The 98,309-nt window shown below is 46.3% G+C and carries 105 protein-coding genes, 5 tRNA genes and 2 pseudogenes; 97 read left to right on the plus strand and 15 right to left on the minus strand.

Annotated features, from left to right (window positions below; genetic code table 11):
- The first annotated feature begins 386 nt into the window (after positions 1–386).
- From serS to G6R27_RS05700, 4 genes are all read left to right on the plus strand, one after another.
- On the plus strand, positions 387–1,697 hold the full coding sequence (serS, locus tag G6R27_RS05685; RefSeq protein WP_213820115.1) for a serine--tRNA ligase: 1,311 nt from the start codon (positions 387–389) through the stop codon (positions 1,695–1,697).
- A gap of 149 nt (positions 1,698–1,846) precedes the next feature.
- A complete protein-coding gene (gene secA, locus G6R27_RS05690; protein ID WP_213820116.1) occupies positions 1,847–4,258 on the plus strand; it encodes a preprotein translocase subunit SecA in 2,412 nt (803 codons plus the stop codon).
- Between the two features lie 45 nt (positions 4,259–4,303).
- A complete protein-coding gene (gene prfB, locus G6R27_RS05695; RefSeq protein ID WP_213820117.1) occupies positions 4,304–5,422 on the plus strand; it encodes a peptide chain release factor 2 in 1,119 nt (372 codons plus the stop codon).
- Positions 5,423–5,538: 116 nt separating this feature from the next.
- Positions 5,539–8,019 (plus strand): ATP-dependent Clp protease ATP-binding subunit, encoded by a 2,481-nt coding sequence (locus G6R27_RS05700; protein WP_213820118.1) that lies wholly within the window; start codon positions 5,539–5,541, stop codon positions 8,017–8,019.
- On the opposite strand, the gene G6R27_RS05705 is transcribed toward G6R27_RS05700, so the two are convergent.
- A complete protein-coding gene (locus G6R27_RS05705) occupies positions 8,016–8,684 on the minus strand; it encodes a prepilin peptidase (RefSeq protein ID WP_213820119.1) in 669 nt (222 codons plus the stop codon). The two genes, G6R27_RS05700 and G6R27_RS05705, sit on opposite strands and share 4 nt — an antisense overlap.
- Positions 8,685–8,958: 274 nt before the next feature.
- On the opposite strand from G6R27_RS05705, the gene rpsL reads away from it, so the two are divergent.
- From rpsL to G6R27_RS05935, 46 genes are all read left to right on the plus strand, one after another.
- Complete coding sequence (gene rpsL, locus G6R27_RS05710; RefSeq protein ID WP_213820120.1) at positions 8,959–9,372, plus strand: 30S ribosomal protein S12; 414 nt, start codon at positions 8,959–8,961, stop codon at positions 9,370–9,372.
- Between the two features lie 17 nt (positions 9,373–9,389).
- Positions 9,390–9,860 carry a 30S ribosomal protein S7 gene (gene rpsG, locus G6R27_RS05715; RefSeq protein WP_213820121.1) on the plus strand — a complete coding sequence of 157 codons (471 nt, stop codon included), beginning with the start codon at positions 9,390–9,392 and terminating at the stop codon, positions 9,858–9,860.
- Positions 9,861–9,981: 121 nt separating this feature from the next.
- Entirely contained in the window at positions 9,982–12,093 is a 2,112-nt protein-coding gene (gene fusA / locus G6R27_RS05720; RefSeq protein ID WP_213820122.1) for an elongation factor G, read from the plus strand.
- Between the two features lie 164 nt (positions 12,094–12,257).
- A complete protein-coding gene (locus G6R27_RS05725; protein WP_213820123.1) occupies positions 12,258–13,409 on the plus strand; it encodes an ABC transporter ATP-binding protein in 1,152 nt (383 codons plus the stop codon).
- Positions 13,402–14,229, plus strand: coding sequence for an ABC transporter permease (locus G6R27_RS05730; protein ID WP_213820124.1), 828 nt, complete (start codon positions 13,402–13,404; stop codon positions 14,227–14,229). The genes G6R27_RS05725 and G6R27_RS05730 overlap by 8 nt, the downstream gene beginning before the upstream one ends.
- Positions 14,226–15,026, plus strand: a complete 801-nt coding sequence (locus tag G6R27_RS05735) for an ABC transporter permease (protein ID WP_213820125.1) — start codon at positions 14,226–14,228, stop codon at positions 15,024–15,026. Before G6R27_RS05730 ends, G6R27_RS05735 begins: the two co-directional genes overlap by 4 nt.
- Entirely contained in the window at positions 15,023–16,105 is a 1,083-nt protein-coding gene (locus tag G6R27_RS05740) for an ABC transporter substrate-binding protein (RefSeq protein ID WP_213820126.1), read from the plus strand. Before G6R27_RS05735 ends, G6R27_RS05740 begins: the two co-directional genes overlap by 4 nt.
- Positions 16,106–16,122: 17 nt before the next feature.
- Positions 16,123–16,605, plus strand: coding sequence for a hypothetical protein (locus G6R27_RS05745; protein ID WP_213820127.1), 483 nt, complete (start codon positions 16,123–16,125; stop codon positions 16,603–16,605).
- Positions 16,606–16,869: 264 nt separating this feature from the next.
- Positions 16,870–17,178 carry a 30S ribosomal protein S10 gene (gene rpsJ, locus G6R27_RS05750; protein WP_010691177.1) on the plus strand — a complete coding sequence of 103 codons (309 nt, stop codon included), beginning with the start codon at positions 16,870–16,872 and terminating at the stop codon, positions 17,176–17,178.
- Between the two features lie 53 nt (positions 17,179–17,231).
- On the plus strand, positions 17,232–17,915 hold the full coding sequence (gene rplC, locus G6R27_RS05755) for a 50S ribosomal protein L3 (protein WP_213820128.1): 684 nt from the start codon (positions 17,232–17,234) through the stop codon (positions 17,913–17,915).
- A gap of 26 nt (positions 17,916–17,941) precedes the next feature.
- On the plus strand, positions 17,942–18,565 hold the full coding sequence (gene rplD / locus G6R27_RS05760) for a 50S ribosomal protein L4 (protein WP_213820129.1): 624 nt from the start codon (positions 17,942–17,944) through the stop codon (positions 18,563–18,565).
- Positions 18,565–18,852, plus strand: a complete 288-nt coding sequence (gene rplW, locus G6R27_RS05765; RefSeq protein WP_213820130.1) for a 50S ribosomal protein L23 — start codon at positions 18,565–18,567, stop codon at positions 18,850–18,852. Before rplD ends, rplW begins: the two co-directional genes overlap by 1 nt.
- A gap of 21 nt (positions 18,853–18,873) precedes the next feature.
- Entirely contained in the window at positions 18,874–19,710 is an 837-nt protein-coding gene (rplB, locus tag G6R27_RS05770; protein ID WP_213820131.1) for a 50S ribosomal protein L2, read from the plus strand.
- A 17-nt stretch (positions 19,711–19,727) separates the two neighbouring features.
- Positions 19,728–20,003 (plus strand): 30S ribosomal protein S19, encoded by a 276-nt coding sequence (gene rpsS, locus G6R27_RS05775; RefSeq protein WP_010691185.1) that lies wholly within the window; start codon positions 19,728–19,730, stop codon positions 20,001–20,003.
- 14 nt (positions 20,004–20,017) lie between these two features.
- Positions 20,018–20,374 (plus strand): 50S ribosomal protein L22, encoded by a 357-nt coding sequence (rplV, locus tag G6R27_RS05780; RefSeq protein WP_010691186.1) that lies wholly within the window; start codon positions 20,018–20,020, stop codon positions 20,372–20,374.
- Complete coding sequence (gene rpsC, locus G6R27_RS05785; protein WP_213820132.1) at positions 20,374–21,042, plus strand: 30S ribosomal protein S3; 669 nt, start codon at positions 20,374–20,376, stop codon at positions 21,040–21,042. Before rplV ends, rpsC begins: the two co-directional genes overlap by 1 nt.
- Before the next feature lie 14 nt (positions 21,043–21,056).
- Positions 21,057–21,470 carry a 50S ribosomal protein L16 gene (rplP, locus tag G6R27_RS05790; protein ID WP_213820133.1) on the plus strand — a complete coding sequence of 138 codons (414 nt, stop codon included), beginning with the start codon at positions 21,057–21,059 and terminating at the stop codon, positions 21,468–21,470.
- Positions 21,470–21,676, plus strand: a complete 207-nt coding sequence (rpmC, locus tag G6R27_RS05795) for a 50S ribosomal protein L29 (RefSeq protein ID WP_213820134.1) — start codon at positions 21,470–21,472, stop codon at positions 21,674–21,676. Before rplP ends, rpmC begins: the two co-directional genes overlap by 1 nt.
- A 22-nt stretch (positions 21,677–21,698) precedes the next feature.
- Positions 21,699–21,965 carry a 30S ribosomal protein S17 gene (rpsQ, locus tag G6R27_RS05800; RefSeq protein WP_213820135.1) on the plus strand — a complete coding sequence of 89 codons (267 nt, stop codon included), beginning with the start codon at positions 21,699–21,701 and terminating at the stop codon, positions 21,963–21,965.
- Between the two features lie 49 nt (positions 21,966–22,014).
- Positions 22,015–22,383 (plus strand): 50S ribosomal protein L14, encoded by a 369-nt coding sequence (rplN, locus tag G6R27_RS05805; RefSeq protein ID WP_213809341.1) that lies wholly within the window; start codon positions 22,015–22,017, stop codon positions 22,381–22,383.
- Positions 22,384–22,405: 22 nt separating this feature from the next.
- Complete coding sequence (gene rplX, locus G6R27_RS05810; protein ID WP_213820136.1) at positions 22,406–22,714, plus strand: 50S ribosomal protein L24; 309 nt, start codon at positions 22,406–22,408, stop codon at positions 22,712–22,714.
- Positions 22,715–22,749: 35 nt separating this feature from the next.
- Entirely contained in the window at positions 22,750–23,292 is a 543-nt protein-coding gene (gene rplE, locus G6R27_RS05815) for a 50S ribosomal protein L5 (RefSeq protein WP_213820137.1), read from the plus strand.
- Positions 23,293–23,420: 128 nt separating this feature from the next.
- Positions 23,421–23,819: a 30S ribosomal protein S8 gene (gene rpsH, locus G6R27_RS05820; RefSeq protein ID WP_213820138.1), complete on the plus strand. Its 399-nt coding sequence runs from the start codon at positions 23,421–23,423 to the stop codon at positions 23,817–23,819.
- A 24-nt stretch (positions 23,820–23,843) separates the two neighbouring features.
- A complete protein-coding gene (gene rplF, locus G6R27_RS05825) occupies positions 23,844–24,380 on the plus strand; it encodes a 50S ribosomal protein L6 (RefSeq protein WP_213820139.1) in 537 nt (178 codons plus the stop codon).
- A gap of 87 nt (positions 24,381–24,467) precedes the next feature.
- Positions 24,468–24,821, plus strand: a complete 354-nt coding sequence (gene rplR / locus G6R27_RS05830; protein ID WP_213820140.1) for a 50S ribosomal protein L18 — start codon at positions 24,468–24,470, stop codon at positions 24,819–24,821.
- A 19-nt stretch (positions 24,822–24,840) separates the two neighbouring features.
- Positions 24,841–25,347, plus strand: a complete 507-nt coding sequence (gene rpsE, locus G6R27_RS05835; protein ID WP_213820141.1) for a 30S ribosomal protein S5 — start codon at positions 24,841–24,843, stop codon at positions 25,345–25,347.
- Between the two features lie 11 nt (positions 25,348–25,358).
- On the plus strand, positions 25,359–25,541 hold the full coding sequence (gene rpmD / locus G6R27_RS05840; protein WP_091502498.1) for a 50S ribosomal protein L30: 183 nt from the start codon (positions 25,359–25,361) through the stop codon (positions 25,539–25,541).
- A 28-nt stretch (positions 25,542–25,569) separates the two neighbouring features.
- The gene (rplO, locus tag G6R27_RS05845) at positions 25,570–26,004 is read left to right on the plus strand and encodes a 50S ribosomal protein L15 (protein ID WP_213820142.1); all 435 of its coding nucleotides are present in this window, start codon (positions 25,570–25,572) and stop codon (positions 26,002–26,004) included.
- Positions 26,004–27,302, plus strand: a complete 1,299-nt coding sequence (secY, locus tag G6R27_RS05850; protein ID WP_213820143.1) for a preprotein translocase subunit SecY — start codon at positions 26,004–26,006, stop codon at positions 27,300–27,302. The genes rplO and secY overlap by 1 nt, the downstream gene beginning before the upstream one ends.
- An 18-nt stretch (positions 27,303–27,320) precedes the next feature.
- Entirely contained in the window at positions 27,321–27,887 is a 567-nt protein-coding gene (locus G6R27_RS05855; protein ID WP_213820144.1) for an adenylate kinase, read from the plus strand.
- A gap of 98 nt (positions 27,888–27,985) precedes the next feature.
- Entirely contained in the window at positions 27,986–28,201 is a 216-nt protein-coding gene (gene infA / locus G6R27_RS05860) for a translation initiation factor IF-1 (protein ID WP_010691205.1), read from the plus strand.
- 42 nt (positions 28,202–28,243) lie between these two features.
- Positions 28,244–28,363: a 50S ribosomal protein L36 gene (rpmJ, locus tag G6R27_RS05865; RefSeq protein ID WP_213809331.1), complete on the plus strand. Its 120-nt coding sequence runs from the start codon at positions 28,244–28,246 to the stop codon at positions 28,361–28,363.
- A 72-nt stretch (positions 28,364–28,435) separates the two neighbouring features.
- The gene (rpsM, locus tag G6R27_RS05870; RefSeq protein ID WP_213820145.1) at positions 28,436–28,807 is read left to right on the plus strand and encodes a 30S ribosomal protein S13; all 372 of its coding nucleotides are present in this window, start codon (positions 28,436–28,438) and stop codon (positions 28,805–28,807) included.
- Between the two features lie 153 nt (positions 28,808–28,960).
- Positions 28,961–29,347, plus strand: a complete 387-nt coding sequence (gene rpsK / locus G6R27_RS05875) for a 30S ribosomal protein S11 (RefSeq protein WP_213820146.1) — start codon at positions 28,961–28,963, stop codon at positions 29,345–29,347.
- 50 nt (positions 29,348–29,397) lie between these two features.
- Positions 29,398–30,342: a DNA-directed RNA polymerase subunit alpha gene (locus tag G6R27_RS05880; protein ID WP_213820147.1), complete on the plus strand. Its 945-nt coding sequence runs from the start codon at positions 29,398–29,400 to the stop codon at positions 30,340–30,342.
- Between the two features lie 35 nt (positions 30,343–30,377).
- Positions 30,378–30,761, plus strand: coding sequence for a 50S ribosomal protein L17 (rplQ, locus tag G6R27_RS05885; protein ID WP_213793343.1), 384 nt, complete (start codon positions 30,378–30,380; stop codon positions 30,759–30,761).
- Positions 30,762–30,912: 151 nt separating this feature from the next.
- Positions 30,913–31,788 (plus strand): ABC transporter ATP-binding protein, encoded by an 876-nt coding sequence (locus G6R27_RS05890; RefSeq protein ID WP_213820148.1) that lies wholly within the window; start codon positions 30,913–30,915, stop codon positions 31,786–31,788.
- On the plus strand, positions 31,788–32,642 hold the full coding sequence (locus tag G6R27_RS05895; protein ID WP_213820149.1) for an ABC transporter permease: 855 nt from the start codon (positions 31,788–31,790) through the stop codon (positions 32,640–32,642). Before G6R27_RS05890 ends, G6R27_RS05895 begins: the two co-directional genes overlap by 1 nt.
- A 17-nt stretch (positions 32,643–32,659) precedes the next feature.
- Complete coding sequence (locus G6R27_RS05900) at positions 32,660–33,112, plus strand: LytTR family DNA-binding domain-containing protein (RefSeq protein WP_213820150.1); 453 nt, start codon at positions 32,660–32,662, stop codon at positions 33,110–33,112.
- 10 nt (positions 33,113–33,122) lie between these two features.
- Positions 33,123–33,530, plus strand: coding sequence for a DUF3021 domain-containing protein (locus G6R27_RS05905; RefSeq protein WP_213820151.1), 408 nt, complete (start codon positions 33,123–33,125; stop codon positions 33,528–33,530).
- A gap of 81 nt (positions 33,531–33,611) precedes the next feature.
- Entirely contained in the window at positions 33,612–34,433 is an 822-nt protein-coding gene (locus G6R27_RS05910; RefSeq protein WP_213820152.1) for an energy-coupling factor transporter ATPase, read from the plus strand.
- The gene (locus tag G6R27_RS05915) at positions 34,409–35,296 is read left to right on the plus strand and encodes an energy-coupling factor transporter ATPase (protein ID WP_213820153.1); all 888 of its coding nucleotides are present in this window, start codon (positions 34,409–34,411) and stop codon (positions 35,294–35,296) included. Before G6R27_RS05910 ends, G6R27_RS05915 begins: the two co-directional genes overlap by 25 nt.
- On the plus strand, positions 35,289–36,086 hold the full coding sequence (locus tag G6R27_RS05920) for an energy-coupling factor transporter transmembrane component T family protein (RefSeq protein WP_213820154.1): 798 nt from the start codon (positions 35,289–35,291) through the stop codon (positions 36,084–36,086). The genes G6R27_RS05915 and G6R27_RS05920 overlap by 8 nt, the downstream gene beginning before the upstream one ends.
- Positions 36,087–36,112: 26 nt before the next feature.
- Positions 36,113–36,895, plus strand: coding sequence for a tRNA pseudouridine(38-40) synthase TruA (truA, locus tag G6R27_RS05925; protein WP_213820155.1), 783 nt, complete (start codon positions 36,113–36,115; stop codon positions 36,893–36,895).
- A gap of 12 nt (positions 36,896–36,907) precedes the next feature.
- The gene (locus G6R27_RS05930; RefSeq protein ID WP_213820156.1) at positions 36,908–37,318 is read left to right on the plus strand and encodes a pyridoxamine 5'-phosphate oxidase family protein; all 411 of its coding nucleotides are present in this window, start codon (positions 36,908–36,910) and stop codon (positions 37,316–37,318) included.
- Positions 37,319–37,516: 198 nt separating this feature from the next.
- Complete coding sequence (locus G6R27_RS05935; RefSeq protein ID WP_213820157.1) at positions 37,517–37,699, plus strand: hypothetical protein; 183 nt, start codon at positions 37,517–37,519, stop codon at positions 37,697–37,699.
- Between the two features lie 548 nt (positions 37,700–38,247).
- Here G6R27_RS05935 and G6R27_RS05940 read toward each other — a convergent pair.
- The gene (locus G6R27_RS05940; protein ID WP_213820158.1) at positions 38,248–39,666 is read right to left on the minus strand and encodes an Ig-like domain-containing protein; all 1,419 of its coding nucleotides are present in this window, start codon (positions 39,664–39,666) and stop codon (positions 38,248–38,250) included.
- Between the two features lie 375 nt (positions 39,667–40,041).
- Here G6R27_RS05940 and rplM point away from each other — a divergent pair, with 375 nt between their 5' ends.
- From rplM to G6R27_RS06375, 12 genes and pseudogenes are all read left to right on the plus strand, one after another.
- A complete protein-coding gene (gene rplM, locus G6R27_RS05945) occupies positions 40,042–40,485 on the plus strand; it encodes a 50S ribosomal protein L13 (RefSeq protein WP_213820159.1) in 444 nt (147 codons plus the stop codon).
- Positions 40,486–40,502: 17 nt separating this feature from the next.
- Entirely contained in the window at positions 40,503–40,898 is a 396-nt protein-coding gene (gene rpsI / locus G6R27_RS05950) for a 30S ribosomal protein S9 (protein ID WP_213820160.1), read from the plus strand.
- Positions 40,899–41,914: 1,016 nt separating this feature from the next.
- On the plus strand, positions 41,915–43,483 hold the full coding sequence (locus G6R27_RS05955; RefSeq protein ID WP_213820161.1) for a hypothetical protein: 1,569 nt from the start codon (positions 41,915–41,917) through the stop codon (positions 43,481–43,483).
- A 19-nt stretch (positions 43,484–43,502) separates the two neighbouring features.
- Positions 43,503–44,165: an AbiU2 domain-containing protein gene (locus tag G6R27_RS05960; protein ID WP_213820162.1), complete on the plus strand. Its 663-nt coding sequence runs from the start codon at positions 43,503–43,505 to the stop codon at positions 44,163–44,165.
- Positions 44,166–44,535: 370 nt separating this feature from the next.
- Positions 44,536–45,039 carry a hypothetical protein gene (locus tag G6R27_RS05965; RefSeq protein ID WP_213820163.1) on the plus strand — a complete coding sequence of 168 codons (504 nt, stop codon included), beginning with the start codon at positions 44,536–44,538 and terminating at the stop codon, positions 45,037–45,039.
- Between the two features lie 210 nt (positions 45,040–45,249).
- On the plus strand, positions 45,250–48,381 hold the full coding sequence (locus G6R27_RS05970; protein ID WP_230791206.1) for a type I restriction endonuclease subunit R: 3,132 nt from the start codon (positions 45,250–45,252) through the stop codon (positions 48,379–48,381).
- 27 nt (positions 48,382–48,408) lie between these two features.
- Complete coding sequence (locus tag G6R27_RS05975) at positions 48,409–50,052, plus strand: type I restriction-modification system subunit M (protein WP_213820164.1); 1,644 nt, start codon at positions 48,409–48,411, stop codon at positions 50,050–50,052.
- A complete protein-coding gene (locus tag G6R27_RS05980; RefSeq protein WP_213820165.1) occupies positions 50,049–51,176 on the plus strand; it encodes a restriction endonuclease subunit S in 1,128 nt (375 codons plus the stop codon). The genes G6R27_RS05975 and G6R27_RS05980 overlap by 4 nt, the downstream gene beginning before the upstream one ends.
- A 184-nt stretch (positions 51,177–51,360) precedes the next feature.
- Positions 51,361–51,846 (plus strand): annotated as a pseudogene (locus G6R27_RS05985) (restriction endonuclease subunit S); the annotation flags it as partial.
- A 194-nt stretch (positions 51,847–52,040) separates the two neighbouring features.
- Positions 52,041–52,499: pseudogene (locus G6R27_RS05990) on the plus strand (restriction endonuclease subunit S); the annotation flags it as partial.
- Positions 52,500–52,680: 181 nt separating this feature from the next.
- On the plus strand, positions 52,681–53,163 hold the full coding sequence (locus tag G6R27_RS05995; RefSeq protein WP_213820167.1) for a Panacea domain-containing protein: 483 nt from the start codon (positions 52,681–52,683) through the stop codon (positions 53,161–53,163).
- A gap of 15 nt (positions 53,164–53,178) precedes the next feature.
- Positions 53,179–53,607, plus strand: coding sequence for a hypothetical protein (locus G6R27_RS06375; RefSeq protein WP_230791204.1), 429 nt, complete (start codon positions 53,179–53,181; stop codon positions 53,605–53,607).
- A 44-nt stretch (positions 53,608–53,651) separates the two neighbouring features.
- On the opposite strand, the gene G6R27_RS06005 is transcribed toward G6R27_RS06375, so the two are convergent.
- Positions 53,652–54,581, minus strand: a complete 930-nt coding sequence (locus tag G6R27_RS06005) for a site-specific integrase (RefSeq protein ID WP_213820168.1) — start codon at positions 54,579–54,581, stop codon at positions 53,652–53,654.
- 111 nt (positions 54,582–54,692) lie between these two features.
- On the opposite strand from G6R27_RS06005, the gene G6R27_RS06010 reads away from it, so the two are divergent.
- Together G6R27_RS06010 and G6R27_RS06015 are read left to right on the plus strand one after the other, a co-directional pair.
- Positions 54,693–55,136 (plus strand): hypothetical protein, encoded by a 444-nt coding sequence (locus tag G6R27_RS06010; protein ID WP_213820169.1) that lies wholly within the window; start codon positions 54,693–54,695, stop codon positions 55,134–55,136.
- A 155-nt stretch (positions 55,137–55,291) separates the two neighbouring features.
- Positions 55,292–55,576: a hypothetical protein gene (locus G6R27_RS06015; protein WP_213820170.1), complete on the plus strand. Its 285-nt coding sequence runs from the start codon at positions 55,292–55,294 to the stop codon at positions 55,574–55,576.
- 79 nt (positions 55,577–55,655) lie between these two features.
- Here the strand turns inward: G6R27_RS06015 and G6R27_RS06020 are convergent, their stop codons facing one another.
- Entirely contained in the window at positions 55,656–56,216 is a 561-nt protein-coding gene (locus G6R27_RS06020) for an FUSC family protein (RefSeq protein ID WP_213820171.1), read from the minus strand.
- 89 nt (positions 56,217–56,305) lie between these two features.
- On the opposite strand from G6R27_RS06020, the gene G6R27_RS06025 reads away from it, so the two are divergent.
- The 5 genes from G6R27_RS06025 to G6R27_RS06045 all read left to right on the plus strand — a co-directional run bounded on the left by G6R27_RS06025 (position 56,306) and on the right by G6R27_RS06045 (position 60,401).
- Positions 56,306–57,049, plus strand: a complete 744-nt coding sequence (locus G6R27_RS06025) for a nitroreductase family protein (protein WP_213820172.1) — start codon at positions 56,306–56,308, stop codon at positions 57,047–57,049.
- A 127-nt stretch (positions 57,050–57,176) separates the two neighbouring features.
- Positions 57,177–57,461: a co-chaperone GroES gene (locus tag G6R27_RS06030; RefSeq protein WP_213820173.1), complete on the plus strand. Its 285-nt coding sequence runs from the start codon at positions 57,177–57,179 to the stop codon at positions 57,459–57,461.
- Positions 57,462–57,540: 79 nt separating this feature from the next.
- Positions 57,541–59,169: a chaperonin GroEL gene (gene groL / locus G6R27_RS06035; protein ID WP_213820174.1), complete on the plus strand. Its 1,629-nt coding sequence runs from the start codon at positions 57,541–57,543 to the stop codon at positions 59,167–59,169.
- A 144-nt stretch (positions 59,170–59,313) separates the two neighbouring features.
- Positions 59,314–59,757, plus strand: a complete 444-nt coding sequence (locus G6R27_RS06040) for a DUF3290 family protein (RefSeq protein WP_213820175.1) — start codon at positions 59,314–59,316, stop codon at positions 59,755–59,757.
- Positions 59,757–60,401, plus strand: a complete 645-nt coding sequence (locus G6R27_RS06045) for a DUF421 domain-containing protein (RefSeq protein WP_213820176.1) — start codon at positions 59,757–59,759, stop codon at positions 60,399–60,401. Before G6R27_RS06040 ends, G6R27_RS06045 begins: the two co-directional genes overlap by 1 nt.
- Before the next feature lie 52 nt (positions 60,402–60,453).
- Here the strand turns inward: G6R27_RS06045 and rpiA are convergent, their stop codons facing one another.
- Positions 60,454–61,143: a ribose-5-phosphate isomerase RpiA gene (gene rpiA, locus G6R27_RS06050; protein WP_213820177.1), complete on the minus strand. Its 690-nt coding sequence runs from the start codon at positions 61,141–61,143 to the stop codon at positions 60,454–60,456.
- Between the two features lie 9 nt (positions 61,144–61,152).
- Positions 61,153–62,088, minus strand: coding sequence for a ribokinase (gene rbsK / locus G6R27_RS06055; protein ID WP_213820178.1), 936 nt, complete (start codon positions 62,086–62,088; stop codon positions 61,153–61,155).
- Between the two features lie 254 nt (positions 62,089–62,342).
- On the opposite strand from rbsK, the gene G6R27_RS06060 reads away from it, so the two are divergent.
- Positions 62,343–63,566 (plus strand): NupC/NupG family nucleoside CNT transporter, encoded by a 1,224-nt coding sequence (locus G6R27_RS06060; protein ID WP_213820179.1) that lies wholly within the window; start codon positions 62,343–62,345, stop codon positions 63,564–63,566.
- A gap of 53 nt (positions 63,567–63,619) precedes the next feature.
- On the opposite strand, the gene cbpA is transcribed toward G6R27_RS06060, so the two are convergent.
- Entirely contained in the window at positions 63,620–64,270 is a 651-nt protein-coding gene (cbpA, locus tag G6R27_RS06065; protein WP_213820180.1) for a cyclic di-AMP binding protein CbpA, read from the minus strand.
- A 111-nt stretch (positions 64,271–64,381) separates the two neighbouring features.
- Here cbpA and pth point away from each other — a divergent pair, with 111 nt between their 5' ends.
- The 14 genes from pth to G6R27_RS06135 all read left to right on the plus strand — a co-directional run bounded on the left by pth (position 64,382) and on the right by G6R27_RS06135 (position 79,358).
- Complete coding sequence (gene pth / locus G6R27_RS06070) at positions 64,382–64,948, plus strand: aminoacyl-tRNA hydrolase (RefSeq protein ID WP_213820181.1); 567 nt, start codon at positions 64,382–64,384, stop codon at positions 64,946–64,948.
- Positions 64,949–64,950: 2 nt separating this feature from the next.
- Entirely contained in the window at positions 64,951–68,493 is a 3,543-nt protein-coding gene (gene mfd, locus G6R27_RS06075) for a transcription-repair coupling factor (protein WP_213820182.1), read from the plus strand.
- A complete protein-coding gene (locus G6R27_RS06080) occupies positions 68,483–68,758 on the plus strand; it encodes an RNA-binding S4 domain-containing protein (protein ID WP_213820183.1) in 276 nt (91 codons plus the stop codon). The genes mfd and G6R27_RS06080 overlap by 11 nt, the downstream gene beginning before the upstream one ends.
- 75 nt (positions 68,759–68,833) lie before the next feature.
- Positions 68,834–69,220 (plus strand): FtsB family cell division protein, encoded by a 387-nt coding sequence (locus G6R27_RS06085; protein WP_213820184.1) that lies wholly within the window; start codon positions 68,834–68,836, stop codon positions 69,218–69,220.
- Between the two features lie 44 nt (positions 69,221–69,264).
- Positions 69,265–70,668, plus strand: a complete 1,404-nt coding sequence (gene tilS, locus G6R27_RS06090; protein WP_213820185.1) for a tRNA lysidine(34) synthetase TilS — start codon at positions 69,265–69,267, stop codon at positions 70,666–70,668.
- Positions 70,668–71,204: a hypoxanthine phosphoribosyltransferase gene (gene hpt / locus G6R27_RS06095; RefSeq protein WP_213820186.1), complete on the plus strand. Its 537-nt coding sequence runs from the start codon at positions 70,668–70,670 to the stop codon at positions 71,202–71,204. Before tilS ends, hpt begins: the two co-directional genes overlap by 1 nt.
- A 65-nt stretch (positions 71,205–71,269) precedes the next feature.
- Positions 71,270–73,366, plus strand: a complete 2,097-nt coding sequence (ftsH, locus tag G6R27_RS06100) for an ATP-dependent zinc metalloprotease FtsH (RefSeq protein ID WP_213820187.1) — start codon at positions 71,270–71,272, stop codon at positions 73,364–73,366.
- A 52-nt stretch (positions 73,367–73,418) separates the two neighbouring features.
- Entirely contained in the window at positions 73,419–74,351 is a 933-nt protein-coding gene (gene hslO, locus G6R27_RS06105) for an Hsp33 family molecular chaperone HslO (RefSeq protein ID WP_213820188.1), read from the plus strand.
- 102 nt (positions 74,352–74,453) lie between these two features.
- Positions 74,454–75,938: a lysine--tRNA ligase gene (gene lysS, locus G6R27_RS06110; RefSeq protein ID WP_213820189.1), complete on the plus strand. Its 1,485-nt coding sequence runs from the start codon at positions 74,454–74,456 to the stop codon at positions 75,936–75,938.
- A 66-nt stretch (positions 75,939–76,004) separates the two neighbouring features.
- A tRNA-Asn gene (locus G6R27_RS06115) sits at positions 76,005–76,077 on the plus strand.
- A 141-nt stretch (positions 76,078–76,218) separates the two neighbouring features.
- Positions 76,219–77,475, plus strand: coding sequence for an MFS transporter (locus G6R27_RS06120; RefSeq protein WP_213820190.1), 1,257 nt, complete (start codon positions 76,219–76,221; stop codon positions 77,473–77,475).
- Positions 77,476–77,769: 294 nt separating this feature from the next.
- Complete coding sequence (locus tag G6R27_RS06125) at positions 77,770–79,017, plus strand: MFS transporter (protein WP_213820191.1); 1,248 nt, start codon at positions 77,770–77,772, stop codon at positions 79,015–79,017.
- 192 nt (positions 79,018–79,209) lie between these two features.
- Positions 79,210–79,282, plus strand: a tRNA-Asn gene (locus G6R27_RS06130).
- 3 nt (positions 79,283–79,285) lie between these two features.
- A tRNA-Thr gene (locus G6R27_RS06135) sits at positions 79,286–79,358 on the plus strand.
- A gap of 102 nt (positions 79,359–79,460) precedes the next feature.
- Here the strand turns inward: G6R27_RS06135 and G6R27_RS06140 are convergent.
- Positions 79,461–79,546: transfer RNA gene (locus G6R27_RS06140), tRNA-Leu, on the minus strand.
- Between the two features lie 123 nt (positions 79,547–79,669).
- Between G6R27_RS06140 and G6R27_RS06145 the strand changes: the two genes are divergently transcribed.
- The 4 genes from G6R27_RS06145 to G6R27_RS06160 all read left to right on the plus strand — a co-directional run bounded on the left by G6R27_RS06145 (position 79,670) and on the right by G6R27_RS06160 (position 82,968).
- Positions 79,670–80,005 (plus strand): hypothetical protein, encoded by a 336-nt coding sequence (locus G6R27_RS06145; RefSeq protein ID WP_213820192.1) that lies wholly within the window; start codon positions 79,670–79,672, stop codon positions 80,003–80,005.
- The gene (gene tpiA / locus G6R27_RS06150; RefSeq protein WP_213820193.1) at positions 80,002–80,778 is read left to right on the plus strand and encodes a triose-phosphate isomerase; all 777 of its coding nucleotides are present in this window, start codon (positions 80,002–80,004) and stop codon (positions 80,776–80,778) included. The genes G6R27_RS06145 and tpiA overlap by 4 nt, the downstream gene beginning before the upstream one ends.
- 189 nt (positions 80,779–80,967) lie before the next feature.
- Positions 80,968–82,293 (plus strand): phosphopyruvate hydratase, encoded by a 1,326-nt coding sequence (gene eno / locus G6R27_RS06155; protein ID WP_213820194.1) that lies wholly within the window; start codon positions 80,968–80,970, stop codon positions 82,291–82,293.
- Between the two features lie 93 nt (positions 82,294–82,386).
- Positions 82,387–82,968 (plus strand): DNA-3-methyladenine glycosylase I, encoded by a 582-nt coding sequence (locus tag G6R27_RS06160; protein ID WP_213820195.1) that lies wholly within the window; start codon positions 82,387–82,389, stop codon positions 82,966–82,968.
- Between the two features lie 52 nt (positions 82,969–83,020).
- Here G6R27_RS06160 and G6R27_RS06165 read toward each other — a convergent pair.
- A tRNA-Arg gene (locus G6R27_RS06165) sits at positions 83,021–83,092 on the minus strand.
- A gap of 19 nt (positions 83,093–83,111) precedes the next feature.
- Entirely contained in the window at positions 83,112–83,747 is a 636-nt protein-coding gene (locus G6R27_RS06170) for a YigZ family protein (RefSeq protein WP_213820196.1), read from the minus strand.
- 56 nt (positions 83,748–83,803) lie between these two features.
- Here G6R27_RS06170 and G6R27_RS06175 point away from each other — a divergent pair, with 56 nt between their 5' ends.
- From G6R27_RS06175 to G6R27_RS06205, 7 genes are all read left to right on the plus strand, one after another.
- Positions 83,804–85,108, plus strand: a complete 1,305-nt coding sequence (locus G6R27_RS06175; RefSeq protein ID WP_213820197.1) for a helicase-related protein — start codon at positions 83,804–83,806, stop codon at positions 85,106–85,108.
- Positions 85,109–85,374: 266 nt separating this feature from the next.
- On the plus strand, positions 85,375–85,806 hold the full coding sequence (locus tag G6R27_RS06180) for a ComF family protein (RefSeq protein ID WP_213820198.1): 432 nt from the start codon (positions 85,375–85,377) through the stop codon (positions 85,804–85,806).
- A 165-nt stretch (positions 85,807–85,971) separates the two neighbouring features.
- On the plus strand, positions 85,972–86,955 hold the full coding sequence (gene mreB, locus G6R27_RS06185) for a rod shape-determining protein (protein ID WP_213820199.1): 984 nt from the start codon (positions 85,972–85,974) through the stop codon (positions 86,953–86,955).
- Positions 86,956–86,967: 12 nt separating this feature from the next.
- A complete protein-coding gene (locus G6R27_RS06190; protein ID WP_213820200.1) occupies positions 86,968–87,177 on the plus strand; it encodes a DUF2969 family protein in 210 nt (69 codons plus the stop codon).
- A 75-nt stretch (positions 87,178–87,252) separates the two neighbouring features.
- On the plus strand, positions 87,253–88,464 hold the full coding sequence (locus tag G6R27_RS06195) for an FtsW/RodA/SpoVE family cell cycle protein (protein ID WP_213820201.1): 1,212 nt from the start codon (positions 87,253–87,255) through the stop codon (positions 88,462–88,464).
- A 9-nt stretch (positions 88,465–88,473) separates the two neighbouring features.
- Positions 88,474–89,463, plus strand: a complete 990-nt coding sequence (locus G6R27_RS06200) for a DUF2785 domain-containing protein (RefSeq protein WP_213820202.1) — start codon at positions 88,474–88,476, stop codon at positions 89,461–89,463.
- Positions 89,464–89,502: 39 nt separating this feature from the next.
- Positions 89,503–90,660, plus strand: a complete 1,158-nt coding sequence (locus G6R27_RS06205) for a D-alanine--D-alanine ligase family protein (RefSeq protein ID WP_213820203.1) — start codon at positions 89,503–89,505, stop codon at positions 90,658–90,660.
- Between the two features lie 96 nt (positions 90,661–90,756).
- Here the strand turns inward: G6R27_RS06205 and G6R27_RS06210 are convergent, their stop codons facing one another.
- From G6R27_RS06210 to rpsD, 4 genes are all read right to left on the minus strand, one after another.
- Complete coding sequence (locus G6R27_RS06210; protein ID WP_213820204.1) at positions 90,757–91,209, minus strand: universal stress protein; 453 nt, start codon at positions 91,207–91,209, stop codon at positions 90,757–90,759.
- Between the two features lie 391 nt (positions 91,210–91,600).
- Entirely contained in the window at positions 91,601–92,896 is a 1,296-nt protein-coding gene (locus G6R27_RS06215) for a replication-associated recombination protein A (RefSeq protein ID WP_213820205.1), read from the minus strand.
- A gap of 65 nt (positions 92,897–92,961) precedes the next feature.
- Positions 92,962–93,330 carry a DUF1694 domain-containing protein gene (locus G6R27_RS06220; protein WP_213820206.1) on the minus strand — a complete coding sequence of 123 codons (369 nt, stop codon included), beginning with the start codon at positions 93,328–93,330 and terminating at the stop codon, positions 92,962–92,964.
- Positions 93,331–93,440: 110 nt separating this feature from the next.
- Positions 93,441–94,052, minus strand: a complete 612-nt coding sequence (gene rpsD / locus G6R27_RS06225; RefSeq protein WP_213820207.1) for a 30S ribosomal protein S4 — start codon at positions 94,050–94,052, stop codon at positions 93,441–93,443.
- 335 nt (positions 94,053–94,387) lie between these two features.
- Here rpsD and G6R27_RS06230 point away from each other — a divergent pair, with 335 nt between their 5' ends.
- Positions 94,388–96,091, plus strand: coding sequence for a septation ring formation regulator EzrA (locus tag G6R27_RS06230; RefSeq protein ID WP_213820208.1), 1,704 nt, complete (start codon positions 94,388–94,390; stop codon positions 96,089–96,091).
- 37 nt (positions 96,092–96,128) lie between these two features.
- Here the strand turns inward: G6R27_RS06230 and G6R27_RS06235 are convergent, their stop codons facing one another.
- Entirely contained in the window at positions 96,129–97,532 is a 1,404-nt protein-coding gene (locus G6R27_RS06235) for an APC family permease (protein WP_213820209.1), read from the minus strand.
- Positions 97,533–97,638: 106 nt separating this feature from the next.
- Between G6R27_RS06235 and G6R27_RS06240 the strand changes: the two genes are divergently transcribed.
- Positions 97,639–98,199: a guanylate kinase gene (locus tag G6R27_RS06240; protein ID WP_213820210.1), complete on the plus strand. Its 561-nt coding sequence runs from the start codon at positions 97,639–97,641 to the stop codon at positions 98,197–98,199.
- Positions 98,200–98,309 lie beyond the last annotated feature (110 nt).

The raw sequence follows: 98,309 nt of genomic DNA on the forward strand, positions 1-98,309 counted from the left end.
TTGGTTAGAGCGCTGTGTTGATAACGCAGAGGTCCCTGGTTCGAATCCAGGATGGCCCACTATTAAGTCGACTTCGGTCGGCTTTTTTTGTTAGCATTTTTTCTCTTTTCGATTGTAAAGGTCTTGTAAAAGTTTCAAGACTGGCATAAAATAGAGTCATCAGCTCATCATAAGTAGGCAGATAAGAGAGGTAGCGGTTGGTGCGAGCTATCAAGCCGAAACTCCAATGAGTCACGTTTAGCGGGTAATGCCGCTCGGTCCCACCGTTATCGGAAAATGAGTGCTGCAGATCTTGCAGAAACTGGGTGGTACCACGGATTGCGTCTTTTTCGTCCCTGACTTTTGTCGGACGAAAAGGCGCTTTTTATATGGTAAGGAGAAATCGAATGCTTGATATCAAATATTTGCGTAAGAATAAAGAAGAAGCAGCGCAAAAGCTACAGGATCGTGGGGTTGAAGCTGGAACGCTCGACGCCCTTTTGGAAAAGGACGAAGCTCGTCGTGCTTTGATTTCAGAAGTTGAAGAATTGAAGGCCAAGCGTAACGAGGCCTCTGACAAAATCGCTTTTGCCAAGCGTCAAAAAGAAGATGCAAGCGAAGCCATTGCTGAAATGCAGGCGGTCTCAAAGCAAATCAAGGAAATGGACCAAAATTTGGCCGATCTTGATGACGCCGTGAAGGAAATGGCGGCCCATTTGCCAAACATTGCAGAAGCCGACGTGCCTGTTGGACCCGATGAGGACGCCAACGTCGAAATGCGCAAGTGGGCGCCTTCTGACTATGAAGGTCGGCCAGAAGCATTGACAGAAGCGCCTTCCTGGTTGAAGCCCCACTATGAAATTGGTGAAGACCTGGGGATCTTAGATTTCGAACGCGGCGCCAAGGTTTCCGGTGCTCGTTTTCTTTACTATGTTGGTGATGGCGCTCGTTTGGAACGCGCGGTTTATAACTTCATGTTGGATGAGCACCGCAAAGAAGGCTATACGGAAATGATCACGCCGATCGTCGTGAACGATTCGGCGATGTTTGGAACAGGACAGTATCCAAAGTTCCAAGATGACGCTTATCGTGTCCGTGACTTGGACCAAACTTACATTCCAACGGCCGAAGTACCGTTGACCAATTACTACTCAGGCGAAACGTTGCCAGCAGAAGACCTGCCAATTTCATTCACAGCCCTTTCACCATCTTTCCGTAAGGAAGCTGGTGCAGCAGGCCGTGATACGCGTGGCTTGATTCGTTTGCACCAATTTAACAAGGTCGAAATGGTTAAGTTTGCCAAGCCAGAAGATTCCGATCATCAGTTAGAATTGATGACAAACAATGCGGAAAACATCCTGCAAAAGCTGGGCTTACCCTATCACGTGATTACATTGTCAACCGGTGACATGGGCTTCTCTGCAGCAAAGACGCACGATGTCGAAGTTTGGATTCCGGCGCAAAACGCCTATCGTGAAATCTCATCGGTTTCAAACACCCGTGACTTCCAGGCTCGCCGCATGCACATCACGTATCGTAATGAGGATGGCAAGCTCGAACTCGTTCACACATTGAACGGATCTGGTTTGGCCGTTGGTCGTACGGTGGCCGCCATTTTGGAAAACTACCAAGAAGAAGATGGCACGGTGACGATTCCTGAAGTGCTCCGTCCATACATGGGCGGACAGGAAAAGTTGAACAAGACGCCACACCATTAATAACAGCCAAAAGGCGCGAAAATGACAAGGTTTCAACCTGTCCTTTCCGGGCTTTTTTTGCTATAATAAAGCTTAGTTTCTAAAATAATTTAAATTAAGTACGACTTTATGAAAGGGGCGTATCTGGGTAACTAGATACCGAACATTCGATGGCAAATCCAATTCGTAAGCTGGTTGATAACTCCCGGCACAAATTAAAGAAAATTGACAAGGTCGCCAATCAAGTAGAAGCCTATGCTGACACGATGGCTGCCATGTCCGATGAGGCCTTGCAAAAGAAGACCCAGGAATTTCAAATTCATATTCAAAAGGCCTTGGCCGGTGTCAAAGAGGACAAGGCCAAGCAAAAGGCGACGGCTAAAGTATTTGATGAACTTCTGCCGGAAGCCTTTGCTGTGGCTCGTGAAGGGGCTAAGCGTGTGCTTGGTTTGTACCCTTACCACGTCCAAGTGATGGGAGCGATCGTCTTGCACGGCGGAAACATCGCCGAAATGAAGACCGGTGAAGGAAAGACTTTGACGGCCACGATGGCCGTTTATTTGAACGCCCTTGCCGGAAACGGTGTCCACGTTGTGACGGTTAACGATTACCTGTCAAAGCGAGATGCTGAGCAGATGGGACAGCTTTATAACTGGTTGGGTCTTTCTGTTGGAATCAACGTTGGTGATGACTCACCTGACAAGAAGCGGGCAGCTTACGACGCAGACATCACGTATTCAACGAACTTCAACATCGGTTTCGATTACCTGCGCGATAACATGGTAACCCGTGCCGAAGACCGGGTCATGCAGCGCGGCTTGAACTATGCGTTGATCGATGAGGCCGACTCCATTTTGATCGATACGGCGCGTACGCCGTTGATCATTTCTGGTCCTGGTTCTGGTATTTCACCACTCTATCAACGAGTCGACCGTTTCGTGAAGACGTTGACTCGCGACCAGGATTACAAGGTCGACGAAGAATCAAAGAACACGTCATTGACGCCAGAAGGAATCAAGAACGCTGAAATTTTCTTCAACCTTGATAACATTTACGATAGCGAAAACACGGCACTGACCCACCACATCGACCAGGCCCTGCGTGCGAACTTCAACTACTTGCGCGACAAGGACTACGTGGTCCAAGAAGGCGAAGTGAAGTTGATTGACCAATCAACCGGCCGTATTTCGGAAGGAACTCGTTTGTCAGACGGCTTGCACCAAGCCATCGAAGCCAAAGAAGGCGTCGAGATCAAAGAAGAAAACAAGTCGATGGCCCAGATCACTTACCAAAACCTCTTCCGAATGTACAAGAAGTTGTCGGGTATGACGGGTACGGCCAAGACTGAAGAAGAAGAGTTGCTTGAAATTTACAACATGGAAGTCATTGAGATTCCAACGAACCGTCCGGTTCAGCGAATCGACATGCCAGACCTGCTCTATCCATCGTTGAAGGCCAAGTACAATGCCGTGGTGAACCGCGTGGCTGAATTGCACAAGAAGGGCCAACCAGTTCTTTTGGGAACGGGTTCAGTTGAATCTTCTGAATTGGTGGATAAGTTGCTTTCAGCACGCAACATTCCACACAATGTGTTGAACGCCAAAAACAACGAAAAAGAAGCGGACATCATTGCAAATGCCGGTCAAAAAGGCGCCGTCACAGTTGCGACCAACATGGCTGGCCGTGGAACTGACATTAAATTAGGCCCTGGTATCGATGAACTCGGTGGTTTGGCTGTGATTGCAACGGAACGACACGAATCGCGTCGTATCGATAACCAGTTGCGTGGACGTGCCGGCCGTCAGGGCGATAACGGCTTTTCACAGTTCTACTTGTCTTTGCAAGATGACTTGATGATTCGTTTTGGGGCCGAAAAGGTTCGTGCCTTGCTTCAACGCATGAATATGGACGAAGAAGACACGGTGATTACCCACCGCTGGATTACGCGTTCCGTTGAATCCGCACAAAAACGTGTGGAAGGAAACAACTACGACACGCGTAAGAATGTCTTGCAGTACGATGATGTTGTCCGTGAACAACGTGAGTTGATTTATAAGGAACGTGACGTTGTTTTGGATGAGCAAAAATCATTGGATTGGGTCCTTTTGCCAATGGTGAAGCGGACGATTGATCGCGTGGTTGACGCCCAAACGCCTGGTAAAGATATGAAGGAATGGCATTTGGATGCAATCCAGAACTTTATCGAATCGTCCTTGACGTCACCAAAGCATGGCGCTGTTCGTTTACAGAACTTGTCCCGTGATGAAATCAAGGATAAGCTCTTCAATTTGGCCGAGGAAAACTTGGCGGATAAGAAGGCAGACTTGCCTGAAGACGGTCAACTCTTGGCCTTTGAACGAGTGGTTATTTTGCGCTCTGTTGACCAACACTGGACAGATCACATTGATGCCTTAGACCGCTTGCGTCAAGGAGTGGGACTGCGTGGTTATGGTCAATTGAACCCCTTGGTTGAATACCAGAACGAAGCATTTGCTAACTTTAATAAAATGATTGCTGATATTGAATATGATGCCACTCGGACCTTTATGAAGGCCGAGATTCGCACCAACATGTCAGCCTAAGTACGAAGCGAACGAGGAGTTCGCTTTTCTTATGGGAGGATCGCCATGGAAGTAGTGGCAGCCAAACAGGCTTTAGCAGGCATCCGAGAGGAAGTGTCTGGCTTTGAAAAGACATTAGATCTCGATGCTTTAACAGAAGAAATTGCGGATTATGAAAACCAGATGACCGAGCCAAGCTTTTGGGATGACCAACAAAAAGCGCAGGGGATCATTGATGAGACCAACGTTTTGAAGAAGCGGCGGGATTCCTTTTTGGCTTTAGGCGAAGCCGCTGATGAAATTGAAATGTTGATCGAGATCGTTTCGGAAGATCCAGAAGACACGGATTCTTCAGAAGAACTCGGCCACTTGGTGGAAGAAACACAGGATGCGGTCAGGGCCTACAATCTGGAACAGCTGTTGACAGGGGAATACGATGGCAACAACGCCATTTTGGAAATTCACCCGGGATCTGGTGGGACAGAATCAACGGACTGGGGCGAAAAATTGTATCGTATGTACACCCGTTGGGCCCAAGCACACGACTTTAAAGTTGATGTCTTGAACTACAACGCGGGTGATGAGGCTGGCATCGATTCAGCTACGATCAAGGTGACGGGCCACAACGCCTATGGCTTCTTACGTTCTGAAAAGGGTGTCCACCGTTTTGTCCGAATTTCACCCTTTGATTCGGCTGGCCGTCGCCATACTTCCTTTGTGTCGGTTGACGTTATGCCTGAATTGGATGATTCGATTGAAGTGGATGTGCGCGATGATGATATCAAGATGGATGTCTTTCGCTCTGGTGGCGCCGGTGGCCAAAACGTCAACAAGGTGTCAACCGGTGTGCGTTTGACCCACGAGCCGACGGGAATTGTTGTGTCCTCAACGGTTGAACGAACGCAGTATGGCAACCGCGACTATGCCATGCGTTTGTTAAAGGCTAAGTTGTACCAGATGGAGTTGGAGAAAAAGGAAGCCGAACGCGCAGCTTTGGCTGGTGAGAAGAAGGAAAACGGCTGGGGATCTCAGATTCGTTCCTACGTCTTGCACCCTTACCAAATGGTGAAGGATCACCGGACCAACTACGAAACCAACCAGCCTCAAGATGTCTTAGACGGGAACTTAGATCCTTTCATCAACGCTTATTTACAGTGGCAGTTAGCCATGAAAAACCCAGATTAAGAAAAGCAGGACAAGTGTCCTGCTTTTTTGCTAGTCCCTCTCGGCCTTTATGAAGGGGCTTGCCTGCGTTATAATAGAAGCCAATCAAGTCGCATTTATATTGAAAAGGAGCAGTTATGGCAAAACAGTATACCAACTCAGCAAAGACAACACTGGCAATTGCCCAGGATCAAGCCAAGTACTTCCGCCACTTAGCGGTTGGAACCGAACACCTGCTCCTGGCCTTGTCTATGGAAAAACAGGGCGTGGCCGGCAAAGTGTTGTCCGAATTTTCCGTGACGCCAAAAGATGTTCAAGAAGAAATTGAACATTACACTGGTTTTGGAATCGAGCAATCCTTTGAGCCTAATCTCTATCTTCCCTATTCGCCAAAGGCCGGTGCAGTTTTAAACTGGTCCAAAGACCAGGCCGAAACGCTTGGTCAAGAAGAGATTGGTACGGAGTTGCTCTTACTTTCATTGATCCAAGATCAAAGCATTTTAGCGGCCCGGGTTCTCTTGGCTTTGGATGTCAATTTGATGGATCTTCAAAAGGCGGTTTTGCGCCGTCTTGGCATTTCTGATTTGCGTAAGCAAATGAAGAGGGGAAAGACTGCCGCCGGTCAAAAGTCAGTTGAAGGGACGCCAACCTTAGATAAGCTGGGCCGGGATTTGACTCAAGTAGCCCGGACAGAAAATTTGGATCCGGTCATTGGACGTGATCAAGAAGTTCGCCGGGTTGTCCAGATTCTGTCCCGGCGGACTAAAAATAATCCGGTCCTGGTTGGTGAACCGGGTGTTGGAAAAACGGCCATTGCAGAAGGCTTAGCTCAACGGATTGTAAAGGGCCAGGTCCCAGATAGTTTAAAGCATAAGCGCCTGATGGTACTAGACATGGGGTCTTTGGTGGCTGGTACCAAGTATCGTGGTGAATTCGAAGCACGTTTGAAGCAAGTCATCGATGAAATCGAAGAGGCTGGGCAAGTCATCCTTTTTGTTGATGAGTTGCACACCTTGGTTGGCGCTGGTGGCGCAGAAGGGGCGATTGATGCGGCTAATATTTTAAAGCCAGCGTTAGCCCGTGGCGACTTGCAGTTACTTGGAGCAACGACCTTTGACGAATACCAGCAATCCATTGAGTCGGATGCCGCCTTAGAACGGCGTTTTGCTAAAGTAACGATTAACGAACCGTCTACTGAAGAAGCCATCGCCATTTTGAAGGGCATTCGGCCAAAGTTTGAAAGTTATCACCATGTTCATATTTCAGATCAGGCCATTGCCTCTTCTGTTAAGTTGTCCGCTCGTTACATTACAGACCGTTTCTTGCCAGATAAGGCGATCGATCTGATGGATGAGGCAGCCGCCAAAGTCCAAATCGATGCAGTTGACCGGTTAACCCCTATTCATCAGGAACGGGCAGCGTTGGTAAAATTGATTAACGACAAAGAACAAGCGATCGCAGACATGGATTTCGAACTGGCTGCTGATTTGCGCTTGAGGGAAATGGCCCTTCGCCAAAAGATCGAACAAGCGGTCAATAAGGCGCAAGGAAAACAAGAAAAACAGGCGCAATACAGCATGGAAGTGCAAGAAGAAGACATTGCGGCCGTGATCTCTGAACAAACTGGGGTACCCCTGACACAAGTGCGAGAAAATGAAACGGATCAGTTGATGAACTTGGAACAGGAACTTGGTAAGCGAGTGATTGGCCAAAAAGAAGCGGTCTCAGCGGTCTCTCGTGCTATCCGTCGTTCTCGTTCAGGCTTGGCTGATCCGAAGCGACCAATGGGAACCTTCCTGTTCTTGGGGCCAACCGGTGTCGGAAAGACGGAGCTGGCTAAGGCCCTAGCGGAATTGGTCTTTGGTTCGGAAGATAACATGATTCGGATTGATATGTCGGAGTACCAAGAGTCCTATTCAGCCTCTCGTTTGATCGGTTCTGCTCCAGGTTATGTGGGTTATGATCAAGGTGGTCAATTGACGGAACAGGTTCGAAAGCACCCCTATTCGATTATTTTGCTAGACGAGTTGGAAAAGGCGAATAAGGATATCTATAATTTGATGCTCCAGGTCTTTGATGATGGCTTCTTGACGGATGCGAAAGGTCGACGGGTCAACTTCCGTAATACGATCATTATTATGACGTCTAACCTCGGGGCAACCCGCTTGCGGGATGAAAAGACAATGGGCTTTGGTTCCGTTGACCAGTCGCAAAATAATGCGGCCATTGAAAAGAAGATCAAGGAGACGGTTAAGGAAACTTTCCGTCCTGAATTTATCAACCGGATTGATGAAGTGCTTGTCTTTGACGCTTTGGAAGAGCCGGAAGTGGAGCAAATCGTCCGCCTTTTGTCAAAGTCGCTGCTTGAGCGCGTAGCCGAACAAGGGGTCAAAATTAAGATTACCAAGTCTGCCGTTCAAGCGATTGCTAAAGACGGTTATGACCGCGAATACGGGGCCCGTCCCGTTCGTCGTTTGATTCAAACAGAGATCGAGGATCGCTTGTCCGAAGCGCTTTTGTCAGGCGAAATTACGACGGCTGACATGGTGACGATTGGGGCTACAAAGGGCCAAATCACGCTAAAAGTGCAAAAGAGTGATCGAAAGGTGCAAGCCTAATTCACTAATAATAAAAGCAGCCAAGCCGTCAGCAGTGATGGCAGAAAGGGCTGCTTTTTTGCTTGGCTGAACAGAAAAAGTGGCAGGGCTGATACGGCGGCACTAAAGACAAATAATAAGAAACGGCTTGGTCCAAAGGCACTTAAGGCGAGTAAAAAAAATGGAAAATCGCCTGCCCCCATGCGCTTGGTATAGGAAAAGAAAGCAAGTAAAAAAAGCAGGACGAGGGCGGGGAGAATGGCTTCGTTGTTGTCGACCCAGAACTTTTGTTGAAAGCAAAAAAGGCTGATGAAGAGTAACCAATCGCTGTGAGTTGATAAGCTTACGGCATCTTCTCGAGCTAAAAAATAAAGCAGATAGGTGACGAAGAGAAGCAGTGAAGCACCGTGTAAAAGATAGATGGCCGAGAGAGATATTGGAAAGAAGACTTCAAAAAGTAAAAAAAGCGGCCAAGAGGAAAAGCGTCTGCCACAGTGGCGGCAGCGCAAGTAAGAGATTAGACCGGAGATGAAGGGGAAGAGTTCGAACCAGGCCAGGGTTTTGCCACAAGAAAAGCAGTAGGAGCGATTGGTCCAAAGAGATCTGCTTTCGACCAGGCGATCCGCTAGGCAACAAAGTGTCGAGCAGATCACACCGTTGATTATGATTGTGCTAAATATCGTCATACTAAATGACACGAAAAGCGTCTGGAAAAAGCTTTTCTGATTGGGTTATTTCTTAAGAAAAAAGCATTAAAAATTTCGCGAAAGGACCTTGACTTTACCCATAAACCTGCTATTATATTCAACGTGCTTTTAAGACATTTTGTTCTTTTGTCAGGGAAATCCCGGCAAAAGGCGGTGTAAAGGCAAGTCTAAGCAGGACTTCCGGGAGCACTTTTGTTTAATGACAAAAATGATACACCTGGAACTGTGAAAAGAAACGAAGGAGAATAGTAGGATGCCTACAATTAACCAATTGGTTCGTAAGTCACGTAAGTCTCAAGCGACTAAGTCAAACTCACCCGCTTTGAACTTCGGCTACAACTCAATGAAGAAGAAAGCAACGAAGAATGCTGCGCCTCAAAAGCGTGGAGTTGCTACCCGTGTTGGAACGTTGACGCCAAAGAAGCCTAACTCAGCTTTGCGTAAGTATGCGCGTGTGCGTTTGTCTAACTTGTATGAAGTAACGGCCTACATCCCAGGTATCGGCCACAACTTGCAAGAACACTCGGTTGTTTTGATCCGTGGTGGTCGTGTTAAGGATTTGCCTGGTGTTCGTTACCACGTTGTCCGTGGTGCATTGGATACTGCCGGTGTTGACGGTCGAATGAGCTCGCGTTCTAAGTACGGAACGAAAGCTCCTAAGAAGTAAAAAGGAGAGGAAAACTTATGCCACGTAAAGGTTATACGAAGCGTCAGGAAGTTTTGCCTGACCCAATTTACAATTCAAAGCTGGTTTCCCGTTTGATCAACAAGTTGATGATCGATGGTAAGCGTGGAACGGCATCAACGATCTTGTATGATGCCTTCGACCAAATCAAGGAAACGACTGGTAACGATCCATTGGAAGTTTTCGAACAAGCCATGGAAAACATCATGCCAGTATTGGAAGTTAAGGCCCGCCGTGTTGGTGGATCAAACTACCAGGTGCCAATCGAAGTTCGCCCAGACCGTCGTACGACGTTGGGTCTGCGTTGGTTGGTTAACTATGCTCGTCTTCGTAACGAACACACGATGGACGAACGTTTGGCCAAGGAAATCATTGATGCCGCAAACGAAAACGGTGCATCAGTTAAGAAGCGCGAAGACACGCACAAGATGGCAGAAGCCAACCGTGCCTTTGCTCACTACCGCTGGTAGGATGAGATTGCAGCTGGCCTGCTAGCTGCCGTTTCTTAGCACGAAATATTCTTTTTTAAAAAGCGAACTGAAACTAGGTCGCTTTTTATTGCAAATAATGAATAAATATTAGGAGATCATTATGGCTAAGCGTGAATATGAGCTTAATCGTACGCGTAATATCGGTATCATGGCCCACATCGATGCTGGTAAGACGACGACGACCGAGCGTATTTTGTACTATACGGGTAAGATCCACAAGCTTGGTGAAACCCACGATGGTGCATCACAAATGGATTTCATGGACCAGGAAAAGGAACGTGGAATCACGATCCAGTCAGCCGCTACGACTGCGGTTTGGCGTGGATTTACTGACCAATACGAAAAGGACCCATTCCGTGTCAACATCATCGATACGCCAGGTCACGTTGACTTCACGATCGAAGTTGAACGTGCCCTCCGTGTTTTGGATGGTGCCGTAGCCGTATTGGATGGTGCCGCTGGTGTTGAGCCACAGACTGAAACGGTTTGGCACCAAGCCACGACTTACAACGTCCCACGTATCGTCTTTGTTAACAAGATGGATAAGATGGGTGCTGACTTTGCGATGTCAGTTGAATCAATGCACAAGCGTCTTCGTGTTAACGCCGAAGCCATCCAATGGCCAATCGGTGCTGAAGACGACTTCGAAGGTGTCATTGATTTGATCAACCAGGAAGCTTACTACCCAACCGATGAACTCGGTTCATCATGGGAACCAAAGCCTATTCCTGACAACTACAAGGAAATTGTGGCAGAACGTCGCGAAAAGTTGATTGAAGCGGTTGCTGATGTCGATGAAGAATTGATGGACAAGTACCTTGAAGGGGAAGAAATTTCCGTTGATGAATTGAAGGCAGCCATCCGTCGTGCAACGTTGGCCCTTGAATTCTACCCAGTTCTTGCCGGTTCTGCCTACAAGGATAAGGGTGTTCAAATGATGTTGGATGCCGTTGTTGACTACTTGCCATCACCTTTGGAAGTTCGCCCATACGAAGCAACGGATCCAAAGACGGATGAAGAAGTTCAATTGGTCGCAGATGACTCAAAGCCATTCGCTGCTTTGGCCTTTAAGATCATGACGGATCCATTCGTTGGACGTTTGACCTTCATGCGTGTTTATACTGGTTCTTTGAAGGCTGGTTCATACGTACAAAACACGTCATCTGATACGCGTGAACGTGTTGGACGTTTGCTCCAAATGCACGCTACGTCACGTACCGAAATTGACGAAGTGTTCTCAGGTGATATCGCTGCTGCGATCGGTTTGAAGAACACGACGACTGGTGATTCATTGACGGATACTGGTCACCCATTGATCTTGGAATCAATGGAATTCCCAGAACCTGTTATCGAATTGGCCATCGAACCAAAGACCAAGGCCGACCAAGACAAGTTGGCTACTGCTTTGCAGAAGTTGTCTGAAGAAGATCCTTCACTTCGCGCCTCAACGAACCCTGAAACGGGTGACACGTTGATCGCCGGAATGGGTGAATTGCAGTTGGATATTACGCTTGACCGTATCAAGCGTGAATTCGGTGTTGAAGCTCAAGTTGGTGCCCCACAGGTTGCTTACCGTGAAGCCTTCACGAAGACTGTTTCAGCTCGTGGATTCTTCAAGCGTCAGTCCGGTGGTAAGGGTCAGTATGGTGACGTTATGATCGAATTCGGTCCTAACGAAGAAGGTGCTGGCTTCGAATTCGAAGACGCCATCGTTGGTGGTGTTGTTCCTCGTGAATACATCCCTTCAGTAGAACAAGGTTTGAAGGACTCCATGAACGCTGGTCCATTGGCTGGCTTCCCATTGGTTGACTTGAAGGCCAAGTTGTACGACGGTTCTTACCACGATGTCGATTCTTCTGAAGCTGCCTTTAAGATTGCCGCTTCATTGGCATTGAAGGAAGCTGCTAAGACTGCCGGCGCAGTGATCTTGGAACCAATCATGGCTGTTTCAATCGTTGTTCCTGAAGAAAACCTTGGTGATGTGATGGGACACGTTTCTGCCCGTCGTGGTTTGATCGAAGGACAAGAAAACCGTGGTGCCGTATTGGCCGTTTCTGCTCAAGTACCATTGTCAGAAATGTTCGGTTATGCAACGACTTTGCGTTCTGCAACGCAAGGACGTGGTACGTTCCAGATGTCATTTGACCACTACCAAGCGGTTCCAAAGAACATCCAAGAAGAAATTATCAAGGCACACGGTTCAGAAGCCTAAGCTTTTGTTCAAGTGTTTTAACCAGACTAGTTTTGCTAGTCTGGTTTTTCTTTTGAAAAAATAGGATGGTGAGGCTTTTTTGGCTAGGTAAAAACCGTGAAAAAACTATACGACAGGCCCACTCCGTTGTAGAATGGAAACACTGAAGGATTGGAGAAAAGTAGATGGCAGCAGAAAAGATTCTTGAATTTAAGCAGGTGGCTTTGTCTTTTGGCGAGACGGAAGTGTTGAAAAACATTGATCTTTCACTTGATTCAGGTCAGTTTTACACGCTTTTGGGACCATCTGGTTCGGGCAAGTCGACCATTTTGAAGTTAATTTCCGGTCAGTTGCAACCTTCTTCTGGCCAGGTCATTTTCGATGGGCAAGTCATTAATGACTTGCCGGCTGAGAGACGGCGGGTGAACACCGTTTTTCAAAATTACTCGCTTTTCCCCAATATGAATGTGTATGATAACGTGGCTTTTGGTCCGCGTTTGAAGAAAATGTCAGAGGCAACCATCGAAGAAAAGGTGAAGGAGATGCTTGGCCTGGTTAAATTGTCGGGCTATGAGAATCGGGAGATCAACGAGCTTTCCGGTGGCCAGCAGCAACGCGTGGCGATCGCTCGGGCCTTGGCTAACGATCCTGAGTTGCTCTTGCTAGACGAACCTTTATCAGCCCTGGATTATAAATTACGAAAGGTCCTCCAAACCGAATTGCGGACCATCCAACGCCGTTTGGGCATCACCTTTGTCTTTGTCACCCATGACCAAGAAGAGGCTTTGGCCATGTCGGATTGGATCTTTGTCATGAACGACGGGGTGATCCAGCAGCAGGGCAGCCCAGAAGACATCTATGACGAGCCGGTGAACCATTTTGTGGCCGATTTCATCGGGGAATCCAACATCGTGCCTGGCATTATGAAAGAAGACTATTTGGTCCACTTTGTTGGAAAAGATTTCGATAATCGCGATGCTGGCATGCGACCAAACGAAGCCGTCGAAGTGGTCTTGCGACCTGAAGATTTGGATTTGACGACACCCGAGGCAGGAAAGCTGGTCGTGACCATTAAGAACCAGTCCTTCCGTGGCGATTATTATGAAATCATGGCCCAAGATGACGATCTGAACCTTTGGCAGGTCCAGGCCACCAATCCGGCTGAAATCGGCTCCCGCGTTGGCCTGACCTTTGATCCAGAAGATATCCACATCATGCGCTACAACGAGTCCGAAGAAGATTTCGACGCCCGTTTGGAAGCCTACGAGGACGATGAGACGCCGACCGATCCATCGGATTCCGCCGACAAAGTCCCTGAGGTGTTCGACCATGAATAAGACCAAGAAACGCTTTACGGAAGCCTATCTCGGCATTTACGGGCTTTGGTTGCTGGCCTTTGTCGTTGCGCCCTTGTTGCTGTTATTGATTCAATCGTTGAACGTGCCGGGGCAGGGCTTCTCCCTTGCCAACTACCGGGACTTCTTCACTTCCGGACCTTATTTAGCGATGACGGTGAATTCGATCTGGTATGCTTTTTTGATCACGGTGATGACCTTAGCTATCGCCTATCCTTTGGCCCTTTGTCTGACCAAATTAAAGCACCGCCAGTTCTGGTTACTGCTTGTCATTTTGCCAACTTGGATTAACTTGCTGTTAAAGACCTACGCCTTCATTGGGCTCTTAGGAAAGGACGGTTTGTTGAACCGAGCGCTTGAAGGAATTGGCTTTGGCTCGAGTCAGTTACTTTTTACAAACGGTGCCTTCTTGTTGGTAGCGGCCTACATCGAACTGCCTTTTATGGTGTTGCCCATCTATAATGCCTTGCTCGATATTGATCCGCTTCTGCCAGCAGCCTCACGAGACCTGGGCGCTTCCTCATGGGAAACGCTTAAAAAAGTCATCTGGCCGCTTTCCATGCCCGGGGTAAAAACCGGTGTGCAAACGGTCTTTATCCCCAGTCTGTCGCTTTTCATGATTACGCGTTTGATTGGAGGCAACAAAGTGATCACCTTGGGGACGGCCATCGAAGAACACTTTCTGGTTACCCAGAACTGGTCCTTTGGGTCAACGATTGGCGTCGTCTTAATTATCGCCATGGCGCTCACCATGGCCTTGACCAACGATAAGCAGAAAAAGAAGAGGGGAGGCCGCAAATGAAAGTAATCGAACGCTTTTGGCTGTCCTTTTGTTTCTTTTTACTCTACGCACCAATCTTGTTTTTGGTGGTTTATTCCTTTAATCAAGGTGAAACGATGCAGACCTTTGATGGCTTTTCTTGGCAGCACTACCAGGAACTTTGGGCCGACACTCGCCTTTTGCAAATTGTGTTGAACACCATTTTGCTGGCCTTGTTGTCTTCCTTGATTGCCACAGTCATTGGGACAATTGGCGCCCTGGCCATTTTCCGAACACAGCGGAAGCTGCTGAAGCAATCACTTTTGAGCCTAAATAACGTCTTGCTGGTCTCGCCCGATGTCATTATCGGAGCGGCCTTCTTGATTTTGATGACGGCGCTTGGCTTAAAAATGGGCTTTTTAACGGTTTTGATGGCTCACGTGGCCTTTTCGATTCCAATTGTCGTCTTGATGGTGTTGCCAAAGTTACAGGAGATGAACCAAGATCTTGCCCTGGCTGCTTCGGATTTGGGTGCAAAACCGACAGAAGTGCTAACGAAAGTCACGCTACCAGTGATTTCGTCTGGGATCTTTGCTGGCTTCTTCATGGCCTTGACTTACTCACTTGATGATTTTGCGGTGACCTTCTTTGTGACTGGAAACGGCTTTTCAACACTGGCGGTCGAGGTTTATTCCCGGGCCCGTCAGGGAGTCTCCTTGGAGATTAACGCCCTGTCGACTTTGATGCTCTTCTTGGCCTTTGTGCTGGTGCTTGCTTATTACGCTTATAGTCAAAAGAAGCAAGGACAAAAGACGAAGTTAAAGGAGAAGGTCAAATGAAAAAGTTAATGATGGCTTTGCTTTTTGTTTTCTTGTTGATTGCGTTGATCCTTGGCTTGCAATGGGGACTTTCGGTCGCCCGTCAGCAGCCAAGTAGTCAAAAGGGAGAAACCCTAACTTTTTATAACTGGGGGGATTATATCGATCCCTCGATCCTTTCAGACTTTAGCAAAGAAACGGGCTACAAGGTCAACTACCAGACCTTTGATTCCAACGAGGCCATGTACACTAAAATTGCACAAGGCGGCACCAACTATGATTTGGCGGTGCCGTCCGATTACATGGTGGCTAAGTTAACGAAAGCAGGCCTGTTAGCAAAACTCGATAAAAGCAAACTGACGGGAATGGATCATGTGAATCCGCAGTTTTTAAACCAATCGTTTGAGCGAGGCAACCAGTATTCGGTTCCTTATTTCTGGGGAACGCTTGGGATTTTGTACAATAAAACCAAGGTCGATGGCAGCAAATTGCAAAACTGGTCGTCAATTTGGTCCGAACAGTACAAGAAACGCTTGCTATTAGTTGATTCGGCACGTGATATTCTCGGCCTAACCTTGATTTCGCAAGGCAAGTCGGTCAATGATCAGAATAAGGCCGATCTGGCTGCTGCTCAGGGGAAGCTTTCTTCTCTAATGCCAAACGTCAAAGCGATTGTCGGCGATGAACTCAAGCTCTACATGGCTCAGGGCGAAGCGGATCTGGCCGTCACCTATTCTGGGGAAGCCAAAATCGCGATGGAGCAAAACAAGGATTTGGCCTACACAGTGCCAAAAGACGGGTCCAACCTCTGGTTGGATAACCTCGTGATCCCAAAGAAAGCGGCGCACAAAAAAGCGGCCTATGCGTTGATCAACTACCTCAACCGGCCAGACGTAGCAGCCAAGAATGCCGACTACATTGGTTATGCCACGCCAAACCAAAAAGCCTATCAGCTTCTGCCTAAATCGGTTAAGTCTGACAAAGCCTTCTATCCAGAGCAAAGTATTTTGGATAGGTTACAAGTCTATGAAAACTTCAACCAATATTGGACGCAAACATACAATGATGCGTTTTTGGAATTTAAGTTGGGCAAGTCGTAAAGAATAGGAAATGATATATGAACCATTTTTATAGAAAAATGCATAGGACAAAATTTGGATGCGGTCTTTCATTATGTGTGGCGTTTTTTTCCATGGTTGTTATTTGTCTATTTATTTATCTTAGTATGAAGGATAATAAAATTAATCCATGGGTTAACTTAGCTAGACATATTGCTACTATCTTTAATAACGCATTCTTACTATTTCTAGCTGTTCCGGTATTCTTAATCTTTTTTGTTCTATTCCTGCATGATAGAAATATTTTTCAAGATCAAAACTATGATGAGGTAGGAACTTCATTATTGAAACTTTGTTTTGGTTTAACCAGTCTTTATTCATTTATGTTTATGGAATGGAAAATTGCGGCATGTCTAATTACACTTGTTGGATTTTCTTATAAATTTATTCTGGAGCCTTTTTCGGAGACGGCAGAAAGTAAAAAGGAACGTCAAAGGCAATTCGTACTAAAAAAGAAAAGTTTTAGAAGAAATTTGAAATAAATCAGGTTCTAGGGAGTTGTTCAATGATTAAATAAATAGCAGAAAAACCCTTGTATACCAAGGGTTTTTCTGCTATTATATTCAAGTACGCCTTTTGGGGATGCCGATGCAAACCCACTAAAAAGACTGGTGTATCAACGTTTAGCGATGATGATTAAGGTTGCGACACGCGCGGCCGCGTTGCCATGGGCGCGCAAACACAACATGTGTTGTCGGTTTTTGATCGGAGTTAGCTGATTTACAAAATCAACGAGGAGGCAGAAAATGGCACAAAAGAAGATCCGTATCCGCTTGAAGGCATACGAACACCGCATCTTGGACCAATCAGCGGACAAGATTGTTGAAACGGCAAAGCGGACTGGCGCAGAAATCGCTGGCCCAATTCCGTTGCCAACTGAACGTTCTTTGTACACGGTGCTTAGCTCACCACACAAGTACAAGGACGCCCGCGAACAATTCGAAATGCGGACGCACAAGCGTTTGGTCGACATTGTGAACCCTACTGACAAGACAGTTGACGCATTGCGTAAGCTTGAATTGCCAGCAGGTGTTGCAATCGAAATCAAGCTCTAATTTGTACCACCCCGCTGGACATTTGTTCAGCGACGAAATGAAGGAGATTAGTCATGACTAAAGGTATCTTAGGCCGTAAAGTCGGTATGACTCAGGTTTTCACTGAATCTGGTGAATTGATCGCCGTGACTGCTGTCGAAGCAACGCCAAACGTTGTCTTGCAAGTAAAGACGCAAGCAACGGATGGCTACAACGCTTTGCAGTTGGGTTACCAAGACAAGCGCGAGATTTTGTCAAACAAACCTGAACAAGGCCACGTTGCAAAAGCCAACACAGCCCCTAAGCGCTACATTCGTGAAGTCCGTGATGCGGAAGGCGAATACAGCGTTGGGGATGCAATTGCTGTTGACACTTTCCAAGCCGGTGAATATGTTGATGTCACTGGTGTTACTAAGGGACACGGATTTGCCGGTGCGATTAAGAAGCTCGGACAATCACGTGGTCCTATGAGCCACGGTTCTCGTTACCACCGTCGCCCAGGTTCAATGGGTGCCATCATTAACCGTGTGTTCCCAGGTAAGCTTTTGCCTGGACGTATGGGTAACAACAAGCGTACGATGCAAAACATTGCCATCGTGCACGTTGACGTTGAAAACAACCTCTTGTTGTTGAAGGGTAACGTCCCTGGCGCCAACAAGTCATTGTTGACGATCAAGTCAACGGTTAAGACAAACGCAAAGCACCCTGAAATCAAGATGGCCGGTTCAAAGCCAGCTGCTGATTCAGAAGAAAACTAAACTGATAGAAAGGAGAACAATCAATCATGACTAAAGTTGCTGTATTAAAGCAAGATGGTTCAAAGGCTGCTGATTTGGATTTGAACGAAGCAGTATTTGCCGTAGAACCTAACAACGCTGTGATTACGGATGCCGTATTGATGCAACGCGCTTCAATGCGCCAAGGTACGCACGCCGTGAAGAACCGTTCTGCGGTTTCTGGTGGTGGACGTAAGCCATGGAAGCAAAAGGGAACTGGTCGGGCCCGTCAAGGTTCAATCCGCGCGCCACAATGGCGTGGTGGTGGAATCGTCTTCGGACCAAACCCACGTTCATACGCTTACCGTATTAACAAGAAGGCTTACAACTTGGCCTTGAAGTCAGCTTTGTCACAAAAGCTTTCGGACAACAAGTTGGTTGTAGTTGACGCATTGGCCTTTTCAGAAGCTAAGACGAAGGACTTCAAGCAAGTTCTTGCGAACTTGGCAGTTGATTCTAAGGCTTTGGTAATCGTTGACGAAGACAACGAAAACGCCTTGCGCGCTGCTCGTAACTTGGCAAACGTTCAAGTAATGACGGCTGCAGGCGTGAACGTCTTGGACGTGGTTAACGCGGACAAGCTGGTGGTTGTTCAATCAGCGATTGAAGAAATCCAAGGAGGTCTCGCCTAATGGATGCACGCGATATTATCCGTCGCCCAATCATTACCGAAGCTTCAATGGCGCAAACGGAAATGAAGCGCTATGTCTTTGAAGTAGACGTACGGGCCACTAAGCCACAAATCAAGCGAGCAATCGAATCCATCTTTGATGTACAAGTTGCCAACTTGAACACCGCTAACGTAAGCGGAAAGAAGAAGCGTCAAGGTCGCTACGTCGGCTTCACTCGTAAGATGAAGAAGGCCACAGTTACTTTGAAGGCTGATTCAAAAGATATTCAAATCTTTAACGAAGGTTAATTTTAATAGGAGGATAAGACATTGGCTATCAAGAAGTACAAGCCAACATCTAACGGACGTCGTAACATGACGTCTTCTGATTTCTCTGAAATCACGAAGACGACGCCCGAAAAGAGTTTGTTGGCAAAGAAGTCAAAGACCGGTGCGCGTAACGCACAAGGTCACATGACCGTTCGCCACAAGGCTGGCGGACACAAGCAAGCCTACCGTATTATCGATTTCAAGCGTGTCAAGGACGGTAAGTTCGCGACGGTTACTGCTATCGAATACGATCCAAACCGTACGGCTAACATCGCCTTGGTTGTCTACGAAGACGGAATCAAGAGCTATATCTTGGCGCCTAAGGGACTCAAGGTTGGTGACAAGATCCAATCTGGTTCTGATGCCGATATCAAGATCGGTAATGCCTTGCCATTGAAGAACATCCCTGAAGGTACTTTGGTTCACAACATTGAATTGAAGCCTGGTAAGGGTGGTCAATTGGCCCGTTCAGCCGGTGCATCAGCACAGGTTTTGGGACATGACGGCAAGTACGTCATCGTACGTTTGACTTCAGGTGAAGTACGTTTGGTTATCGAAACTGCACGTGCAACCATCGGTGAAGTTGGTAACGCAGAACACTCATTGATCAACTGGGGTAAGGCTGGCCGTAACCGTTGGCGCGGTAAGCGTCCACACGTTCGTGGATCAGTTATGAACCCTAACGATCACCCACACGGTGGTGGTGAAGGTAAGGCACCTGTTGGCATGCCTAGTCCACTTTCCCCATGGGGTAAGAAGACTGCTGGTAAGAAGACTCGCGACAACAAGAAGAACTCAACGAAGTTCATTATTCGTGGTCGTAAGAAGAGTAAGTAAGGGAAAGGAGATAACTAATGGCTCGTAGTTTGAAAAAGGGACCATTTGCGGACCCGCACTTGCTTAAGAAGATCGAGGCCCAAGCGGACCAAGAAAAGAAGTCTGTGATCAAGACATGGTCACGTCGTTCAACGATTTTCCCAAGTTTCATCGGCTTCACGATCGCAGTATACGACGGTCGGAAGCACGTTCCTGTTTATGTCCAAGATGACATGGTTGGTCACAAGTTGGGTGAATTCGTCCCAACGCGTACTTTCCGCGGACACAAAGTAGACGATAAGAAGACTAAGTAAGGAGGAAATGCAAAATGGCTGAACAAGTAACATCAGCTCGGGCGACTGCCAAGATCGTTCGCGTTGCCCCTCGTAAGGCACGCTTAGTTCTTGATACGATTCGTCGGAAGAATGTCAACGAAGCCTTTGCAATTCTCAAGTTCTTGCCAAATACTTCTACGGAAGATATTTACAAGGTATTGAATTCAGCAGTTGCAAACGCCGAAAACAACTTTTCACTTGACCGTGAAGATTTGATCGTTAAGGAAGCATTCGCAAACGAAGGACCTACGCTTAAGCGTTTCCGTCCTCGTGCAAAGGGATCAGCTTCCGCTATTAACAAGCGCACAAGCCACATCACGATTGTGGTTGCTGAGAAGGAGGAAAAGTAATGGGTCAAAAGATTAACCCAACTGGCTTCCGTGTCGGTGTCATCCGTGACTGGGATGCGAAGTGGTTTGCTGATAAGGCAGACTTTTCTAACCAACTTCTTGAAGACTTGCGAATTCGCAAGTACATCGAAGAAAACTTAACGGATGCGTCAGTTGACCGCGTCGAAATCGAACGCTCAACGAAGTCTCGTATCGATTTGACTTTGCACACTGCCAAGCCAGGAATGGTCATTGGTAAGGGTGGTTCCGAAGTTGAAAAGTTGCGGACGCAATTAGCTAAGTTGACGGATGTTGATTCAAAGGGCCGCTTCAAGCGTGTCTTCATCAACATTGTTGAAATCAAAAAGCCAGACTTGTCAGCTCACTTGGTGGGTATGCAAGTTGCTGGTGATTTGGAACGTCGTGTTGCCTTCCGTCGTGCAATGCGTGGTGCGATCCAACGTGCCCGCCGTGCCGGTGCAAAGGGAATCAAGATTGTTGTTTCAGGTCGTTTGAACGGGGCTGACATGTCACGTATCGAACAGTACACTGAAGGAACTGTTCCACTCCACACACTCCGTGCCGATATTGATTACTCATGGGACGAAGCAGTTACTGCTTACGGAAACTTGGGTATCAAGACTTGGATCTACCGCGGTGATGTATTGCCAAAGAAGAAGAACAAGTAAGGAGGGAAGCAAACATGTTAGTACCAAAGCGTGTTAAGTTCCGTCGACCACACCGTGGCCACATGCGTGGCGAAGCTAAGGGTGGTAAGACGGTTGCCTTCGGTGATTACGGCTTGCAAGCAATTGACTCAAGCTGGATCTCGAACCGGCAAATTGAAGCTGCCCGTATTGCAATGACCCGTTACATGAAGCGTGGTGGTAAGGTTTGGATCAAGATTTTCCCACACCTGTCATACACTTCTAAGGGTGTTGGTGTTCGAATGGGTAACGGTAAGGGTACACCCGAAGGATGGGTTGCACCTGTTAAGCGTGGTAAGGTAATGTTTGAAGTTGGTGGCGTGGCGAAGCCTGTTGCCTTGGAAGCATTGCGTCTTGCCTCACACAAGTTGCCTGTACGTACAAAGATTATTGCTCGGGAGGCTGAATAATGGCTAAAGCAAATGAATTAAACGCTTTGTCACTTGCGGATTTGCAAAAGCGCGAAGCCGAATTCAAGGAAGAATTGTTCAACCTTCGTTTCCAATTGGCTACTGGTCAATTAGAAAACACGGCCCGTATTTCAAAAGTTCGTAAGGACATCGCACGTGTGAAGACTGTCATTCGTGCACAACAGTTGGCAGAAGCCAACAAATAAGACGAAAGGAAGAAGCTGAATAATGAGTGAAGAACGTAACGCTCGTAAGGTCTATCGTGGCCGCGTCGTTTCCGACAAGATGGAAAAGACGATTACTGTTGCTGTTGACACTTACGTCAACCACCCAGTTTATGGTAAGCGAGTTCGCTATACGAAGAAGTTCAAGGCCCATGATGAAAAGAATGTTGCCAAGCAAGGCGACATCGTCCAAATCATGGAAACTCGTCCTTTGTCTGCAACGAAGCACTTCCGTTTGGTTAAGGTCGTTGAAGAGGCCGTTATCCTTTAATTTAGGTTAACCATTCGTCTGTAATAATTGCTAACAAGGAGGATGAACCATGATTCAACAAGAGAGTCGTTTGAAAGTGGCTGATAACTCTGGCGCACGTGAAATCTTGACGATTAAAGTGCTCGGTGGTTCTGGCCGTAAGGTTGCTGGCATCGGTGACATGATTGTTGCTACTGTTAAGCAAGCTATCCCTGGTGGTAACGTTAAGAAGGGTGATGTTGTGAAGGCTGTTATCGTACGTACGGTTTCAGATGTACGTCGTACGGACGGTTCATACATCAACTTTGATGAAAACGCTGCTGTTATCGTTAAGGATGACAAGTCACCAGTTGGAACGCGTATTTTTGGCCCTGTTGCACGTGAATTGCGTGACGCTAACTATACGCGAATCGTTTCATTGGCACCAGAAGTGCTCTAATACTGACAAGGAGGAGCCAATCATGTTTGTAAAAACAGGTGATAAGGTTCGCGTCATTGCCGGTAAGGACAAGGGAAAAGAAGGAACGATCACAAAGATCATCTCTTCTAAGAACCGCGTCGTTGTCGAAGGCGTAAACCTCGTTAAGAAGCATCAAAAGCCTTCTAACGAATATCCACAGGGTGGTGTTATCGATACCGAAGCACCGATCCACGCATCAAACGTGCAAGTTCTTGACCCTAAGACAAACGAACCAACTAAGGTTGGATGCAAGTTCGAAGACGGCAAGAAGGTACGTTATGCCAAGAAGTCAGGCGAAAAGCTTGGCTAATTAAGCTAACCATTTGAAAGGTAGAAATCATTATCATGGCAAATGAATTAAAAGAAAAATATGTTAATGAAGTTCAACCTGCTTTAATCAAGAAGTTTAACTTCACGTCAATCATGCAAGCACCTAAGATCGAAAAGATCGTTTTGAACATGGGTGTTGGTGATGCCGTGTCAAACTCAAAGAACCTCGATGAAGCGGTTGAAGAATTGAAGCAAATCGCTGGTCAACAACCAGTGATTACGCGTGCTAAGAAGTCAATCGCCGGTTTCCGTTTGCGTGAAGGTATGGCAATCGGAACCAAGGTTACTTTGCGCGGAGAACGGATGTACGAATTCTTGGACAAGTTGATTAACATCTCCTTGCCACGTGTTCGTGACTTCCACGGTGTTTCTGGTAAGGCCTTTGATGGCCGCGGAAACTACACGCTTGGTATCCGTGAACAGTTGATTTTCCCTGAAATCGACTTTGACAAAGTGAACAAGGTTCGCGGTTTGGACATCGTTATCGTAACGACTGCCCAAAACGATGAAGAAGGTCACGAATTGTTGGCACAACTTGGCATGCCATTTGCTAAGTAAGACAACAATTAAGTTCGGTCACTCGAAAGGGTGACCCGTTCTTAAGTCTGATCGACTGTGGTCGGTTGGACTTAAGAGCGTATCAAATTCTTGATTACGTTCAAAATAAAAAAGGAGGATATCGATAGATGTCTATGACTGATCCAATTGCTGATTTTTTGACTCGGATTCGTAACGCCAACTTGGCCCGTCACGCTTCCGTATCAATCCCAGCATCAAAAATGAAGAAGAGCATGGCTGAGATCTTGAAGCAAGAAGGTTTCATCCGCGACTTTGAATTCGTTGAAGACAACAAGCAAGGTGTTATCAACGTATTCTTGAAGTACGGGGAAGATCAACAGCGTGTCATCACTGGAATTAAGCGTGTGTCAAAGCCAGGTTTGCGTCAATACGCAAAGGCCGAAGACATGCCTAAGGTCTTGAACGGCCTGGGTATCGCCATCGTTTCAACATCAATGGGTGTTGTAACGGATAAGGTCGCACGTGCTAACCAAGTTGGTGGCGAAGTGCTGGCTTACGTTTGGTAATATATCTAAGAAAGGAGACTTACCATGAGCCGTATTGGAAATCAAGTAGTTACGATCCCTGCTGGCGTTGAAGTTAAGCAGGACGGTCAACACGTCACGGTTAAGGGACCTAAGGGTGAGTTGTCATACAACATCAACCCTGAAATCACGATGCACATGGACGGAACGGAAGTTCGTTTCACTCGTGCAGCCGAAGACAAGAAGCACCGTGCCTTGCACGGTACAACCACTGCGAACTTCATCAACTTGATCGAAGGTGTTACCAATGGTTTCACTAAGACGTTGAAGATGGTCGGTGTTGGTTACCGTGCCGCTATGAAGGGTTCAACTTTGAACCTCTCAGTTGGTTACTCACACCCCGTTGACTTTGAACAACGTGAAGGTTTGACTGTTGAAGTACCAGATGCTTTGACGATCAAGGTTTCAGGAATTTCAAAGCAATTAGTTGGTGATTTCGCCGCTGAAGTCCGCGCTGTTCGTCCCCCAGAACCATATAAGGGTAAGGGAATTCGTTACGAAGACGAAGTTGTTAAGCGCAAGGAAGGTAAGACTGGTAAGTAAGCGTAAGGCTTCACTTATTTGTCTGACCACATTGATTAATTATTTTGAAAAGGTGACGAAAGTCGCCTAGAAAAGGAAAGCACAGCTATGATTTCAAAACCAGATAAGAACAAGCTCCGTGCACGTCGCCACAAGCGCGTCCGCGGAAAGGTCTCTGGTACTGCTGCTCGCCCACGTTTGAACGTTTTCCGTTCTAATGTCAACATCTACGCTCAATTAATTGATGACGTAGCGGGTGTAACGCTAGCAAGTGCCTCATCACAATCTGCCGATGTTACCGGTACGAAGGTCGAACAAGCCGTTAAGGTTGGCGAAATGATTGCCAAGAACGCCAAGGCTGCTAAGATCGAAGAAGTTGTCTTTGATCGTGGTGGTTACGTCTATCACGGACGTGTTAAGGCATTGGCCGACTCAGCCCGTGAAAACGGCTTGAAGTTCTAAGGAAAGGAGGAATAAACAAATGGTTGAATTCGTAAACCCTAAAGAATTAGGTGAATTAGAAGAAAACGTTGTCGCAATTAACCGCGTTACCAAGGTTGTTAAGGGTGGACGTCGTTTGCGTTTCGGTGCTTTGGTTGTCGTTGGTGACAAGCAAGGACACGTTGGTTTCGGAACTGGTAAGGCACAAGAAGTGCCAGAAGCCATCCGTAAGGCCGTTGAAGATGCAAAGCGCAACTTGATTACCGTCCCAATGGTTGGTACGACTATTCCTCACGATGTTCTTGGCGAACACGCAGGTGGTAAGATTTTGATCAAGCCAGCTGAAGAAGGTGCCGGAGTTGCCGCTGGTGGTTCTACTCGTTCCGTTATGGAATTGGCAGGAATCGCTGATGTGACGGCCAAGTCACTTGGTTCATCTACTCCAGTTAACGTTGTCCGCGCCACTTTTGACGGCTTGTCAAAGTTGATGGATGCGAACGCCGTTGCTAACAAACGTGGTGTTTCTTTGGAACACTTGGCTGAATAAGGAGCGATAAAATGGCTGATTTGAAGATCACTTTGATTAAATCTGCGGCTCATCGCTTGCCTAAGCAACGCGCGATCGTTAAGTCTCTTGGACTTAACCGTGTGTCTAGCTCAGTGGTGAAGCCAGATAACGCAGCGACTCGCGGTGCAATTTTCCACATTGCCCACTTGGTCTCTGTTGAAGAAGTAAAGTAAAAAAATATTAAAAAGGAGGGACCGAACCATGGATTTGAACGAATTACATCCCGCTGACGGTTCACGTAAGAACCGTAGCCGTGTTGGTCGTGGTACGTCTGCTGGAAACGGTAAGACTGCCGGACGTGGACAAAAGGGTCAAAAAGCTCGTAGCAAGACGCGTCTTGGCTTCGAAGGTGGACAGATGCCTTTGTACCGTCGTATTCCAAAGCGTGGCTTTACGAACATTTCACGCAAGGAATTCGCTGTTGTTAACTTGGACAAGTTGAACAACTTCGATAACGGTACGGAAGTGACGCCTGCTTTGTTGATTGAATCTGGTCTCGTTAAGAACCAAAAAGATGGTGTTAAGATCTTGGGCAACGGTCAACTTGATAAGAAGTTGACGGTTAAGGCCAACAAGTTCTCAGCATCTGCCGTAAAGGCAATCGAACAAGCTGGTGGTAACACCGAGGTGATTTAATGTTTCGCACGTTATTTAATGCCATCCGACAACAAGATATTCGCAAAAAGATGCTCTGGACTGTCTTTCTGATCTTCGTTTACCGAATCGGAACACACATTACGGTACCAGGGGTCAACCCTGCTGCTTTGCAGTCAGTGGCGAGCTCTGGCCTTTTGAACATCTTAAATATCTTCTCGGGTGGGGGATTGTTGAACTTCTCCCTCTTTGCGATGGGAGTGTCACCCTATGTGACGGCACAAATTGTTGTGCAGTTGCTGCAATTAGATATCGTGCCACGTTTTGTCGAATGGAGTAAACAAGGTGAAGTCGGTCGACGGAAGCTGAATCAAGCAACCCGTTATTTGACCATTGTCTTTGCCTTTTTGCAATCAGTCGGAATTACGGCTGGTTTCAACTCTTTAGCCGCCTATGGCTTGGTCCAGCAAACCAACAACGTGACCTCCTTCTTATTGATTGGGTCGGTCATGACAATGGGTACTTTCTTTGCCATGTGGCTTGGTGAAATGATTACCGAAAAGGGTCTTGGAAACGGTGTTTCGATGATCATCTTCTCAGGTATCATTTCACAAACTCCTAGTTCATTTAAGGAAATCTTTAAGGAAAACGTCTTGCAGGCGTCAAAGTCGCAGGTCGTTAACGGTTGGATTTTCGTGACAGTATTGGCTTTGGCCATTATTTTGATTATTGGGATTACGACCTGGTTCTACGAAGCCTCTCGTAAGCTTCAAATTCAATACACACGTTCCGCTGCATCTTATGGTGCAGAGGCCTACCTACCTTTGAAGTTGAACGTTTCTGGTGTTATTCCGGTCATCTTTGCCTCGTCATTGATTTCCACACCGCAGACGATTCTCTTCGCTTTCCAAAGTAAGTATTCGAGTGAGCAGTGGTTTAAAGTCTTGAAGGAGATTTTCTCCATGCAGACGACAACCGGTGCCATCTTCTATACGGTGATGATCATTCTCTTTACTTACTTCTACGCCTTTGTTCAAGTGAACCCGGAAAAACTGTCCGAGAACTTGCAAAAACAAGGGGCCTACATTGTTTCGGTTCGACCTGGTATCGAAACGCAAAAGTTCATCACGAAGCTCTTGCTCCGGTTGTCTTTTGTCGGTGCCTTATACCTTGGCTTTGTTGCCTTGGTTCCGTTGATCGCTTCCGATGTGTGGGGATTGAACGAAAAGATTGGTTTGGGTGGAACATCCTTGCTGATCACCATTGGAGTTACTCTCGATTTGCTTCGCCAAATTGATGGTTTGCTGCAAAAGAAAAACTACGTTGGATTCATCCACTAGTTGTAAAGGAGTCTCGTCATGACAAAAAACTTAATTCTTTTGGGCCTGCCTGGTGCAGGAAAGGGAACGCAAGCAGAGAAGATTGTTGCCGATTATCCGATGGTTCACATCTCAACCGGTGACATCTTCCGTGCTAACCTCCGAGATAACACCCCTTTGGGTGAAAAAGCTCGGGCTTATATGGATGCGGGAAACTTGGTACCCGATGAAATCACGAACGCCATGGTCGCCGATCGGTTGACACAAGACGACGTGCTTCAAAACGGCTTTATGCTGGACGGCTATCCCCGAAATGAAGACCAAGCGAAGTTCTTGGACCAATTCCTTGCTGAACGTGATGAAGCGGTATCTGCAACTTTGTACTTCAAGGTGGCAGATGACGTTTTGGTTCAACGACTGTTGGGACGAGGCCGTGAGGATGACACAAAAGAAGTTATCGCTCACCGCTTGGAAGTCAACAAGAAAGCGAACTTACCACTGGTTGACTACTATGAAAAGCACAAGGTTCTCCACACCATTGATGGTGAAGGCGACTTGGATACCATCTATTCAGCCGTCAAAACGGTCTTGGATGGCTTGAACTAAGCCTTTCTTGTCAGCCCTTGATAATTCTGGTATAATTTGATAGGTTAAGCACTTATCGATTATGTTGAAAAAGCATGGTTACATAGGAGGTAATCTGCGTGGCCAACGATGTCATTGAAATTGAAGGCAAAGTCAAAGAGACGATGCCAAACGCAATGTTTCAAGTCGAACTTGAAAACGGGGCGGTAATCCTGGCGCATGTTTCTGGTAAGATTCGTAAGAATTATATCCGAATCTTGCCTGGGGACCGCGTCACAGTTGAGATGTCACCCTACGACTTGACAAAGGGTCGTATTACTTACCGTTTCCGTTAAGAAACGGTCAATAATCAGTTAACCGAATAGGAGGAATAGATTATGAAGGTACGTCCATCAGTAAAAAAGATGTGTGAAGCTTGCCGTGTAATCAAGCGTAACGGCCGGACAATGGTGATTTGCCCAGCCAACGCTAAGCACAAGCAACGCGCAGGTAAGTAAAACTTACCACAGAAAACAGCTTGAAAATGAACGTTAAGGTTCTTTCAAAATATTAAAAGGAGGTAAATTGTTATGGCTCGTATTGAAGGTATTGATTTGCCACGTGACAAGCGAATTGTCATTGGCTTAACATACATCTACGGAATCGGTTCAACCACTGCACAAAAGATCTTGGCCACTGCTGGCGTTTCAGAAGACGTCCGCGTGCGTGATTTGTCAGTTGATGACGAAGACAAGATCCGTGAAGCAATCGCTTCATTGAACTTGCAGTTGGAAGGTGACTTGCGTCGTAAGATCTCTCTTGATATCAAGGGATTGCAAGAAATCGCCTCATACCGTGGTATTCGTCACCGTAAGGGCTTGCCCGTTCGTGGACAACACACGAAGAACAACGCCCGTACTCGCAAAGGCCCAGCTACGGCAATTGCAGGTAAGAAGAAGTAATTTTTCTTACCATCTCTTTAATGGAAAAGCGGCTTAAGCCAAATTTTTAAAAGAGCCTCACTTTTGTGAGAAATGATTATCACAACCATAGTTGTGTAATGTTGATGAGTTTTGCTCATCCGAGAAATTATAAGAAAAAGAAGGAGGCATATTATGGCAGTTCGCACTACGCGTAAGCGTCGCGTCAAAAAGAACATTGAAACTGGTGTGGCTCACATCCACGCTACTTTCAACAACACGATCGTCATGATTACCGATGCACAAGGTAACGCCGTTGCCTGGTCATCAGCCGGTGCCCTTGGATTCAAGGGATCCCGTAAGTCAACGCCATTCGCTGCTCAAATGGCAGCGGAAGCAGCCGCAAAGACAGCATTGGACGTTAACATGCGCACCGTTGCTGTGACGGTTAAGGGCCCTGGTTCCGGTCGTGAATCAGCCATTCGTGCATTGGCCGCAGCTGGTCTTGAAGTAACGTCAATCAAGGATGTTACCCCAGTTCCCCATAACGGATCACGCCCACCAAAGCGTCGTCGTGTATAATTGATTTTCATTGCGCTTTGCTTTGAAAAGAGGGGGGTTAGAGTTAACAGATGATTGAATTTGAAAAGCCAGATATTCATAACATCGAAGAGGATGCCAACTACGGTAAGTTTATCGTGGAACCTCTTGAGCGTGGCTATGGGACGACGATGGGAAATTCCCTTCGCCGTGTCTTGCTGTCATCGCTTCCAGGCGTAGCAATCAACACGGTTCAAATTGATGGTGTTGTGCACGAATTCTCCACCGTTGATGGTGTGGTAGAAGACGTTACGCAGCTGATCTTGAACTTGAAGAAAGTTGTTTTTGCTACGGATTCAGCTGAAGAGCATGCTTTGGAAATTGATGTTGAAGGACCAAAGGATGTAACGGCGGCCGACTTGGTCGGATCTGCTGACATTGAAGTGTTAAACCCTGACTTGCATATTGCTACTTTGGCAGCAGGTAAGTCATTGCACATGACTGTAACGGCTGTTAAGGGTCGTGGGTATGCTTCAGCTGAAGAAAACAAGCAATTACGTGATGAAATGCCAATCGGTGTTTTAACGGTTGATTCAATTTATACACCAATCGAACGAGTAAACTACCACGTGGAACAAAAGCGTGTTGGTGCTCGTGATGACTTTGATAAGTTGACGATGGAAGTTTGGACCAACGGTTCAATCAAGCCCTCTGATGCTTTGAGTCTTGGTTCAAAGATTCTAACAGAACACCTGAACTTGTTCACGGATATTTCCCCAGTCGCACAAGAAACCAAGGTCATGGTTGAAGCCGAAGCACCTGTTAACGCAGCTGCTGATGCTGCTCCAATCGAAGACTTGGACTTGTCCGTTCGCTCATACAACTGCTTGAAGCGCGCCGGTATCAACACCATTGAAGAGTTGACCGACCGTTCAGAAGCCGACATGATGAAGGTTCGCAACTTGGGCCGTAAGTCATTAGACGAAATTCAAGAAAAGTTGACTGAGATGGGCATGGGCTTCCGTCAAGAAGATTAATTCATCAAAAGTTTAGAAAAAAGGAGGATTAACCGATGTCATACCGTAAGTTAGGCCGTACTTCATCACAACGTAAGGCAATGATGCGTGATTTGACTACTGACTTGTTGATCAACGGCCGGATTCAGACCACTGAAGCCCGCGCTAAGGAAATCCGCAAGACAGCTGATCAAATGATCACGCTTGGTAAGAAGGGTGACTTGGCTGCACGTCGTAAGGCTGCCGCCTACGTACGTAACGAAGTTGCTGACGTCAAGGAAGACGGCGACAACATCCGTATCCAAACGGCTTTGCAAAAGTTGTTCGAAGATGTTGCACCCCGTTTTGCTGACCGCAATGGTGGTTACACGCGCATCATGAAGACTGTTCAACGTCGTGGCGACGCTGCACAGATGGTTATCTTGGAGTTAGTCGACTAATTCCTCGTAACCTTTAACCTCCGACCTTTGGGTCGGGGGTTTTTCTTTTGCAAAAAATAACCGCTTGGCGATCGTTTACGACCGCTTAGCGGTTTTTTTCATTGCTATATGGATGGGCGACCTATACTAGTCATTGCAAAGGAGCAAGAATATGCTAATTCAAACAGAAAACCTGAGCCAGCGTTATGGCGACTACCTGGCTGTAAAAGGATTGAACCTCGAAATTAATAAAGGCTCGCTTGTCGCACTCCTCGGACCAAATGGGGCGGGGAAGTCGACGACCATGCGGATGTTAACTGGCTTAGCTAAGCCTAGTGCCGGAAAAGTCACTTATGCACCAAACACAAAAATTGGCTTGGTTTTCCAAGAGTCCGTTCTGGATGCTAACTTAACTGTTCAAGAAAACCTGGCCATTCGCGCCAAGCAGTACAAGCACATCGAAGCAGCGCGAATTCTATTGTTGATTCATGATCTGGGCTTGACTAGTTTTCAAGACCAAAAGTATGGGTCATTGTCCGGCGGTCAAAAGCGCCGCGTTGACATCGCCCGGGCCTTGCTTAATGAACCAGACGTGCTCTTCCTAGATGAACCAACGACTGGATTAGACATTCAGACCCGTAACGCCATCTGGGCACTTCTGCATGATTTGCAGGAGAATCGTGGCTTGACCATCGTCTTGACGACCCACTACCTGGATGAGGCGGACCATGCTGATGAAGTCTTTGTTATCGACCATGGTCAGTTAATTGCCTCCGGTTCGGCGATTTCAATCAAGGCAACCTATGCCAAGAACCAACTGCTCATTTGGCCAAAGGAAGAACAAGAAGAAGCGCTGAAAGATGCGCTTGCTCGTCAAAAAATCGAGAGCAGCAAGCTCTCGGATGGCGCTTTCCAGATGGCTGGTCTAGCAATTAAAGAGGTTCTTGCCCTCTTAGAGCAGACGACACCTCTGATTGAAAACTTCGAATACCGTCCGGGTACGATGGACGACGCCTTTGTCGCACTGACTGGAAAGGAGATGCGCTAATGTTCTCACTTGTAAAACGGAACTTAATGCTCTATCTAAGGAATCGTTCGGGGGTCTTCTTCTCGCTCTTTGGCGCTATGATTTCCTTTGTGCTCTACCTGGTCTTTTTGAAGCAGTCGATTAAGTCCGGCTGGGCCGGCTTACCCGATGCCTCCCAGTTGTTAGACAACTGGTTAATCGCTGGTACCTTAACGATTACGGGAATCACAACGTCGCTCACGGCCTTGTCGCAGATGGTCAAAGACGAAGAACAAAAGATCGACCTGGACTTGCGACTCACGGATATCGGTCCGGTTGCGGTGCGTTCGTCTTACTTGATTGCGGCGGCTACCATTGCCTTTCTCATGCAGGTTATTGTCTACTTGGTCATGGCGACCTACTTTGGCTTCACGGACTCGTTGGCGTTCTCATGGACAATTTTACCTGAACTGCTTTTGATTATGGTCTTATCAGCCCTGCTGGCGACGGCGGTGAACGCGATCATCGTTGGCATGATTCATTCGGTTGATTCGCTTTCCAAATTAGCGTCATTGATTGGCACTGCCTCCGGCTTCCTGGTCGGAACCTACGTGCCACTCGGTACCCTGCCGGACATGGCACAGTTCGTGATGAAGTTGACCCCAGGCACATACCTTGCGGCCCTTTATCGACAGACCTTGATGACGCCAAAATTAACGGACGTCTTTGCTAAGGCCCCCGCCCAATTGACTGATTTTGAAAAGATGATGGGTGTTAAAATAGAATGGACAGCACTGCTGAGCCATGGCGCAACTTATTGGCTGGTCATCGTTTTGTTAGTGATTACGGCTGGTATTTTGACCATCCAGAGTTTAAAAAAGAGGCGTTTTGCCTAAGTTAGGTTGCAAAAATCGTGAAGATTGACTTTGTTGAAAAAGAAATTCCAAATGGCGAAGTGGAAGTGACGGTTGCAGCTGCTGAAAGAAATCAGCAGGTTGCCAAAGTGATTGCCGCGCTGACCTCTTTGGAAGAAAGTCGCCCAGAGGTTCTTTCTTTAAAAACAGAGGAAGGCATTCAACTGGTTAAGATAAAAGACATTATCTACATTGACGTCTCAGAAACTAACCTGCTGATATACAGCCAAAACGAATTGCTGGTCACCAAGGGGCGCTTGGTTAAATTTATGGAACGGTTGAAGAATCCGGACTTTGTTCAGGTTTCCAAACACGCCGTCGTCAACATCAACCATTTGGCTCGCTTGGAAAACTCCTTTTCGGGTTCGATGCTGGCCAAGATGAGCCGGGGAAACCAGACCATGGTAAGTCGCCGTTATGTCAAGAAGTTGACTGACCGATTGGGACTATAGGAGCAAAAGCATGAAAAAAATTATCCAACACATTGTCTCTGGAATCGGTTTTGGATCAGCGACCTACTTGATTATTTTGTCGCTCCAAGACACGTCATCCGTGACCATCCCTTTGCAAGACATCTGGGCTATTTTGCTCATGTCAGCCTGCATCGGATTACTGTCCACAATTTTTGACAGCGACCGTCTATCCTTTTTTACTCTTTTCATCATTCACCTGCTTGGAACGGCAGTCATCGTTTGGCTGACTGGTAAGACAACCGGCTGCTTTCATACAGACATGAATAACCCCGTGATTTGGCTCTACTTCAGCATCGCCTATGCCATTATTTGGCTTGTCATTCTCATGAACATGAAGAAGACGGTGTCAGACATTAACAGGGCGCTGACCAACCGCCAGCAAAATAAAAAAGACTAAGGACTGCTTAGTCTTTTTTAATTCGCTTCGTCTACTGGCAAAAGCGGCCCAAAGGCGCTCAATATGGTAAAATAGCAGGTAATGACAGACGCAATCACAATCAAAAATCTAACCTATTCCTACCCGGATCAAGGCGAATTATTCAAAGGTTTCGACTTGACGGTCCAGAAAGGCGAGTGGCTTTCGATCGTTGGCCACAACGGCTCTGGAAAGTCGACTTTGGCCAAGCTGATTTTGGGCTTGCTGGACTTCGACAAGGGCCACATCTCGGTCTTTGGAAAGAAACTGTCCGAAGAGACCTTGGCCGCCATTCGTGCCGAAGTCGGCATGGTTTTCCAAAACCCGGACAATCAGTTCGTCGGGGCGACCGTCGCTGACGACGTGGCCTTTGGTCTGGAAAACCGGCAGGTGCCCTCCCTTGAAATGCCAGCCAAGATCGAAGCCGCTTTGCGTCAAGTTGAGATGCTCGACTATGCCGAACGCGAACCGCACACCTTGTCCGGCGGTCAGAAGCAGCGGGTGGCGATGGCTTCCGTGTTGGCGCTGCAACCTCGAGTGATTATCCTCGACGAAGCAACCGCGATGCTCGATCCGGAGGGCAAACAGGCGGTTTTGAAAACAATCAAGGAACTGAAGGCTGCTTACCAAGAGAAGCTGACCATGATCGTCATCACCCACGACATGGAGGAGGCCGCCTTGGCCGACCGCGTGGTGGTCTTGGATGACGGGCAGCTCGTTTATGACGAAGCCCCCGAAACGCTCTTTTTAAAGGGTCATGCCCTGCAGGAACTGGGCTTGACACAGCCTTTTGCTATGGCTCTGCAAAGCGCTCTTGGACTCCAAAACCCTTCGTATCAATCCAAGCAGGAGTTGGCCACATGGTTATCGACATTGAAGGCGTAGATTTCGCCTATGGTGCTGGCAAACAGTCGGTGCCGGTTTTAAAAGACATTAATTTAACGATCAAAGAAGGACAGATTACTGCCATCATTGGCCAAACTGGTTCGGGCAAATCCACTCTTGTTCAGCAGCTAAACGCCTTGCTGAAGCCAAGCAAGGGGCAGGTGGTCATCGGCGCTCACAAGATCTCGAAAAATACCAAGGAAAAATACTTGGCGCCCATTCGTTCAGCAGTCGGGATGGTTTTTCAGTTTCCTGAAAGCCAGCTTTTTGCCGCAACCGTTCTAGAAGACGTGATGTATGGCCCTAAAAACTTTGGCGCAAGTGAAGAAGAAGCTAAAAAAGCGGCGGTTCAAGCACTCAAGCAAGTCGGCTTTGATGACCGTCTTATCGATCAGTCGCCCTTTAACCTCTCCGGTGGGCAAATGCGCCGCGTCGCCCTGGCTGGAGTGCTTGCCATGAATCCAGACACGATGGTCTTCGATGAGCCAGCAGCCGGCTTGGACCCACAGGGTCAGGCCGAGCTGCTCGCCCTTTTGAAAGACCTCCGTGAGGCCGGCAAGACAATCGTTTTGATTTCACACCAAATGGAGCAGGTGCTGGCCCTCGCTGATCAAGTGATCGTGATGAAGGCGGGGCAAGTTGAAGCAAACGAGACAACGGCCGAGCTTTTCGCCCGGCCCAAGGACTGGTTTGCCGACCAACATTTAGACTTGCCAGAGACCATTGCTTTCCAGAAGGAATTGGCTAAAGCAGGCTTTACCTTCGACCATTTGGCTAAAACGATCGAAGATCTGGCGGACCAATTAAAAGGCCAGCTTGACCTAGCCAAACTTTCCAAAGAAGAGGTGAGCGCCCATGAATAATCTCGTGATCGGACAATTCGTCCCGGGATCTGGTCTGCTCTATCGTTTAGATCCAAGAACTAAAATTTTGATGACGGTGGTCTACGTCTTTTTGCTGGTTTTTGCCAATAACTGGGCAACTTATCTGTGGGCTGCCGGCTTTTTGCTTGTTGCTTTACTGTTGACCAAGCAGGGTCTGGGCCTCTACTGGCGGGGACTGAAGCCCATTTTATGGTTGATTCTCTTTACGGTTATCTTGCAGTTGCTCTTCTCGGGTGGCACACCGGTTCTTTTCCAGGCTGGTCCTGTCAAAGTCACTCAACCAGGGCTGCAAAACGCCCTCTTTGTCGTCGTCCGATTCGTGCTCATTGTTTTAATGTCCACGATTTTGACGATTACGACAGCGCCAACGGCCATTGCCTCGGCCATCGAATCCTTGCTAAAGCCACTGAAGGCCTTCCGGGTACCGGTGGCCGAACTGGCCTTGATGCTTTCCATTGCCTTGCGTTTTGTTCCATTGCTGATGGCCGAAACGGATAAGATTATGAAGGCACAAAAGTCCCGGGGGATGTCTTTTTCAAACGGTTCTTTGGTCAAACGCGCCAAAGCAGTGGTGCCGCTATTAGTCCCACTTTTTGTTGGGGCCCTACAGCGTGCCCTGGATTTGGCCAATGCCATGGAAGTTCGCGGTTTTGAAACCGCCGAGGGTCGAACGAGATATCGAGAGCTTTCCTATGAACGGGAGGACACCGTCGCCTTCTTTGCCACACTCATTTTTATTTTTGGCTTTATCTGGCTTTCAATTAGATGAGAAATAGTTACTGAAAGGAGCTCGGTATGCCACGCTACCGTGCAGTTATTGCTTACGATGGTTCGGATTTTCTGGGCTTTCAAATTCAATCCAAAAACGGTGTCGAACGGCACCGCACCGTTCAAGGGGAATTGATCAAGGCCGTTAATCAGATGGGGAAAAATCCGGTCGAACGGATCAAAGTTGTTGGGGCTTCAAGAACCGACACGGGAGTTCATGCCAACGGCCAAGTGGTCCACTTCGACCTACCCTTTGATATCCCGGGTGAGGGTGTCCGAAAAGGGCTGAACACCATTTTGCCACGAGACATCTTGGTAAAAGAGGTCAGGCAAGTGGATGAGGACTTTCACGCCCGCTTTTCCTCCCACCACAAACGCTATTATTATCGCGTATCGACCTGTGATTATGTGGACCCTTTCAAAAGACGCTATACCGGCCATTTCCATTGGAAGCTCGATCCGAAACAAATCGAAGAAGCCTTGCCAGATTTGATTGGGGAACAAGACTTTGCCACCTTTGCCGCCTCCGGTAACCAAACGGCGACGACCGTTCGGACGATCACGAAGGCGGAAGTCGAGGTGAAAGAAGAAGAGCAGGAGCTAGTCTTTACTTTTGAAGGAAACGCCTTTTTGTACAATCAGATTCGTATTATGGTGGGCGTTTTGCTTGAAATTGGAACCGGTCGGCGGGCTTCCGACTGCATTCCAGAGCTGATTGCGGCCCATGACCGAGAAAAAGCGCGTTACACCGCACCGGCTGCTGGTTTATATTTGGATCACATCGACTATAATGGAGATAGTGAACAATAAAGGGGGATAACGATGACCTTATTTGAAGAATATGCACAGGCGGCTAAAGGCCTACTTTATGTGGCAACGGCTAAAGACGATCAGCCGGGATTACGGATTATGGGCTTTGCGATGGATCCCAAAAAGATCAACCACTGGTATCTGGTCAGCCAACCGGATGCTGCTAAAATGACTGATTTGAAAGAAAACGACCGGGTGGCCATCATGACTGTGATGAATGAAAACGGGGCGCGGATTGAGTCTAACCAGGCTACGCTTCGACCAGCAAAGCAGACCTGGTCGGATGTGAAGGACTACTTTACCAATCCTATTTTTCACAAAAATCACCCGCACCCAGAAGAGGAAACGCTGCTGGAATTACGAATCGAATCCGCCCGCTTGGCTTCCTATGCTGGTGAAGAAGTCATCACCTTTGAAGATTAGAAAAAAGAACCGCCGCTTAAGCGACGGTTTTTTTGTTGAACAGATGAAATTGATCATTCTTTTTATACTTTTTCAATAAATGTGTATTATATTAAAAAACTTAAATAAAAATCTTGCTTTCTACCCAGACCAATGGTAAATTAAAGATAAGAACTGGCCAGTTCCCAACTGTTAAAACGAGAATGTGAGGGATTAAAGATGAACCACGATATGTTATTGTCGGCTTTCCAGGCCATCCACCTACCATCACTTGATGTGAGCGGTGCCATTTACAACCTCTGCCACGGAATTGGTGGTGGTATCCACACGGCCGTGACGGTTATTCACGACTCTGCACACGCCTGCGTGACCGGCTTTACGAGCGGCTTGTTGGGCAATTAATCAAAAAAAGCTCCTGCTGAAGGCAGGGGCTTTTTTGATGTTGTAAGCGCATGAGTTAAAGGACAATAATTTTAATTTTGTATAATAACAGCCAACCTATTCGAATATTTAAAGATTTTCTTCCTTATTACCACGAATCGTGGTATAAATAAATCAGGATCAGGCCGATTGAACTTTCTTTGCTGGCCTGAAGAACCTTGACAGGTTCTCCTTCGCTTTCCTGTCAAACTTCTCTTCCCATGTAAGTATGCCTAGTCATACCGGTGATGACCGGATTGGCTTCTTATACGTGTTTTTCAGGGGAGGATTGAAGAACGTTTCTTTTGGTTTCGGGACAGCTTTTTTCCAAATCTTTCTGATTCAGCTCGTCTTTGGTTCATTCATAAGTTCGTCAACTGACTTTGTAGTAGCGGGATGCTACACAATCGCCTGATCCTGATCGGCTGGCAGCCAATGCAACATCTTGGCTGCCGGTCTTTTCATTTCAAAAGAAAAGCCCCCGATCTTAGTCTTTCAACGTATCGGGGGTTATCGATTATCTATGGGCTTTAGTGCCTTTGTTTGAACCAGATGGTAGCCGCTAGCGCACTACTGAAGGCCAATAGGAGGGAAGCTGGAAGAAAAGAGGCCTTTTCTGACGCAGCTGTCTCGGGCATGGCGCCTTCGTTATGATTGGTTGATGCTTGTCTTTTTTTATTGGACTGACTTGGTTGATTCGACTGGTTATTCGGATTAGTGGCTGGATGGTTGTTGTTTGAATCGTTGCCACCGTTGTTGTTATTGCCGTTGCCACCGTTGCCGTTTTCACCGTTATTGCCGTTGTTATCATTTCCGCCGCCATTGCCATTGCCGCCATTGTTTCCGCCGCCATTGTTGTTGCCACCGTTACCACCATTGTTAGGTGTTGGTTTTGGCGTAGGAGCAGGCGTTGGGGTCGGTACGTCGCCATTATCGTAAGCAGCGGAACCAGAACCACCATAAAGAGACGAGATGGCCGTTACCGTTTTAGTTGTGTTCGTCCCATCGATTGGGTTGCTGGCCGACACATTGGCGTTGTTGTAGAACTTCTTTCCTTCTTTGACACCAGGCAAAATCTTCGTCTCATACTGAACGAGATAAGTGCTGCTTGTGTCACCAACCGGAATATTGATGTGTTCTTGATCGCCATTCATGGAAAGATGAACATCAGAATCGGGAAGTTGGCGGATCACATCGTAATTCGTGCTGCCAGACTGATAGTTGACTTCACTTGCGCGAACCTTGCCGAAGATGCGAACGTCTTTATCGTTGTTGTCATCGATCAGTAAGTTTTTAATGGCGATGTTTTCGTAGTTTACCCGGACAACCCAATGCAAAATGGTTGGATCCTTTTGATCATAAAAGGACCACTTGGCGATCAGTTCCTTTTGTGGAATGCCAGCTGCCTGCTTCAAGGAAACGTCGGTCTTTTTGTCCTTGTTTGGCAACTGCCAGTCAATGGTTGATTTCTCACCTGGTTTTGCAACGGCGGTGTTGAAGTGCAGCATGATGCCAAAGTCACCACGAAGCGGACTTGACTGGTTGGTTTCAGAGGCGTAGTCGTTAACCGTGACGGTGATTTTATTTAAGCCGGCATCAACGTGCATCTTGGCGATGACCTTGCCCGCCTTGTCCTTCATATCAAAGTCAAAGGAATTGGCCACGATAAATTGTGGGGGTAAAATAATGTCAAATTGGTTACCCGCTTGTAAAGACGAGTGGGCGGGAACGTTAAAGGCGTATTTGACCAATAGATCATCGTTATCCCCGTATTCCTGGCCATTTTGGCCGGCCGATGGATCGGTTAGATCGGATAGTGAAGCATCCGTTAGGTAAGGATTGTTGGTACTTTCCCCGTGTGGTTGCACTGCCTTGGCCGAAGCGCTTAAGCAGAGCAAGAGCGTGAAAAGACTCAAGACGATTGTTCGAATAATACTTCTGCTCTTCATCAAAAGAGTCCTCCTGTGCACTGATAACTAACTCTATGGTAACGCTCTTGCAACAAAATGTCATAATACTTTAGAATAAATGACAACTTTTGCTCCTCTTTTTTGGCATCTTTTTATTAATGAAGAAAAGTTGTCTGAAAAAATAAAGAAGAGGCGCAGACACCGTCGTCATTTTTCTTTTGAATCGGGAGAACGAGCCAATCACATCGTGAAAAAACTTCTGCCAAAAGTCAGCTAAACACATTGACAGCCTGTCCTAGATTTTATATACTGTAAGTCGGTATTGTTTACCTCACGATAAGCCCCGGAAACTTATTGTAACCGTCTGAGAAGGAACGCTTAGACATTGTAAACAACTAATTAAAGGAGCGCGCTATGCGTACAACATTTTTAGCAAAGCCAGGCGAAATTGAAAAGAAGTGGTACATCATTGATGCAAAGGACGTCGTTTTGGGACGTTTGTCAACGGTGGTTGCTGCGATTTTGCGTGGTAAGAACAAGCCTACTTTCACGCCAAACGTTGACATGGGTGACAACGTCATCATTATCAACGCTTCAGAAGTGAAGTTTACTGGTAAGAAGGCAACGGACAAGATTTACTACCACCACTCAAACCACCCAGGTGGCTTGAAGGAACGTACGGCTGGTAACTACCGCCAATACGATCCAGAAAAGTTGTTGGAATTGTCAATCAAGGGTATGTTGCCTAAGACGACTTTGGGTCGCAAGCAAGGTTTGAACCTCCACGTTTACGCTGGAGCCGATCACAACCACGCTGCACAAAAGCCTGAAGTGCTTGACATCAACAAGTTAGTTTAAGAAAGGAGACCATGAACATGACTGAAGCAGTACAATACATTGGAACTGGTCGTCGTAAGAACTCAGTTGCTCGTGTGCGTTTGGTACCGGGTACTGGTGCTATCACGATGAATGGTAAGTCAATCGAAGACTACATTCCTTTCCCTAACTTGCGTGAAGTTGTTTTGCAACCATTCCACGCAACGGATACGTTGGGTAACTACGACGTTAACGTTAACGTTAACGGTGGTGGTTTCTCAGGTCAAGCCGGTGCAACTCGTCACGGTATCGCCCGTGCCTTGTTGACGGTTGACCCTGACTTCCGTTCAGCATTGAAGCAAGCTGGTCTTTTGACTCGTGACGCTCGTATGAAGGAACGTAAGAAGCCAGGTCTTAAGAAGGCCCGTAAGGCATCACAATTCTCAAAGCGTTAATCTTTCGATTACCGTTTTACAAAAAGCCCGACCAATTGGTCAGGCTTTTTTTGTTAGCTGAAAGTTTGTCGGAGCTACCTTGTTCACCAGACAGGTTATCGCTGCTGCAAGCTGTCGATAAGTCGGTCGATAAGTGCACAAATTCCACATTGGTTGTCGATAAGTGGAATGGGGGATGTTGATAACTAGAAGAGAAAGCGTTTCTCGAATTGACTAATTGAATTTTTTCACAAAATTCGACGATGAAATTACGGTTTTTTTTGCTCATTGTAATATGAACGGAGTAATATGAACGGACTGGCTTGTTCTATCCAGCAACGTCTAAAATGCCCTTGTTAATTGCGATTCTTCTGTACTTCTCAACAAATCGGTATCGAAATAAAACCAGTAATTTAGAAAATAGAATGTAAGAAAACAGAAAACTTGCAGTATCTTTCACAAACAATCTTTGTGATAACATGAATATGCATAATGATAAGCAGCAAGTTGGAGCTTGTCACAGATTATGCACGAAGTCTTTTTTCTGTTATCGATTTCTTTTTGACCCAACTTGCGCCCCCCAACTTCGGTTGGGGGTTTTTATGTCTAATAGTTGACATGAAGCAGCCGTGTCTAACAGACAATGCGTGGATGAGTGACCGTTGATAGGCGGAGAAAGGGAAGATAGCCAGGCAGACGGAATGATCTACACGTAGGGTTCTGCCTCAATATCATCTGTATTCTTAGGATCAAACAAAGAGCTCAACTAACTGCCCCTCATCTAGGACTTTGACATGTTACCTTCAGATCTCAAATAGATCATCGGATCCTTGCACTTCGTTCCTGAGAAATCTTCAGAAGTTAAACCAATCTTATCGTATGTAAAGCTATCGCCACTACTATTTTCCCAGGTTCAGACTACTGTTATGAATAATATAGAAAAAAAGGGGGGTGTTCATTTGCGACAAGCCATTTGGTCGGCTACTGATATAATTAAATCAATGAATAATTCTAATCAAATGACGAGGTGAGAGTGGATGTTGGGTAAAGAGATTATTGAGAATATAAAAAATGAAATGGAAAATAAAATTTCTAACTTCAAAGATGAACTGAAAGAAAATTTCCTTCCGATGAAAATGGAGGACCGCGTTCAATTTTTGAACTCAATTATTCAGGAAAGTAGTATCACACCAACTTCAGACTTCTATTCTTCAAAGGTGTTAGTGGAGTTCAGTTATTTTATATGTTCAATGCCTTTTGAATCAAAGCAAGATGAGCATGTAGATAGGATGAAACTTAAAGAGAATCTATCGGAACTTGTTAATGAAACTGTGAGTTATTATCAGTGGTTAGCGTTATCAAGTTCCCAAGATTATTTTGTAGATCATCTGAATTATGAATACGTGGAAGCGGAACAGTATATAGAATACTTTTCATATTTTAAAAAGGAATTGAATGAATATATAGGGGCACCATGGGGGTTAAAATTTATAAAAACAGTAATTGCTTCTTGTGTAACTTTCCGTTTTGTTGAGGATGAAGTCTTTCCTGATTTTTTAACTTTAGGAGTTCCCATATCCCAGTTAGAGTTGTTATTTCCAGGTATAAAAGACATGATGTTCTCTTCAGAAGAATTCTACACGTATTGTTCTAATGTGGAGTATCCCGGTGATATTGACTCGGTTTTACTTCTTAAGCCTATTCCTTTGATTGTTAATAATGACGTTGTGTTTATGCCGGCGTCAACAAACATTGTTGATTATGTATTTAATGGGTTGAGACGGTTTTTCAAAGGAAATAATAAGAAAAGACAGAAATTTGATCATAAGCACGAACGCTATTTTTCTGAAATTATTAATAATGAAACTTTGAAAAACAGTTCATCCAATGCAATCAATCTTATCCAAAATTTTTATACGGTCACAAATGGTGGTGAGCATGATTTTATGCTTTTTTGGAATGAGTATGCATTTGTGATTGAAATGAAAAATGCTGACATTAAATTTGATAGTGCATCTGAAGATCAACCAGCAAAAGTGCTTAAGAACAAGTATATTCAGAATATAGGTAAAGCAAACCGTCAATTAAGTAGTGCGCTGATAGATTTGAAAGAGAAAAGAAAATATTATTTGAATCAGAATTGTGAGGGAGATGGACAATTAATTCCATCAAATATAAAAAAATTTAATAAGTTGATTGTTACTGGTAAAAATGTACAATCTTTAGCTCACGAGCAGAAAAAATATCAAGAAGAGGAACAGTTGAATGTTGTAATGAGTATGTTTGATTTTCAAGTTATTTTTTCTTGGATATTAGTGCATCGAACGCCTGAATTTTTCAATGACTACATAAATTGGCGATCCGATTCAGACACTCTAAATGGGATTGAAGAAATGTCGATGGATGAAATTGGATTATTTCATTATTATGTTGAAAATGGAGGTATAATTCGTCCTGGAGCTAAAATTGTGATTTCTGATAACGATGGTGGACAAATTTTAGAATGGTATAAACAGGCGAATAGTGTTGAGAAGATTTTGGAGCCTTTTAATTTTAACGCTTTATTCGTCAATGAAATCATATCTGATTTTGATGAAATAAAATGAATGAAAGAGAAGTGATCCCTTGGCATTAGATAACAACAAGCAAAAAAAGATGCAGCAACTAGACGAACGTGATGCAATTGAAGAAGAAATGAATTGGCTATTTCGAAGTGTTGTGAATTCAATTAGATTATTTGGCCACGTTATTGCTGTTTCGAATTATGCCAAAGAAAACGCTTTACGGAAATACGGTGATTATTTTGGCTTTTCCCAACAGGTAATGCAAAAGCAATTGTTGTTAGAACTTGCAAAGTTATATGTAAAGAATAGAGATTCGCATACTTTACCAAGGTTAGTCGAACGCTCTCTAAAGTTCCTAACTAAAAAGAATTTTAAAAACTATAAACTGATACCGAATGAAAACAGAAGCTTAGATGAATTGAAGCAACAACTACTCGACCTTCATAAAGAATTAGAGAAACTAGGAACACCAATTAATAATTTGAAGAAGGTGCGTGATAATATATTAGCTCACAATGATAAAAGTATATCAAATGCACTGGAGAGCATTGCTTTTCAGCATCAAAATCCGATAACTGCAAAAGAAGTTAAGCGATTGGTTGAATTTGGTGAAGAAATAATTAACACACTTAGCATTGTATTGTTCAATAAGGAGCTCAAGTTAATACGAAAAGATTATAATCAGGAAATTAAAAGGTTGGTTGAGGATATAAATGGTGATTGAGTTTTGTTTGTTAAATAAAGTAATTTCGTTAGCAATGACAAACGAGGAGTACACACATGACAACTATTGAACCAGATGCTTACGATTGGTGAAACAAAGCATGTACGCGATACGAGAAAAAGTTTCATAAAAAAATTGCCAATGTGTAATACTCATCTCGATCAAATAACAATCAACAGAGGTTGTATCACTAAGAAATGAGCATGGTTGTTCTATCACATCATTTTCTTCATGACCAAGCCATCCACTGAAATGTATGTAGATGGGATGATGTTTAAAAAAGAGGAGAAGCCGGTGCCTGTTCAGGTTCTGGCTTCTCTCTTTGGTATAATGAGTGAACAGACAATGATTACCTTTCAGGGAGAAGGGCATGCAAGCGATATTCGACGAAATATTGGACAATGTATTGAAGCGAGTCTATAGAGTGACTTTTTATAATGCCGAAACAGGTGTGGCCACAATTGATAAAGAGAGTGGCGAATACCAGTATTCCGGTTATGAAGATGAGACATTCACAAATCTATCGCCTGATAAAATTAAGAAAATAATTCTTGCTGTTTTCGAGAATGATAGTAAAGACAGAGAAAAGCATTTTACAATTGGTCAACCTCGGAAGTCGGAAATAAATGGATGCCCTTTTTTCTTTGTCTCGTTTACTAAAGTTCAAGATGATGATGAGATGTTAAAATACGCGATTAACTATGATCCAAGCCGCGATGATAGCTCTGCTTGGATTGATCGTACAACGGGGCTTTTCGGATACGAGGGGACTAATATTGCGTTTTACCAGAAACTTTGGCTGGAAGATGTTATCCGAACGCAAGCATATCACTACGGGGAAGCCGGAACGCACTTTGCCATAGGGTGTGGTTAGTTGAAAGAGTCGTAGGAATTATAAAGGAAAAGAGCCGCGCCTTGTGCGTGGCTCTTTTTGCAACGCCAAACTTTTAAATGAATTTTTACACAAGAGGCCATCAAGCGTATAATATCCCTTATAATTGTTCTTTTTAGAGAAGAAAGTACACACTTAATTTATACGAAAATCATCGTAGTTTATTGAGGAAAAAGGGGAGCACGCGGACCAATGGCCAGCATTTCAGAAGAGCAACGAGAATTAGCCTTTGAAGACCAATTAATTGCTTACATGCAGCAAATGGGTGGAACCAAGCAATGGCAATACGTACCAGAAATAAAGACAACCGAGCAACTTTGGGAAAACTTCAAAAAGATTTTGGAACAAAATAACCAAAAGCTTTCTCGCCCGCTTTCTGAACAAGAATTTAAGCAAGTAAAACAAACTATTATACGAAATAAGACGCCCTATCAAGCTGGTCAATTCTTATATGGGTCGAACGGTGTTTCTCAAGTCGAAGTGGACTTGGACAATGATGAAGGACATGTCTTTTTAGACGTTTTTGATTCATCACAAATTGGTGCTGGCAATACCGTCTACCAAATTGTGAACCAAATTCAACGGCCAGCAGTCAAGGCTGGACGTGAAAACCGTCGATTTGATACGACTTTGCTAATTAATGGTTTGCCAATCATTCAAATTGAAGAAAAAATCAATTCAAAACCTGCATCAGAAGCGTTGAACCAAATGGAAAAATACACGGAAGAAGGCCAATATTCCGACATTTTCTCAATGGTGCAGATTTTGATTGCGATGACTGAATCTGATATTCAGTATATGGCAGCGGCGACTGCTGACAAATTCAATAAAGATTTTGCCTTCCGATGGCAGCGTGAAGATGACAACTCTCGTGTGAACGACTGGAAGGAATTTACGAACGCCTTCCTGTCAATTCCTATGGCTCACCAGATGGCCACAAATTACATGGTCTTAGACGGTACTAAAGGACGTGAGATGCTTAAGGTCATGCGTTCGTATCAGGTCTATGCCACGAAACGCGTCCTTGAAAAAGTAGAGCGTCATCATTTTGGTATTGATGATCCGAAACTTGGTTATGTCTGGCATACGACAGGTTCTGGAAAAACAATCTCTTCTTTCAAAGCCGCCTGGTTGGCTTCTCGTAAACCAAATGTCGACAAAGTGATCTTCATGGTCGATCGAATTGCGTTGACCGACCAGACGACGTCACAATATACGGCTTTCGATCCTGATTCGACATCCGAAAGTCGTACATCGGTGGTTTCTGACACAGCTAACGTGAAGGATTTAAGAAAAAAACTCTTGTCTAAAGATGTGAAGGGGATCATCGTCACTTCTAACCAGAAGATGAACATCTTGGCTGAACGCTACGCTGACGAACGAGACAAATTCGACAAAAACATTCTCTTTGTGGTTGATGAAGCCCACCGTTCAACGGGTGGCGAAGGATTCGAAAAGGCTCGCAAGTTCTTCAAGAATGCCGCCTGGGTTGGCTACACTGGAACGCCAATGTTTGAAAAGAACCCCAGCACGAAGGACATCTTCGGGGATGTTCTCCATTCTTACACAATTCGGCAGGCTATCGCTGACCACAACGTCCTTGGCTTTAATGTTGAGTTCCGTACGACTTTGCCTGAGAAGACGGTGAAGGAAGAATACCTACCAAAGTATTATTCAGCCAAATATCCCGACTGGGACCAAAGCAAGATCCAAGAAAAAATTGACACGATGACGGCTGCTGATATCGATGAAGCGGTCGAACCGGATATATACGACAACAATGACCAGCACGTTCAGGAAGTTGTTTCCGAAATCTTGGAGCACTGGCAAAATCGTTCCGCGGATTACCGTTACAATGCTCTTTTCACGACCCATGCTTCGGGTACGAAGCCTTCCGTGCCTTTGGCCATGAAATATTATCGTGAATTCAAGAAGCAAAACACGGAAGATAATCCCAAGTTAAAGCGCAAACTGAACATTGCGATTACCTTCTCATTGAACACGACGAACAACGACAACATGAACGAGAATAACCGCGACCTGCGCGAAGCTATGGATGATTATTCGAAGATGTTCGGTGGCCGTTTTGGCGAAGACAACGTCGACGAATACACGGCCGATGTTGCTTCCCACCTGAATCGCTCGTCGGGGGATGGCAAGGTCTTGGATCTGGTCATCGTCATCGATCGGATGTTGACGGGATTCGATGCGCCTAAGATGAACACGCTTTACGTTGACCGTACCTTGAAGGGTGCTAACCTGATTCAGGCATACTCGCGGACGAACCGCATTGAGAACAACACGACCAAGCCGTACGGTTTGGTCATCAACTACCGTTGGCCAGAATTATCCAAGCAGGTGATGAATGAGGCATTGGCGCTTTATTCGAATAAGGATTCAGCAAATATTGATAATACGGTTGGTACTGAAAGCGGAGATGATACTGGGTCCGATGTTTTGGCCCACTCCTTCGAAGAAGTGCTTTCTGAAACGTCCGAAATTGTTGAGGAACTACGCGAGCTCACTTCAGAATTCCGAGATATTCCAAATGGCCTAAATGATCAGAAGGATATGCTGACTAAATTGCGCCAGTATAATCGCCATGTCAATCAGCTAAAGCAGTATACTGAATACGATTACGATCAGCCAGAAGCTTTGTTAGCGGATCTAGGCATGACGGAAGAACAGGAACGCACACTGACAGGTTCATTGAAGACCCAAGTGACAAAAGAAGTGGCGGAAAAGACGGGCGAAGATTACGACGTTCTCGATCTTGACCTGCAAATGACCCACATTTCTGATGTCAAAGTCGACTACGATTATCTAAAGGAATTGCTGGCTGACTTGGCCAACCAGATCCACGATGGCGAACACGAAAAGGCACAAAAGACTTACGAGGACATCAAGAAGCAAACGAAGCAGTTGGAGGATCAGAAGTACGCCAAGCGTATCGAACGCACGGCCTTTGGCTTGCACAGTGGCGAAATGCAAGCTGGCGAATACCCAGTACAGGCGGATGATGTTGATTCCTTGTTACAGGATTCAGAAAATGTGTCAAAACGTGCGCAAATCCGCCAATTCATCAACCAATGGGGACTGGATGCCAAGGTTGCCGAAATTCAAAAGGTCTTGGACGAGCACCAAAAGGGCAAGGACGATTTGAATACGATGGGGCAGTTGGACGATTTACGCCAAAACGGTCAGGCCAACTATGCTGAATTAGCAACCGATCCGGAAGTGAAGAGCTTGAAGAAAATTAAGTATCGAAACGCCTTTAGTACCGCCTTTACCAAGTTCGCAGATACCTTTGTGGACGAATATTAATGAGTTTTATGATTGAAGGAGACAACCATGTCTGAAGAAAAGAGTGCCCGGTCCATTACCAGCCAATTATGGGCAATGGCCAACGATCTTCGGGGGAACCTCGATGCCTCTGAGTTCCGAAATTATATTCTCGGATTCATGTTTTATCGTTATCTCTCAGAACACCAAGAACAATACTTAGTCAACGAAAACATCTTGGAACCAGAAGAAGGTGAAAGTGTTAACGACGCTTATCTTCGTGAAGCCAAAGGGGATGACCTGAACGATTACGTGGAAGATATTGCCCGTAACTTAGGTTATGCCATCGAACCGAACTTTACTTGGAAGACGATCGTGAACAAGGTTCACAATGGGGATATCAAGCCATCCGACTACCAAGACATGTTTGATGAATTCAATAAGAATGCGCAATTGAACAAGTCAGCTCAAGAGGATTTCTCTGAAATCTTTGCGGACATGAACTTTGGGAATTCTCGTCTGGGAAACACAACGGCAGCTCGTGCTAAGTCATTGGGTGCTGTTGTTGAATCTGTCGATACCTTCGATTATCAAGACGAAAATGGTCACGACATTTTGGGGGATGTCTACGAATATCTGATCGCGGAATTTGCTGGAAATTCCGGTAAGAAAGCAGGAGAATTCTACACGCCACACCAAGTGTCGAAAATTTTGGCTAAATTAGTCACCTTGAACGCCAAAGCCGATGGGCAGTTCTCTGTTTACGATCCGGCTATGGGATCTGGTTCGCTCTTGCTGACGGTGCAAGACCAATTGAAGAACGGGCATGAGAAGGGCCGCGTCTCTTTCGAAGGTCAGGAACTGAACACGACGACTTATAACCTGGCACGTATGAATTTGATGATGCACGGTGTGGATTATCAAAACATGGATTTGCGTAATGCGGATACTTTGGAAGATGATTGGCCATCTAGGGAAGAAAATGGCATCGCGCAACCGGTTACCTTCGACGCTGTTGTTGCGAACCCTCCTTATTCTGCTAAGTGGGACAACAACGATAATAAGATGAAGGACCCTCGTTTTAAGGACTACGGGAAATTGGCCCCCAAGACCAAGGCGGATTATGCCTTTGTCTTGCACGCTCTTTACCACTTGGATCGTGAAGGAACGATGGCTATTGTTTTGCCTCACGGGGTGCTCTTCCGTGGTGCAGCTGAAGGGATGATTCGCCAAGCCATCATCGAGAAGAACTATCTGGATGCCGTCATTGGTCTGCCAGAAGGTATCTTTTTCTCAACGGGCATTCCAACAGTCGTTTTGGTCTTCAAGAAGAACCGGACCAACAAAGATGTCTTCTTTATTGATGCCTCAAACGACTTCGAAAAAGGCAAGAAACAGAACATTTTGCGTGATGAAGATGTCGATAAAATCATCGATACTTACCAAAAACGTGAAGATGTCGACAAATATGCCCACGTCGCCAACCAAGATGAGATTCAAGAAAACGACTTCAACTTGAATATTCCCCGCTATGTAGACACGTTTGAAGAAGAAGCACCTGTCGATGCCGAAGCACTTCTTAAAGACATGCAAGAAATCGATTCTGAAATCGCTTCGCTCACCCAAAAAATTAATGAACAAATGGACAACCTTGTGGCTACAGATTCTGAAAGTCAGAAGACGCTTGACTTGATCAAGCAGGTGCTGAAATGAGTGATCCAAAAGCAAACAAAAAAATGGTCCCTGGCATTCGCTTCACTGGCTTTACGGACGATTGGGAACAGCGTAAGTTTGATAGTTTTGCTAGTAGAAACATGAAGACTAGGGAATCTACTTTAAATGTTGAATATGAAGATGTTGTTTCTGGGGCAGGAAAACTAGTACCTGACTATGAATTGAAGAGAAAGGACAGTAAAAGGGGAATTGCATTTTTTTCTGGTAATGTACTATTTGGGAAGCTACGTCCTTACCTAAAAAATTGGCTACTTGCTGACTTTTCAGGTGTTGCTGTGGGCGATTGGTGGGTTTTGAGTACGAAAGATATTAGCAGTTCTTTCTTATACTCCCTTGTTCAGTCGGATAAATATCAAACAACAGCCAATCAAACATCAGGTACAAAAATGCCTCGATCGGATTGGAAAACTGTGTCCCAAGAAGTGTTTAGCATTCCATCATATGATGAATCAGAGGTTATTGGAAAAATGATTTTGAATGCTGATCAACTCATTACTCTTCATCGGCGTAAATTGGATGAGTTGAATGACTATAAGAAGTTATTGCTGCAAAAACTTTTCCCAAAAAATGGCGAACAAAATCCTGAGTGGAGATTCGCTGGTTTTGCGGACGATTGGGAACAGCGTAAGTTGGGCGAGATTCTGAACGTAAAGAAATCAAAAGAGTATATTACCGAAAGTGAAATATCTGGGAAATATAAGGTAATTCAGCAGGGAGATAATCCAGTTGCTGGATATTCTGATAAAGAACCATTTACGGACTATAACGATGTTGTGTTGTTTGGCGATCATACTGTGTCTATATACCAACCAAAACATCCATTTTTACTGGCTACGGATGGTGTAAAGGTTCTAGAAGCTTTAAATTTATCTGGTAATTTTTTGTATGCGTTATTAGAGAAAAATAGACCCGAACAACAGGGATATAAACGGCATTTTTCTATTTTAAAAGGCGTGTCTGGAATTTACCCGCAAAAAAAAGAGGAATCTGTAGAGATTGGTAATCTATTTGATATGTTAAACCAAACAATTACTCTTCATCAACGTAAGCTTGAAAAGCTTGAGTTATTAAAGAAAGCGATGCTTCAAAAAATGTTTATATAAAACCGAAAATGGTTTGAAATATGTAGACTGTTTTTCAATTTGATTTCCATGATTTTTCAGAATATTTTTTTAGTATTCAATAACTGAATTTGTTTTCATAGTACTGAATTTAATAGAATAATCTAAATATAGAACTGATAGTACTCATTATCGGTTCTTTTTTTGTGCTGTTTGGGAACAGCGTAAGTTGGGAAGTTTAGGTGAAGTGCTTACCGGGAATACTCCACCAACCTCCGATAAGAGTGACTGGGTCGATGGAACAGCCGGAAGGGTTTGGATAACACCTTCGGATATCTCATCTTTAAAAACAAATAATTCTTTACGTCATTTAAGTAATCAAGGATGGGAAAAAGCACGTATTCTGCCTGCAAATTCTGTACTGATCACTAGCATTGCCTCTATTGGGAAAAATACGATTAATGAAGTACCTGCAGCATTTAATCAACAGATAAATGCTATAATTCCAAAACATAATGATTCGTATTTTATATTATCGTCAATGCTGAAAAATACTGCTAAATTTAAAGCCCTTGCAGGGCAAACAGCTACGGCAATTATCAATAAGTCTGCGTTTGAAAAATTTTGCATTGATGTGCCTAGTGTGGAAGAGCAAGAACGAATTGCTTTAATTATTAAGAATATTGATGATACTATTACTCTTCATCAGTAGTCTGAAGATAGAACAAAAGAGATTCATACAAATATCAACGGAATGTATTAATAAATAAAATTAAGATTTATATTACGTTATGTTCTAAATAATAATCGATCATATTGCTCTTTATTCTTTATTGACTAGTTGACTCTTGGGAACAGCGTAAGTTAGTACAGTTATTTAATAAAGGCGGTTCTGGTGGAACGCCAAGAGCTGCGCAAAAAGAATATTATGAGGGGAACATTCCATTTCTTAGTATTTCTGATTTAACAAAGTCAGGAAATTTTATCTATGAAACTGAGAAACATATTAGCGAAAAGGGGCTTATTAATTCTGCTGCGTGGAAGGTTCCTGCTGGAAGCGTTAGTTTAGCAATGTATGCTTCTGTTGGAAAGGTTGCAATACTAAAGATAAACTCAGCAACGTCGCAGGCTTTTTATAATATGGTTTTTGATGACCCAACGATTCGCGATTTTGTTTTCCAAAATTTGAAAAAGGCTAATTTTAATAAGGAATGGGATCGACTAGTTTCTACGGGTACTCAATCTAATTTAAATGCTAAAAAAGTGAAAGGGTACATTCTTTTTAAACCTAATGACGTCCTTGAAATGAAGCAGCTAAATAGACTGCTTAATAGATTAGATAATATTATTACTCTTCATCAGTAATAGAATTGCTTTCCTAAGTTGTATCGGAGTTATTTAGAACGCGAATATGGTCTGCCCTAATTAACCATAAATAATGACGGGTCGAGAAATATGTAGTATATTTACTTCAGAAGAACTGACGCGTTGAATAATTTATCAAATGACAGCCGTTATGCTGTTAATCGAAGGGAGAATCGCAACGATGGCTGAATACACTGCTTTACAAGTTACTAATTGGTTCCGAGCTACGAATTATGCGGACATGCAGCATAAGGAAATGGTCGAGCCACTTTCTCAGATGAAGGTAATGAAACTGCTTTATTATGCACAGGGGGTCATGTTAGCAGCTTATGATCGCAAGCTGTTTTCCGATGATATTGTTTGCTGGAAGTACGGTCCGGCAGTTGAAAGCGTGCATGCTAAGTATAAGGGCCAAAAGGAGATTGTTCCTTTTGATAGTGGACGTACACTGAGCGATACAGATTTGGATGATTTTCAATTGGTCGCTAAAGATGACGATGCTGTATCTGTACTATCTGCGGTTATGGTGCAATATGGCGACAAGAGTGCAATTGATCTCATGAACATGACGCATCACGAGACGCCATGGAAGGAAACAAAACAAAGCTCGGTGATTAGTCCACGACTCATTAAAGATTATTTTAATAAGCACATTCTTGCTTAAAAGTGAGGAAAAGTGATGACGAAAAAGATTGAGCTTAGTGGAAAGAAAACGAACGACTCCTCCAAGGTTCTGATTAATCAACGAGTTACTCACAGCGAGCGAATAGTATTTAATTTTTCCTTTCTAACGAGTGATAAGAAATATAACTTTACTAAATTAGAGAAAGGTCTTTATAAGCCCTTGTTTCATTCGATTGAAAAGTTGTCTTCTGAACATTTGATTTACATCTTGAATCGATCAAAAGAACAAGGGGTCGAATTCATTGATGAATTAAAACATTCAATCACACTCACAGAATTTTCCAACACTGAGCGTGAAAGGGAATGTGATGATAAGTTTTGTGTTGTACGTATAAGCGATAAGGGGCGGCTGATCGGTAAGATGAATGGTAATTTGTTTTATGTTCTAGCTGTGGACACGAAATTTGACTTGTATGATCATTAAAAAACGCTTGGTTTATGAACCAGGCGTTTTTTGCTTGCCATCAATCAGCTTAGACCGGATAAAGATCGCATGACCAGATCGACGTCTTGATTTTCGAGCTCTTGGATGATGTGCAAGTAAGTCTTTTGGGTGGTGGTCATGGAAGCGTGACCGAGCCTGCGGGCCACACTGGCAATCGAAACACCTGCGAATAATAAGAGTGATGCGTGCGTATGACGAAGACCATGAATGGAGATGGTTGGCACGCCGGCTTTTTCACAGTGACGACTGAGTAAGTTGTTAACGGTGGAATTATAAATTTTGTTTTGATTTTGAACAAAGATCGGTTCGTTTTCGGGAAGGTTTTTGACAAGCTCGGAGAACTGAATGACAGTTTGCCAGTCGATTTGGATTTTGCGAACAGACGATTGGTTTTTAGTGGGCAGAAATCCGCCATCTTCTTTGTAGTTCCAGGTTTTATCAATCGTCAGCATTTGATGAGCAAAATCGAAATCATTTGGTGTGAGAGCGAGTGCTTCAGAAAAACGCATGCCAGTTTTCGCGATGAGCAAGATAAACCAATCCCAGTTAACATCTGTGCTGAGGTCAAGCTCGGTAAGTAACGTATGTAGTTCAAATTGGTTAAGATACTTTGGTTTTTTGGGCCGTGGGGTGCGACCTTTAATAATCGCTTTTCGAGTAGGATCACGCTCGATTAACCCGTCATCGACAGCGTCAAGAATAGCGCCCTTTAACTGATGATGAAAATCCATAACAGTTTGTCGTTCGTGGCCATCAGCGTAATCGTTTAGTAATTGCTGATACGTGATCCGGGTGAGATCGCCCACTTTCAATTTGAGAGCGAGCTTAATTACCCATTGGTGCGTCATCAGGTATTTGTTCATGGTGACTTTGCGGATGGCGCCTTCTTTATACATGGTAATCCAGCGTTTGTAGTAACGATGGAAGAGTTCATCGGGATTAGGATGTGGCATGGGTTGGAGTGTCCTTTCATCATTTAGTAGCATTTGGCTCTATTTATAGGATAATGGAGGAATGCTAAATAACTTATGAAGGAATGGAATGAATAGAATGGAGGATGAAAAATGTTTTTATTCGTAAAGAATTCATATGACTTTGTTAAAAGTCTGATTAAAAGTTTGATTGAAAAATTGATTGGGAAATTAGTGAGCTACTTTGCTGCAAAATTAACGGAAAAAGATATAAAAAGGCAAGCAATCGCATATGCGAGAAAAGGATCGGCGCAACAATTACAAGAGTGGATCGACAATTCTAAGAAAATAAGTAAAAAAATTGAATTTATTCTAAAGGTGAACGCAGGTCTTCAGAAAATGATTGGTATTTTTGAAAGATATTGTCATAACGATAATATGAAAAATTTATTGAATAAATTTTATATACTTTGTATTTGTATGGCAGGGTATTATGATCTGCTGTATAAAATTGCGATGCAACAAGTAAAAACACGCGAATTAGCTAAGGAAATATATCAAGAATGCTATGGAAGAATAGGTTTAGTAAGAAATTAGTGGCTCGCCTTATTAGTACTATCAATACCCAATTAATCTTACTTATTCCCCCTCGCTTTTTATTTCATTTCCTGCTGAAGTAAATAGCAATTTTGGATTTGAAAATCGGTTATAATTTGAGTAGATAAACCGAAGTGAAGAACGGAGGTCGAGAGGTGAAAACCTTTGAACTGAAGTTTTCTGATCCAGCCCTTGGTGATGTGATGATGGGACGAGAGACTTACGACCAGCAGGTGCGCCCGAAAGTTAATTCGCAGATTCTGAATGGCGAATTAGTGATCCGCTTTCCTGAACACATCACGATAATTGGTGATTCCTTTATCCGTGGATTTGCTCGGCCGCTGATTGATGTGATTGGATTGGATGGCGTACGAAGCCGTGTACATTTTGTGACTTTACGAGACCGGCTAACGAAGGAGCTGTATGTTGGCTTAGTATAGCGTGTCTGGCCGACCGTCTTCTTCCTTTCCCCAACCAAAAAAAGACCGCCCTTCACAGGCGGTCTTTTCATTTGCGATTTTAATCATCATTCTTATGTTCTAATCGGCGAATCACTTGTTTGGCATCCTGTTCGATTTTACCGACTTCTTCTTCCACCTTTTCGATTTCGTCAGGCATGGCGAAGCGGTTGATCGCAATGGCGAAAAGGACCCCGATGAAGACGTCCATGACCCGTAAAAGCACGTAGACGATCGTGGCGTCTAAGGGGATGGTCAAAGCGATCATGAGAAAGGCGGCCATCCCGCCGACAATGCCAGTGTTGTAGTTGATCTTGTCGTGGATGATGATGCCGGCCATGACCAAGACAGGTACGAAGACGATCGTCAGCCAGTTGGCGTTGTGGCTGTATTCGCGGACCAGGTAGAAGACGACGGCTAGAGCACCACCGATGGCGTTTGAGACCAGCCGAATCTTGGCAAAGGAGATGGTATCATCCCAGCTATCGCGAAGAGCGAAGACGGCGGCAGTGGCCGGCACGAAGGCCGGGCGGTCGATGAAGTGGTAGGCGATCATGATTAACATGACGGCCAGACCGGTTTTGAAGGTCCGAAGACCAATATGTACTTTAAAGAAATTCATGCTTATCCTAGAATAATATTTTTTAAAAGTGTAAGATGGCCATAGAGCCACACAAGTATAAAAGTATACACCGATTTTAGGAGGTTGTCATGGTAAATAACGAAGTCTTAAAGCAATTGCACGCCCACGAGTCCATTCGGGCCTTTAAAGAAAAGCCAGTTTCAGACGAAACGATGGATGCCGTTTTCTCTGCGGCCTTTGCTGGACCCAACATGCAAAACTACCAGCCCGTGACCTTTATTGAGATTACGGATCAGGCTTTGAAGCAAAAGATCACCGACACGGTCCACATGGGCTACATCGCTTCGGCCCCACGCTTCTACGTGGCCTGTGTTGATTGGAACCGCGATTTGATTGGCCAATCCGATGAGAACAAGGCAATCATCGAAGACCGCATCCAACACTACCAGTTCTTAGAAGGTGGGATTGTTTCGGCTTCGATCACTTTGGGACGTGCCCAAGTGGCTGCTGAATCCCTTGGTTTGGGAACGGTTACCATGGCCGGTGTCATGGGCGCTTTTGAACTTTACGAAGCTGAATTGGACTTGCCAAAGTACGTCAAGCCAATCATGGGCTTCTCCGTTGGCTACCCTGACCAGAACCCTGGAGTAAAGCCAAAGTTGCCATTGTCCGGATCCGTGATGGCTGGCAAGTACGACGAGAAGAAAGTCGAAGCAGCCGTCAACGAATACGATCAGACCATGGCCGACTACTATGGAAAGCGCGACATGGATACCAATTGGACCAAGCACAACGCCAAGTTGTTCAAGATGATTCCAGCAGACCCTCGTTTGTCCAAATACCCCATGTCAAAGGGCTTGAACTTGAAGTAAAGCATTAAAAAAGACCGTCGTTGAACGGTCTTTTTTAATTGGCATTTAATCGGAGCTGGGGTATACTAGAGATAGTAATTAGCAGTCTTTATAAGAGAGTGCTAAATAAGATCTGGAGGTCCGATTCATGTTGAAACCATTGGAAGATCGGCTCGTTGTAGCCCTAGAAGAAGCTCATGAACAGCAGGTTGGCGGCATTGTGATTGCCCAGGCCAAAGAAGAACAGCCGGTATCGGGCAAGGTCGTCGCGGCCGGCCCCGGTCGCTTGGCTGAAAACGGCGACCGCTTAAAGATGACGGTTCAAGTAGGTGACCAAGTTCTCTTCGACAAGTTTGCCGGTCAGGCAATCGAGGTCGATGGACAGAACTACTTAGCCCTGCGTGAAAAAGATGTGATTGGGATTTTGGACTAGGAAAGTGGCAAAAAGTTCGACTCGGCTTGGCTGGACGAACGGACTTAGTCACAAGATGGAATAACAAGGAGATTGTATCATGGCAAAAGAACTCAAATTCTCTGAAGATGCCCGCAGTAAGATGAAGCAAGGTGTTGACAAATTGGCCAATACGGTCAAAACGACGATTGGACCAAAGGGACGCAACGTCGTCTTGGAGGAATCTTACGGTTCGCCAACGATTACAAACGACGGGGTGACGATCGCCAAGGCCATCGAGTTGGAAGACCACTTTGAAAACATGGGGGCCAAGTTGGTCGCCGAAGTGGCTTCCAAGACCAACGATATTGCTGGTGACGGCACGACCACGGCTACGGTTTTGGCCCAAGCCATCGTTGGCGAAGGGCTGAAGAACGTGACGGCCGGGGCTAATCCAGTTGGTATTCGGACGGGAATCGAAAAGGCGACTGCGGCAGCTGTAAAAAAGCTACACGACATGTCCCACACGGTGTCAACCAAGGACGAAATCGCCCAGATCGCTTCCATTTCTGCTGCCAATGACGAAGTCGGGGCCTTGATCGCCGATGCCATGGAAAAGGTCGGAAACGACGGGGTCATTACGATTGAAGAATCCAAGGGGATTGAGACGACCTTAAAGGTGGTCGAAGGTATGTCCTTTGACCGCGGCTACATGTCCCAATACATGGTGACCGATAACGAAAAGATGGAAGCCAACCTGGATAACCCTTACATCCTGGTAACGGATAAGAAGATTGGCAATATCCAAGATATCCTGCCAGTCTTACAGGCCGTGGTTGAACAGGGCCGGGCCATGGTGATTATCGCAGACGATATCACGGGCGAAGCGCTGCCAACTTTGGTGTTGAATAAGATGCGTGGTACCTTTAACGTGGTGGCCGTTAAGGCACCTGGTTTTGGTGACCGGCGCAAGGCCATGCTGGAAGACATTGCGGTGTTGACTGGTGCGACCGTGATTACGGACGACCTTGGCTTGAACTTGAAGGATGTCACGGTTGAGCAACTTGGTTCAGCTAACAAAGTCAACATCAACCGCGATACCACAACGATTGTCGAAGGGGCTGGTGATAAGTCAGCGGTCGATCAGCGGGTGGACACGATTAAAAAGCAAATCGAAGAAACCACGTCATCCTTTGATAAGGAAAAGTTGCAGGAACGCCTGGCCAAAATGGCTGGTGGCGTGGCCGTGATCAATGTCGGTGCGGCAACGGAGACCGAATTGAAAGAACGCAAGTACCGGATTGAAGATGCCTTGAACGCCACGCGTGCGGCCGTCGAGGAAGGCTTTGTTGCGGGTGGTGGAACGGCCTTAGTCAACGCCATGCAAGCCGCTGCTGCAGTCGAGGCGACAGGCGACGTGGCCACAGGCGTTAAAACCGTTGTGTCCGCCTTGGAGGCGCCGGTACGACAAATTGCGGAAAACGCTGGCTTCGAAGGCTCCGTAATCCTAAACAAGCTGAAGGAAGAGCCAGAAGGTACGGGATACGATGCAAAGGCCGACCGCTTTGTCGACATGGTCGAAGCCGGAATCGTTGATCCAACCAAGGTGACGCGTTCGGCTTTGCAAAACGCGGCCTCGGTTGCCGCCTTGCTCTTGACGACGGAGGCGGTTGTGGCAGACAGCCCAAAGACAGCAGACGCCAATGCCGCTTCGATGGGTGGCGCAGCTGGAATGCCCGGAATGATGTAAGGCAGGAAACTGGTTTTATTTAGTAATGAATCAAGAAGCGGGTCAAGGCCCGCTTCTTTTTTAGGCGGAAAGCCGACCAGCCAGTTGGGCTTTGCTCGATTCGCCTGATTTCTTGTGCTAGAATACATCACATGGAGGGTTCTCATGACATTTTATTCCCTAGACTACTTAATTCATCAAAATAACCTGACCAATAAGGTTTACCTTACACTGTTGGTCGTCGCCCTTGTCGCAGTTAGCGTTGGGCTGACCGCCTCATTCCGCCACCGTTTCAACATGCGCTACCGAGACCTGACCATCATTGCTTTTTTGACCTTTCTTTTCTTTGGCGGGTTAACCTTTACTAACCTCCAAAACACGCAGGCGCAAAACTTGCAGCAAAACGAGATGGCCACCTTTGCTAAAGCCTACGCTTCTGACCAGAAGGTTAAAAAGTCGACCCTTGCCTTCAATTCGACGACCATGCAAGATGGGATGATTGCAAAGGAAGGCAAGTCCTTTTATCAAATCACGCTCTCAAAGGATCAAAAGTCTTATAGCCGAACGCAAGTCTATCTCATCAACAACCAAGTGGAGGTCGTGAAATAATGTCATTATACATGCCGATATTTTTAAAACTGGGGATTGGTCTGATTGTGATCATCATCCAGATCAATATTTTTGGTAAGGGGAACTTGGCGCCAACAAACGCCTTAGATCAGGTTCAAAACTACGTTCTTGGTGGTATCATCGGTGGTACGATTTACTCCGAAGCCATCACAGTCTTCCAGTTTATGATGGTTATGATCATCTGGACGCTTCTCGTGATGGTCTTGAAATTTGCAAAAGAGCACAATCGCTTTGCTAAAGTCATCTTGGATGGGAAACCCACCGTTTTAATTGACCGAGGGAAGGTCCGTGTCCATGCGGTAATGTCGGCTGGACAATCAGCGGCTGATTTGATGTTCAAGCTGCGGGAAAACGAAGTCTACGATATTTCCAAAGTTAAACGTGCTGTATTGGAGCAAAACGGGCAATTAACGGTCATCGAATACGGGGAAGATTCGCCTAAGTATCCAATTATCTACGATGGTCAACCCAATGATGACGTCTTATCAGCCATCGAAAAAGATGAGGAATGGTTGGATGAGCAAGTCGTTGCACTGGGCTATCATGGCATGGGTGACATCTTTGTCGGGGAGTACATCTCAGGCAAGTTGCGCTTGACCCCCTATGATGAGCAGAAAAAATAAAAAGAGTTCAAAAGGCTTTCCTACCAGAGATGGTGGGAAAGCCTTTTTAGTATTAGGTTGTTTTTTTGACCAGCGTTTGAATCGGGTCGGTTCCGATGATGACCTTGTCACAGATATCAAGGAAAAGTCCGTGTTCGACAACGCCGGTGATTGCCTTCAGGGTTTTCGCTAAGGCTTTTTTGTCATCGACCTGATCGATTCGCACATCGATAATGTTGTGGCCGGAATCCGTCTTGGCCCGTTCACTTTCGTTTTTCATGCGGAACTTGGGCCGCAAATTGAGCTCAGCTAGGGTGAGGTAAACTTGTTGCGCCCCAAATTCGATGACTTCAACTGGTAGGGGAAAGGTGCCAAGAAGATCGTGTGCTTTGCTTTGATCGACCACCCAGACGTTTTTCTTGGAGCGTAGGGCCACCACTTTTTCGTAGAGTAGCGCCGCCCCGCCTCCTTTGATCCCGTTGAGCTCGGGATCGACTTCATCAGCGCCATCGATGGTGACGTCAATAGCCGACACCTCGTCGATGTCTTTAACCGTCAAACCAAGTGACTGGGCTAGTTCGGCTGAGCGCTTGGAGGTGGCGACTCCTGTAATCTGCCAGTTTTGATCGTTGACCTTTGCAGCCAGGGCTTCGATGAAGACGGCGGCGGTGCTTCCAGTACCAAGACCAACGACCATACCGTCTTGAACTTCTTCAAGCGCTTTAAGTGCGGCGCGTGCTTTTTCTTCTTTTTGATGAGACATGCAGACCTCCTAATTCATCGCCATTGGTGCGAGCTTTAAAGCGATCTCTTCTTGCGTCGGAATGGCGGGGATGGCGCCTGGTCGAGAAACGGCGATGGCAGAGGCAGCCGAAGCTTTCTGCAAAGCGCGCTCGATGTTGCTAAAGTCCGCATCCAAGGTCGTGGCGATGGTGCCGATAAAGGTGTCACCGGCAGCAGTCGTGTCGTTGACCTCCACTTCGAAATTGTGCACGGGGCCGACGTGCTGACCAACGGCAAAAAAGGCGCCAGCTTCTCCGAGGGTAATGACTAACTGTTGGATTCCTAGTTGCTCTTGGTAAAGCGGGAGGCGATCCTTTAGTGTCTTGTAATCGGTTACTGCCGGCAAGTGGAGGAGGGAAGCCGCCTCGCTTTCATTTGGCACTAGGAGATCCGTGTTTTGCAAGATGGCGGATTCGATTCGATCAGTGACCGGCGCTGGGTTTAAAATCGTCATGGCACCAGCTTCTTTAGCAATTTCAAAGCCTTTTTTGATGACTGGTCGTGGCACCTCGAGTTGGGCAACGACGACGTCGGCTTTTTTGATAATGTCTCGGGCTTTTTCAACATCGTCTGCGGTCAAAAGCGCATTCGCCCCACCATGGACGAGAATCGTGTTATGCCCGTCTTCTTCTAACATGATGTAGGCGGTCCCGGTTGGCCCATCTTTTTCCTGAACGAAGCGGGTATCAATGCCTTCTTGTTCGAGCAGGTTTTTAAAGGTGCTGCCTTCTTTATCACGACCGACCGCACCGATAAAAGAAACCGCAGCACCCTGCCTTGCGGCTGCTACCGCCTGATTCGCGCCTTTTCCACCAAAGTTGCTTGACTTGTTTTGAATGGGCCTGGTCTCGCCTTCCTTTGGGAGTTGGTCAATCTTCATCAAGACGTCCACGTTTAAACTACCGATCACCACAATGTTTTTCATTGTAAGCTCCTCCTGGGTTTTCTTTTAGTTTAGGGAGGGGGAGCCCGCTTTTCATAGCCTTTTGGCAAAGGAGGTTGGTTTTTCGCCCAGACTGACTGAAAATTAGTAAAATACTCGTTTTTCCTTGACTTCTTTGCTTCACTACAAGTAACGAAGGTCGTTTTCTTTTTTGAGCAGAAGGAAACTCGGAAATGGCTTTCGCCAAAACAGTTCAAACAACGTGCGAACCAATACGAAAAAAGGATGGAAGAACCATGTTAATCGTTGTTAATCTCATGAGTATCGCTGTTTTTATTTTGCTGGCCTACGCCTTATCGAATGACCGAAAGCAGATCCGGTGGCGGTCGGTCTTCACCGTTTTAGGCCTCGAGTTCTTTTTGGCCTGGTTTTTTACGCAGTTTGCCGCTGGTCGAACCGTCGTCTTAGGGGCAGCCAATCTCTTTAACTGGTTGGTGTCGGCCTCGGTCAAGGGGATCGCTTTTGCCTTTCCGGAGTGGCTGACGTCAAACGATGGCGGGCCGAACTTTGTGACGGCGGCCTTACTGCCGATGCTCTTAGTGGTGCCGCTTTTTGACATTTTGACTTACGTTGGCTTTTTACCCTGGCTGATCAAATGGGCGGGGTTGGGCCTATCGAAGCTCACCGGGCAACCCAAGTTCGAAGCGTTCTTTTCAATCGAAATGATGTTTCTTGGCAATACGGACGTTTTGGCCGTTTCGAAGCGGCAGCTGCAGGTAATGTCTGCCCGAAGAAACATGACCTTGGCCCTGATGTCGATGTCTTGCGTGTCGGCGGCCATCATCGGGTCGTACACGCAGATGGTGCCTGGACAATACGTTTTGGCTGCCATTCCTTTGAATATCTTGGGGGCCATTGCGGTTTCGGCCATTTTGAATCCAACCCGGATTTCAAAAGAAGAAGACATCGTCGTCCAAGTGGGGGAAGAAAAAGAAAAGCGCGAGCCCTTCTTTTCCTTTTTAAGTGGCTCCATCTTGTCTGCTGGGAAACTGGTGTTGATGATCGCGGCAACGGTGATTGCCTTTGTCTCCCTTGGCGAGCTAATGAATCAGCTGCTTGGGATTTTGGGCCTGTCTTTTTTGACTCTTGAAAACATCTTTGGCGTTATCATGTTCCCCTTTGCCTGGCTTTTGGGCTTTTCCGTATCAGACGCCTTCCACTTGGCCCAGTACATGGGAACGAAGTTGGTCACCAATGAATTTGTGGTCATGGGTGAGATTTCAAAGGATATGCTGGCCCAAAAAGGGCTCTTTGCAAACGCGCATGCCCGGATTGTCTTGACTGTCTTTTTGACTTCCTTTGCTAATTTCGGAACAATCGGAATGATCATTGCCTGTTTTAAGGGTTTGGTGAGTCAAGCTAAAAACGACTACATTGCCAGTCGGGTGCCTCAGATGCTGCTCTCGGGTGTTTTGGTGTCGCTTTTATCGTCTGCCATGGCCGGGCTTTTTGTCTGGTAGCATGCAAAAAAGATTCCCCTGGCTCGATGTAGTCAGGGGAATCTTTTTTGGTTTTACATAAATTCTGCGAGGTCTTCTTGTGCGACAACGTAGTATCGCTTTCGCTCGAGCTTGGTGATGATTTTTCGAAGCACGGGGGAATCAGCGGTTAAGGGCAGGGTGAAGAGCACGGCCAAGGGACCTTGGTTTTGGACTTGAAGGGACAGAACCGATTCAATGTTCGTGTAACGGGTGATAATTCGAGCCATCCGTGATAGGTCGCCCCGGCGCTCGCGATCTTTGACCGCGATGGCCACGCCACCTTTGGCAAGGGACCAGGATTTGGACAAGAGGTCCATCAAGGCCGCATGCGTCAGAATCCCGACAAAGTGGTGGCCTTCGTCAACCACGGCGATATAGGGTAAGTCGCGAATGGCAAAGAAAAGTTGGTAAAAGTCGGCCTGCGTCGAGATGAACTTCGTTGAGTTGCGCATGATGGTGGTCGCCTTTTGGCTGAGATCACCACCGGCTGCCACGCATTCATAGACGTGTTGGCGGTAAATGTTTCCACGAAAGAGGTGGCCCGTTTGGTCGAGAATCGGGATGGTGCGCAGGTGCTTGCCCTCTTTTGCATGCTCGAAGATGTCGTAAGCATCTTTTATAGTCGAATCTTCGGTAATGGTCAACAAATCTTGTTTTTTAATAATGAGCGATTTTGGGAACATGAAAAACCTCTAATCATCTTGTTCTTTCCTATATCCTAGCATACTTTTGGCTAAAAACCTCTCCTTTCCATGTTAAGATTAAAGTACAAGACATTTTGGAGGGAAAAATCCATGAAATTCATCTTTGGTTTAGGAAATATCGGCAAGCAATATGATCAGACACGCCACAACATTGGCTTTATGGCCCTGGATCACTTTGCGCAAAGCCAAGGTGTCGATTTTGTGCCCACCAAGCTCTTTGCGACCGCTGCCAAATTGATGGTGGACGGTGAAACGGTTTGGTTGGTGAAGCCAACTACCTACATGAACGATTCCGGTCAATCCGTCCGGGCATTCCTAGACTTTTATGGCGGGGATGTCTCCGATATTTTGATTTTGCATGATGATTTAGATTCCGACTTTGGTAAGTTACGCTTTCGCGGCAAGGGCTCGGCTGGCGGCCACAATGGATTGAAATCCATTATTGCCCACACCGGGAGCCAAAATTTCTTGCGTTTAAAATTTGGTATTGCCCATCCCGAACACACCCATGAAGCGGTGATTAAGTACGTTTTGGGTAAGTTTTCAAAGGATGACTTGGCCATTTGGGATGAAAAATTCGAAAAGACCGATCAGGCCTTGTTGGACTGGATCAAAGGAGCGGATCAAGCGGCTTTGAGCAACCGCTATAACGGATAGTCATGGACTTAACGGATTACTTACAAAAAGAAAAAAGTTTCAAGGCGTTGGCCGAACAAGAAAAGCAAAAGCAAAAACAGCTGCTCTTGGGCTTGAATGGTTCAGCCAAAGCAGCAGGGATCGCCACCCTCTATCAAAACAAGGCGCGCCCGATCTTAGTGTTAACGGATACGGTGGCCCATGTTGAAGAATTGGTCCAGGATTTGACGGATCTTTTGGGCCAAGCGGCCGTTTATCGCTTCGTGGCCGAAGAGGCGGTCGCAACGGAACTAGCGATCTCATCGAATAACCACGTTGCCGACCGGGTAGCTGCACTGACTGCATTGGCTGAAGGCCAAAACGGGGTCTTTGTCACGAATTCGGCGGCCTTTTGTCGTTATGAGCCAAAACCCATGGCGATCCAATCAGCTTGTTTGGATTTGCAAGTTGGGCAACAGTATGACTTTGCCGGCTTGAAAAGTCGGTTAGTTACCTTGGGTTACGTGAACGCGCCACAAGTGGAACAAATTGGCCAATTTGCCACGCGGGGCTCGATTATTGATTTGTATCCCGCTGACCGTGAGGAACCGCTTCGGTTAGACTTCTTTGATGATGAATTGGATGCGATGAAGTCGTTTGATCCAGTGACTCAAAAGTCTACTGGCGAACTGACAAGTGCCCGGGTCCTGCCTGCTTCTGACCTGGTGATGGATGATGACACCTACGAAAAAGGGAAAGAGGCGCTAGAGGCAGCATTTTCGACTTACCGAAAAGAAGCCGAGGGTGTGGAAAAAAAGCACATTACCGAAGGGTTTTCCAAAACCCAAAGGGCCCTGGAAGAAGGGCGTCGAGACGAGGCAATTTTGCCTTACCTTGGGTATTTTTACGATGAAAAAGCGACCATCCAAGATTATTTGCCAGACGATGCGTTGGTCATTGTCGATGAGTATGCCCGTTTGCAGGAATCGCTTCTCACGCAAAGCGGCTTAGACCAAGACTGGTTCGACCTGCAAGTTTCCAATCGACAGCTGATTCCCCCCTTGGCTTTGCGCGCTGACTTGAGTGAGCGCTTGTCCGTCTTAGGAAAAGCCCAAACCTATTTTTCGAACTTGAAACGTGGCTTGAACCAGCTGACTTTTGATCATTTGCTTGAATGGACCTCGCGCCCAGCTAAGCAATACTTCGGGCAACTCGATGCGCTTTTTCCGGACTTGACCTTTGCCAAAGAACGGGGCTTAACCTGGGTCCTCTTGGTTGGTTCCAAAAGTCAGGCTGAGCGTTTGGTTGAGTCACTTGATTCAAGAGACATTCAGGTGCCAATTCATCAAAAAGTGGCTCAGAACCAGGTTCAAGTGGTGATTGGAAACTTGTCAGCCGGCTTTGAATGGCCGATGGCTCACTTGACGGTTCTAACGGAAAAGGAGCTCTTTGCAAAGGCCAGAAAACCAGTGGCGCGCAAGCAAAAGAAGCTACAAAACGCCGAGCGGCTGAAATCGTATAATGAACTTGAAGTTGGCGATTACGTTGTCCACCTCAATCACGGAATCGGACAATACCAAGGGCTCGAATCCTTGGAGGCAAACGGTGGCAAGCAAGACTATCTAGTGATTGCCTATCAGAAGAACGCCAAGATCTTCTTACCCGTTACCCAGTTGAATTTAATTCAAAAATACATTGGTGGTTCGGATGCCGGCAAGAAACCAAAGATCAACAAGCTGGGTGGCAGCGAGTGGCAGAAAACCAAAAAGCAAGTTCAAGAAAAGATCGATGATATCGCAGACGATCTCTTGGCCCTCTACGCTGAGCGGGAGGCTAAGCAGGGCTTTGCCTTTCCAAAAGATGATCAGGCACAGCTGAAGTTTGACACTGGCTTTCCATATCCAGAAACGCCCGATCAGATCCGTTCAATTGAAGAAATTAAGGTCGACATGCAAAAGAAGCGGCCCATGGACCGCTTGTTAGTTGGCGATGTTGGCTTTGGAAAGACCGAAGTCGCCTTAAGGGCCGTCTTTAAAGCGGCCCATGCGGGCAAGCAGGTCGCTTTGCTTGCGCCAACCACCATTTTGGTTCAGCAGCATTACGAGACGTTGGTGGAACGTTTTGCTGATTTTCCAGAAATTCGGATTGGTCATTTATCTCGATTCCAGACGAGTGCGGAGAATAAGCACACGATCGAGGCGCTTGAAAATCACGAATTGGATATCGTGGTCGGCACGCACCGTTTGCTATCAAAAGACGTGGCCTTTTCGGACCTTGGCTTGTTAGTCATTGATGAAGAGCAGCGCTTTGGTGTCAAACACAAGGAGCGCTTGAAACAACTGCGAAGCAATATCGATGTATTGACTTTGACAGCCACGCCCATTCCACGAACGTTGAACATGGCCATGGTTGGCGCCCGGGATCTGTCTGTCATTGAGACGCCGCCACTCAACCGTTTTCCAATCCAGACTTACGTGGTCGAACTCGATTGGACCTTGGTTCGAGACGTCATTCAAAAAGAGCTTTCCAGAAACGGTCAGGTTTTCTATTTGCATAACCGGGTGGCTGATTTGGACCGAATTCGCTCGCAAATCGAAGACGTGGTGCCCGACGCTCGGGTGGCCGTCATTCACGGGCAAATGTCTGAGATCCAACTGGAAGCCATTCTCTATGATTTCTTGAATGGGGAATACGATGTATTGGTCACGACAACCATTATTGAAACCGGTGTTGACATTCCAAACGCCAACACGTTGATTGTTGATAATGCCGATCACATGGGCTTGTCCCAGCTTTACCAGTTGCGCGGTCGTGTGGGCCGTTCGGCACGACTGGCCTATGCTTACTTCACCTATCCCTTTACCAGGACGCCTTCTGAAGAAGGCGAAAAGCGGCTAGAAGCCATTCGGGACTTTACCGAACTGGGTTCTGGATTTAAGATTGCCATGCGTGATTTGTCGCTTCGTGGCGCCGGGGATTTGCTTGGTAAGCAGCAGCACGGCTTCATTGATTCGGTCGGTTATGATCTCTACACACAGATGCTAAAGGATGCTGTGGCCAAAAAGCAGGGGGATCAGCCAGTCGAAGAAACCCAAAAAACCGATGCCGAATTAGTGCTTGGGGTCTTGGCCTTTTTGCCAGACGACTATGTAGCTGACAACGCGCAGAAGGTTTCCTTATATCAGCAAATCAAAAAAGCTCAATCCGATGAGGATTTTGATCAAGTCGAAGATGACTTGACCGACCGCTTTGGCGAATTGCCAGATGAGGCGGCCCGTTTAATTTTGGTTTCTCGTTTAAAAAATGTCGCGGATTTGGCGCAAGCCACGCAGATTCGACGACAAAAAGACAAGGTCGCGATCCGTTTTGATGAAGCCATGTCAAAGCAATTGGCGGGCGAGACGATCTTTATGGCCTTAAAAGACGTCCCTTACAAGGCGGTGGTCGATGGCAAGTCAAAACAACTGGCCGTTACCTTAACCATTAATTTAAAGCAGGAATCGGCTTACTGGCTAAATGCCGTGAAGGACTTTTTGGCCGAAGTGCTTCGTTTGACAGAAGAAAAGGATGAGACAAATGCGGATTGATAAGTTTTTAAAACTCTCACGAATTATTAAGCGCCGGACAGTCGCCAAGGAATTGGCCGATCAGGGGCGGATTTCCATTAATGACAAAGTCGTAAAGTCGTCTGCTAACGTGGGGAGCAATGATCAAGTCGAGATTCGCTTTGGAAACAAGGTCTCGACCTTCAAGGTCTTGAAGTTGCAAGATATCGTGAAAAAAGACGAAGCGGCTGATCTATATGAAGTTGTTTCGGAAACATATGAAAACGATCGTGAACAAGAAAGTTAAGAAAGGGCAAAAGTTCTTTTCTTATCTTGTATGTTTCAAAGAAGTGTGTAAAAATAGGCTTAAGGAGTAGTGGCGATGGCAGACAACAGTCGTTTACAACCAAATATTCGACCTTTGAACGCCCGGATTGCGCAGCAAATTCAAGCATCCGACGCCAAGCGCGAGGCGACACGCCAACATTATGCAAGAGCCCATCGCCGGCGCAAAAAGCAGATTCTTTTTGTTGGTTTGGCGATTGCTTCGGTCTTTATGTTGCAATTGATCTTTGGTCAGGTGCGTTTGCACGCGGCCAATAAGACGTTGACAAAGTCCGAAAATCAGCTGGCCGTGGTGCAAAAGAGTAACGACAGCTTGAAAAAAGAAGCCAAGCAATTGCAAGACGACGATTACTTGAAACAGCTCTTGCGCGATAAGTATGGCTACTCCAAGAAAAACGAAACGATTTACAACCTGCCCAACTAGGCAGTGATTAAAAGCCACCCTGCGGGGTGGCTTTTCTAAAAGGTATGGAAAAAGTAATTGGCCCGACAATTGAAAAAATCAAGCAGCACTTTTTGACAACAAAGACTGCTTCTTATACCAAAAAAGAAGCGGCTGAAGGGCGTATCACAGTGCATCCCAAGCTGGTCGTGGCTTGCTCTGGGGGCTTGGATTCCACGGTATTGCTGGATTCCTTAAGCCGTTATTTTCCAGAAGCGACTTTGCTAGTCGCCCATGTCAACTATCGGTTGCGCCAGGAAAGCGATGGGGATGCGGCCTTTGTTCGGTCGCTTTGTGCTTGTCGCGGTGTTGCTTTCTTTGAAAAGGTAGTTGATTTATCTGGTGAAGAAAGCGGGGTTGAAGATAAGGCCCGAAAGATTCGTTATGATTTTTTTGAAAGCATTCGAGAAGAACAGGCAGCCGATGCCATTCTCCTTGCCCAGCACCGAGACGATCAGGTCGAAACGGTCTTGTTGCAAATGATCCGCGGTGGCTTTTATCAGCAAAAGGCGGGGATGGCATTGATTCGGGAGCATTATCTGCGCCCGTTTTTAACGCTTTCGAAGGCTGATTTACGATACTACGCCGAAAAAAGAGGCCTTGCCTGGCGAGAGGATCGAACCAATCAGGATGCGACTTATACAGGGCGAAATCGCTTGAGGCAAGACGTTCTGCCGGCTCTTCGCACCATTAATCAGCGAGCCGATGAGCACTTACTACAAGTTGCCGACCAGCTTGAAAAAAACGACGCGTTGCTCAGGCGACTGGCCGAAAAGCATCAATTGCTTTTCGAAGCGGACTTTACAAAAGTCGACCGGGAACTCTGGCCCTTTTGTCTGCGATTACTAGCGGAATCAGCTGGCCTTTATGAAGTTGGCGATCAGCAGTTGCGCGGCATGCTGCACTTGATGGACAGCCCCCAAAAAAGCCAAGGAAAAGTCGACTTAAAACACGACTTTGTCGCCAGGCGTTCCTACCACCAAATTCGAATCAGTAAGAATGCCTTAGAAAAGAAAAAATCTGACGAGAAATTCGTTAATGACCGGCAACAGGCTGGCTCTCTTGTGTTAGAATTAGACCAATGGTATTTTTTGGACGATTTAGCCTTTCAAGTCCAGGGAAGTCCCCGGCAAAGTAGTGGTTTAAACCGATTGTTTTTGCCCGCTGACGTGGCACTTCCTTTGAGAGTGGAAAGGGCAAAGGCGGCAGATAAAATCCCCTTGAAAAAGGGACGAAAAAGTCTCCGCCGGCTTTTAATCGACGAGAAAATTCCAGCAGAAGAAAGGTCAAAAACCTATCTTCTCAAGGACCGAGAAAAGAATGTTTTGGCCGTCTTTTTGGGGCAAAAAAGCTGGTATTATACCGGCAACTGGCCCAAAGGGCGACCAAGTGGCAAGCAATGCTTAGTATGGCGAATTGAGGAAAACTAGTGGATAACGATATTGAAGAAGTATTATTTGACCAAGAGCAAATCCAAGAGGCTGCAGACCGTCTCGGTAAGACGATTACCGAAGATTATGCTGAGCAGAAGCCCTTGGTGCTGTCCGTTCTAAAGGGGGCTTACCTCTGGACAGCCGATGTGATTCGAAAGATTGATCTGTATGTTGATCTTGAATTCATCAAGATTTCTTCCTACCATGGCGGCGTGTCATCATCTAATGAAATTGCCTTGGTAACAGACGTTCAATCTGACGTAAAGGGCCGCGATATTCTCATTTTGGAAGATATCGTAGATACCGGACAGTCCTTGAAGTTCTTGGAAGAATTGCTCTTGTCTCGCGGGGCCAACTCTGTTCGGGTGGCTACGCTTTTGGACAAGAAGGAAGGCCGCAAGGTCGACATCAAGGCGGATTACGTTGGCTTTGACGTCAGAAACGAGTTTGTGGTCGGCTACGGCTTAGACTACAAGGGACTCTACCGGAACTTGCCATACGTCGGCATTTTAAAGCAAAGTATTTATAGTTGAGAGCGGATTGCTCTTCCATCGACCTGATCGTCGATTGGTAGTTTAGTAAGGATTGAGGAGTTCAGATGAAAAACGAAAACGGCGGCTTCTTTCGAAGCTCCTTCCTATATGTGATCATCTTCCTGGCGGTTATTGCGGGGATTTACTCGTTCATGGGTGGATCGAAGACAACAACCAAGGATGTTTCCCAGTCGGAATTTGTAAAGGCGCTTTCCAATAAGGAAATCGATTCCTTTAACATCCAACCAGGTAACGATGTCTACAACGTAACCGGAACTTATAAAAAGGATCAGTCAAAGTCCAAGAAGGGGTCAAACTCCGGCTTGAACGCGTTGATCGCCCAACAGTCACAGACGACTAAGTTCCAGACTTCTGTTTTGCAAAACGATTCGTCCATTAAGGACATCACGCAGGCAGCCAAGAAGACCAACACCGAAATGACCACGAAGCCGGCCGCTTCTTCAGGCTTCTGGCTGAACTTGATCATCTCGATTGTGCCAATGTTTTTGATTTTGGGATTGGCTTACATGATGATGTCGCGTGGTGGCGGCCAGGGTGGTCAAGGTGGCATGATGGGCAACTTTGGCAAGTCCAAGGCCAAGCCATCCGATCCAAAGGATAACAAGACCCGCTTTGAAAACGTTGCGGGGGCTGACGAAGAGAAGGAAGAACTGGTCGAAGTTGTTGAATTCTTGAAGTCACCAAAGAAGTTCACTGAAATGGGTGCCCGCATTCCAAAGGGTGTTTTGCTTGAGGGCCCTCCTGGAACGGGTAAGACAATGTTGGCCAAGGCGGTTGCTGGTGAAGCTTCCGTGCCATTCTTCTCGATGTCTGGTTCCGACTTTGTCGAAATGTTTGTTGGTGTCGGGGCTTCCCGTGTTCGTGATTTGTTCGAACAGGCCAAGAAGTCCGCACCTGCCATCATCTTTATCGATGAAATCGATGCTGTTGGACGCCGTCGAGGCTCTGGTGTCGGTGGTGGAAACGACGAACGAGAACAAACATTGAACCAAATCCTGATCGAAATGGATGGGTTTGATAACTCGGAAGGGGTCATCATTTTGGCCTCAACCAACCGTTCGGATGTCTTGGATCCCGCCTTGCTTCGTTCGGGTCGTTTCGACCGAAAGATCATGGTTGGGGCACCTGATGTCAAGGGTCGTGAAGCTATTTTGAAGGTTCACGCCAAAAACAAGCCACTTTCAGACAGCGTCGATTTGAAGGCGATTGCCCACCAGACGCCAGGTTATGTTGGAGCGGATTTGGAAAACTTGCTAAACGAAGCGGCCTTACTGGCTGCCCGTCGCAATAAAAAGACCATTGATGCAGCCGACTTGGACGAAGCCGAAGACCGGATCTTCCAAGGACCGGCTAAGGCCAATAAAACCATGTCTGACCTTGAACGCAAGACGACGGCTTTCCACGAAGCTGGTCACGCCTTGGTTGGGCTGGTTAAGTCGAACGCTTCGGTTGTTCGGAAGGTGACGATTGTGCCACGTGGCCGCATTGGGGGCTATGCCTTGATGACGCCAAAGACCGATCGCTACAATATTCGTTATTCCGAAGCCATCGAACAATTGGCCGGATTGATGGGTGGCCGTGCAGCCGAGTTAGCGACCTTCGATGAAGCATCATCGGGGGCAGCCAACGATTTCCAGCAGGCAACGAATTTGGCCCGCCAGATGGTGACGGCCTATGGAATGTCTGACAAGTTGGGCATGGTCCAACTGGAAGGAAACGCCTCCGTTTCATATAACGAAGGTGGCGGCGCCAAGTCTTATTCAGAAGAGACCGCGGCGTTGATCGATGAAGAAGTTCGTCGTTTGACCAAGCAAGCCTTTGAAGAAGCAACTAAGATTTTGACTGAAAACAAGGAAAAGTTGGCGCAGATCGCAAACGCCTTGCTCGAAGTTGAATCACTTGATGAAAAGCAAATTAAAGACATCTATGAAACGGGTCACTTCACGCCAAAGAGCGAAGAAGAAGACGAAGATGCCAAGTCTTATGATCAAACCAAGGAAGCCTTGAACCACAAGGAAGACAAGGCGGAAGAAGCGGAAGAAAAGGGTGATCAAAAGGAAGCGGACCAAGCATTGGAAGAAGATTCGAATGTCAAAGAAGACGCTGACGACGCCCCAACTGACGACGATTCCAAGTCATAAGCAGATGAAAAAGTTGGCTTCGGCCAGCTTTTTTTCATGAAAGGAGAAAACAATGGCAGATCAATTAATCAAGGTCATAACAAAAGATGAAGCTTTCCGGGCCTTTGCCGTGGATGGCACAACATTGGTTCAAGAAGCAGCAGAAGCTCATGAAACCTCGCGACTAGCAAGCGTTGTCTTAGGACGCGCCCTTTTGGCTACCGAGATTCTTGCCCAAGCCGCTTTGAAAGGCGAAGAACGGTTAAACGTTAAGATGTCCGGCCGTGGACCGATTGGTCAAATCGTGACAGAGGCTGACACGCACGGCGCTGTCCGCGGTTATGTATCCAACCCGAACATTGAGCCAATTGTTAACGACGACAACCAGCTGAACGTAGCTGGTGCTGTGGGGAACAACGGCTCCTTTCAAGTGACCAAGTTCGCCCCCTATTCCAATCCTTACATCGGCCAGTCGATCATGGTTTCTGGTGAAATCGGCGATGATTTCACTTATTACTTGACCCATTCGGAACAGATTCCTTCTGTCGTTGGTGTTGGGGTAACGATGAATCCAGATGATACGGTGAAAGCAGCCGGCGGCTTCCTCATTCAAGCTCTGCCTGGTGCCACGGATGAGCAACTGGTCGAATTGAACAACAAGTTGCAAAAAATGCCAGCTCTTTCCACCTTGCTTGGCAACAAGAAGGGCCCTTTGGCCATTTTGGATGCGGTCTTAGGTGACAAGAACTACCACGAATTACAGGCTATGACCATTGGTTTAGCAGCCGAGCCGGATAAGGAAGCCTATGCCAAGCAATTGGCTACCTTGCCATCCTCTGAAATCCAAGCGATGATCGACGAAGATGGCGGCGCTGAAGTGCGCGGCAAGTTCTCTGGTAAAAAGCATCAGTTTACGGCTCATGAATTAGACATTATTTTACAAGGTGTCTTGAAACGTGAGGCGGAAGAAGACAAGCAGGCAGACGATTCGTCTGACGAAAAATAAGAACAAAAAGTCGGCTTCGGCCGACTTTTTAAATGGTCTAGCATTTGCTATACTGTTTAGTAGATAAATGCGAGTAAATCGCCGACAGGAAGGTAATGATTCATGGCTGAAGAAAAAGCCCTCAATGATCAGATGCGCGCCCGCCGCCAAAAGATGCAGGCGTTAGAAGATGATCTCCATATCGATCCGTTTGGCCACCGTTTCGATCGCGATTCGTTGGCAGCAGACCTCCACGAAAAGTTCGATGGCAAGTCTGAAGAAGAATTGGCAGCAGAACCTAAAAAAGTGGTCATCGCTGGCCGAATGGTGGCAAAGCGTGGCGCTGGTAAGGTGATCTTTGCAGACATCCGCGACCGCTCTGGTCAAATTCAAATCTATGCCCGTCGTGACGACTTGGGCGACAACTATCCGATCATCAAGCGTTCGGACCTTGGTGATTTTTTGGGTATCGAAGGCCAGATGATGAAGACCGAAGCCGGTGAGCTGACGATCTTGGTCAGCCACTTGACTCACTTGTCAAAAGCCCTGCGCCCAATGCCTGATAAGTACCACGGTATCTCAGACGTTGAAACGAAGTACCGGAAGCGCTACTTGGATTTGATTGCCAACAACGACTCACTGGTTCGCTTCCAACAGCGCTCTCAAATCATTTCGGCTGTTCGTGCTTACATGGACCAGCACCAGTTCATGGAAGTTGAAACGCCAATCTTACAAACACAGGCTGGTGGAGCGGCGGCTAAGCCCTTCATCACACACCACAACGCCTTAAACATTGACATGTACATGCGAATCGCCACGGAGCTTTATTTGAAGCGCTTGATCGTTGGTGGGATGGAACGCGTCTATGAGATTGGTCGCATCTTCCGTAATGAAGGAATGGATGCGAAGCACAATCCGGAATTCACGACGATGGAATCCTATGCGGCCTATTGGGACTTCAAAGACGTGATGGACCAAGCAGAAGGCATTTTCAAAGCCGCTGCGGCTGTTGTCTCTGATGATTTGCAAATTACCTACCAAGGGGTTCAAATCGATTTGAACAAGCCGTTTGCCCGCAAGCACATGGTCGACTTGATTAAAGAAAAGGCCGGTGTTGATTTTTGGCCTGACATGTCGGTCGAAGAAGCGCAAAAGCTGGCCGACGACAAGGGCGTGAAGTACGAAAAGTTCTGGGGTGTTGGCCACATTATTAACGCCTTCTTCGATGAATTCGTAGAGGATACGTTGGAACAACCAACGATCGTTTACGGACACCCCGTCGAAGTGTCGCCTTTGGCCAAGAAAAATGCTGAAGACCCACGCTTTACGGACCGCTTTGAGATCTTTATCATGGGATCTGAATATGGAAACGCCTTTTCCGAATTAAACGATCCGATCGATCAACGGGCCCGCTTTGAAGCCCAAATGGCAGAACGGGAAAACGGAAACGACGAGGCTGAAGCCATCGACGAAGACTTCATCGAAGCCTTGGAGTATGGAATGCCACCTACCGGTGGTCTTGGAATCGGAATCGATCGGTTGGTCATGCTCTTGACGGACACAACGACGATTCGTGATGCCATCTTGTTCCCAACGATGCGTCCATAAGCAAGTAACCATTGACGTGCTTAACTTTTCTTTGTATACTGATTGAGTTAGTTAAGCACGAATTATTCCGAATTAGCTCAGTTGGTAGAGCACACGACTGTTAATCGTGTTGTCGTCGGTTCGAGCCCGACATTCGGAGTTTTCTGAGTCGCCTTAAGGTGGTTCTTTTTTATTTGCCATCTGAAGCAAAAAGGTGTATATTTCCATGAGACGGAATCATTGGATTCTGTTTAACAAAATAACTGACGCCCGTGAGCGTCGATTTTGAAAGGAATTGAATATGGATGCAAAAAAAGCACCGGCGCAACATCTGCGCTACCGCGATTTTTCAAAGAACCAGAAGCTAACACTCTGGTCGACGACGGCAGGATTTGGTTTGGAGCACATGGATGCGCTCTTCATTTCCTTTGCTATGACCTCGATCATTCAGTCGCTTGGGATTTCCAACTTTGCGGGAGGGTTGATTTCGACCTTCTCCATGTTTGGCACGTTAATTGGTGGACTGGTCTTTGGGATTTTGGCTGATCGCATCGGGCGAGTTCGTGTCTTTACCTGGACCTTGTTCATCGTGGCCTTTGCAACGGGGGCGATTTACTTTGCCCACAATATCTGGCTTGTCTATACTTTCCGCTTTATCGCGGGGGTTGGAACTGGTGCAGAGTATGGTGCGGGGGTCACGTTAATTGCCGAGAACTTTGCGGGCAAGAAGATCGGAAAGCTGACGTCGCTTAGTCAAATTGGTGGCCAGGTCGGCGCGATCTTGGCCGCAATCGCCTCTGCGATTATCATTCCACTCTTCGGTTGGAACGCACTCTTCTTGGTCGGCTTAGTCCCTGTTTTCTTTGCCTTTGTGGTGCGTCGGCACGTAAAGGAATCCGATGAATTCACCGCGACTAAGGCGAAGCGTCACGTTGAAAAAGAGACGCTGAAGGAAAAGTCACCGATCTTAGAAGTTTTCAAGACGCCTGCTCTGGCTTATCAGACGATTGCTTTGATTTTGATGATGATGGTTCAAACCGGTGGCTACTATGGTTTGATGAATTGGTTGCCTAAGATCATGCAAAAGCAATTGCACTTGTCCATTTCGGGTTCTTCTCTTTGGATGATTGTCACGATTGTCGGCATGTCACTTGGGATGTATTGCTTTGGCTACGTCTTGGACAACTTCGGGCCTCGTTTAGCCTTTGGAACGTTCTTAGCCTTGGCCGCTGTTACGGTTTACTTGCTGTTGGTGGCCAAGAGCGCCTGGTCGCTGCTTGCCATTATGATGGTCGTTGGTTTCTTCTCAAACGGCATGTATGGGGGCTATGGTGTGGTTGTGTCACGACTTTACCCGACCCATGCCCGCGTAACGGCGAACTCAGTTGTTTCATCAGTTGGTAAGCTGCTTGGTGGTTTCTTCCCAGCAATTATCGGCTGGCTGATGGATCAATACACGTTGAGCCACGTGATGCTCTTCTTCACTTGCATCTACCTTTTCTCATTAATAATCATGCTAACGATTCCTGCCTTCCATCGTAAGGATGTGCAGTTCTAATATTATGAAAAAAGACCACTTCGTGTGGTCTTTTTAGTTTGCTTTTCTTTCACAAAGTTAAGAAAGTGAGTCAATGACTGAATTTTCTTTATTCGATCAAATCGCTGGCAGTACTCATACAAGCGCTCTTGAATTCAGGGTTCATGGTAAGGAAGGTAGCCAGTCACTTTGTGAAAATGGCTTGCGTTGTGTCTTGAATTTCGGTATAGTATCGAGTGGTTATAGAACCAAATCTATGTTTTGACGAAATAATTGACGCCCGAGAGCGTCGGTTTTGAAAGGAAAAAATAAATCATGTCTGAAGAAAAACAGCAGGGTGCTGATCATCTGCGTTATCGCGATTTCACGCATAACCAAAAGATGACCATGCTCTCGACGACTGCCGGGTTCGGTTTGGAACACATGGATGCCATGCTTTTGCCATTGGCCATGTCATCGATTGTGGCTTCACTTGGGATTTCCAACACGGCAGGTGGCTTGATCACCACGATCTCGATGTTTGGTACGCTTCTGGGTGGGATGATCTTTGGTATCCTGGCTGATAAGGTTGGTCGTGTCCGCGTCTTCAATTGGACGATTTTCATCGTGGCCTTTGCGACAGCGGCCCTTTACTTTGCTAACAACATCTACGAAATTTACCTTTTGAAGTTTATTGCCGGTGTTGGAACGGCCGCTGAATACGGGGCTGGGGTGACGTTGATTGCAGAAAACTTTGCGGGTAAGAAGATTGGGAAGTTGACCTCACTTGCCCACATTGGTGGTCAAGTGGGCACCATCTTGGCCACGGTGGCCGCTGCCTTGATCTTGCCTCGTTGGGGCTGGAACGCGCTCTTCTTGTTTGGTTTGTTGCCGATCATTTTTGCTTTCTTTGTAAGACGTCATTTGAAGGACTCAGCGGAATTTGAAGCAGTCAAGGAAAAGCGCGAAAAGCAAGAGCAAAAGGCGCCCTTGAAAGAAGTGTTCAAAACGCCTGCTCTGGCTTACCAAACGACGGCGTTAGTGTTGATGATGATGGTCCAGATTGGTGGCTACTATGGGTTGATGAACTGGCTGCCTAAGATTATGCAAAAGCACCTTGGCCTTTCGATTTCTGGCTCTTCTTATTGGATGATTGCCACGATTGTTGGAATGTCTTTGGGAATGTATCTCTTTGGAAGCTTCTTGGATAACTTTGGCCCACGGATTGCCTTTGGTGGTTTCTTGGCCTTGGCGGCAATTTCGGTTTACCTTTTGCTTTTCGCTCAAAGTGCCTGGTCATTGCTTTTCATCATGATGATCGTTGGTTTCTTCTCAAACGGAATGTACGGTGGCTTTGGCGTTGTCGTTTCACGCCTGTACCCTGCCGATTCCCGGGTAACGGCCAATTCGGTTGTCTCATCTGGCGGTAAAGTCTTGGGTGGTTTCTTTCCAGCCATCGTTGGTTGGTTAATGGATAATTTCTCTTTGAGCCACGTGATGATGTTCTTTACGGCCGCTTACTTGTTCTCCTTGGTTGTTATGCTGACCATTCCGGCTTTGCGTCGCAAGGATATTCAATTCTAATTATTCTAACAAGTCGCCTGTTAGGCGGCTTTTTTTATTTGTCCTTAAGGGCGGCTGCTCGAAAACGAAGCCGCAGTTTTGAACCGTTATAAGCAGTTAAAAAATTCATCAAGTTTTTTTCAGAAAAGCGTTGACAGTCAGGATAGCAGATGGCATAATTAAATAGTTGTTTTGATACAGCAAAGACATTATTCCGAATTAGCTCAGTTGGTAGAGCACACGACTGTTAATCGTGTTGTCGTCGGTTCGAGCCCGACATTCGGAGTATGCCGATGTAGCTCAGTTGGTAGAGCACGGGTATCGTAAACCTGGGGTCGAAGGTTCGAATCCTTTCGTCGGCATCTTGCAGCGTCTCACTTTGGTGGGGCGCTTTTTTTGTCGCTTTTAACGCAAAATGGCCAACAAAAAAAGCAGACCCGAAGGTCTGCTTTTTATATTGATCATGCGGATGGCGGGAGTCGAACCCGCACGTCCTAAAGCGGACACAGGATCCTTAATCCTGCGCGTCTGCCAATTCCGCCACATCCGCAACTTAACTTTTAAAAGTTTACAGGGCTTTGCGGATTTTGTCAAGTCAAACAAAAAAATTACGATTCTTTTCGTCTGGAAAAGCAAATCTCTGATAAACTAGTACCAGATTGGAGAAATGCCGATGAAGTTATTTAAATGGTCGAAGCAAGACCAGCAAAAAAAACAAGAGCAAGATCGTATCGATTTTCTGAAGGAAGAAAACGACCAACTCTTAGATCAAATTGAGTCCTTAAAGCTCGATGTCACTGAATTAGAAGTTGAAAACCAACACCTGACCGAAATGGTTTCACGTTCTGGTTTCAAACGTCGCCTTCTTAGGATCGGGATGGGCCTTGCTGTCTTAGTTGTGACCTATGCGCTGTTGGTTTTGGTTGGCGAACGCAACAGTAATCTACCATGGTTGTTGTTGATCGAGGCAGCCTTCATCTTTGTCATGGGCCGAGGTGATGATCGATGAGTAAAGGATTGCGAAGACCACTGGTCTTGGCCAACTGGAAGATGAATATGGCCCCAAATGAGGTGCATCCTTATTTGGAAAAGGTTCTACCAGAAATCGAAAAAGACACCAAGGCGGACGTCGCAATTGCTGCCCAAGATCTTTATTTGGCAGACATGGTTCGTCAGGTGGCGGATAGCCGCTTGATGGTGGCTGCTGAAAACGCCCATTGGACGGATGAAGGGGCTTACACAGGAGAGACCTCTCCTAAGGCTTTAGCCATGCTTGGTGTTTCCTATGTCTTGATCGGGCACTTTGAGCGGCGCAAACTGTTTAACGAAACAGACGAACGCGTGAACGAGAAGACCAAGGCGGCCTTAAAGAATGGCTTGAAGCCCATCGTTGATTTGGACGAAGACCTTTCGGCTTACGCGAATGTCAAAAAGGAAAGTGTTGTTTTGAAACAACTGGCCTTGGCGTTGAAAGGCCTTTCTGAAACGGATATGAAGCACGTAGCCATTGCTTATGAACCCACCTGGGCAATCGGATCGGGTGAAGCGGCTTCGGCCGAACAAGCAGAAAAGTCAGCGGCGTTGATTCGTCAAAGCTTGGCCAATCTCTACAGTCGCGATTTAGCGGATAACACGCGGATTTTGTATGGTGGTTCGGTCACGACCACAAATGCCTCTGATTTCTTATCACAAGAAGATATTGACGGGATTCTCGTTGGAAAGGCCGCGCTGGATCCCGACCAATTCTTGAAATTAGTTGATTTGGCACAGGCCACATACTAAAAGTTAAACAGCTGTCAAATGTCGCTGTTATCAGTCAGCTGGTGTTAACCAGCTGACTTTTTTTATTTTTCAGCAACTAAAATTAATGGCCGACTCTTCTAGATTAGTGTTCAATTTGCCATATAAGGGTGGTATACTTTAATTGGAATTATTGAAACAATAACCCACAGACAAAAGGAGAACAGCTAAATGTCTTTGATTTCAGATATTATCGCACGTGAAGTTCTGGATTCCCGTGGAAACCCTACGGTTGAAGCCGAAGTAATCACCGAAGTTGGTGGCTTTGGACGTGGTATCGTCCCATCTGGTGCCTCAACTGGTGAACACGAAGCCGTTGAATTGCGTGACGGTGACAAGAACCGTTTTGGTGGCAAGGGAACGACGAAGGCCGTTGCCAACGTTAACGGTCCAATTGCCAAGGCCTTGGTTGGAAAGTTCGACGTAACGGACCAACGTGCCATTGACCAAGCCATGATCGACTTGGACGGAACGAAGAACAAGGGAAAGTTGGGCGCCAACGCGATCCTGGCTGTCTCAATTGCCGCTGCTCGTGCCGCTGCTGATGAATTGGGAATGCCATTGTTCTCATACATCGGTGGGATGAACTCATACGTGATGCCAACGCCAATGATGAACGTCATCAACGGTGGTGCTCACTCAGACAACAAGGTTGATTTCCAAGAATTCATGATCATGCCTGTTGGTGCTCCTTCAATCAAGGAAGCGATCCGTTACGGTTCAGAAACTTTCCACGAATTGAAGAAGTTGTTGGCTGCTGACGGTAAGGCAACTTCAGTTGGTGATGAAGGTGGCTTTGCCCCTGATTTCGCTAACAACGAAGAACCATTGCAGTACTTGATCAAGGCCATCGAAGGGGCCGGCTACAAGCCAGGTAAGGACATTGCCATCGCGGTTGATGTGGCTTCATCTGAATTGTGGGACGCCGACAAGGAAAAGTACGTTTTGCGTTGGTCAACGAAGGAAGAATTCGCAACGCCTGACTTCATCAAGTACTTGGAAGACTTGGCAGACCGTTACCCAATCATCTCAATCGAAGATCCTATCGATGAAAACAACTGGGATGACTGGGCTGCAATTACGTCAGAACTTGGCAAGAAGGTTCAATTGGTTGGTGACGACTTCTTCGTTACGAACACGGAATACTTGGCTAAGGGAATCCGTATGGGTGCCGCTAACTCAATCTTGATCAAGGTTAACCAAATCGGTACGATGACGGAAACGATGGAAGCCATCGAAATGGCTAAGGAAGCTGGTTACACGGCAATCGTTTCACACCGTTCTGGTGAAACGGAAGACACGACAATCTCTGACTTGGTTGTGGCTACTAACGCCGGCCAAATCAAGACTGGTTCAATGTCTCGTACTGACCGTATCGCCAAGTACAACCAATTGATCCGTATCGAAGAATTGCTCGGCGACACTGCCAAGTACAAGGGTGTTCACTCATTCTACAACTTGTCAGCACAAGCTCGTGAAGCAATCCAAGCAAAGTAATTGGCTTTAGAAAAACGCTCCATTTGGAGCGTTTTTTTATTTGCTTTCGTAATATCATAAAAGGGGTAAAACAATGAGCAAAGGAGATGTCAGATGCTAACACGTTGTCGTTGGGTCACGAGTGGTTTTCTCAGCCAAGAGTTGGTTGAGTACCACGATCAGGAATATAGCCGACCAGTTTATGATGAGCAGAAAGCCTTTGAGTATCTGGTACTGGAAATTTTTCAGTCTGGTTTATCTTGGCAGACCGTTTTGAAAAAACGGGGGGCATTAAAGGAAGATTTTTTTGATTTCGATGTTGAAAAAGTAGCCGGAATGAAAGTTTTTGACGTGGAACGTTTGATGCGCGATCCACGAATTATTCGCAACCGACGCAAGATCGAAGCGGTGATTTCAAATGCCAAAATTTTAGAAGAGTGGCATAAGCGTGGCGAGACACTAATTGATTGGCTTTGGCATTTTACCGATGGTCTGATGATTGACATTGGTCCTGAGGCTGAAGAAAAGCTGCCAGCTGCAACAAGATTATCCAAGGCAGTGGCTAAGGACTTAAAGGCGCTGGGCTTTTCTTTTACAGGGCCGGTTGTGGTTGAATCGCTCCTGCAAGCGGTTGGTATTCACAATGGGCACAACCAGGATTGTGACTGGCATGATCTTGTGACAAAAGAACAGTAAAAAAGACGAGCATTGCTGCTCGTCTTTTTTGGTTATGTCACATCGTTTAGAATGCGCGATCCGGGAGTCGAACCCGGATTGCAAGAACCGGAATCTTGCGTGCTATCCATTACACCAACCGCGCGGAACTATGTTATTATAACCTAATTTTTAGGAATTTCCAAGTAGGTTTCGGCGACTTTTTCAAAGCGAATCCGGCCTGCAAAGCGGTTCGTCAAGGATTCTTCAAAAGCTTTCACCGTTTTTGGGTCGACAGCTACTTGATGGTGAACCGCGGTGTCAAAGGTTGTGTCGATGAGTGGATAATCTTCTTGTTTGAGCCAGTATGTCAACTCGTCATTGTTCGAGTAGTCAACCGTCAACTCGAGCACTGCTCGGTTCAATCGTTCGACCAGGCCAAGCGCATCTAATCCTTGTGCTGTCGTGCCAGCATAGGCACGAATCAGCCCCCCAGCCCCAAGCTTAATACCACCAAAGTAACGGGTGACCACGGCTAAAACGTTGTGGACGCCCTGCTTTTGTAAAACCTCTAGCATTGGGACGCCGGCCGTGCCAGAAGGCTCGCCATCATCCGTGTAGCGCTTGATCTCGTCGTTATCGCCAATCACATAGGCAAAAACGTTGTGTGTGGCTTTGTAATGCTTTTTGTTTACTTGCTCAATCTTTTTTTGGGCTTCCTCTTCGCTTTCGACGCGGGCTAGATAAATGAGAAAGTCAGACTTTTTGATGGTTTGTTCCCAGTGTCCCTCCTGGGGTTTTAATAAGTAAAAGTGGTCCATGACTCGTATTATAACATGAAGAAAAATGTTGGAGAAGACAATTGGAGGTGTGATGCATGGGGTGCGTGGCTAAAAAGGAACTATATGGGCGTTTACTTACTTGGCCCAGGGGATGGCTCGAGGATGGTGGAAGAGCGGCGGATTTGCCAAAGGGCATTCAGTTGCTAAAGCCGCTCACAAAAGGGCACTGTACCCGCTGTGGCGGAACTGACCGGGCGCCACTTCCCCAAGGGCAAAGTTACTGTTTAGACTGTTTAGCTTTAGGCCGTGTTTCGACGCGTGATGTTTTGGTCACACTGCCAGAACCCAATGCTTTTGAAAAAAGGGGGAAGATGATTTGGACGGGCGAACTGACCGAGGAACAGGCGATTTTAAGTGAGGAAATGATACAAAATGCGAGAGATGGACACGATCAACTCCTCGTTGCCGTGACGGGTGCAGGCAAAACGGAGATGCTTTTTTGTTTGATTGATTGGGCCTTGTCTTCAAAACAGCGTGTCGGCCTTGTCTCACCTAGGGTGGATGTCTTGATGGAGTTGGCACCGCGTATAGAAAAAGCCTTTGACGTTAGCATGCAGGTCTTGTATGGCGAGCAGACAGCGCCTTATCGATATACACAGTTGGTTCTAGCAACGACTCACCAACTTCTGCGTTTTTATCGGGCTTTTGATCTGCTTTTGATTGACGAGGTCGATGCCTTTCCTTTTCGAAAAAATAGCTTATTGGAACGGGCGGTCGAGCGGTCATTAAAAAAAGACGGCCGCCGACTGTTGATGACCGCAACGCCCTCCAAAAAATTGTTGCGTGCGGTGCACCATGGCCAGCTTCGTTTATTGGAACGGGCGGCACGCTACCATGGCCACCCGCTTCCTGAGATCACCTGCCTTTACGATCGTCATTGGGAAAAAAGAGCGTCAAAGGTTCTAAAGAAAACACTTGCTGCTTTTCGTGAAGCTGGCAAACCCTTCTTCCTCTTTGTTCCAAGAGTAAGATATTTGCTGCCAGTGCTTTCCTACGTGCAAGCGCTCGGTTTTGAAGCGGGCACGACTGTTCACGCCAATGATCCCCAGCGGCTGGATAAGGTTCAACAGATGCGGGCAGGGCAGTTTGACTATTTGGTGACAACCACCATTTTGGAACGAGGGGTGACCGTTTCTGGCCTTCAGGTGGTCATTTTGGGAGCAGATGACCCAACTTTTTCAAAAGAAACTTTAGTGCAGATGGCGGGGCGTGTGGGTCGTTCAGCAGAAGATCCAGTTGGACAAGTTCTAGCCATTGCTGCAGGGCCAGCAAGAAGCATTCGAGCGGCCCAAAAAGAAATCCGGATGCTCAATCGAAAAGCTGAGGAGAAGCAGTCATGAATTGTCTACTTTGTGAACGTACGTGCCCAGACTCTTTATCAATGATCAGCCTGTTAACCGGCCATTTACCAGCGGAAAAACTGGTGTGTCAATCCTGCCAAAGCGGCTTTCAACGAATCGGTTCGGTGTGCTGTCCGGATTGTGGTCGGGATCAAAGAGGTTCAGTTAAAACGCTCTGTTCCGATTGCAAGCGCTGGCAGAAGATGGGCCTTCGTCCGTTGTCACACCGTGCTTTGTTTCGATACAACGAACCGATGAAGAAGTATATGAGCCGCTACAAGTTTCTTGGTGATTATCGATTGCGTCTTCTTTTTCAACAGGCGATGCGTGAACGGGTCATCAAACGAATGAAAGCAGAAAAACTAGACTATGTGATCGCCATTCCGATCAGCTCCGAGCGGTTAGCGCAGCGGGGCTTCAATCAAGTGGCGCCCTTTATTCCAATACAGGTCCCGTCGTGTCGGCCTTTGCGATTAAAAAAGCAGCCCAAAAGGGATCAGTCGTCTAAGAGTCGAAAGGAACGGATGGAAAGTTCCCAACCCTTTGAGCTCGAACCGGATGCGTTAAAAGTAGTCAAAGGAAAGCGGCTTTTAATAATCGATGATGTTTATACGACAGGACGAACGCTGCACCACGCGAGTGCGTTATTACTGGAAGCCGGGGCAGTTCATGTGGTTAGTCAAAGTTTAGCGCGGTAATGATAGTGGCCCGTTACCGTCTGTTAAATTCGTTAAGGCTTTTTAAAAAACGGTCTGATTACTTGAATCCTGCCTTTCTCATGGTTAAATATGGTATAATTGAAAGGATTTTAGGGAAGCCATTCGACTTTCCTCAAGTAAGCTAAATTTTGGAGTAAATGAACCATGGCAAGAGATATTGGAATTGATTTAGGAACGGCCAATGTGTTGATCTATGTTGAAGGCGAAGGGGTGGTTTTGAACGAACCATCCGTTGTCGCTGTTGATGACAAGACGGACCGCGTGTTGGCAGTCGGGGCCGAAGCCTACCGAATGGTTGGGCGTACGCCTGGGAATATTCGGGCCGTTCGTCCTTTGAAGGATGGAGTCATTTCTGACTTTGACATTACGGAAGCGATGTTGACTTACTTTGTTAACAAGCTAAACGTCAAGGGCTTCATGTCAAAGCCAAATATCATGATCTGTGCGCCAACCAACATTTCTGAAATTGAGCGTAAGGCGATCATTCAGGCGGCTGAAAAGGCCGGTGGTGCCAAAGTTTACTTGGACTATGAACCAAAGGTAGCCGCCATTGGTGCCGGCTTGGATATTTTCAAGCCAGTTGGCTCAATGGTGATTGATATGGGTGGTGGAACGTCTGATATCGCGATTTTGTCACTTGGTGATATTGTGGTATCTGAATCGATCCGTGTTGCCGGCGATCGTATGAATATTGATATTGTGAACTATTTGAAGCGCGAACATAACTTGGTCGTTGGTGAGCGTTCAGCGGAAACGATCAAGATTGAAATTGGGTCCGCTTTGCCTTCCGAGAATCCAAAGACGATGGCCGTCCGAGGACGTGATAACTTCCAAGGAATGCCACAGACCATTACGGTCAACGCCAATGAAATCGAATCCGCCTTGCATGAAACCTTGGCACAGATTGCCGATGCTGCCCACTTGGCTTTGTCAAAGTTGCCGCCCGAATTGGCCGCAGACATTATCGATCGTGGAATTATGTTGACCGGTGGTGGTGCTTTGCTTGAGGGCATTGATAAGTTTTTGGCAGATCGCCTTTCAGTGCCTGTCTTCATTGCCGATTCCCCATTGGACAACGTGGCCAAAGGAACGGGTGCATTGCTCGAACACATGATGGCTAAGGACTAAGGAGTTTTTTTGATGTCAAAGAAAAATCAGAGCTTTGCTGTCTCGCTGAAAAAGGATGGCGAATTGGTGAAGGTTTCGGTGGAAGAACGTGAAATCGGCCAAATTGAAAAGAACCAGGGCGCCTTTGTCGGAACCTTGGGTAAGCAAGTTGTGATTGCCTCTGCTCAATCAGAAGACGAAGCCTTGCAGGCGCTTTTGTCTGCTTATAACCTTTACTATTAAGTTTGAAAAAGAATCCTTTGCTTCGGCAAGGGGTTTTTGTACATAAAGACTCATCATTTTATTAGGGAGAAAACGATGCAACGTATCGGTGCTCATCAATCGAATCGAACATCTGCTTCAGAGTTGGACTGGGGAATGATCCTGGTTTTGATCTTGCTGATGTTAATCGGCCTTTACTCACTTTATTTTGCCATTTTGAATGGTGGAAAGGACGCCTCGCCCGTTCGAGCAGTGGTGATGCAACTCCTCTATTGGGTGGTCGGTGCGTTCATGATTGCTTTTATCATGCGCTTCGATGCTTTCCAGCTCTGGCGTTTGGCGCCCGTGGCTTATGGATTAGGGATCTTGCTGTTGATTGGCGTTCTCTTTTTCTATAACCGTGCTTTGGCTGCTTCGGCTGGTGCCAAATCTTGGATTGCATTTGGTCCGATTTCCCTTCAACCATCAGAAATCGTCAAGCCGGCCTTTATTTTGATGCTGTCAAAGGTCGTGGCCAATCACAACCGGCTTTACCCGGAACACACGGTTGAATCTGATTGGCGCTTAATTGGCAAGATGGTCGGCGTTTTCTTGCCGGTTGCCCTTTTGATTGCCTTACAAAATGATTTGGGAACACTCTTGGTTTTCATCGCCATGCTTGGTGGGATCACCATCGTTTCAGGTATTACCTGGCGTATCTTAGGACCGGCATTGATTGCTGCCGGGACTTTTGGTGCGACCATGCTCTTCTTGGTGACGTCTGCCATTGGTCGGACGATTCTTGGTTTCTTTGGTTTTCAAGCCTATCAATTTGCACGAATTGATGCTTGGCTTCACCCAGGCCAAGATACATCTGACACGGGATATCAGACTTATCAGAATTTAAAGGCCATCGGTTCGGGTCAACTCTTTGGTTCTGGCTTTGGCAACATGCGCGTTTTCGTTCCTGTTCGTGAATCGGATATGATTTTTTCGGTGATGGGGGAATCTTTCGGCTTTGTTGGAGGCGCTTTCCTAATTGCCGTCTACTTCCTTTTGTTGTATCTGATGATCAAGGCGACCTTTAAAGCACGCAATTCCTTTTACGCCTACATCGCGACCGGTGTTGTTGTGATGGTGCTCTTCCACGTCTTTGAAAACGTCGGCATGAACATTGGGTTGTTGCCTTTAACAGGAATTCCTTTGCCATTCATCTCCCAAGGTGGCTCCTCTTTGCTGTCAAACATGATTGGGGTTGGGTTGATTATGTCCATGTCCTATCAGCAACAGAGTCGTACTTTTAATGAATCAAATGACTTCTCACTCTAGGGGAAATTCATGGATCAGTTAACCATGGTGGCTGAAAAGCAAGCCATCTTATTAAAACAATTACGAGCAGGCGAGCTTTTTGAATCCTTGCCGGACCTATTGAAAGCGATTCGCGATGAGCTGCATTACGAAAAAGCAACTCCGGTAAGTCCGATTTTGTCAGAAGATGAGTTAATGAGACAGATGGTTGATTACCAAAATCTTTGGTCCAATCAAGACGACGGTGTCTCGGCTTATATCAATGATGAGGACTTAAGACGCTTTGTTAATTTGCTTTCGTCGCCAAAGGAATCGGTGCGGGATACGGGGGCTTTCTTCTTTCTTGGTAATGCCATCCAAAACGGTCATCTAAATAGCCAACAATTAGGCTGGTTAACAGCAGAGGTGATCGCAGACAATCGGCTTTTTGCCCATCTTTTGGAAGAAGAAAACGATGGGGCCTTCTATCGATCATATTGTGTCGCCATTTTAGCCATTCTCTTGAATGAGAATTTAGTGGCCGAAAAACCCTTTATTACTTCCGAACTTTTAGAAGCCCTCGTAGGTCAGCTGGGAATGTATTTGCTGCTTGAAAAAGACACGCGAGGTTACCTGGCCGATCATGGTTGGGTCCACATCTATACCCACTTGGCTAACGCACTTGGTCTGCTCTTTGACCAAAAGGGCTTGAAAAGAGCCGATAAACTTTATTTACTTGGTTGTTTGATGACCAATTTGCGTCTTATTGATACGCCATTGACGATGGGCGAACAGGGCCGGTTGGTTGGCACAATTTTGAATTTAACGAAGCGGCATGAACTCTATGCGGATTACTTGCTTTTATCGTTGAAACTTTGGCGGCAGGACTTAGTCAATGAGCCCTTTACTCAAAGTCGGGCAAGTTGGCAAATGCTTTATAACCGGGTCGATTTTTTTCAGCAAATCTTGGCCTATGGTCCAGACGCTTCGCCTGAAGAAATTTGGCAGTATGCGCAAAGTACAAAAAACTATTTATCATAACCCAAACCGTTCAGTCGGTTTTTAGAAAAGGAAACGAATATGTCAAAGCAACACGTTGTCTTACTTTTTGGTGGAAATTCTTCCGAACACGATGTGTCGAAGCGATCAGCTTATAACTACTACAAGGCCTTAGAAGAAACTGGCAAGTACGACTTGTCTGTTGTAGCCATTGCGCAAAACGGTTATTTCTTGGATGCTGAGCGCTCCATGAAGATCATGATGCAAGCAGACGAACAGCCCTTGGTTGATTCATATATGAAGGAATTGGCCGACGAAGGCCTTTTGTCACCGATTAAAGCGCTTGAAAAATTACCAAAAATTGACATCTTTTTCCCGGTCGTTCACGGAAACTTGGGCGAAGATGGAACCTTGCAAGGGCTCTTCCGTTTATTGGATAAGCCATATGTCGGCGCAGCCCTGCGTGGTCACGCGGTGTCTTTTGACAAGGTGTTGACCAAAGAAATTTTGACACAGAATCATATTCGAAATACCGAGTATCTGGTGACGTATGCAGGAGATGAGCAGCCATTAACTTGGGCCGAAGTTGAAGGAAAGCTTGGTTCAGTTGTTTTTGTTAAGGCTGCTAATCAGGGTTCTTCTGTTGGTATTTCTCGTGCGGAAAACGAAGAAGAATTCGAGGCTGCCTTAAAGGATTCCTTCCAATACGACCGCAAGGTCTTAGTGGAAGCGGCGGTAAACGGACCGCGTGAATTAGAAGTCGGCGTGATTGGAAACGACAAGGTCCTTGTTTCAGAAATTGGGGCTCACCAGGTGCCCGACCAGGGTGGTGATGGAAAGGGCTGGTACGACTACCGCTCAAAGTTTGTTGACAACTCTGAAGTGGCCTTTGAAATTCCGGCCAAATTACCCGATCCAGTGACTGCAGAAATTAAGGAAATGGCGAAGAAAGCCTATCGGGCCTTGAATCTATCAGGTGAAGCCCGCATGGACTTTTTGATTGATGAAGATAACGTTCCTTACCTGGGTGAACCAAACACGTTGCCAGGCTTTACAAACATGTCCTTGTTCAAGCGTCTTTGGGATTACTCGGATATTGACAACGCCAAATTGGCCGACATGCTTGTCCAGTATGGCTTTGACGCTTATCGTCAGTCGAAGCAGATTTCTTATTCATTTGAATCATTGGGTGAAGAAAAAGTCGGCACTTTCAACGGTGAAGATGGCAATCAACAGTAAGCAAAAAAGCAGACCAGATGGTCTGCTTTTTTTGTGTTTTTGTTTGTTAATCTGCCGGTTAGTGGCTGCTTATCAGTCTTTTTTCGGTGATTCGGCTTATTTGTCGCGGACAACTAAAACATCGACTTTGCTAACACGGGTGACATAGGAAGTGACTGAGCCGACAACGAAACGTTCGACTGCATTCAAGCCAGTTGCGCCGATGATGATCAAATCGGCGCCGATCTCTTGTGGGATATCGTGTGCCAGCAAAGCCTTAGGCGATCCGTAATCAATGCGATAATCCACCGTTTCGACTGAAGCGTCCTTTGCTTGTTGTTGGTACTTTTCCAACATCTTACGAGCATCTTCCGTGACCGTATCGACCATGCTGTTGTCAAAAGCTGAAATGTTGTGAATGGCCCGTGTATCAATGACGTTAGCTAAAACAAGCGCACTTTTTTGGTCCGCTCCTTGTGATTGTGACAGTGAGATGGCCCGCTCTAAAGCGGCTTTTGATTCATCAGAACCATCCATTGGAACAAGAATCTTTTGATAGAATGCTGACATGACCCATCCTCCTTTTTCTTAAGTATAGAGCAAGCCGATGGTAAATGGCAATAAAAAAAGCCCACCTAAAGGTGGACTCGTAGGGCAAGCCTACGATACTTCCTTGGCACCGTTAATCGCCGCTCAGATTTTCCTCGAAGTTATCGAGGTGGGCGGTTCAGCCTTAAGTCAACCTACCAAATGAGAAGGCTTGGTTGACGGACTGGCATTCCCGTCCAATTAAAAGGTTGTAAGGAAAAAGCTGGTATTGCGGCAACGCGTATACCGAAGTATTCGTTTATAGTATAGGAAAAAAATCAATAAAATAACAGTCTTGACATGAAGAAAGTGGGAATATTGAAAAGAAAGTCAGCATTCGATGAAAAGACTCGCTAGCAAATAAACCAACCGATTACTTGTCGCGCAACCCTTTTTGCTGGTTTTTTTTCAAGTTTTCGTTGACCTCTTTTAGTTGTTTTTCATAGGCCGAATTGCCTTTTGGTTCAAAGTAATGATCGTTTTGAAGGGCATCTGGCAAATATTGCTGGGCCACCCAGTCATTTTCAAAGTCGTGGGGGTAGATGTAGTCATTGCCGTGACCTAGTTTAGCCGCGCCGGCGTAGTGCGCGTCCTTCAAATGCGCAGGAATGCTTTGTGCCTTCGATCGGCTGGCTTGCGCCAGGGCTGCGTCCATGGCTTTGTAAGCTGCGTTAGATTTTGGCGCAAGCGCTAATTCGATAACCGCATTGGCCAAAGGAATACGGGCTTCGGGTAGGCCGAGTTTTTCCGCCGTTTGGATTGCTGTAACGGCACGAAAGGCGGCGTTTGGGTTTGCTAGACCGATGTCTTCATAGGCAATCACCGTCAGACGGCGAACCAAAATCGGTAGGTCGCCAGCTGCAATCAAACGCGCGGTGTAGTGTAGGGCAGCATCCACGTCAGAGCCACGAATCGACTTTTGCAAGGCGGAAATCACATCGTAATGGGCATCGCCGTCTTTGTCCGCCACCAAAGCTTGCTTCTGCGAAGTTTCTTCGACCACTTCTAGGTTGATCTTGATTCGCCCCTCGGCGTTTTCTTTAGTCGATAAAACGGCTAATTCAAGCGAATTCAATGCCGAACGGAGGTCTCCGTTGGTGGCTTGGGCCAGGTGGTTCTTGGCCTCAGCGGTGATCTCGACTGGATAGTTGCCCAGACCGTTTTCTTTGTCAGCCAAGGCACGGTCAATGGCTTTTTTGATATCGTTTGTCGTTAGTGGATGGACCTGAAAAATCTGCGTACGCGAGCGGATGGCTGGCGTGACGTTGAGATAAGGATTTTCCGTTGTGGCACCAATCAAAATGATAGCCCCAGATTCCAAATGTGGCAGCAAGAAATCCTGCTTGACCTTGTTTAATCGATGAATTTCGTCCAGCAGCAAAACGACCGTGCCAGACATTTTGGCCTCCTCGGCCACCGCTTGCAAATCCTTTTGGGAGTCCGTAGCAGCGTTCAGCGCTCGAAAAGCAAAATTGGTCGACCCGGCAATGGCGGAAGCAATCGAGGTTTTTCCAGTTCCAGGTGGTCCATAAAGGATCATCGAGGAAAGCCGTTTAGCCGCCACCATGCGCCAGATGATTTTATTTTGACCAACGAGGTCTTTTTGACCGACAATGTCTTCAATTCGCTTGGGGCGCATCCGAAAAGCGAGTGGTTTTTGTCCAGACATGGGCATTTCCTTTCTGACGTTTTTGATAAAAGAAAGGCTAGCTTGAAGCCAGCCGGATGGTTTGTCTAAATTTCAATGTTGTCCAGATCAATGGCCTTCTTTTCTGCTAAGACAAAGGCGTAGGGATCATCAGTCTGCTTCGACACGTCGTGATTGGATAAAAGCGAGTAGGCGTTGCCCGCCTGGATAACCAGCTTTAAGTAATCCATGTAGGCGTCGCCAGCCAAATCTTGGTCAATTAGCAAAGTGGCGTTCGGATAAGCCCTGAGCTTCTCTGACAAAACGACTTTGCTCCGCTCACTACCGACTTGGGATACTTTGATGGCCAGAACCACTCGCTCCCGAAAAGTACCAAGGTAACGACGTTTTTCATCTGGTTTTAAGTTCGGTCCGGACCCGTTTTGATTTTGTTCCAGGCGGTCATTGACGTCCATGTTAGCCCTCCTTATTTCTTCTCTTTCCATTATACGGAAAAAGAGTAGGGGATACAAAAAAGCCTCCGCTGATGCGGGGGCTTTTTTTAAGAACCAATTGGTATAAGAAATTATCCCAAACGGTTGTAGTATTCGACGATCAATGCTTCGTTGATGTCGGCATCGAGTTCTTCGCGTTCTGGCAAACGAACAAGCTTACCTTCCAACTTTTCAGCGTCGAATTCAACGAATTGTGGACGTGAAACCACTGATTCAACAGCGATTTGGATAGGCACAATGTTCTTTGACTTTTCACGAACCGAGATCACTTGGCCAGGGACCACTTCGTATGAAGGGATATCAACGCGCTTGTTGTCAACCAAGATGTGGCCGTGGTTAACCAACTGACGTGCTTGTTGGCGCGTCGTTGCCAAACCTAAGCGGTAAACCAATGAGTCCAAACGACGTTCAAGCAAGATCATGAAGTTGGTACCGTGCGTACCTTGACGGATCTTACCAGCCTTGTTGAACAAACCGTGGAATTGACGTTCCGTCAAACCATAAGTGAAACGCAACTTCTGCTTTTCCTTCAATTGCGTACCATATTCAGAAATCTTACCGCGACGACCTTGTCCGTGGTCACCAGGGGCGTAGGCACGACGTGCCAATTCCTTACCAGTTCCTGACAATGAAACACCCAAGCGACGTGAAACGCGCCACTTTGGTCCAGTATAACGTGACATATAAATGTCCTCCAAAATGTATTTTGCTGTACATTTGAGGGCCTGCACCAGATGCGTGCAACGTCGATTGATTCGTTTCTCAGAAACCGTAGCTCAGTTCTTACTAACGAGTTGGGACGTTGTTGACGCGCTTCTTTGCAGACTGCTACCAATACAACTTCAATTAGTATAGCAAGAATGTACCAAAAAGGCAAACGAAGCTGAAAGCTTCAATGCCTGGCGGAACGTTGAAGGAAAAGTTAAGAAAAGTCTAAAAAGTCGACGGATCGAGGGGATTGTTTAGGAAGTGGTGTAAAGTGGAAATTAGCATAATAAGAAGAGTTGAGGGCAAAACTATGTGGATTATCATCTTAATCATTCTCGTACTGCTGGCCTTTGTAGCGGTGGCTTGGGCGATCTTGGAGCAGCGTAAAGCGGCCGGTCAAGTAGCGGACTTCGAATTGGCTAAGCGCGCACTCTTAAATGAAAAAGTGGATCAGCAGATTCAAGCGGCTAAAAAGATTTCGTTGTCTGGTCAAGCACTTCGGGAATATGAAGCAATTCAAGGGCAATATTCTTATTTGACGAAGACCCTTTTTGCCAAAATGGACCAAGAACGGGCGCAAGCTGAATCAAAAACGGCTGGCTTGAATGTCTGGGGAACCAAAAATGCTTTGCGGCGCTTACTTTCGTTGACAAAGGAAGCGGCCCAAGTGCAGGCAAGCATCAAGGATGGCTTGGACAATTTGTACCAACAAAACGATCGGCATCACGCGGCTATTCGCCAATTACACGACGAACACGAACAGATTTTGCTTCGAATCGAAAACGAGCCTGAATCTTTTGGTCCTGCCACGGCTGCGTTGGCTGATTTTGTGAAGCAAAGTGAAAAAAATTATCAAGAATATCTTGCCCTGCAACATGAAGAAAAGGCGGTCGAAGCCTCAGAAGCTTTTGAAGCACTCGGGATGGAAGCTGGCCAGCTGACCAGCTACCTTCAGTCGATTCCAATGATTTTTCAGACATTAAATGTGAAGTTTGTCGAACAGGTTCAAGAAATTGTGGATGGCAAGGCAGCACTGGAGACACGCGGTGTGATTTTTGATCAAGCAGCGGTGCAGGAAAACTTAGCCCAAATTGATGATGATCGTTTGGCGGCATTGAGCGCGTTAAGTCATTTGAAAATCAAAGAGGCGACAGAATTAGAGCAACAAATTAATCAGCAAATTCAAGCCCTCTACGAATTGTTAGAAAAGGAATACGCAGCATATAACCGTTACTTCAAGCAAACGGATTTGGTGAAGCAAGCCTTTGAACGAATTTCGGAACAAAACCACTCCTTAATGATTGAGTTGGCGTATCTGAAGAGTCGTTTCCAGTTGACACACGATGAGGAAAAAGTCCAACAAGAAGCGGCAGATGATATCGAAGACATGGTCGCTAACCAACAGGAAGTGGCGACGGCCTTGTCTGAAAAAGAGTTGCTTTATTCAGAAGCTTGCCAAGAACAGGAAAAGTGGCTGACGCGTTTTAAAGAATTGGATACAAAGCAAGTCGCTTTGTACAAGCAAATTGAGGCTTTTCAACCGGCATTGCAATCGGCCAAAAAGCATGCTGCCGATGCCGTTGCTCAGTTAAAGGATCTCAAACGGTCTCTGGAACGTCGCGATCTCCCCGGCTTGCCAAAGGACTTCTTAGATCATTTTTTTGCCTTGTCTGACGAAATGACGCGGTTGAACGAGGGGGTGAACGCATCCCTTGTTGATTTAGATGGTGTGCAACGACAGTTGAACATTGTCGCCTCTGATCTGGATACGGTGAAGGAGGAGGCCAAGACGGTTGCCATTCAGGCGGACTTGGCGGTTACACTCCTGCAGTATGCTTCTCGATATGCGGCCAATAGCAGCCAAATGAAGCAAAGTTTGCAAGAAGCACAAACGATGTATGATCAAGACTTTGACTTTGCCGGTGTTATTGAGCTTATCAAGCCAATCTTAAATGAAGCAGAGCCCGAGGCTTATGCTCGCTTAGTGGCAAACCAAGATCCGGTAACGTTATAAACTAATAAAAAAAGACGCCTAAGCCAGGCGTCTTTTTTTATTTGGATTGAATAGTGGAATGTTTGATGCCGTAAAAGAAGTACCAGAGTAACCCGAGAATCACCCATACGGCGTATAGATGTAAGGTAATCATTGGTAGACAAGCGATCAAGAATAATGAAAGTAAGGCCGTTAAGGCAGGTAGTACTGGGAAAAGAGGCATTTTGAATCCGTTGTGTGACAAGTCTTTACGTTTGCGTAAGATCAAAACACCAAAACTAATAAACATGAAAGCGGTCAAAGTACCAATGTTAATTAAGTTGGTTAGGGTGGATAACGGCACAAAACCGGCCAAGAAGGCCTCGACAAGAACCGCTAAAATAATGGCGTTTTTGGGCAGGTGGGCAGCGTTGACGTGACCAAGTGCTTTTGGCATCAGGCCGTCACGGCCAAAGGAGTAGGCCAAACGGGAGGAGGCGAAAATCAAGGCCAAAATAGCAGTAAACATCCCAATTAAGGCACCAATCGTGATGACAACGGAGAATTGCGTTTGTTTGATCGTTTGCAAGGCAAAAGCGGCAGGATCATCAACGCCAAGTTGTTTGTAATTAACGATACCGGTCAACACAATGGCAAAGAGTGTGTAAAGTGTTGACGAAATGACCACGGTTCCAAGAATGCCACGAGACATCGTCTTGGTTGGATTTTTAACTTCCGCTGCGTGTGCGGCAATGGTGTCAAATCCTAAAAAGGAGAAGATGATGGAGGCAGTGGCCGCGGTGATACCACCAAGACCAAGGAAGCCCGTTTGGAATTGTTTTGGATAGAAGTCGGCATAATTAGCTGGTTTAATGAAGAAAAGACCGCCGATGACAAAAAGTAAAATAATGGCAATCTTCAAGACGACCCCGGCGTTCTCGACTTTTTTGGACTGTGACAGTCCGGCAAACAAAATAAACGTGGCCACTAAAATGACCAAAACGGCCAATAAGTTTACGATACCGCCTTGCCCTGGGCCGGCTTGTAACATGGTTGGCAAACCAAGCCCCATTTGTTGAAGTAAGGAATTGAGGTAGGCGGAAAAGCCGGTTGCAATGGCCGAAACAGCCAAAAAGTACTCTAAAATCAAAGACCAACCCAAAAGCCAACCGATGATTTCGCCATAAATGACAGAGCCATAAGAATAAGCTGAACCAGCAACTGGCATGGCGGATGAAAATTCAGCAAAGGCCATGCCGCAAATGCCAGAGAAGAGGGCGGCCAGCAAAAAAGAAATCGCAACTGCTGGGCCTGCATGATTAGCGGCCTCGTGTCCTGGTAAAATAAAGATACCAGAACCAATGACGGTGCCGACACCAAGACCAATCAGGTCTTTAGTGGAGAGCACGCGAGCCATTTGGCCATCTTTTTCTAAGTAGCCGGAGATCGACTCTTTTTGGAAAGCGCGTTTTAATATGTCCATCGTGTTTCTCACTTTTTTCTAATATTACGTCTTATTGTAGCAGGTTCAAAATAGCTTGTCGATTCTTTTAATGGTAAAATGGGCCCAGCTGAAGGAGAAGACGTTCATGAAAAATCGAGTGATTGTTTTGATGGGGCCAGCAGGAGCGGGAAAAAGTTCGGTTGCTTCCTATATAGAAGAAAAGTGGGGGATCCCGCAGGTCATCACCCATACTACGCGCGCAAAGCGGATTGGGGAAACGGATGGGGTGGATTACTATTTTGAAAGTAAGGCCTCTTTTGAAACCAAACATTTCTTGGAATCGGTCAATTACGGTGGCCATCGTTACGGTTCGTCGATTGAAGGATTGAAACGGGGCTTTGAAAAAGCCCCCTTTGTTTCCATTGTATTGGATACCAAGGGAGGGCAAACTTATGAAGAAAGGTTGGGGGAGCAAGCTTGGCTTTGGTATGTTACCGTTTCAAACGTGGCCGAGCTTCGTTCGCGTTTGATTGCCCGGGGGGATGATGAAAAAGCGATTGTTCAGCGCTTATCCTCAGCAGAATTCAAACGGGACTTGGCCTTACCAAAAGCTTTCGAAAATAAGGCGCTGGTGATTAAAAATGATGACTGGGAAAAAACGAAACAAGCAATTGACGCCCAGTTGTCAAAGGAGCAAAACGACTAAAGACTTTCTTAATTATTTTTTGCAAAAAAAGCATTGACCTGAAGCAACAAAGACCGTATACTAATTATTGTTCCTTACGAGGGGCGGCGCTAAGCAAGTCAACTTGCGAG

The organism is Fructobacillus papyriferae (assembly GCF_018437225.1).
Lineage (GTDB): Bacteria > Bacillota > Bacilli > Lactobacillales > Lactobacillaceae > Fructobacillus > Fructobacillus papyriferae.

What these genes read in the sequence shown, in the direction of transcription:
- serS (WP_213820115.1), top strand. Translation starts at nt 387, where the DNA reads ATGCTTGATATCAAATATTTGCGTAAGAATAAAGAAGAAGCAGCGCAA.
- secA (WP_213820116.1), top strand. Translation starts at nt 1,847, where the DNA reads ATGGCAAATCCAATTCGTAAGCTGGTTGATAACTCCCGGCACAAATTA.
- prfB (WP_213820117.1), top strand. Translation starts at nt 4,304, where the DNA reads ATGGAAGTAGTGGCAGCCAAACAGGCTTTAGCAGGCATCCGAGAGGAA.
- G6R27_RS05700 (WP_213820118.1), top strand. Translation starts at nt 5,539, where the DNA reads ATGGCAAAACAGTATACCAACTCAGCAAAGACAACACTGGCAATTGCC.
- G6R27_RS05705 (WP_213820119.1), bottom strand. Translation starts at nt 8,684, where the DNA reads ATGACGATATTTAGCACAATCATAATCAACGGTGTGATCTGCTCGACA.
- rpsL (WP_213820120.1), top strand. Translation starts at nt 8,959, where the DNA reads ATGCCTACAATTAACCAATTGGTTCGTAAGTCACGTAAGTCTCAAGCG.
- rpsG (WP_213820121.1), top strand. Translation starts at nt 9,390, where the DNA reads ATGCCACGTAAAGGTTATACGAAGCGTCAGGAAGTTTTGCCTGACCCA.
- fusA (WP_213820122.1), top strand. Translation starts at nt 9,982, where the DNA reads ATGGCTAAGCGTGAATATGAGCTTAATCGTACGCGTAATATCGGTATC.
- G6R27_RS05725 (WP_213820123.1), top strand. Translation starts at nt 12,258, where the DNA reads ATGGCAGCAGAAAAGATTCTTGAATTTAAGCAGGTGGCTTTGTCTTTT.
- G6R27_RS05730 (WP_213820124.1), top strand. Translation starts at nt 13,402, where the DNA reads ATGAATAAGACCAAGAAACGCTTTACGGAAGCCTATCTCGGCATTTAC.
- G6R27_RS05735 (WP_213820125.1), top strand. Translation starts at nt 14,226, where the DNA reads ATGAAAGTAATCGAACGCTTTTGGCTGTCCTTTTGTTTCTTTTTACTC.
- G6R27_RS05740 (WP_213820126.1), top strand. Translation starts at nt 15,023, where the DNA reads ATGAAAAAGTTAATGATGGCTTTGCTTTTTGTTTTCTTGTTGATTGCG.
- G6R27_RS05745 (WP_213820127.1), top strand. Translation starts at nt 16,123, where the DNA reads ATGAACCATTTTTATAGAAAAATGCATAGGACAAAATTTGGATGCGGT.
- rpsJ (WP_010691177.1), top strand. Translation starts at nt 16,870, where the DNA reads ATGGCACAAAAGAAGATCCGTATCCGCTTGAAGGCATACGAACACCGC.
- rplC (WP_213820128.1), top strand. Translation starts at nt 17,232, where the DNA reads ATGACTAAAGGTATCTTAGGCCGTAAAGTCGGTATGACTCAGGTTTTC.
- rplD (WP_213820129.1), top strand. Translation starts at nt 17,942, where the DNA reads ATGACTAAAGTTGCTGTATTAAAGCAAGATGGTTCAAAGGCTGCTGAT.
- rplW (WP_213820130.1), top strand. Translation starts at nt 18,565, where the DNA reads ATGGATGCACGCGATATTATCCGTCGCCCAATCATTACCGAAGCTTCA.
- rpsS (WP_010691185.1), top strand. Translation starts at nt 19,728, where the DNA reads ATGGCTCGTAGTTTGAAAAAGGGACCATTTGCGGACCCGCACTTGCTT.
- rplV (WP_010691186.1), top strand. Translation starts at nt 20,018, where the DNA reads ATGGCTGAACAAGTAACATCAGCTCGGGCGACTGCCAAGATCGTTCGC.
- rpsC (WP_213820132.1), top strand. Translation starts at nt 20,374, where the DNA reads ATGGGTCAAAAGATTAACCCAACTGGCTTCCGTGTCGGTGTCATCCGT.
- rplP (WP_213820133.1), top strand. Translation starts at nt 21,057, where the DNA reads ATGTTAGTACCAAAGCGTGTTAAGTTCCGTCGACCACACCGTGGCCAC.
- rpmC (WP_213820134.1), top strand. Translation starts at nt 21,470, where the DNA reads ATGGCTAAAGCAAATGAATTAAACGCTTTGTCACTTGCGGATTTGCAA.
- rpsQ (WP_213820135.1), top strand. Translation starts at nt 21,699, where the DNA reads ATGAGTGAAGAACGTAACGCTCGTAAGGTCTATCGTGGCCGCGTCGTT.
- rplN (WP_213809341.1), top strand. Translation starts at nt 22,015, where the DNA reads ATGATTCAACAAGAGAGTCGTTTGAAAGTGGCTGATAACTCTGGCGCA.
- rplX (WP_213820136.1), top strand. Translation starts at nt 22,406, where the DNA reads ATGTTTGTAAAAACAGGTGATAAGGTTCGCGTCATTGCCGGTAAGGAC.
- rplE (WP_213820137.1), top strand. Translation starts at nt 22,750, where the DNA reads ATGGCAAATGAATTAAAAGAAAAATATGTTAATGAAGTTCAACCTGCT.
- rpsH (WP_213820138.1), top strand. Translation starts at nt 23,421, where the DNA reads ATGTCTATGACTGATCCAATTGCTGATTTTTTGACTCGGATTCGTAAC.
- rplF (WP_213820139.1), top strand. Translation starts at nt 23,844, where the DNA reads ATGAGCCGTATTGGAAATCAAGTAGTTACGATCCCTGCTGGCGTTGAA.
- rplR (WP_213820140.1), top strand. Translation starts at nt 24,468, where the DNA reads ATGATTTCAAAACCAGATAAGAACAAGCTCCGTGCACGTCGCCACAAG.
- rpsE (WP_213820141.1), top strand. Translation starts at nt 24,841, where the DNA reads ATGGTTGAATTCGTAAACCCTAAAGAATTAGGTGAATTAGAAGAAAAC.
- rpmD (WP_091502498.1), top strand. Translation starts at nt 25,359, where the DNA reads ATGGCTGATTTGAAGATCACTTTGATTAAATCTGCGGCTCATCGCTTG.
- rplO (WP_213820142.1), top strand. Translation starts at nt 25,570, where the DNA reads ATGGATTTGAACGAATTACATCCCGCTGACGGTTCACGTAAGAACCGT.
- secY (WP_213820143.1), top strand. Translation starts at nt 26,004, where the DNA reads ATGTTTCGCACGTTATTTAATGCCATCCGACAACAAGATATTCGCAAA.
- G6R27_RS05855 (WP_213820144.1), top strand. Translation starts at nt 27,321, where the DNA reads ATGACAAAAAACTTAATTCTTTTGGGCCTGCCTGGTGCAGGAAAGGGA.
- rpmJ (WP_213809331.1), top strand. Translation starts at nt 28,244, where the DNA reads ATGAAGGTACGTCCATCAGTAAAAAAGATGTGTGAAGCTTGCCGTGTA.
- rpsM (WP_213820145.1), top strand. Translation starts at nt 28,436, where the DNA reads ATGGCTCGTATTGAAGGTATTGATTTGCCACGTGACAAGCGAATTGTC.
- rpsK (WP_213820146.1), top strand. Translation starts at nt 28,961, where the DNA reads ATGGCAGTTCGCACTACGCGTAAGCGTCGCGTCAAAAAGAACATTGAA.
- G6R27_RS05880 (WP_213820147.1), top strand. Translation starts at nt 29,398, where the DNA reads ATGATTGAATTTGAAAAGCCAGATATTCATAACATCGAAGAGGATGCC.
- rplQ (WP_213793343.1), top strand. Translation starts at nt 30,378, where the DNA reads ATGTCATACCGTAAGTTAGGCCGTACTTCATCACAACGTAAGGCAATG.
- G6R27_RS05890 (WP_213820148.1), top strand. Translation starts at nt 30,913, where the DNA reads ATGCTAATTCAAACAGAAAACCTGAGCCAGCGTTATGGCGACTACCTG.
- G6R27_RS05895 (WP_213820149.1), top strand. Translation starts at nt 31,788, where the DNA reads ATGTTCTCACTTGTAAAACGGAACTTAATGCTCTATCTAAGGAATCGT.
- G6R27_RS05905 (WP_213820151.1), top strand. Translation starts at nt 33,123, where the DNA reads ATGAAAAAAATTATCCAACACATTGTCTCTGGAATCGGTTTTGGATCA.
- G6R27_RS05910 (WP_213820152.1), top strand. Translation starts at nt 33,612, where the DNA reads ATGACAGACGCAATCACAATCAAAAATCTAACCTATTCCTACCCGGAT.
- G6R27_RS05915 (WP_213820153.1), top strand. Translation starts at nt 34,409, where the DNA reads ATGGTTATCGACATTGAAGGCGTAGATTTCGCCTATGGTGCTGGCAAA.
- G6R27_RS05920 (WP_213820154.1), top strand. Translation starts at nt 35,289, where the DNA reads ATGAATAATCTCGTGATCGGACAATTCGTCCCGGGATCTGGTCTGCTC.
- truA (WP_213820155.1), top strand. Translation starts at nt 36,113, where the DNA reads ATGCCACGCTACCGTGCAGTTATTGCTTACGATGGTTCGGATTTTCTG.
- G6R27_RS05930 (WP_213820156.1), top strand. Translation starts at nt 36,908, where the DNA reads ATGACCTTATTTGAAGAATATGCACAGGCGGCTAAAGGCCTACTTTAT.
- G6R27_RS05935 (WP_213820157.1), top strand. Translation starts at nt 37,517, where the DNA reads ATGAACCACGATATGTTATTGTCGGCTTTCCAGGCCATCCACCTACCA.
- G6R27_RS05940 (WP_213820158.1), bottom strand. Translation starts at nt 39,666, where the DNA reads ATGAAGAGCAGAAGTATTATTCGAACAATCGTCTTGAGTCTTTTCACG.
- rplM (WP_213820159.1), top strand. Translation starts at nt 40,042, where the DNA reads ATGCGTACAACATTTTTAGCAAAGCCAGGCGAAATTGAAAAGAAGTGG.
- rpsI (WP_213820160.1), top strand. Translation starts at nt 40,503, where the DNA reads ATGACTGAAGCAGTACAATACATTGGAACTGGTCGTCGTAAGAACTCA.
- G6R27_RS05955 (WP_213820161.1), top strand. Translation starts at nt 41,915, where the DNA reads ATGTTGGGTAAAGAGATTATTGAGAATATAAAAAATGAAATGGAAAAT.
- G6R27_RS05965 (WP_213820163.1), top strand. Translation starts at nt 44,536, where the DNA reads ATGCAAGCGATATTCGACGAAATATTGGACAATGTATTGAAGCGAGTC.
- G6R27_RS05970 (WP_230791206.1), top strand. Translation starts at nt 45,250, where the DNA reads ATGGCCAGCATTTCAGAAGAGCAACGAGAATTAGCCTTTGAAGACCAA.
- G6R27_RS05975 (WP_213820164.1), top strand. Translation starts at nt 48,409, where the DNA reads ATGTCTGAAGAAAAGAGTGCCCGGTCCATTACCAGCCAATTATGGGCA.
- G6R27_RS05980 (WP_213820165.1), top strand. Translation starts at nt 50,049, where the DNA reads ATGAGTGATCCAAAAGCAAACAAAAAAATGGTCCCTGGCATTCGCTTC.
- G6R27_RS05995 (WP_213820167.1), top strand. Translation starts at nt 52,681, where the DNA reads ATGGCTGAATACACTGCTTTACAAGTTACTAATTGGTTCCGAGCTACG.
- G6R27_RS06375 (WP_230791204.1), top strand. Translation starts at nt 53,179, where the DNA reads ATGACGAAAAAGATTGAGCTTAGTGGAAAGAAAACGAACGACTCCTCC.
- G6R27_RS06005 (WP_213820168.1), bottom strand. Translation starts at nt 54,581, where the DNA reads ATGCCACATCCTAATCCCGATGAACTCTTCCATCGTTACTACAAACGC.
- G6R27_RS06010 (WP_213820169.1), top strand. Translation starts at nt 54,693, where the DNA reads ATGTTTTTATTCGTAAAGAATTCATATGACTTTGTTAAAAGTCTGATT.
- G6R27_RS06020 (WP_213820171.1), bottom strand. Translation starts at nt 56,216, where the DNA reads ATGAATTTCTTTAAAGTACATATTGGTCTTCGGACCTTCAAAACCGGT.
- G6R27_RS06025 (WP_213820172.1), top strand. Translation starts at nt 56,306, where the DNA reads ATGGTAAATAACGAAGTCTTAAAGCAATTGCACGCCCACGAGTCCATT.
- G6R27_RS06030 (WP_213820173.1), top strand. Translation starts at nt 57,177, where the DNA reads ATGTTGAAACCATTGGAAGATCGGCTCGTTGTAGCCCTAGAAGAAGCT.
- groL (WP_213820174.1), top strand. Translation starts at nt 57,541, where the DNA reads ATGGCAAAAGAACTCAAATTCTCTGAAGATGCCCGCAGTAAGATGAAG.
- G6R27_RS06040 (WP_213820175.1), top strand. Translation starts at nt 59,314, where the DNA reads ATGACATTTTATTCCCTAGACTACTTAATTCATCAAAATAACCTGACC.
- G6R27_RS06045 (WP_213820176.1), top strand. Translation starts at nt 59,757, where the DNA reads ATGTCATTATACATGCCGATATTTTTAAAACTGGGGATTGGTCTGATT.
- rpiA (WP_213820177.1), bottom strand. Translation starts at nt 61,143, where the DNA reads ATGTCTCATCAAAAAGAAGAAAAAGCACGCGCCGCACTTAAAGCGCTT.
- rbsK (WP_213820178.1), bottom strand. Translation starts at nt 62,088, where the DNA reads ATGAAAAACATTGTGGTGATCGGTAGTTTAAACGTGGACGTCTTGATG.
- G6R27_RS06060 (WP_213820179.1), top strand. Translation starts at nt 62,343, where the DNA reads ATGTTAATCGTTGTTAATCTCATGAGTATCGCTGTTTTTATTTTGCTG.
- cbpA (WP_213820180.1), bottom strand. Translation starts at nt 64,270, where the DNA reads ATGTTCCCAAAATCGCTCATTATTAAAAAACAAGATTTGTTGACCATT.
- pth (WP_213820181.1), top strand. Translation starts at nt 64,382, where the DNA reads ATGAAATTCATCTTTGGTTTAGGAAATATCGGCAAGCAATATGATCAG.
- mfd (WP_213820182.1), top strand. Translation starts at nt 64,951, where the DNA reads ATGGACTTAACGGATTACTTACAAAAAGAAAAAAGTTTCAAGGCGTTG.
- G6R27_RS06080 (WP_213820183.1), top strand. Translation starts at nt 68,483, where the DNA reads ATGCGGATTGATAAGTTTTTAAAACTCTCACGAATTATTAAGCGCCGG.
- G6R27_RS06085 (WP_213820184.1), top strand. Translation starts at nt 68,834, where the DNA reads ATGGCAGACAACAGTCGTTTACAACCAAATATTCGACCTTTGAACGCC.
- tilS (WP_213820185.1), top strand. Translation starts at nt 69,265, where the DNA reads ATGGAAAAAGTAATTGGCCCGACAATTGAAAAAATCAAGCAGCACTTT.
- ftsH (WP_213820187.1), top strand. Translation starts at nt 71,270, where the DNA reads ATGAAAAACGAAAACGGCGGCTTCTTTCGAAGCTCCTTCCTATATGTG.
- hslO (WP_213820188.1), top strand. Translation starts at nt 73,419, where the DNA reads ATGGCAGATCAATTAATCAAGGTCATAACAAAAGATGAAGCTTTCCGG.
- lysS (WP_213820189.1), top strand. Translation starts at nt 74,454, where the DNA reads ATGGCTGAAGAAAAAGCCCTCAATGATCAGATGCGCGCCCGCCGCCAA.
- G6R27_RS06120 (WP_213820190.1), top strand. Translation starts at nt 76,219, where the DNA reads ATGGATGCAAAAAAAGCACCGGCGCAACATCTGCGCTACCGCGATTTT.
- G6R27_RS06125 (WP_213820191.1), top strand. Translation starts at nt 77,770, where the DNA reads ATGTCTGAAGAAAAACAGCAGGGTGCTGATCATCTGCGTTATCGCGAT.
- G6R27_RS06145 (WP_213820192.1), top strand. Translation starts at nt 79,670, where the DNA reads ATGAAGTTATTTAAATGGTCGAAGCAAGACCAGCAAAAAAAACAAGAG.
- tpiA (WP_213820193.1), top strand. Translation starts at nt 80,002, where the DNA reads ATGAGTAAAGGATTGCGAAGACCACTGGTCTTGGCCAACTGGAAGATG.
- eno (WP_213820194.1), top strand. Translation starts at nt 80,968, where the DNA reads ATGTCTTTGATTTCAGATATTATCGCACGTGAAGTTCTGGATTCCCGT.
- G6R27_RS06160 (WP_213820195.1), top strand. Translation starts at nt 82,387, where the DNA reads ATGCTAACACGTTGTCGTTGGGTCACGAGTGGTTTTCTCAGCCAAGAG.
- G6R27_RS06170 (WP_213820196.1), bottom strand. Translation starts at nt 83,747, where the DNA reads ATGGACCACTTTTACTTATTAAAACCCCAGGAGGGACACTGGGAACAA.
- G6R27_RS06175 (WP_213820197.1), top strand. Translation starts at nt 83,804, where the DNA reads ATGGGGTGCGTGGCTAAAAAGGAACTATATGGGCGTTTACTTACTTGG.
- G6R27_RS06180 (WP_213820198.1), top strand. Translation starts at nt 85,375, where the DNA reads ATGAGCCGCTACAAGTTTCTTGGTGATTATCGATTGCGTCTTCTTTTT.
- mreB (WP_213820199.1), top strand. Translation starts at nt 85,972, where the DNA reads ATGGCAAGAGATATTGGAATTGATTTAGGAACGGCCAATGTGTTGATC.
- G6R27_RS06190 (WP_213820200.1), top strand. Translation starts at nt 86,968, where the DNA reads ATGTCAAAGAAAAATCAGAGCTTTGCTGTCTCGCTGAAAAAGGATGGC.
- G6R27_RS06195 (WP_213820201.1), top strand. Translation starts at nt 87,253, where the DNA reads ATGCAACGTATCGGTGCTCATCAATCGAATCGAACATCTGCTTCAGAG.
- G6R27_RS06200 (WP_213820202.1), top strand. Translation starts at nt 88,474, where the DNA reads ATGGATCAGTTAACCATGGTGGCTGAAAAGCAAGCCATCTTATTAAAA.
- G6R27_RS06205 (WP_213820203.1), top strand. Translation starts at nt 89,503, where the DNA reads ATGTCAAAGCAACACGTTGTCTTACTTTTTGGTGGAAATTCTTCCGAA.
- G6R27_RS06210 (WP_213820204.1), bottom strand. Translation starts at nt 91,209, where the DNA reads ATGTCAGCATTCTATCAAAAGATTCTTGTTCCAATGGATGGTTCTGAT.
- G6R27_RS06215 (WP_213820205.1), bottom strand. Translation starts at nt 92,896, where the DNA reads ATGTCTGGACAAAAACCACTCGCTTTTCGGATGCGCCCCAAGCGAATT.
- G6R27_RS06220 (WP_213820206.1), bottom strand. Translation starts at nt 93,330, where the DNA reads ATGGACGTCAATGACCGCCTGGAACAAAATCAAAACGGGTCCGGACCG.
- rpsD (WP_213820207.1), bottom strand. Translation starts at nt 94,052, where the DNA reads ATGTCACGTTATACTGGACCAAAGTGGCGCGTTTCACGTCGCTTGGGT.
- G6R27_RS06230 (WP_213820208.1), top strand. Translation starts at nt 94,388, where the DNA reads ATGTGGATTATCATCTTAATCATTCTCGTACTGCTGGCCTTTGTAGCG.
- G6R27_RS06235 (WP_213820209.1), bottom strand. Translation starts at nt 97,532, where the DNA reads ATGGACATATTAAAACGCGCTTTCCAAAAAGAGTCGATCTCCGGCTAC.
- G6R27_RS06240 (WP_213820210.1), top strand. Translation starts at nt 97,639, where the DNA reads ATGAAAAATCGAGTGATTGTTTTGATGGGGCCAGCAGGAGCGGGAAAA.